The 115,343-nt window shown below is 66.6% G+C and carries 93 protein-coding genes, 1 tRNA gene and 1 rRNA gene (1 of these 95 running past the window's edge); 50 read left to right on the top strand and 45 right to left on the bottom strand.

From position 1 onward, the window contains the following. Positions 1-23 precede the first annotated feature (23 nt). The 7 genes from KF688_05455 to KF688_05425 form a co-directional block, all read right to left on the bottom strand. Positions 24-269, bottom strand: coding sequence for a MoaD/ThiS family protein (locus tag KF688_05455; GenBank protein MBX3425108.1), 246 nt, complete (start codon positions 267-269; stop codon positions 24-26). After that, on the bottom strand, positions 266-3,247 hold the full coding sequence (locus tag KF688_05450; GenBank protein ID MBX3425107.1) for an anaerobic glycerol-3-phosphate dehydrogenase subunit C: 2,982 nt from the start codon (positions 3,245-3,247) through the stop codon (positions 266-268). Before KF688_05450 ends, KF688_05455 begins: the two co-directional genes overlap by 4 nt. 91 nt (positions 3,248-3,338) lie before the next feature. After that, a complete protein-coding gene (locus tag KF688_05445; GenBank protein MBX3425106.1) occupies positions 3,339-3,794 on the bottom strand; it encodes a hypothetical protein in 456 nt (151 codons plus the stop codon). A gap of 147 nt (positions 3,795-3,941) precedes the next feature. Beyond that, entirely contained in the window at positions 3,942-4,700 is a 759-nt protein-coding gene (locus KF688_05440; protein ID MBX3425105.1) for a hypothetical protein, read from the bottom strand. 198 nt (positions 4,701-4,898) lie between these two features. Next, complete coding sequence (gene folE / locus KF688_05435) at positions 4,899-5,543, bottom strand: GTP cyclohydrolase I FolE (protein ID MBX3425104.1); 645 nt, start codon at positions 5,541-5,543, stop codon at positions 4,899-4,901. Positions 5,544-5,793: 250 nt separating this feature from the next. Continuing rightward, complete coding sequence (locus KF688_05430; protein ID MBX3425103.1) at positions 5,794-6,522, bottom strand: LON peptidase substrate-binding domain-containing protein; 729 nt, start codon at positions 6,520-6,522, stop codon at positions 5,794-5,796. Positions 6,523-6,577: 55 nt separating this feature from the next. Beyond that, positions 6,578-6,994, bottom strand: coding sequence for a DUF309 domain-containing protein (locus KF688_05425; GenBank protein MBX3425102.1), 417 nt, complete (start codon positions 6,992-6,994; stop codon positions 6,578-6,580). A gap of 666 nt (positions 6,995-7,660) precedes the next feature. On the opposite strand from KF688_05425, the gene nth reads away from it, so the two are divergent. Together nth and KF688_05415 are read left to right on the top strand one after the other, a co-directional pair. Continuing rightward, the gene (gene nth / locus KF688_05420) at positions 7,661-8,386 is read left to right on the top strand and encodes an endonuclease III (protein MBX3425101.1); all 726 of its coding nucleotides are present in this window, start codon (positions 7,661-7,663) and stop codon (positions 8,384-8,386) included. A gap of 63 nt (positions 8,387-8,449) precedes the next feature. Further along, positions 8,450-9,025, top strand: a complete 576-nt coding sequence (locus KF688_05415) for a dCTP deaminase (protein ID MBX3425100.1) — start codon at positions 8,450-8,452, stop codon at positions 9,023-9,025. Between the two features lie 23 nt (positions 9,026-9,048). Here KF688_05415 and KF688_05410 read toward each other — a convergent pair whose 3' ends face one another. Next, entirely contained in the window at positions 9,049-10,233 is a 1,185-nt protein-coding gene (locus tag KF688_05410; GenBank protein ID MBX3425099.1) for an AAA family ATPase, read from the bottom strand. A 636-nt stretch (positions 10,234-10,869) separates the two neighbouring features. Between KF688_05410 and KF688_05405 the strand changes: the two genes are divergently transcribed. The 5 genes from KF688_05405 (at position 10,870) to KF688_05385 (ending at position 16,571) form a co-directional block, all read left to right on the top strand. After that, positions 10,870-11,772, top strand: a complete 903-nt coding sequence (locus KF688_05405; protein MBX3425098.1) for an HDOD domain-containing protein — start codon at positions 10,870-10,872, stop codon at positions 11,770-11,772. 259 nt (positions 11,773-12,031) lie between these two features. Then, positions 12,032-12,895: a formyltetrahydrofolate deformylase gene (locus KF688_05400; GenBank protein ID MBX3425097.1), complete on the top strand. Its 864-nt coding sequence runs from the start codon at positions 12,032-12,034 to the stop codon at positions 12,893-12,895. Positions 12,896-12,925: 30 nt separating this feature from the next. Further along, positions 12,926-13,393, top strand: coding sequence for a TraR/DksA C4-type zinc finger protein (locus KF688_05395; GenBank protein MBX3425096.1), 468 nt, complete (start codon positions 12,926-12,928; stop codon positions 13,391-13,393). A 97-nt stretch (positions 13,394-13,490) separates the two neighbouring features. Then, on the top strand, positions 13,491-15,746 hold the full coding sequence (gene rlmKL, locus KF688_05390; GenBank protein ID MBX3425095.1) for a bifunctional 23S rRNA (guanine(2069)-N(7))-methyltransferase RlmK/23S rRNA (guanine(2445)-N(2))-methyltransferase RlmL: 2,256 nt from the start codon (positions 13,491-13,493) through the stop codon (positions 15,744-15,746). 150 nt (positions 15,747-15,896) lie between these two features. Further along, entirely contained in the window at positions 15,897-16,571 is a 675-nt protein-coding gene (locus tag KF688_05385) for an HAD-IA family hydrolase (protein ID MBX3425094.1), read from the top strand. Between the two features lie 390 nt (positions 16,572-16,961). Here the strand turns inward: KF688_05385 and KF688_05380 are convergent, their stop codons facing one another. Further along, positions 16,962-18,233 carry a hypothetical protein gene (locus KF688_05380; protein MBX3425093.1) on the bottom strand — a complete coding sequence of 424 codons (1,272 nt, stop codon included), beginning with the start codon at positions 18,231-18,233 and terminating at the stop codon, positions 16,962-16,964. A gap of 233 nt (positions 18,234-18,466) precedes the next feature. Here KF688_05380 and KF688_05375 point away from each other — a divergent pair, with 233 nt between their 5' ends. Next, positions 18,467-18,745, top strand: a complete 279-nt coding sequence (locus tag KF688_05375) for an acylphosphatase (GenBank protein ID MBX3425092.1) — start codon at positions 18,467-18,469, stop codon at positions 18,743-18,745. 74 nt (positions 18,746-18,819) lie between these two features. Beyond that, the gene (locus KF688_05370) at positions 18,820-20,289 is read left to right on the top strand and encodes an ABC transporter permease subunit (protein MBX3425091.1); all 1,470 of its coding nucleotides are present in this window, start codon (positions 18,820-18,822) and stop codon (positions 20,287-20,289) included. 112 nt (positions 20,290-20,401) lie between these two features. Here KF688_05370 and KF688_05365 read toward each other — a convergent pair whose 3' ends face one another. The 3 genes from KF688_05365 to KF688_05355 all read right to left on the bottom strand — a co-directional run bounded on the left by KF688_05365 (position 20,402) and on the right by KF688_05355 (position 23,103). After that, complete coding sequence (locus tag KF688_05365) at positions 20,402-21,742, bottom strand: HD domain-containing protein (GenBank protein ID MBX3425090.1); 1,341 nt, start codon at positions 21,740-21,742, stop codon at positions 20,402-20,404. A gap of 49 nt (positions 21,743-21,791) precedes the next feature. Further along, on the bottom strand, positions 21,792-22,505 hold the full coding sequence (locus tag KF688_05360) for a hypothetical protein (protein ID MBX3425089.1): 714 nt from the start codon (positions 22,503-22,505) through the stop codon (positions 21,792-21,794). A 145-nt stretch (positions 22,506-22,650) separates the two neighbouring features. Beyond that, positions 22,651-23,103, bottom strand: a complete 453-nt coding sequence (locus KF688_05355; protein ID MBX3425088.1) for an acetolactate synthase — start codon at positions 23,101-23,103, stop codon at positions 22,651-22,653. A gap of 255 nt (positions 23,104-23,358) precedes the next feature. On the opposite strand from KF688_05355, the gene KF688_05350 reads away from it, so the two are divergent. Next, a complete protein-coding gene (locus tag KF688_05350; protein MBX3425087.1) occupies positions 23,359-23,739 on the top strand; it encodes an acyl-CoA thioesterase in 381 nt (126 codons plus the stop codon). A gap of 74 nt (positions 23,740-23,813) precedes the next feature. Then, a complete protein-coding gene (locus tag KF688_05345) occupies positions 23,814-24,392 on the top strand; it encodes a DJ-1/PfpI family protein (GenBank protein ID MBX3425086.1) in 579 nt (192 codons plus the stop codon). A 177-nt stretch (positions 24,393-24,569) separates the two neighbouring features. Here the strand turns inward: KF688_05345 and KF688_05340 are convergent, their stop codons facing one another. The 4 genes from KF688_05340 to KF688_05325 all read right to left on the bottom strand — a co-directional run bounded on the left by KF688_05340 (position 24,570) and on the right by KF688_05325 (position 27,815). Further along, positions 24,570-25,313: a gamma-glutamyl-gamma-aminobutyrate hydrolase family protein gene (locus KF688_05340; protein ID MBX3425085.1), complete on the bottom strand. Its 744-nt coding sequence runs from the start codon at positions 25,311-25,313 to the stop codon at positions 24,570-24,572. Between the two features lie 797 nt (positions 25,314-26,110). Beyond that, positions 26,111-26,866 carry a CPBP family intramembrane metalloprotease gene (locus KF688_05335; protein MBX3425084.1) on the bottom strand — a complete coding sequence of 252 codons (756 nt, stop codon included), beginning with the start codon at positions 26,864-26,866 and terminating at the stop codon, positions 26,111-26,113. Beyond that, the gene (locus KF688_05330; protein ID MBX3425083.1) at positions 26,863-27,603 is read right to left on the bottom strand and encodes a hypothetical protein; all 741 of its coding nucleotides are present in this window, start codon (positions 27,601-27,603) and stop codon (positions 26,863-26,865) included. The genes KF688_05335 and KF688_05330 overlap by 4 nt, the downstream gene beginning before the upstream one ends. Next, a complete protein-coding gene (locus tag KF688_05325; GenBank protein MBX3425082.1) occupies positions 27,600-27,815 on the bottom strand; it encodes a helix-turn-helix transcriptional regulator in 216 nt (71 codons plus the stop codon). Before KF688_05325 ends, KF688_05330 begins: the two co-directional genes overlap by 4 nt. 324 nt (positions 27,816-28,139) lie before the next feature. Between KF688_05325 and KF688_05320 the strand changes: the two genes are divergently transcribed. Continuing rightward, the gene (locus tag KF688_05320) at positions 28,140-29,168 is read left to right on the top strand and encodes a 3-oxoacyl-ACP synthase III (GenBank protein ID MBX3425081.1); all 1,029 of its coding nucleotides are present in this window, start codon (positions 28,140-28,142) and stop codon (positions 29,166-29,168) included. Positions 29,169-29,203: 35 nt separating this feature from the next. Here KF688_05320 and xylB read toward each other — a convergent pair whose 3' ends face one another. After that, positions 29,204-30,721 carry a xylulokinase gene (xylB, locus tag KF688_05315; protein ID MBX3425080.1) on the bottom strand — a complete coding sequence of 506 codons (1,518 nt, stop codon included), beginning with the start codon at positions 30,719-30,721 and terminating at the stop codon, positions 29,204-29,206. A gap of 346 nt (positions 30,722-31,067) precedes the next feature. On the opposite strand from xylB, the gene KF688_05310 reads away from it, so the two are divergent. The 9 genes from KF688_05310 to KF688_05270 all read left to right on the top strand — a co-directional run bounded on the left by KF688_05310 (position 31,068) and on the right by KF688_05270 (position 40,310). Then, positions 31,068-32,312: a beta-ketoacyl-[acyl-carrier-protein] synthase family protein gene (locus KF688_05310; protein MBX3425079.1), complete on the top strand. Its 1,245-nt coding sequence runs from the start codon at positions 31,068-31,070 to the stop codon at positions 32,310-32,312. A gap of 165 nt (positions 32,313-32,477) precedes the next feature. Next, on the top strand, positions 32,478-32,729 hold the full coding sequence (locus KF688_05305) for an acyl carrier protein (protein ID MBX3425078.1): 252 nt from the start codon (positions 32,478-32,480) through the stop codon (positions 32,727-32,729). Between the two features lie 90 nt (positions 32,730-32,819). Then, complete coding sequence (locus tag KF688_05300) at positions 32,820-34,202, top strand: NAD(P)/FAD-dependent oxidoreductase (GenBank protein ID MBX3425077.1); 1,383 nt, start codon at positions 32,820-32,822, stop codon at positions 34,200-34,202. A gap of 133 nt (positions 34,203-34,335) precedes the next feature. After that, positions 34,336-35,823, top strand: a complete 1,488-nt coding sequence (locus tag KF688_05295; GenBank protein MBX3425076.1) for an NAD(P)/FAD-dependent oxidoreductase — start codon at positions 34,336-34,338, stop codon at positions 35,821-35,823. Between the two features lie 98 nt (positions 35,824-35,921). Next, entirely contained in the window at positions 35,922-36,146 is a 225-nt protein-coding gene (locus KF688_05290) for a DUF433 domain-containing protein (protein MBX3425075.1), read from the top strand. Between the two features lie 6 nt (positions 36,147-36,152). Next, complete coding sequence (locus KF688_05285) at positions 36,153-36,530, top strand: DUF5615 family PIN-like protein (GenBank protein MBX3425074.1); 378 nt, start codon at positions 36,153-36,155, stop codon at positions 36,528-36,530. 330 nt (positions 36,531-36,860) lie between these two features. Continuing rightward, positions 36,861-37,304: a 3-hydroxyacyl-ACP dehydratase FabZ gene (gene fabZ, locus KF688_05280; protein MBX3425073.1), complete on the top strand. Its 444-nt coding sequence runs from the start codon at positions 36,861-36,863 to the stop codon at positions 37,302-37,304. A gap of 84 nt (positions 37,305-37,388) precedes the next feature. Then, a complete protein-coding gene (locus KF688_05275) occupies positions 37,389-38,219 on the top strand; it encodes an SDR family oxidoreductase (protein MBX3425072.1) in 831 nt (276 codons plus the stop codon). A gap of 627 nt (positions 38,220-38,846) precedes the next feature. Further along, entirely contained in the window at positions 38,847-40,310 is a 1,464-nt protein-coding gene (locus KF688_05270) for a protein kinase (GenBank protein MBX3425071.1), read from the top strand. Positions 40,311-40,331: 21 nt separating this feature from the next. Here KF688_05270 and KF688_05265 read toward each other — a convergent pair whose 3' ends face one another. Next, the gene (locus KF688_05265; protein ID MBX3425070.1) at positions 40,332-42,449 is read right to left on the bottom strand and encodes a hypothetical protein; all 2,118 of its coding nucleotides are present in this window, start codon (positions 42,447-42,449) and stop codon (positions 40,332-40,334) included. Between the two features lie 511 nt (positions 42,450-42,960). Between KF688_05265 and KF688_05260 the strand changes: the two genes are divergently transcribed. Next, positions 42,961-44,568 (top strand): hypothetical protein, encoded by a 1,608-nt coding sequence (locus KF688_05260; GenBank protein ID MBX3425069.1) that lies wholly within the window; start codon positions 42,961-42,963, stop codon positions 44,566-44,568. Between the two features lie 114 nt (positions 44,569-44,682). Here the strand turns inward: KF688_05260 and nadE are convergent, their stop codons facing one another. Beyond that, a complete protein-coding gene (gene nadE / locus KF688_05255) occupies positions 44,683-46,674 on the bottom strand; it encodes an NAD(+) synthase (protein ID MBX3425068.1) in 1,992 nt (663 codons plus the stop codon). Positions 46,675-46,885: 211 nt separating this feature from the next. Between nadE and KF688_05250 the strand changes: the two genes are divergently transcribed. Beyond that, the gene (locus KF688_05250; protein ID MBX3425067.1) at positions 46,886-47,794 is read left to right on the top strand and encodes an SDR family NAD(P)-dependent oxidoreductase; all 909 of its coding nucleotides are present in this window, start codon (positions 46,886-46,888) and stop codon (positions 47,792-47,794) included. 15 nt (positions 47,795-47,809) lie between these two features. Next, on the top strand, positions 47,810-48,385 hold the full coding sequence (locus KF688_05245; protein MBX3425066.1) for a tRNA-(ms[2]io[6]A)-hydroxylase: 576 nt from the start codon (positions 47,810-47,812) through the stop codon (positions 48,383-48,385). 95 nt (positions 48,386-48,480) lie between these two features. Here the strand turns inward: KF688_05245 and KF688_05240 are convergent, their stop codons facing one another. Further along, entirely contained in the window at positions 48,481-49,059 is a 579-nt protein-coding gene (locus KF688_05240; protein ID MBX3425065.1) for a hypothetical protein, read from the bottom strand. Positions 49,060-49,575: 516 nt separating this feature from the next. On the opposite strand from KF688_05240, the gene KF688_05235 reads away from it, so the two are divergent. Both KF688_05235 and KF688_05230 read left to right on the top strand, forming a co-directional pair. Beyond that, positions 49,576-50,643, top strand: coding sequence for a 3-isopropylmalate dehydrogenase (locus tag KF688_05235; GenBank protein ID MBX3425064.1), 1,068 nt, complete (start codon positions 49,576-49,578; stop codon positions 50,641-50,643). A gap of 38 nt (positions 50,644-50,681) precedes the next feature. Beyond that, complete coding sequence (locus tag KF688_05230; GenBank protein MBX3425063.1) at positions 50,682-51,530, top strand: hypothetical protein; 849 nt, start codon at positions 50,682-50,684, stop codon at positions 51,528-51,530. A gap of 666 nt (positions 51,531-52,196) precedes the next feature. Here the strand turns inward: KF688_05230 and KF688_05225 are convergent. From KF688_05225 to KF688_05210, 4 genes are all read right to left on the bottom strand, one after another. Next, positions 52,197-52,619, bottom strand: coding sequence for a hypothetical protein (locus KF688_05225; protein ID MBX3425062.1), 423 nt, complete (start codon positions 52,617-52,619; stop codon positions 52,197-52,199). A 153-nt stretch (positions 52,620-52,772) separates the two neighbouring features. Then, a complete protein-coding gene (locus tag KF688_05220) occupies positions 52,773-53,837 on the bottom strand; it encodes a DUF1559 domain-containing protein (protein ID MBX3425061.1) in 1,065 nt (354 codons plus the stop codon). Positions 53,838-54,221: 384 nt separating this feature from the next. After that, positions 54,222-55,691, bottom strand: a complete 1,470-nt coding sequence (locus KF688_05215) for a protein kinase (GenBank protein MBX3425060.1) — start codon at positions 55,689-55,691, stop codon at positions 54,222-54,224. A gap of 79 nt (positions 55,692-55,770) precedes the next feature. Continuing rightward, the gene (locus KF688_05210; protein MBX3425059.1) at positions 55,771-56,049 is read right to left on the bottom strand and encodes a transcriptional regulator; all 279 of its coding nucleotides are present in this window, start codon (positions 56,047-56,049) and stop codon (positions 55,771-55,773) included. A 488-nt stretch (positions 56,050-56,537) separates the two neighbouring features. Between KF688_05210 and KF688_05205 the strand changes: the two genes are divergently transcribed. From KF688_05205 to KF688_05185, 5 genes are all read left to right on the top strand, one after another. Further along, the gene (locus tag KF688_05205; GenBank protein MBX3425058.1) at positions 56,538-59,126 is read left to right on the top strand and encodes a hypothetical protein; all 2,589 of its coding nucleotides are present in this window, start codon (positions 56,538-56,540) and stop codon (positions 59,124-59,126) included. A 495-nt stretch (positions 59,127-59,621) separates the two neighbouring features. Next, positions 59,622-60,521, top strand: coding sequence for an ABC transporter ATP-binding protein (locus KF688_05200; GenBank protein ID MBX3425057.1), 900 nt, complete (start codon positions 59,622-59,624; stop codon positions 60,519-60,521). Positions 60,522-60,843: 322 nt separating this feature from the next. Further along, positions 60,844-62,493, top strand: coding sequence for a hypothetical protein (locus KF688_05195; GenBank protein ID MBX3425056.1), 1,650 nt, complete (start codon positions 60,844-60,846; stop codon positions 62,491-62,493). After that, positions 62,490-64,238: a hypothetical protein gene (locus KF688_05190; GenBank protein ID MBX3425055.1), complete on the top strand. Its 1,749-nt coding sequence runs from the start codon at positions 62,490-62,492 to the stop codon at positions 64,236-64,238. Before KF688_05195 ends, KF688_05190 begins: the two co-directional genes overlap by 4 nt. A 191-nt stretch (positions 64,239-64,429) precedes the next feature. Next, positions 64,430-65,452: a hypothetical protein gene (locus KF688_05185; protein MBX3425054.1), complete on the top strand. Its 1,023-nt coding sequence runs from the start codon at positions 64,430-64,432 to the stop codon at positions 65,450-65,452. 27 nt (positions 65,453-65,479) lie between these two features. On the opposite strand, the gene KF688_05180 is transcribed toward KF688_05185, so the two are convergent. The 5 genes from KF688_05180 to KF688_05160 form a co-directional block, all read right to left on the bottom strand. After that, complete coding sequence (locus KF688_05180) at positions 65,480-65,650, bottom strand: hypothetical protein (protein MBX3425053.1); 171 nt, start codon at positions 65,648-65,650, stop codon at positions 65,480-65,482. A 101-nt stretch (positions 65,651-65,751) separates the two neighbouring features. Beyond that, the gene (locus KF688_05175) at positions 65,752-66,240 is read right to left on the bottom strand and encodes a hypothetical protein (GenBank protein ID MBX3425052.1); all 489 of its coding nucleotides are present in this window, start codon (positions 66,238-66,240) and stop codon (positions 65,752-65,754) included. Positions 66,241-66,313: 73 nt separating this feature from the next. Continuing rightward, positions 66,314-67,561, bottom strand: coding sequence for a CCA tRNA nucleotidyltransferase (locus tag KF688_05170; GenBank protein ID MBX3425051.1), 1,248 nt, complete (start codon positions 67,559-67,561; stop codon positions 66,314-66,316). 62 nt (positions 67,562-67,623) lie between these two features. Further along, positions 67,624-71,235: a UvrD-helicase domain-containing protein gene (locus KF688_05165; GenBank protein MBX3425050.1), complete on the bottom strand. Its 3,612-nt coding sequence runs from the start codon at positions 71,233-71,235 to the stop codon at positions 67,624-67,626. A gap of 161 nt (positions 71,236-71,396) precedes the next feature. Then, positions 71,397-74,912 (bottom strand): PD-(D/E)XK nuclease family protein, encoded by a 3,516-nt coding sequence (locus tag KF688_05160; protein ID MBX3425049.1) that lies wholly within the window; start codon positions 74,910-74,912, stop codon positions 71,397-71,399. Between the two features lie 550 nt (positions 74,913-75,462). Here KF688_05160 and KF688_05155 point away from each other — a divergent pair. The 3 genes from KF688_05155 to KF688_05145 all read left to right on the top strand — a co-directional run bounded on the left by KF688_05155 (position 75,463) and on the right by KF688_05145 (position 77,443). After that, on the top strand, positions 75,463-76,737 hold the full coding sequence (locus KF688_05155; GenBank protein MBX3425048.1) for a DUF1559 domain-containing protein: 1,275 nt from the start codon (positions 75,463-75,465) through the stop codon (positions 76,735-76,737). Between the two features lie 139 nt (positions 76,738-76,876). Beyond that, positions 76,877-77,209, top strand: a complete 333-nt coding sequence (locus KF688_05150; GenBank protein MBX3425047.1) for a rhodanese — start codon at positions 76,877-76,879, stop codon at positions 77,207-77,209. A gap of 150 nt (positions 77,210-77,359) precedes the next feature. Further along, a tRNA-Leu gene (locus tag KF688_05145) sits at positions 77,360-77,443 on the top strand. 87 nt (positions 77,444-77,530) lie between these two features. Here the strand turns inward: KF688_05145 and aroH are convergent. After that, a complete protein-coding gene (gene aroH / locus KF688_05140; GenBank protein ID MBX3425046.1) occupies positions 77,531-77,956 on the bottom strand; it encodes a chorismate mutase in 426 nt (141 codons plus the stop codon). Positions 77,957-78,581: 625 nt separating this feature from the next. Here aroH and KF688_05135 point away from each other — a divergent pair. Next, positions 78,582-80,122: ribosomal RNA gene (locus KF688_05135) — 16S ribosomal RNA — on the top strand. A 215-nt stretch (positions 80,123-80,337) separates the two neighbouring features. Here the strand turns inward: KF688_05135 and KF688_05130 are convergent. Then, positions 80,338-80,928 carry a transposase gene (locus KF688_05130; protein ID MBX3425045.1) on the bottom strand — a complete coding sequence of 197 codons (591 nt, stop codon included), beginning with the start codon at positions 80,926-80,928 and terminating at the stop codon, positions 80,338-80,340. A 126-nt stretch (positions 80,929-81,054) separates the two neighbouring features. Next, positions 81,055-81,636, bottom strand: coding sequence for a thioredoxin family protein (locus KF688_05125; protein ID MBX3425044.1), 582 nt, complete (start codon positions 81,634-81,636; stop codon positions 81,055-81,057). Between the two features lie 325 nt (positions 81,637-81,961). Between KF688_05125 and trxA the strand changes: the two genes are divergently transcribed. Both trxA and KF688_05115 read left to right on the top strand, forming a co-directional pair. Beyond that, positions 81,962-82,285, top strand: coding sequence for a thioredoxin (gene trxA, locus KF688_05120; GenBank protein ID MBX3425043.1), 324 nt, complete (start codon positions 81,962-81,964; stop codon positions 82,283-82,285). A gap of 231 nt (positions 82,286-82,516) precedes the next feature. Next, on the top strand, positions 82,517-84,253 hold the full coding sequence (locus KF688_05115) for a hypothetical protein (GenBank protein MBX3425042.1): 1,737 nt from the start codon (positions 82,517-82,519) through the stop codon (positions 84,251-84,253). A 32-nt stretch (positions 84,254-84,285) separates the two neighbouring features. Here KF688_05115 and rpiB read toward each other — a convergent pair whose 3' ends face one another. Together rpiB and KF688_05105 are read right to left on the bottom strand one after the other, a co-directional pair. Then, the gene (gene rpiB, locus KF688_05110; GenBank protein ID MBX3425041.1) at positions 84,286-84,741 is read right to left on the bottom strand and encodes a ribose 5-phosphate isomerase B; all 456 of its coding nucleotides are present in this window, start codon (positions 84,739-84,741) and stop codon (positions 84,286-84,288) included. Between the two features lie 97 nt (positions 84,742-84,838). After that, a complete protein-coding gene (locus KF688_05105) occupies positions 84,839-85,960 on the bottom strand; it encodes a threonylcarbamoyl-AMP synthase (protein ID MBX3425040.1) in 1,122 nt (373 codons plus the stop codon). A gap of 800 nt (positions 85,961-86,760) precedes the next feature. On the opposite strand from KF688_05105, the gene KF688_05100 reads away from it, so the two are divergent. The 4 genes from KF688_05100 (at position 86,761) to KF688_05085 (ending at position 91,694) form a co-directional block, all read left to right on the top strand. Continuing rightward, positions 86,761-87,771 carry a MoxR family ATPase gene (locus KF688_05100; protein MBX3425039.1) on the top strand — a complete coding sequence of 337 codons (1,011 nt, stop codon included), beginning with the start codon at positions 86,761-86,763 and terminating at the stop codon, positions 87,769-87,771. Between the two features lie 76 nt (positions 87,772-87,847). Beyond that, positions 87,848-88,762 carry a DUF58 domain-containing protein gene (locus KF688_05095; protein ID MBX3425038.1) on the top strand — a complete coding sequence of 305 codons (915 nt, stop codon included), beginning with the start codon at positions 87,848-87,850 and terminating at the stop codon, positions 88,760-88,762. Between the two features lie 101 nt (positions 88,763-88,863). Then, positions 88,864-90,897: a BatA and WFA domain-containing protein gene (locus tag KF688_05090; GenBank protein MBX3425037.1), complete on the top strand. Its 2,034-nt coding sequence runs from the start codon at positions 88,864-88,866 to the stop codon at positions 90,895-90,897. 50 nt (positions 90,898-90,947) lie between these two features. Continuing rightward, the gene (locus KF688_05085; protein ID MBX3425036.1) at positions 90,948-91,694 is read left to right on the top strand and encodes a class I SAM-dependent methyltransferase; all 747 of its coding nucleotides are present in this window, start codon (positions 90,948-90,950) and stop codon (positions 91,692-91,694) included. Between the two features lie 5 nt (positions 91,695-91,699). Here KF688_05085 and KF688_05080 read toward each other — a convergent pair whose 3' ends face one another. The 3 genes from KF688_05080 to ispD all read right to left on the bottom strand — a co-directional run bounded on the left by KF688_05080 (position 91,700) and on the right by ispD (position 95,512). Beyond that, on the bottom strand, positions 91,700-92,440 hold the full coding sequence (locus KF688_05080; protein MBX3425035.1) for a methyltransferase domain-containing protein: 741 nt from the start codon (positions 92,438-92,440) through the stop codon (positions 91,700-91,702). 129 nt (positions 92,441-92,569) lie between these two features. Then, positions 92,570-94,585 (bottom strand): NAD-dependent DNA ligase LigA, encoded by a 2,016-nt coding sequence (gene ligA / locus KF688_05075; GenBank protein MBX3425034.1) that lies wholly within the window; start codon positions 94,583-94,585, stop codon positions 92,570-92,572. Between the two features lie 177 nt (positions 94,586-94,762). Further along, on the bottom strand, positions 94,763-95,512 hold the full coding sequence (ispD, locus tag KF688_05070) for a 2-C-methyl-D-erythritol 4-phosphate cytidylyltransferase (GenBank protein ID MBX3425033.1): 750 nt from the start codon (positions 95,510-95,512) through the stop codon (positions 94,763-94,765). A gap of 423 nt (positions 95,513-95,935) precedes the next feature. On the opposite strand from ispD, the gene KF688_05065 reads away from it, so the two are divergent. The 3 genes from KF688_05065 (at position 95,936) to KF688_05055 (ending at position 99,379) form a co-directional block, all read left to right on the top strand. Beyond that, entirely contained in the window at positions 95,936-96,187 is a 252-nt protein-coding gene (locus KF688_05065; GenBank protein MBX3425032.1) for a hypothetical protein, read from the top strand. Between the two features lie 367 nt (positions 96,188-96,554). Continuing rightward, a complete protein-coding gene (locus KF688_05060; protein ID MBX3425031.1) occupies positions 96,555-98,105 on the top strand; it encodes a 2-isopropylmalate synthase in 1,551 nt (516 codons plus the stop codon). 80 nt (positions 98,106-98,185) lie between these two features. Continuing rightward, positions 98,186-99,379 carry a hypothetical protein gene (locus KF688_05055; GenBank protein MBX3425030.1) on the top strand — a complete coding sequence of 398 codons (1,194 nt, stop codon included), beginning with the start codon at positions 98,186-98,188 and terminating at the stop codon, positions 99,377-99,379. A 135-nt stretch (positions 99,380-99,514) separates the two neighbouring features. Here the strand turns inward: KF688_05055 and KF688_05050 are convergent, their stop codons facing one another. Together KF688_05050 and KF688_05045 are read right to left on the bottom strand one after the other, a co-directional pair. After that, a complete protein-coding gene (locus KF688_05050; protein ID MBX3425029.1) occupies positions 99,515-100,306 on the bottom strand; it encodes an enoyl-CoA hydratase/isomerase family protein in 792 nt (263 codons plus the stop codon). Positions 100,307-100,476: 170 nt separating this feature from the next. Further along, positions 100,477-101,790: an acyclic terpene utilization AtuA family protein gene (locus KF688_05045; protein ID MBX3425028.1), complete on the bottom strand. Its 1,314-nt coding sequence runs from the start codon at positions 101,788-101,790 to the stop codon at positions 100,477-100,479. Positions 101,791-102,340: 550 nt separating this feature from the next. Here KF688_05045 and KF688_05040 point away from each other — a divergent pair. Together KF688_05040 and KF688_05035 are read left to right on the top strand one after the other, a co-directional pair. After that, positions 102,341-103,717, top strand: coding sequence for a sigma-70 family RNA polymerase sigma factor (locus KF688_05040; GenBank protein ID MBX3425027.1), 1,377 nt, complete (start codon positions 102,341-102,343; stop codon positions 103,715-103,717). A gap of 158 nt (positions 103,718-103,875) precedes the next feature. After that, on the top strand, positions 103,876-104,334 hold the full coding sequence (locus KF688_05035; GenBank protein ID MBX3425026.1) for a GNAT family N-acetyltransferase: 459 nt from the start codon (positions 103,876-103,878) through the stop codon (positions 104,332-104,334). 73 nt (positions 104,335-104,407) lie between these two features. On the opposite strand, the gene KF688_05030 is transcribed toward KF688_05035, so the two are convergent. From KF688_05030 to uvrA, 4 genes are all read right to left on the bottom strand, one after another. After that, positions 104,408-105,265 carry a serine/threonine protein kinase gene (locus KF688_05030; GenBank protein MBX3425025.1) on the bottom strand — a complete coding sequence of 286 codons (858 nt, stop codon included), beginning with the start codon at positions 105,263-105,265 and terminating at the stop codon, positions 104,408-104,410. A 446-nt stretch (positions 105,266-105,711) separates the two neighbouring features. Continuing rightward, positions 105,712-106,746 (bottom strand): ThiF family adenylyltransferase, encoded by a 1,035-nt coding sequence (locus KF688_05025; protein ID MBX3425024.1) that lies wholly within the window; start codon positions 106,744-106,746, stop codon positions 105,712-105,714. Positions 106,747-106,820: 74 nt separating this feature from the next. Next, a complete protein-coding gene (locus KF688_05020) occupies positions 106,821-107,705 on the bottom strand; it encodes a hypothetical protein (GenBank protein ID MBX3425023.1) in 885 nt (294 codons plus the stop codon). A gap of 111 nt (positions 107,706-107,816) precedes the next feature. Then, entirely contained in the window at positions 107,817-110,810 is a 2,994-nt protein-coding gene (gene uvrA / locus KF688_05015; GenBank protein ID MBX3425022.1) for an excinuclease ABC subunit UvrA, read from the bottom strand. On the opposite strand from uvrA, the gene KF688_05010 reads away from it, so the two are divergent. The 4 genes from KF688_05010 to KF688_04995 all read left to right on the top strand — a co-directional run bounded on the left by KF688_05010 (position 110,800) and on the right by KF688_04995 (position 113,186). Beyond that, entirely contained in the window at positions 110,800-110,979 is a 180-nt protein-coding gene (locus KF688_05010; GenBank protein ID MBX3425021.1) for a hypothetical protein, read from the top strand. The genes uvrA and KF688_05010 overlap by 11 nt on opposite strands. Before the next feature lie 8 nt (positions 110,980-110,987). Next, the gene (locus KF688_05005; protein MBX3425020.1) at positions 110,988-111,272 is read left to right on the top strand and encodes a hypothetical protein; all 285 of its coding nucleotides are present in this window, start codon (positions 110,988-110,990) and stop codon (positions 111,270-111,272) included. 67 nt (positions 111,273-111,339) lie between these two features. Further along, a complete protein-coding gene (locus KF688_05000) occupies positions 111,340-111,735 on the top strand; it encodes a cupin domain-containing protein (GenBank protein MBX3425019.1) in 396 nt (131 codons plus the stop codon). A 152-nt stretch (positions 111,736-111,887) separates the two neighbouring features. Continuing rightward, entirely contained in the window at positions 111,888-113,186 is a 1,299-nt protein-coding gene (locus tag KF688_04995; GenBank protein ID MBX3425018.1) for a tyrosine--tRNA ligase, read from the top strand. Positions 113,187-113,213: 27 nt separating this feature from the next. Here the strand turns inward: KF688_04995 and KF688_04990 are convergent, their stop codons facing one another. Then, a complete protein-coding gene (locus tag KF688_04990) occupies positions 113,214-114,239 on the bottom strand; it encodes a DUF1559 domain-containing protein (GenBank protein MBX3425017.1) in 1,026 nt (341 codons plus the stop codon). A 248-nt stretch (positions 114,240-114,487) separates the two neighbouring features. Continuing rightward, positions 114,488-115,343, bottom strand: partial view of a hypothetical protein gene (locus tag KF688_04985; protein ID MBX3425016.1) — the 3' portion only. It continues 350 nt past the right edge of the window; 856 of the gene's 1,206 nt are visible here — the last part of the coding sequence; the start codon falls outside the window, past its right edge; the stop codon is at positions 114,488-114,490.

Genomic DNA, 115,343 nt, shown 5'->3' with positions numbered 1-115,343 from the left:
CGGGAGATCGAAACGCGTGCGGCTTAGCCTCCGCTGACCGGGGGGATCAGCGCCAGCTCGTCCCCCTCGCAAACGACGCGCCCTTCGGCTGCATACTCGGCGTTCACCGCAATCAAACAACTCGGCAACAGCGGGCCCAAGGCAGGGCAGGCCTCCGCAAGCGCTGCCTGAACGTCGGCCACGGTCGCGCCGATCGGGAGATCGACGACCGCTTCCCCGACCCCGGCCCGTTCGCGGGCGGCGGCGAACAATCGCACCGTGAGATTCATCGTACCACCAGTTCCGACGCCGGGCGATGCAGCAGATCGCGAACCTCCGGCATCAATCCGTACGCCAAGGCGAGCAGCTTGACGGGGTGGACCGTCGGCTTGGCGGCGCCTTGCTCCATCTGCACGCGGCAAGTGCTGCACTCGGTCGTCCCGGCATGGAAGCGACCGGTGCGCATCGCCGTCATCAGCGGCAGCCCGACCCGCAGGCTGTTGCGGTAATTGCTCCGCTTGAATCCGTACAGCCCGGCGATCCCGCTGCAACCGTGCTCCAATCGGCGGACATGCAAGTCGGGAACGAGATTGAGCAAATGGACCGCCGGATCCCCCGCGTCAAGCGCCGCCATATGGCACGGCTTGTGGTAGCCGAGCTTAAGCGGCAGCGGTTCAAAGTCGAGCCGGAGGACTCCCTGCTGATGCAGTCGCCACAGGTACTGGCATGCCTCCATGGCGTTCTGCGAGATCAGTTCCGCGTCGGCGTCGCCGGGGAGCAGGTGCAGATACTCGTGCCTGACGGCCAGGATCGCCGACGGCTCGGTCGAGACGACCGTGTAGCCTTGCCGCACCGCTTCGGCCATGACGGCGACGTTCTTCTCGGCGACGCGACGGGCCCGCTCGACGAAGCCCGCGGCCACCAGCGGCATCGCGGCCTGCTGCTGCTCGGCGGGGACGAAGACCTCGACCCCGTTGTGCTCAAGCACCGCCACGAACGCCTCGGCCAACTGCGGGTCGCAGTAGTTGGCGAACGTGTCGACCAAGATCAGCGCCTTGGGCCCTGCCGTCCGCTCGTCCACCGGCAGTTTGTGAAGCCGGCGCTGCACTGCGCGACGCAGAAACGGCTTGCGGCTGAACCGCGGCAGCTTGCGCCCTTGGGCGATTCCGAGCGTTCTTTCCAGCACCCAGCGCGACCACCGATTGCCGATCGCCCAATTCGCGAGCTGCGGCACGCGCGACGCCCACCGGCACAGGTCGTCAATCCGCGCCAACAGCGTGTCGGCCACGGGGAGCCCGTTGGTCGCCACGTATTGCGCCTTCGCCTCGACCATCAGCTTCGGGATGTCCGCCCCGGCCGGGCACTCGAGCCGGCACATGTGGCAGTGGACGCAGAGGTCGGCGACCTTCTTGGCGGCGTCTTCGAGCATGATCTCGCGGGGCAAGCTGCCGGTGAGCATCCCGCGGGCGAGGTTCGCCTTGGCCCGAGGCGACGCCTCCTCGCGCGGGGCATGGCGGAAGATGGGGCACATCCGCGTCGCCTCGTCCTGCGTGCGGCAGGCCCCGCAGCCGTTGCATGCCCGGGCCGTCAGCGCCATGTCGTCGGCGCTCCAGGAGAGTTGCAAATCGAACAGTCGCTCCGGCTCGGACGCCGACTCGACAGGCTGCGACGCCGTGACCTTTCGCAACCGATCGCTGACGCGGCGGGGGTCGATCGGCAGTTTCTTGCCCGGATTGAGGATCCCCTGCGGATCGAACAGATCCTTGAGTTCGCGAAACGCAGCCAGGCGGGGCCCGTGTTGCCGCTCGGCGAACGGCGTCCGGCTCAGCCCTTCGCCATGCTCGCCGCTAATCGTTCCCTCGAGTTGCCAGGCGTGCTCGTAGAGCGCGAGGGCGAGATCGTCGAGCCGCGCCACTTCGGCGGGAGACGACAAATCGATCAGCGGACGAAGATGCAATTGCCCGTGCGACGCGTGGACGAAGATCGAGGCGGTGACCTGAAATCGCTTGAGCGTCTCCTGGGCGAGCCGCAAATATTCCTCGAGCCGCGCGGGGGGGACGGCGACGTCTTCGACGAACGGCACGGGGCGGGTCGCTCCCCGCAGGCGGTACAACGTGGGGGTGTAGCGACGCGCGAGCTGCCACAACAATGCATCGTCGTGCGCGTCGGCCGCCAGATGGGCGTCAACCGCCAAACGCTGTTTCGTGACGAGCAAGTCGACGACCGACAAGAGCGCGTAACGCAACTCGTCGGCGGTCGATGCGGCTTGCTCGACGAGCAACACCGCCTCGGTCGCCGCGGGGATGAGAAACTCGTACCTCGGATCCGACTCGCGGGCGAGCGTCAAATGCCGGCGATCCATGAGATCGCAGGCTTGGATTTGGCGCTCAGCCAGCAGCGCAGCCGCGGCCGCCGCCCGCTCCAACGAGTTGAAGAACAGCATGACGCTGCCGGAGTAAGGCGGCAGCGGCGCTGTGGCCAGCTTCGCCTCGGTGATCAAGGCGAGCGTCCCCTCGCTGCCGACCAACAGCCGCGCGAGATCGACTCCTTCGGCATGCACGGCCTGCGGCAGCCAATAACCGCTGCGGTCGACGCAGGCTTTCACCGGGTTCGCGGCCAAGGGCTCGCGATGTTTGTCGCAGATCGCCCGCACTCCGGCAGCCAACCGCTCGGCGTGCTGCGATGCGAGGTCGTCGGCTGCTGATGGTTGAACAGGGACGTCGGCGACGTGATTGCGCCGCAGACGGACGATTTGTCCGTCTGCGAGCACGGCTTCGATTTCCAGCACGTGGTCGCGGGCCGAGCCGTACGCGGGCCAGCGGCTCCCCGACGAATCGACCGACAGCGTGCCGCCAATCGTGGTCACCTGGGCGGTGGCCGGGTCGGGCCCCAACAGACGACCGCGCTTCGCCAGAGCCGCGTTGAGTTGGGCGACGACGACTCCGGCTTGGGCGACGACCGAGTCGTCGTCGATGGCGCCGATCCGCCGCAGATAGCAGGAGAAGTCGACGACCAGCCCCCGCCCGAGCGACTCGCCGGCGAGCCCCGAGCCGGCTCCCCGGGCGTGGATCGAAATGCCATGCTCGGCCGCGTAGCGAACCGCGGCCGCGACGTCCCCCGCATGGCGAGGACGCACGACCCCGAGCGGGCGAACTTCGTAGATGCTGGCGTCGGTCGCGTAGAGCTGCGTGAACAGATCATCGCACCGCACGGACCCGTCAAGCTGGCCGCGCAAGTCCTCCTCGATGCGGCGCTGGTCAGGGTCCATGGGGGGGAGGGGGGCTGAGGGCTTAGGGCCGAGAAAGGGGCGCAAGGGATTGAGAAAGCAAAACGCGAAGCAATCAGTCGCCGATCACCCCCTACCCCTTCAACCGCGCCGCCAACTGGCGATACCGCTCATGGGTCTCCAGATCAAACGCCCCGTGCGTGTCCATTTCGGCGACGCCGCGGTAGAGGGCCCCGCAGCGGTAGCACATCAGCGCGTCGCCGACGACCAGATACAGCACGACGTCGGCCAGGGCCGTGGCGAATAGGATGCCGAAGGTCCACCACAGGTTGCCGTAGTGCCAGGCGATCGAGCTGCCGATGATGCCGATGGCCACCAGCAGCACGCCGAGCCGTTGCGGAAAGTCCTTTCGCACGAACAGGTCGGTGCTGGGGCAGGCCAAGCACCGCTGAACCCGGTCGCCGACGACCGCCCCCTCAGGGACGGCAATCGCCTGACGGCACGCCGGACAAACGAGATCCCGCGTGGCGGCGTCAAAACTCAATCGGACGACCCCGTGACATTGGGGACACGCATAGGCGACGTTCATATTCCACCGGCGCGGGCGTCGCGGCGCCCGTCGAGAACTCACGCGAGAATGGACGTACGTTCATTTCATTGAACCACAACCGCCCCGCGAAGACGAGGGGCGGGGGCGGAGGGATTATGGGACCATGGTCTCCCAGCCCCCGCCGCGTTACATCGGATACGCATGTTCCGCGGCCAGCAGGATCGACATCACCTCCCCGGTGAAGGAGCCAATGACCGCGACATAGAGAATGCCCGTCGCGCTCTGCGTGTTGGGGATCTCGAGCGTCTTGCGGGCCATCCACGCCAGGGCTGCCACGCCAATCAGTCCGAAGCCCCAGCGAATGGCCAACAGGGCCAGGGTCCCCCCGTCGAACGTCGCTCCCGACTTCCAGGAAAGACAGGCCCCAACGCTGCAGACCGCGACTTGCAGCACAATGGCCAGGACAATCAGCGCGATCAGCCGCCGCAGGGGTTCGAGCTTCATCCCGGGGGCGTTCAGATACCAATGCCCCAGCAGCATCGCGGCGGTCACGGCGCCGACCAGCAGCCCCGAGGTCGCCAAGTTGATCCGCCGCAGAACGGCGACCGCGGGGAGCGCGGCCGAACCGGCCGTCGCATCGCTGAGTTGCCAGAGACTCGCGAGCGCCGCAAACGCGACTGCGACCAGAGCAATCTTCCCGGCCGCGGGCTTCTCGTAGAGCCAACAGACGGCGCCGACGTAACTGGCCCCCGCGGCCGCGATGGCCGCCGCCATGCCCCCCGAGCCGATCGCCCCGGTCGCCAACGCGGCCATCGCCGCCAGCCCGAGCGTCACGTAGAGATGGTTGCGAAAGTAACCGCTGGACACGAGCCGCGGCGACACGGTCGCCATGCAAGCGGCCAGCCCGAAGGCCAGTCGAAGCAGGAACTGAGCGAAGAGAACCATGACGCCGCCGTCGAGCCGAGGAATCCGCAGGGAATCCCGCATGGTAAACGACGCCGCGACCAAGCGGCAGGGCCGTCGCTGCCCGGAAACAGCCGGCGACAATCAGCAGCAACCGTCAGCGAGCGGGGGCGTGAACTCGGGCTGAACGATCCGGCGGACAGAGGCCTGCAAGCCAAAGAGCTGGTCGCCTCGAGGCCGCTAACTCTGGTTGCCGTAGATCAGAGTCATGATCTCCGAGCGGCTCGATAGGTTCGAGCGGAACAGCCCCTTCATCGCCGAGGTGACGCAGACGCTCCCCGGCTTGCGAACTCCGCGAATCGACATGCAGGAGTGGGCCGCCTCGATCACCACCGCGACCCCTTTCACCTGCAGTTCCTCGACCAACAGGTCGGCGATCTGCTCGGTCATCCGCTCCTGCACCTGCGGGCGGCGTGAGACTTCCTCGACGACGCGGGCCAACTTGCTCAGCCCCACGACCTTGCCGTTCGGGACATAGCCGATGTGGGCCTTGCCGATGAACGGCAACATGTGGTGCTCGCACATGCTGTTGAACGAAATGTCCTTGACGAGGACCATCTCGTCGTACTTTTCGGTGAAAAACTTTTGCAGGTGAACCCGCGGATCGCTGTGAAGCCCGCTGAACAGTTCCTTGTACATCCGGGCGACGCGGGCCGGCGTCTCGCGCAATCCTTCGCGGTCCGGGTCCTCGCCCACGGCGGCCAGAATTTCACGCACGGCCCGTTCAATCCGCGGCAGGTCGACGATGGCGTCGTCGGCCGCTGCGGGGGGGGCGTCGTCGATTTCGCCGGAGAGGCTGCCGGCGTCGCGAGAAGTCGTGGGCATCGTGAACCTGCCAGTCGGGCGAGCGAACAACTGAAATACGGGGCCAGCCCTCAATGCACTCGAACGAAGGCTTGAAAGCCAGAGCCTGCGGCGCTCCGCAGAGAATCGCCGATGGGATGCAAGGCGTCAACCGCCGACCGTCGGCGGAGTTCACCGAACGGCACGGCGCCAGGGGCGATGATCAGCGCGGCTAGCGGGAACTGATCGGAAACCCGCGTTGCTCGACGCCAATGCGCCAGAATCTCGCCGGTCAATTCGAGCTGAATCGGGGCGGGAACCGCAACGAGGACTTCTGCGCGGCAAATTTCGGCGCCGGCGGCTGCGTGGACGCCCCCTTCGCATGGCTGCGAAGCCAGCGATTGAGCAGCTTGGCCCGGCGATCGACGTTCCCCTCGGCCAGCAAGGCGCACTTTTCCTCAAGCCCCAGCGGAGCGGCGAAGCTCACCAGATCGGTCAGCACCCCCAGGGGCGCCTCGTCGGACAGAAAACTGCGAATTGCTTCGTCGACCAGGGCGCTCCCCTGCAGCGATTCGCCGAACCGCTCAGTCAGTTCGCGCTGCAACTCCGCCCGATCGTCGTCTCCCGCGGTCGGGGCGAAATCGTCGAGCAGCTCCAGCTCGGCTCGACGAAAGGGCCGGTCGTCCGGCAGTTCGCTCACGATCCGCGCTCGCCGCATCCCCAACAGCAGGACGTTGTACCGCCCGTCGTCGAGCCGGTGATGGGTGACCACCTTGCCGAGGCAGACGTGGGGACAAACCGGCGGCCGCTCGGACTCGAAGTCGCCGGTGACGACCCCCATCGCCAACAGGCCGTCGCTGTCGAGGGCCTCGTTGAGCATCGTGCGATACCGCTGCTCGAAGATATGCAGCGGCTGCATGACGTGCGGAAACATCACCAGATTCGGCAGGGGAAACAGCCGCCCGACGCCGGAAAACGTGGATTCGTCAAAGGCGAGGTCGTCAGCGTTCCAAGGCAACATGGCGAGGGCTCGTCGGCAGGTACAGCGCGGATCGAGGGGCGAAGCGTTCGCGCCCTTAGGCGGAGTCGGCTTGCAGGTGAATCTCCGGAATCGTCTCGGGATCGACTTCGATCCCTCTCATCGCGTCGGGGTCGTCGACAAGCGGGGCGAAACAACGGTCGAACTCGGCGAGGAACTTGTCCAGATCGAGTCCCAACTGCCCGGGGCGATAGTCGGTCAGGTACGCCCGGCTCGTGCCGTACACCTTGCGGGCCCCGCGGAGATTGCCGTTGCCGAAGTGGTGCAGGGCCACCGCCGACTGGATCAACCCCTGAAAAAACTTTCGCAGAGGACCGCGATAGTCGGTCCACAACTCCTCCCACACCTCGTGGGCCTCGAAGAAGTCGCAGGCGTTGAAATGCTCGATCCCCTGCCGGTAAAGGGCGTCGTCGACGAGGGCTTCATCGGCGTCGGAGAGCGGCTCGGCAGGCATCGGCGAGGTCACCTGATCGGTGCACTTCGAGTCGGGGGCGGGACGATTGGTTGATTATAGGCAGCGGCTCGGACCTCGGCCACCAGGACCGAGGGCTGGTCACGCAGCCGGAATAATCCGCTTTCCGACGGGGCGAGCCGAGGGGACGCCCTGCGTCGTCGGAGCGACTGTTTTCGCAGGCTTGGATCAAGAGTCGCTCCCCCTTCTGGGAGAGAGCATTGGGAGAGGTGACGCCCTGCAAGAACGCCCGGGCTCTTCAACGAATTGACGAAGTCTCCGCGAGGCAGCGCCCTCCGTCAGGGCGTCCCCCCTCCCCTGCCCTGATCGCTCCGCTTGGAGCGAACTTGGCAATGCATGCTCGACACGCTTGCGAGTCCGAGCTGTTGGTCGCTTCTTCTCGTCCCTGAGACCGCAATCGCCGAGCCCTATGCCGGTCATCGGCAGATCGGGAAGCGTGGAGGCCAAGCAAATCCGGCAAACGGACTGTGGATCGCCGCCAATGCGTGCCAGCACTCGCTGCCAAGGCGCCGGTTGTGCGCTCGCTTGGCCCTGAATCGGCGGTTGACATGCGGGTTCCGTCGCCGAGAATCGTCGGGGGCGACAAGCGTCCCGGCAACGCCCGGCTCCGCGGTGAGTTCGGCATTCTGTTTCCCCAGGATCACGCTGATGCCCGCCCCCAAACGTGCTCGTGCGGCGGCGAAGGGAAAGCCCGCCGCGAGGAAAGCTACGGCAAGGAAGCCCGCGCTCGCACTTGCCGAGCGGAAGAAGCAAGCCGCCCGAGTCGTCAAGCAACTCAAGCGAGACTTTCCCGAGGTCGAGTGCGCACTGGAGCACGAGACGCCGTTCCACCTGCTGGTGGCGACGATCTTGTCGGCCCAGTGCACCGACGAGCGGGTCAACCAAGTGACCCCGGGACTCTTCAAAAAGTATCCCGATCCCGCCGCATTCGCCGCGGCGCCTCTGGCGTCGATTGAGAAAGCGGTCCAAAGCACCGGCTTCTTTCGCAACAAGGCCAAGAACATCCAGGCCTGCAGCCGGGCGCTGGTCGAAGAGCATGACGGCGAGGTCCCGCAAACGCTCGACGAACTGACTGCGTTGGCCGGGGTCGGTCGCAAGACGGCGAATGTCGTGCTCGGGACCGCGTTCGGACTGCCGACGGGGGTGGTCGTCGACACGCACGTCCAACGGCTCAGCCAACGGCTGGGGCTCACCGAATTCGCCGACGCCGTGAAGATCGAACGGGACCTGATGGAACTGGTCCCGCAAGACGAATGGATCGGTTTTTCGCACCGGCTGATCTTTCACGGCCGGCAGGTCTGTAAGGCCCGCAAGCCGGCGTGCGACGGCTGTTCCATGAAAAGTTTCTGCCCGAAAAACGGCGTCGCCGGTTAGAATAGCGGCTGTGTCAGCTCGCGGCGGACGACCGCCCCCGACGGCCACAGAGGCTTGCTCGCAATGATTCTCACTGGACCGGCGATCCTGCAGCGACTCGGCGGCGACATCCAGATCGATCCGTTCGAGCCGACGCGACTCAACCCCAACAGCTACAACCTCACGCTTCACGACGAGTTGATCGTGTACGAAGAGGTGGTCCTCGACATGGCCAAGGCCAATCGAGTGCGCCGGGTGAGAATCCCCGAGGAGGGGCTCGTGCTGAGCCCGAACCAGCTCTACCTGGGCCGGACAGTCGAGCGGACCGAGACCCACAATTTAGTCCCGCAGATCGAGGGCCGATCGTCCGTAGGTCGGCTGGGTTTGTTCGTGCACGTCACCGCGGGCTTCGGCGACGTGGGGTTCTGCGGCTACTGGACGCTGGAGATGTTCGCGGTGCAGCCGATCCGCATTTACCCCGGCGTGCCGATCTGCCAGATCTTCTATCACGAACTGACCGGCGAGATCGTCGAGTACGACAGCAAGTACCAGCACAACCGCGACATCCAGCCGAGCCTGCTCTTCAAGGAGTTGGCCGGTGCGGAAGCAAGCGACCGGCAACTGCCGCTCGACTTCGGCCTGGAACTGTCGCGCGGCTGAGGCCGCGGGGCGCGGTCGCGTCGCTACATGACGGCGAAGTAGTTTTCGACCGCGTAGTCGAAGAACTCCTGCGACATCGCCGGCTGGCGTTCGCTGTAGCGGCAGTAATTGACGATCTGCAACAAGAGGTCGCGCGGCTGGCACGCGCGGAACGGGCGGTTGACCGACCGGTAGTGGGCCTCGATCAAGTAGTCGAGCGCCGCCTGGTCGAACTTCACGTCGAGCTTCGGCGCCATGATCTCGAACAGCTTGCGAAACTCCTCCTCCGACGGGTCGATCACCTCGATCTTGTAGGGAATCCGCCGCAGGAAGGCGTCGTCGACCAAGTCGCGCGGTTCCAGGTTCGTCGAAAAAATGATGAGTTGGTCGAACGGCACCTGGATCTTCTTGCCGTTGGCGAGTTGCAGGAAGTCGTACCGTTTTTCCAACGGGACGATCCACCGGTTGAGCAGTTCGTCGGTCGTCATTCGCTGACGGCCGAAGTCGTCGATCACCAACGTGCCGCAGTTGCTTTTGAGCTGGATCGGGGCCTCGCTGACCCCGACCCCCGCGCTGGCGTTGACCTCGAGCGAGTCCATCGTCAATTCGCCGCCGACGACGATCGTGGGGCGACGAACTCGCACCCAGCGGCGGTCGAACGGGCGCTTGTCGAGCGGCCCCGTGGTCTCCTTCAGCGGCGCCGGCTCGTGGACGGCCGGGTCGAAGATCCGCATGATCTCGCCGTCGATGCAGACCGCCCGGGGGATCCAAATGCAGTCGCCGAAGGCGCGGGTGACGCGTTCGGCGATGCTCGTCTTGCCGTTGCCGGGCTGGCCGAACAGGAACATCCCGCGGCCCGAGTTCACGGCCGGCCCCAGCCGCCGCAGCATGTGCGGATTGACGAGCAGATCCTCGAAGGCTCGCTTGAGATCGGTCTCGGTCGGATGGCACTTGGTGAGCGTCTGCTGTCGGACCGACTCGACGTAGGCCTTGAGCGTCACCGGCGCAGCGCCGAAGTAGCTGCACTGTTCGGACAGCTTTTTGGCTCGTTCGCGCCCCAAGTCGGTCAGTTGGTACAGGTAGTCGTTCATCGGCGCCGCGCCGCGGAACGCCACCAATTGGGCAAGCTTCATCGCCTGCAACTGCGGCTCGACGAGGCAGAAAGGCATCGAGTGCTGCACCGCCACGTCACGGCCCGACAGGTCGCCGAACGCAGCCAGCGTTTTCAGAACGAGGTGCTCGAGCTGGCCCTCGGTGACTCCCGCCTCGTCGAGCGACTTCGGCTCGGGGGGAGTCCACTCAGCGTCTTCCTCGAGTTCCGGTACGGCGGCGACCGAGGGCGCCGCGGCAGTCGGACGGAAGGGTCGGGCTGCGTTTGCGTTGCCGCCCTCGCCCCCGACCTGCGTCAGGCGGTTGATCCGATCGAGCAGCGATTCGAGATCGTTGACCGTGCGCGCCGCCGAATCGTCGGAAGACAACGGCTCGACCGCGGCGGAAGCTGCGTTCGCAGAGGCGCTGCTCATACGCGATCCTGACCAGACAATTCGAGAGGCGATTCTGCGGGGTGAACAAGCGCGGCGCGCATGCAAAGCGGGCGGGGCGACCGCCGGAGGCGAACGATCCCGCACTGTAACTTAGGTCGCAACGTCCCCCGGGGCAAAACGGCTGCGGCGGCGTTCGCGTCGCTCGGCGTGGACCGGTTCTGCCGCCTGTACGGAGACCCGCAACTCGGGAATTTCAGCCCCGTTGTCAGGCGTCCCCCCCGAACGTGGTAGGTTTGCTGTATCGCGAGCTACGTCCCAACCGGCCCTGGTAAGCCGACCCGGAACCGCCTCGCCGCCTCCCGTCGTTCGCCTGCGCCGTCGATGAGTGTTCTCTCGCCCGCCGTCACGCTTGTCGTCCCCTCGCGGTCGGTCAAGCACCAGGAAGCGCTCGAGCGGTTGTTCACGCGCGTGTGCGAACTGTCGGCGTTGCCCGGCGTCGCCCAGCGGGTGCTGAGCGTCGCGGGAGACGAACACGCCGACGTCGAGGACCTGCTGCACGTCGTCGAACAGGACCCGACCCTAGTCATTCGGATCCTCGGCAGCGTCAACTCCGCGTATCGCGGACTGCGCCAACAAGTCGGCGATCTGCGTACGGCGATCGCCCTGCTCGGGTTCCGCGAGGTGCGCAATCTGGCGATCACGGTGTACGTGGCGCGGCTCACTGATTCCGGCGAGCCGTATCGCAACTACTCTCGCACCGGGCTGTGGCGGCACTTGGTCGCCGTCGGCGAAGTGGCCCGCGTCATCTCGAAGGTGTGTCGCCGCGCCGAGCCGGAAGAGGCCTTCCTCGCCGGACTTCTGCACGACATCGGCACGCTGCTTATCGACCAGTACATGCGCCCGAACTGGCGACGCGTCCTCGACATGACCGACGAGGGGATCGAAGCGATCGAAGCCGAACGGCACGTGCTCACGTTCTCGCGGTCCGATCTCAGTTCGTACATCGCCGCCAAGTCGCTGTTGCCGCGACGGACGTGCGACGCGATTGCGTACCATCGCGAACCGAGCCAATTCCGGGGCAAGGATCGCGAACTGCTCAACGTGATCTGTCTGGCCAACTACTTGACCGAGCTGCGCGGACTGACGGCGATTGGCGTCCCCGAAGCCGTTCCGCCGGGAGACGACGTCTACTACGGTTTGGGGTTGCGAACGGAACAGATGTCAGAGTTGTTGCAGGAACTGGAGCCCGCCCTGGCTGCCGCCGAGGCGCTGGCCGGCATCTGACAGATTCGCCGGGCGCGTCGTTCGGCGCAATGCGCAGCAGTCGAGCGGAACGAGCGTCTCGTCCCGCTTTCTTGCTCAACCGCCAAAGCGGCAAAGCTCCACGAGCGCAACCGCAGCTAAACGCAACGCAGCGCGGACGACGTCACGTCGGTTTTCGTTCATCTGCGGTTGGCGTCGCTTGACGCCCTGCAATCCCCTGCCGATATTTGGCAGATTCGCCGGGCCCCGGCGTCCGCCGCGGGCGAAGGAACTCTGGATCATGCAAGTCGTCATCACTGCCGTCGGGCCCGACAATCGGGGACTCGCCGACCCGATCGTTCACTGCGTGACCGAATTGGGAGCGAACATCGCCGAGATTCAGATGTTCGACCATGACGCCGAGTCGGTGTTCTCGATGGTCACGCGGATCGACTTGCCCGCCGGCCAGCAAGAGACGCTCGCCGACGCGATGCGCGAAGTGAGCCGCCGCACCGGCCTGTCGGTCCGCACTTGGTCCCCCCCGTGGGGGAGCCGTCGACCGCGGCTGGCGATTTGCGCCACCTATCGCCAGGAAACGCCTCGGGCCGTGCTCACGGCGATTCGCGACGGACGAATCGACGCCGAAGCCGCGGCGCTCGTGAGCAATCGCACCGCGTGCCGCGGTTTGGCCGAGGAGTTCGGCGTCCCCTGGTTTTCGATCGGCGACGAAAACGGAGTCGCCGACGACGAGCGAATGATCGCCGTCTGCGACGAGCTGCAGATCGATTTCATCGTGCTGGCTCGGTACATGCGGGTCTTGCCGCCGGCGAGCTGCTGGAAGTACGCGGGAGGGCGGATCATCAATCTCCACCACGGGCTGCTCCCCAGCTTCCCGGGACTGCGACCGTACCATGACGCTTACGCCGTGCGGATGCTGACCTACGGAGCGACCTGCCATTTCATCGTGCCGGAACTCGACGCGGGCAATCAGATCATCTGCCAGAACGCGTATTCGGTGGCCCCGGGAACGCCTCTGGAGGAGATCATCCGTCGCGGACAGGAAGAGAACGAACCGGCATGCTTGGTCGAAGGGGTCCGCCGCGCCGCCGCCGGCGAGGTGACGCTCCACTTCAATCACGTCGTCGCGGTGCGCGCGGCGATGTGACGCGATTGCTTCTCCCCGAGCAACGACCCGATGCTCTCAATGCAGTTGGAATGCCCGGCGTGTCGGTGGTGGACCTTGGCCGGGGAGGTCGAGCTCGCGCGCCGACTGCGCACCCTCGGCCTGTTGCGCCGCTCGCCCGACCCGCCGGAGGAGTTGGTCCGCGAACTGCTGACCAGCTACGGGCCGCGGCTGAAGTGCGATCGCTGCGGGGCCGAGGGGCTCGCAATTCGCCCTGGTGACCGCGAAGATCGGGGCGACTGGCATACGGCCGTCGTCTGCGAGATTTGCCGCGAGCCGATCCCGCCGGAACGGCTCGCCATCGTCCCCGATGCACGCCGCTGCGTCGGCTGCCAGAGCGCCGCCGATCGCGGGGCCTCCTTCGTCGAACCGGAATACTGCCCTCGCTGCGGCTCGCTGGTCGAGCTGCGCGTAAGCCACGCCGGAGGCGTGGCCCGGTATAAACTCTTCTGCACCGGCAGCCCGCCCTGCCGGCTTTGAGGCGGAACCCTCGCACTAGGCGACGCTCCCCCGCGCTGCGATGATCAGGGATTGCGCTATGCGCGTTTCGGCTCGCCCCTCCCCCTCCGTCCCCCCCATGTCGCTGCGTCTCATCGCCACCAGTGCGTTCGGACTCGAGGCGGTCGTCGTGCGCGAGTTGGCCGCGTTGGGATACGAAGCGAAGACGGCCCGCCCCGGGCGAATCGCCTTTGCCGGCGACGCGGCGGCCGTTTGCCGGGCAAACCTCTGGCTTCGCTCGGCCGATCGGGTGGTCGTGGAACTGGCCGAGTTTCCCGCGGCCGACTTCGACACGTTGTTCGACACGGCCAAGTCGTTGCCGTGGGAGGAGTGGATCGCCCCCGACGCGGCGATCCTGGTTCGCGGCCGCTCGCACAAATCGCAGCTTGCCAGCGTGCCAGCGTGTCAGCGAACGGTGAAGAAGGCGATCGTCGATCGGTTGCTCGCTGCCCATCGCGTGGCGGCGCTTCCCGAAACGGGCGCTGCCGTGCCGGTCGAGGTGTCGCTCGTCGACGATCGCGCGACGCTCGACGTCGATACGACCGGCCCCGGACTACATCGGCGGGGGTATCGGACGCTGGCCGCCGAGGCGCAGTTGCGCGAAACGTTGGCCGCGGCGCTCGTGCAGCTCAGCTTCTGGCGCGACGGCAAGCCGTTGATCGATCCGTTCTGCGGCACGGGGACGATCGTCATCGAGGCGGCCATGATCGGCCGCAACCTCGCCCCCGGACGATGCCGGGAGTTCGCAGGCGAATCGTTCGCGGCAATTCCGCACGACGCTTGGCGGCAAGCCCGCGAAGAGGCCGCCGAGCTTGCCAAGCCGGCCCTCGTCGAGCGAATCATCGGTTGGGACGCGAGCGCCGAGGCGCTCAAGCTCGCCCGCCATCACGCCCAACTAGCGGGAGTAGCCGACGACATCCACTTCCAGCAGCGCGAATTCGCCGATCTCTCCAGCAGCAAACACTACGGTTGCATCGTCACGAACCCGCCCTACGGCGTGCGGCTGGGCGAGGAGGCCGAGATCACGGCGCTCTACCGGTCGATGCCCGCGGTGCTGCGGCGACTGAAGACATGGTCGCACTTCATTCTGTCGGCCCGCGAGGACTTCGAGCAGCTCGTCGGACAAGAGGCCGACCGTCGCCGCAAACTGTACAACGGCCCCCTGGCATGCACTTACTACCAATTTCACGGCCCGCGGCCGAAAACGCACCAAGCGGCCGAGTCACCGAGCGAAGACGCGCCGCCGAACGTCCCGGCGGTCGAGCAGCCCCCTTCCGCACAAGCTCCGAGCGAGACGCACGTCACGGCGCCTCCCCCCGCCCCGTCGCGCAAACCGGCCTTCGGCGGTCTGCGGGCCGAGTCGACGCGCCAAGCCGAGGAATTCGCCAACCGCCTGCGGGCTCGCGCGCGGCACCTCAGGCGCTGGCCGACGAAGCGCGGGATCACTTGTTACCGGCTCTACGAGCGGGACGTCCCCGACGTGCCGTTGGTGGTCGATCGATTTGAAGATGCGCTCCACGTCGCCGAGTTCGAGCGGCCGCACGATCGCACCCCGGCCGAACACGCCGACTGGCTTGACCTGATGGCCCGCACGGCCGGGGAGATCCTCGAAATCGACCGCGACGCGGTGTTTCTGAAGCATCGCCGCCGCCAACGGGGCGCGTCTCAATACGAGCGGTTCTCCGACCAGGGCGTGACGCGCGTGGTTCACGAAGGGGGGCTCAAGTTCCTGATCAATCTGTCGGACTACCTCGACACGGGTCTATTCCTCGATCACCGCGTCACGCGCAGCATGGTGCGCGACGCCGCAGCCGGACGACGTGTGCTCAATCTGTTCGCTTACACCGGGTCGTTCAGCGTCTACGCCGCGGCGGGGGGGGCCGTCTCGACGACGACGGTCGATCTCTCGGGCGCCTATCTCGACTGGGCCGCGGAAAACATGCGACTCAACGGCTTCACGACGAGCGGCGAGCGCGGCGCCCCGCATCGGCTGGTGCGCAGCGACGCCGGCGAGTTTCTTGCGGGGCTTCACGGCGAACCGCCGTTCGACTTGGCGATCGTCGACCCGCCGACATTCTCGAACAGCAAACGGCTGAAAGAAGATTGGGATGTGCAGCGCGACCATGTCGCGCTGCTGTCGGATGTGCTCGAACAACTCGTTCCTGGCGGCGTGCTGTTCTTCTCGACAAACTCGCGACGGTTTCAACTCGACGAGCAGTCCCTCGCCGAACGAGCCAGCATCCGCGAGATCAGCCGTCAGACGGTCCCCGAGGACTTCCGCAATCGCCGCATCCACCGCTGCTGGCGGATGGTCCGGGCCGGGCTCGTCGGTTGAGCCTGGGACTGCGACAAAGGACGACGGCTGGCCGGCGCATGATCCGCCAGCGGCTCTGAACGGGATTGCGATTGAGTCGCGCCCGCGGCGCTGGCCGCGAAATCTGCTATCCTGCTGGTTTTGCCCCTGCACTCGCCTGCGCCCAGTACGATGCTCAAGCCAACGCCGCCGCTGCGGGCCGTCACGTTTGACCTCGACGGACTGATGTTCAACACCGAGGAGCTCTATCAGGAGGTCGGCGGCGTCGTGCTCGCGCGTCGCGGCAAACAGATCACCGGCGAGTTGCTCGACGAGATGATGGGCCGCAAATCGCTCCTGGCCCTCCAGGTGATGATCGACTGGCACGAATTGAACGACACCCCCGAAGAACTTGCCGAGGAATCGGCCGAGATCTTTGCGTCGCTGCTCCCCGAGCGACTCGCGCCGATGCCGGGCCTTCTCGATCTGCTCGCGGGCCTGGAGCGCGGAGGAATCACCAAAGGAATCGCCACGAGCAGCGGCCGAGGGTTCGTCACCCGGGTGCTTGAATTAAGCGGTCTCGCGGACCGCTTCGCGTTCGTGCTGTCGGCCGAGGACATCGAGCACGGCAAGCCGGCGCCCGACGTCTACCTGCTGGCGGCGGCGAGGCACGGGGTCGAACCCGTCGAGATGCTCGTACTGGAAGACAGCCAGATCGGCTGCCGCGCCGCGGTCGCCGCGGGAACGTACGCGGTCGCAGTTCCCTCGGGACGGAGCCGCAATCACGAGTTCCCAGGCGCGCAGTTCATCGCCGACACCCTTGCCGACCCCCGGATTGCCGCGGCCCTTGAGCTGGACGGGGGCTAGCAGCTAGCTCGTCCCGAAACGGGCTTCTCGCCGGCTTGGCTCAACGCCGCGCGCCTGCGGCGCCGATCGAAGGATCAGGCGTTTTGCCGCGGCCGCGTGCGCGAACTCTGCGCGCAGCGGACCCGGCGCCACGAGGGGGAGACCGAACCATGCGTCGATTGGCCGTAGCGATGGCGTGCCTTCTGGCCGGCGGAGGATGCCGCATCTGCAGCGATAGTTGCGACACGAGCCCGCCGGTTGCGGGAAGCTCGTACTCGAACCCCTATGGGCGGTCCGGGTCGGCGTTCTCGGGGGGACCCGTCATTGGGACGATCTCGGCGCCGCCAGTTGAGGCGAGCGACGACGCCAGTCCCGCTGCCGCGTACGCTCCCGTCGGCGCCACGCCCCAGATTACGGCGTCGGCTCTGGGATGGACGGAGTAGGCGCATCCGCCTCGTCCGCTTCAACCTGCGAGACGCCGGACACCTTGAGTTCCCCGCTCGGCGCCGCCGTGTCCGCGACGGGACGCGCCGCTTGTCGAGCAGCAATGCGGCGATGAAATTCGGCTGGATCGAACGGATCGGGAACCGCAAGCCTGCGGGGCACGGCCGCCGGCTTCGTTGGTTCGCCGGAACCCGAAGCAAACCCGGTCGGTGCGGCTGACGCCGATATGGTCGCAGGGGAATCGCCGGATCGCACTCCGCTGGCAACCGGCTTGTCACGGGGCGCTCTCGGCAGCCCCGCGAGTTCTTCCGGCGACCATTCCGGAGCGAATTCCTCGAAACCCTCCGGCGTCGACTCCGCTTCCGGAGGCGGCGGCACGTAGCCGACGGCGTCGCGAACCCAACCGATCAACAGCGCGGTCTGCCTCGACGTGAGGGGCGACGACTCGGCGCCGGGATCCCCGTGAGCCTGTCGCGCCAGGGCGATCAGCCGGCTGTCGTCGGGATGCGTGCGGTCGACCAGAGTCAATACCGAGGCAAGGTTGCGTTCGACCGCGGCGCGATTCCCCCCTCCGGCAAGAACCATCCGATCGAGCGCCAGCGGCGACCGGTTCTCCCGCTGATGACAGCCCGCAGTTGCACACGAGTGGATCAGCATCGGCTGAATCGACCGAACGAACTGCGCTCGAGCCGCGTCGGAGGGATCAATCCCGTGACTCGGCGTCGCAAGCGCCGGCGAAGATTGCGCAGAATCCGGTTCGTTCCAACTCGCCTGGACGACTCCTTGCCGGGGGACCGCGGCGGGAGGTTTCGTCTTCCCGCCGGCGTTAGGACGCAGGGCCCACATGAGTTGCCGTTCGACTGCCGCGATTTCGGGGAGCGAGGGGTCGTGCGTCCGGGCGTCGAGCAACTCGCGAGCCGCTTGCTCGACAAGGTCGTTTCGCAGACACCAGCGGGCAAGTTCCAGGTGGCCCGGGCCATCGTCGCGAAAGCGTCCGCGACGGATGGCATACGCCTCGTCGAGCGTGCGGCAGTAGGCGTCGACCTGCACCGCGGGGACGCGCAGCTCGATCTCCTCGTGAATCACTCGGTAGTAATCGCCGCTGCGGACGATCACCCCCTCGACGAGATTGCCGTTGGTCAGCAGCAGCATCCCTGCGACGCCGGCAGCCGGCGCCGGAGCGGCTATACCCCAGAGGGCCAACCAAGCCGCAACGACCAGGGCTGCTCGCAGGGGCACGGCGCTACTCGAAAAGAACGGGGTGAGAGGAAACGTCCCGCGGCGCCGCGACTCCCGGCCGGCTAGGCTCGCCAAAGTCGGGCTTCCACGGGCCGCGGAGCGTAGGGATCGGCCCCCTGACGGTCAAGACTGGCAGCGGTCTTCCGGGCTGGTATACTGGGCAGTTCGGCCGTGTTCCGGGCGACCCAACCGCTTGGCCGGCGAGAAGTTAGGACGATCCTTCCCACGCCGCCATGGTCCGACGCGAAGCGCATTACCGTGGTCGAGTGCAGGGGGTGGGCTTCCGTTATACGGCCCGCACGATCGCCGGTCGGTACCGGGTGACCGGCTATGTCGAGAACCTGACCGACGGCCGCGTGCACTTGGTGGCCGAAGGCGAGCCCGCCGAGGTCGACGACTTCCTCGCCGCGGTGGCCGACGAGATGAGCGGGAACATTCGCGACGCGACGGTAGACGCCCTCGCCGCTAGCGGCGAGTACCTCTCGTTCGAGATTCGCCCGACGCGAACGTGATCGCCGAGGCCGCCGAAGTTCTCATCCCTCGTTCACGCACACTACGCAACTCCCGAGCGCTGGTCGCGATTGCCATGGAAAAGCTCTACATCTGGTTGACTCCCATTTGGGTCCTGTCGGTCGGCGTGCTGATCGGGGTTGCGGCTTTGGTCGTCCTGTGGGGCGTGCTGCGGCTGGTGAAGCGTCCCGCGGGCGACGCGATCCTGGGCGCCGTCCAAGAAGGGGTGCTGCAGCCGCTGAGCTACGTCGCGATAGCGCTCTGTGCGCTGGCGGTGTTCGCGTCGCCGACGATGCCGGTCCGCGAAGTCGGCGAGTCGCTCGCCCGGCTGAACCAAATCGGCTCCGCCAGCGCTACGGCGACCGTCCCCGCGAAGACCGACGATCACGCCCTCGAACTGGCGTTCCGCAGCGACGAGCTGCAGGAATACGTGATCACCAGCGAGGAGGACGTGGCGATCAACTCGGAGAAAGGGAAGACCTACGTCGAGCCGCTGTTGCTGGTGGAAGGGGGCGTGCAGTACCGCTGGACCCCCAGCAGCCCTCGCCCCCGGGGGTTCGAGGGAGAGGTGACCGGCCTGTACGTCACCAACGAGACCGACAATCCCGCGAAGGTCGTCGTCGAGACCGTCACCGACGTCAAAACGCCGCAGGTCCACCAGATTCCGATCGCCGCGGCAGGGACAATCGGACTGTTCGGACTGTACTTCCTCGTCCGCTGGCTCGCCCCGCGGGCGTCGGTCATCGCTGCGGCGACCGCCAAGGAAACGATCTCGCAACCGCTCTTTGCGCTGCTCACGGGGATCGGGGTCGTGGCGCTCGTGGCCTACGTATTCATCCCGTACAACACGTTCGGCGAGGACGTGAAGATGCTCAAGACCTCGGGCATGACGACGATCAAAGTGCTGGCGATCATCATGGCCCTGTGGTCGGCGAGCACCTCGGTGGCCGACGAGATCGAAGGCCGCACTGCGCTGACCGTCCTCTCTAAACCGGTCGGTCGGCGCCAGTTCCTCCTGGGCAAGTTCCTGGGCATCGTCTGGCCGATCGTGCTGATGTTCGTGATTCTGGGGGTCGTGTTCCTGGTCTGCGTGTCGTTCAAGGTGGTGTACGACGCGCGCGAATCGTCGAAGACCACGCCCGCTTGGCCCGAGTGTCACGCCGAGATCGTGCGGATCGTCCCGGGGCTGGTGCTGGCGTTTTTCGAATCGGTCGTCCTCGCGGCGATCAGCGTCGCCGTCTCGACCCGGCTGCCGATGCTCCCGAATCTGGTCATCTGCGGTTCGATCTACGTGCTGGGGCATCTCGCGGCGCTGATCGTCAAGAGCCAGTCGGCCTTGAACGAAATCGTGTTCGTGCGGTTCTTCGGCCGGTTGGTGTCGACGATCCTGCCGGTGCTCGACCACTTTGAGATCGAGGGGGCGATCGCCGGCGATTCGAGCGTGCCGATGGCGTACCTGGGATATGCGCTGCTCTACACGCTGCTGTACTGCGGCGTGGCGCTTCTGTTGGCGCTTTTGTTCTTTGAAGATCGCGATCTGGCGTAGGCGACCTCGTTGCGGTTGAACCACGACGGCACGCCGACCGCGGCGGGGGCGCAACCTTCTGCCGGGCGTTGGCGTCCTCTGCCCCGGCGTACTGCGTAACCGCTCGCCGGCACTATTCCGCGGTCGCAGCCAGGGCCGCCTTCAGCGCCGATTGCCACGTGATGTCGTCGCCCAGCCGTTCCGCCAACCGCGGGTGCACGAACAGTCGTACGCGTTTTACGTAGTCGTCGAACTGTTTCTTCGCCAGGGTCCGCACGACCGGCGAAACCTGGCCGAGTCGGCGATAGCGGCCCGCTTTGGCGAAATGAACGTCGATGTCAAACTCGACCTCGAGCGCCGCCGGCGGGGCGTCGAACAGCACCTCGTGCGGCGCCACCGGCGCGCCGAGCGACGCGGACAGTTCGCCGGCCACCTCGGCCGACAGCTTTGCCAGCCACTCGTAGGGCCGTCGAGCGAGGCGGTCGTAGGACTCCGCATCCTCGAGCACGCTCCACTGGGCGATTCGTTTGTAAAGCTGCCGGCGCTCGCCGAACAACCCCGCAAGCAGGTCCGCAGCCGGCGTCCCCGCCGCCGCGGCGACCAGCGCCTGTTCCATCTCCCGCTCGGTCAGCGGGAACAGCGTCGGGCAGTCGAGCCGCCCTTCGGACCAGAGCAGGAAAAACGCCCGCTGCAGCATCGCGGTCGCCGAACGCACGGCGTGATGCCAGTAAACTTCGCTGAACATGACGTACCGGGCGAAGACCATCATCTCAGCCGCGGTCTTGCCCTTGTCGGAGATCGCCAGCGCGTCGCCCGTCTCGCTCAGGCACAGACTGTGGACAAGCCGCTGCTGGTCGAAGTTGCGACCGTACGGGACGCCGGCGTGAAGGCTGTCCCGCATGAGGTAGTCCATCTTGTCGACGTCGATCGGCCCGGACAGCATGCTCGCCAGGACGCGCCCCGCGACGGTCGGCGGATCGCCGGCGAGCAGATCCATGATCTGCGCCGGAGTCGCTCCCCAGTCGTCGGTCAACAGCGTCACGAACTCGGACTCCGCGAGATACTGCTCCGCAAACTCCTCGTGCGTCGGCAAGCCCGGCAGGTCGAGATCCTCGATCGGGTGGCAATAGGGCCAGTGCCCGACGTCGTGCACCAGCGCCGCCAACAAGAACCGCTCGGCGTCGGCGGGTTCGACCAGCGCCGCGAACCGCTCGTCGGCGGCCAGGCGGTCGAGAAACAACAGGGCCGTGCGATAGACGCCCAGCGAATGTTCAAGCCGCGTGTGATTTGCGGCCGGGTAGACCAACCGCACGAGCCCCAACTGGCTCACCTGGGCCAGCCGGCGAAACGGGGCCGCGTCGACGATCCGCCGCACGCGGGGCGTGAGCGGGACGTCGGTCTCCGGCGGAATCCGCACCACCGAGCGGCTCGCATGAAGCGCGGCGACTTCGGGGATGTTGCGAAGGGAGGACACGGCGGGCGCTCGCATGAATTGGTTTGTTGAACCGCCAAGTGCGGACTCGTCACCCGCCCCCCATCCCCGGGAGCAAAGCGAGACCCATGATCGCCCGCAACACGATGCAAACGACGAAGTACAGGACGAAGTGAAAAAAGCCGCTGATCGGTTCCAGATCGAACGAAGCGAACGAGGCGAGCGTGCCAATCCCCGCGGCGACCCCGATGAGGATGCCGATTTGGTAGATTTCCAGCAAGCCGTCGTCGAACGTGTCGTTGCCGAACAGTTGTCGTCCCAGGAACCAGTACACGCCCCAGCAGAGCGCGAACACCAGCCCGCAGACCGCGCAGCGGATGATCAGCTCGCCCCCCGCGTAGGCGTCCAATTCGTCGTCGCGGAGGAAGCTGTACCCGCCGTACGCCAGCGGCGGCCCCAACAGCACGGCGCCGATCGCCAGCGCCCAGGTCTGCTGGGCTTCGTCCAGGCTTCGACCGGCGAGAAACGCGATGCCGACGGCCAACAGCGCCGCCCCCGCGATGATCAGAAACGCGTTGAGCTGGAACTTCGTTTCTTTGCGCGAGATCGGCTTGAGAACCGAGCGTCCCTTGGCGTCCTTGGCGCCGGCCTCGCCGAACTCAGGGGCGTGGATCACGACCTGTTCTTCGAGCGTCGGGACAGTGATCGGCCCTTTGCACTTGGGGCACGCGCCGGTCTTCCCGGCATGCTGATCCCCGACCGTGAATTTAGTGAGGCACTTGGGGCAGGTGACGTTGATCGGCATCGGGGTCGAACTCGGCGGGAGTAGGAGCAAAGCAGGACGCAGACGCCGCGGATGACGACCCAAAGTGCGAGCAAGGTCGGACGACGTCGCTCTGGCCTCAGTTTCGACGCCCGGCATGCGACGGGCAACGGGCGCAACGGGCCGCTCAGTGCATGTCTTTCAGATCGTCTTCGTTGATCGCCACGAACCCTTTGTCGGCAAGCGTATCAATCGCAATCTCGATGTTGTCGACCATCAACGCCACGACCGGCTTGCCGCGGGGACGGGCCAGCAGGGGGTAGACCTGGGTGATGTTCACCTCGGCTTGCAGCAGAGCCGTGCAAACTTGCAGCATGGGCTGCGGCGACTCGGGCAACTCGACGGCAATGAGATCCGATTCGATGATCGCCAGCCCGGCCCGCTCCAGCAGCTCGCGACCCGCCTCGGGGTCGCTGAGCAGGAACCGGACCACCGCGCACTCGGTCGAGTCGGAAATCGTCAGGGCGACGATCCGCACGTTGCTTCCCTCGAACCGGCGGACTACCTCCAGCAGCTGCCCGACGCGGTTCTCGATGAACACGGTGAACTGTCGGATCGACGGATAGTCGCGGCCGCGCATCGTGGCGAAGTCGGTTCCGTGGTGTTCGCCGCTGCTCATCAAGAGAACTCCTGAAGGGAACCCGGCGAACCCCGCCGGCCGTCGGGAAAGGAGTGAATCAAGGACGCCCAAGGCGTTGCCAGTCAACACTATACGACTGCTGGCGCCCTGGTGCAACGCTCCCCCCGAGGCGGCTAGGCCGGCCCCCTGCGACCGCTTAGGATAGGGGTCCCCCTCGAGTCGCCGTCCCGCGCACCCCGCCCCGTCCGCCCCGACATGCAACACGAACTGGCAATCGACGTTCGCTACTACGAGACCGACGGCCAGGGGGTGGTCCATCACGCCAATTACTTCAAGTACTTCGAGTTGGCGCGGGTCGAGATGCTCAAAGCGATGGGGCACGACTACGCCGACCTGGAACGGGACGGCGTGTTCCTGGTCGTCCACAGCGTCGGTTGCAAGTTCCTCCGCCCCGCTCGATTCGGCGACCGGGTGCGGATCGTCACCGAAGTGACCAAGGCCACGATGGCTCGAATTGAGCACCGCTACGACGTCTACGTCGACTCGACAAAGATTGCCGAAGGCCAAAGCGTGATCGCTTGCATTGACTCGACCGGAACCATCCGCCGCATGCCTGAGTTTCTCGTGGCTGACTGAAGCGAGTCGTCGACAGCGGTCAGCCGTCATGACTCGACAGCTTTCCCTTCCTAACTCCCTCCCCCCTTCCCGCCATGCCTGCCAAACGCGTCCTGATGCTCGTCGGCGACTTCGTCGAAGATTACGAATGCATGGTCCCGCTGCAGATCTTGCAGATGGTCGGCCATGCGGTCGACGTCGTCTGCCCCGACAAGCGGGCCGGCGAGGTCGTCGTGACGGCAATCCACGACTTCGAGGGACAGCAGACCTACTCCGAAAAGCGGGGGCACAACTTCCCGCTGAACGCCGACTTTGCAGCGGCACGGGCCGCGAATTACGACGCGTTGGTCATCCCCGGGGGACGCTCGCCGGAGTACCTGCAACTCGACGAGCGAGTGCTCGCCTTGGTGCGAGACTTCTTCGCTGCAGGGAAACCGGTGGCCGCGACCTGTCACGGACCGATGATCTTGGCAGCCGCGGGGGTGGTGAGCGGCCGCGAGTGCCAAGCCTACCCAAGCGTCCGCCCCCAATTGGAACAAGCAGGCGCCACATGGGCGCCCCCCAGCCCGAGCCTCGACAGCGTCCATGTCGACGGCAATCTCGTCACCGCCCCCGCTTGGCCGGCGAATCCGGCTTGGATGAGGGAGTTTTTGAGGGTGGTCGGCGATTTGTGATTGGCGGCGTACGGCAAGTCATCCGACACCAAATGAAAGCCCGCGGGCGGCGTCCTGGCCGGCTCCGCGGGCGTGGTGCACTTGCTCTCGCGTCCTGGTCGAGCGCGAGCGGCGGCGGCCTTGCGGGAGGTCGCCGCACGCTCGCCCGTGCCATCTCCTGGTAAATCAACTCAAGCGTTAAGCGACCAGCCGAACCGCGGTCCGCAACTCGGTCACGCCCACGACGAACTCCTCGAAGATTCGCAGATCGAGCGCCGACGCGGTGCGAGATTCGGGGTGGAACTGCGTCCCCAGGGCGAACCAATCGGGCATCTCGCTCTCGATCGCCTCGACGACCCCGTCCGGACAGCGGGCGGTCACGGCAAAGCCGGGCGCCAAGTCGTCGATCGCCATGTGGTGCATGCTGTTGACCCGCAGCTCGCCGTCGCCGTAGACGCGGTCCATGATCGACCCTGGCGTGAGCACCAGCGTGTGGCGATGATCGGGATCCAGCGGATCGAAGTGGGGGAGCGCGGTCGGCATGTCCTCGGGAATGTGGAGCATGAGATTGCCGCCGTTGGCGATATTGAGCAGTTGCATCCCGGCGCCGATCCCCAAGACGGGAATCCGCCGCTCGCTGACGACTCGCATCAGCATCCGATCGAACGATTCCCGCCGCGGGTCCTGCAGCCGGACGGTCGGGTGCAGCATCCAGCCGTCGCGACGCGGGTCGAGGTCGGCGCCGCCGATCATCAGCACGCCGTCGACTCGCTCTAGCACCGCTTCGAGGTCAGCCTCGTCGTTGTAGGGAGGCAACAGCAGCGGCAGGCCCCCCGCTTCGTGAATGGCGTCGTAGTAGTCGGCAGCCACGAAGGAGAAAGCCTGTCCGTCTTGTTTCCCAGTGCGGTAATCCAGATTGATCGCAATCAGCGGTTTGGTCATCGTTTGCTCGTCCTTTCCAGCGCCGTCGTGGCGCACGGGGGAAGTGGCAGCAGTCGAGGAGCCCCCCGGCAAACCCTTGCCGGCTGGACGGGGCGGAATGTCGGCGCTCGGCGAGAAATCGAACCGCCAGCGGCTGCCCAAACTCCGACGAGAAACGCCCGTCGAGCGAGAACCGAGAAGCAAGCGGAGTCGCAGGCCAACGTCCTCCCTCGGCCTTGCCGAGCGAACGTCGGGTCCCTTCCATGGGCCCTGCTGCCATCCGTACTGCCGGAGGCGGCGTCACGACGCAAGGCTTTGCGAGACGAACGCCCGGCCCGGCAGGCCGTCTTTCGTCTCGACCGGCGCCACGCCGATCGATTTCCCTATCCTATTGGCCTCGATCTCCTTCTGCTGTTCGACCGTGTCACGCGGTCGGAAAGGATGCAAGTCGGCCGCAGGGTATCAACTTCGTCACGCAGCACAAACGAATCGCCTATCTTGCGACACGGCAGACCGCACGCCTCAACATCGTGTGGTCGCCGCTAGCAGTGCTGGCTGCGCGAACGGGCGAATACGCTGCGCGTGAGGCGGATTCCGACCCCTCGCGTCACAAGAATCGTAGGCGGTTTGCCCGCTGAGGTGCGCGGAGAGCTCAACCTCGATCCACGGACTTGGTTCACAACCGCTGCGATGGAACCGGTTCGACGGATCGTTCCCTCGTTCGCGATCTGAATCGAGCCGACGAAGCGCGAGGGGATGACCGGACGCCCGCGTTTTGCTGCGGTTTCTCCGCCATGCGACGTCTGCTGCAATCCGGCTCAGCCCTGCCACAGGTCGCAGACGATCGCATACCCGAGACTGAAAATCGCGGCATCGACCGCCAAGTGGCTCGCCCAGGGGCCCCACAGGGAACCGGATCGCCGGTAAAGCCACGCCCACGCTGCTCCTCCGACAGCGACGGACAACGACAGAAACCAAGTCAGCCAGTTCGTGAAGCCGAAGTACTTTCCCACCACCAGAACATGATGGGACATAAACCCCAAGGAGGAGATCGCAATTGCGGCATTCACGGGGACGAACCGCTCAAGCTGGCCGAACACGAACCACCGCCAGTAGTACTCTTCGAGGAGCGAGTGACAGACGCTGTAGAAGACGCCGATTGCGACGTATTTGGCCGCGCTGTCGAGTCCCAAGCCCGCGACCTTCGCCCGCATCGCTTCGGCAGCTTCGGAAAACTCCGGCGCCTGGCGGAGCCAGCCGAGATAGAGCCCGACCATCGCCGCGGCGACCGCCCCCCCGAACGCCAGCCCCAACCCGACGCCGCTCGTTCCCGACCAACCGGGCCGCAACCGCCGACGCAGAACGAACACGACCCACGCCGCGGGGAATGCGAATTGGAGGACCTTGACCGTTCCGAACACCGCCCCCTGCACCGCGCTGGGCCACCGCTCAGCATGATAGAAGTAGAGCCAGGTGACGATTGTCGGCAGGACCAGCGCAAAGAGCACCGCGGCCAGATCGCGCCGGCGGGCGACCGGCGATTCGTCCGTGGACCGCTCGGGTTGCAAGCTCATTTCGATTCCTCGTCGTCGGGTTCCGCGGTGACAAGCGCCACGCCGGCGATCGCCAATGGCAACGGGATCAGCGTGATCGTGTACATTCGCCCCGCGTGGTTCCGCGACTCCGCGTCACCGAGTTGATACATGCCGAAAAAGCAGATGATCGCCGCGCACGCGACGAGCAACCCCGCCCCGACGGCCCGCGGCCAGCGTTTGCAGAGCAGCGCTCCCAAGATGAACGGCCCGGGGACGATCAACCCCTCCGCGAGCGCCGCAACCGGTTCGTTGCCGTGGCTCATCAACACAAAGGCCAGCCACAGCAGGCCAAAGGCCCACAGCACCCGCGACACCGCGACCTTCGGGTCCCAGAAGCTGAGGCAGTAGCTTGCGTAGTAGACCACCAGGGCCACGGTCAGCACGAGCGACGCGGGGACCAGATCGGTCCCCAGGTCGAGCCGATTCCAAGTTTGGCCGATGACCGCGACGAACAGTGCGACGCCGGTCGCCAGATAGGCCCGCAGTCCCGCCTTGGCCGCAGCGGCCTGTTGCAGCTCATCGAAATCGCGGAGCACCCCCAACTCCCGCAACACGCCGGGACCGAACGCCCCCAGAGCGGCGAGGATCATCCACCCGCGGTGGACCGTCACTCCCAGAGCAAGCCCCGACGCGACCAAGCCGACGGCAAGCCAAGTGAAAGGGGTGATCCCCATTTGCCCCCCAACCTTCCGTTTGCTGACAATTCCCGCGTTCATGGCGACTGCTCGCTTTCTTCAGCCAGTTCGAAAATCGCTTCGACTGGCATGCCAAAGACCCGGGCCAGGCGGAGGGCCAGCTCGACCGACGGCTGATAATTGCCCCGCTCGATGGCGATGATCGTCTGCCGCGTCACGCCGATGCGGACGGCAAGATCCTGCTGGGTCATGCCGTCGCGCTCGAGCCGAAGTCGTTTTAAGTGGACTTTCATGACACCTGCAGCCCGAATCGTTGCTTGACGTCCGCATTGTAAAGCATTCTTTACATAAAGTCAAGTATACTTTACATACCAGGTCGAGCTGACGGCGGGAATGGCTCACTCCACCACGACAGCACAATGAACACGACCAAGAAAGATCGCGGACTGGCAAGGGTCTGACCTTGCGGTCGAAGTGGGCGCCTGTTCACTGATCCAACCGGGGAGATCGTCGCGCCGTCGTGATTCGGCTCGCCTCGCCGCGGGCGTTTACTGGCGAGGCAGGGGGACCTATTCTGGCGGATTCGGCCCGTTTCCCCAGCTCCGACTGTCACGCCGATGCGGTATCAACGCGTCCATCTCGCCGGACTTGGCTACACGCTTCCGGAGGAGCGCATCGCGAGCGAATCGATCGAGGCCAGGCTCGCACCGGCGTACCAGCGGCTCAAGCTTCCTGCGGGGCGGCTTGAGTTGATGACAGGGATCCGCGAGCGGCGGTTTTTCCCGCCCGGAACGCTCATCGGGGCGATCAGCGTCGAAAGCGGTCGCAAGGCGCTCGCCGCAGCGGGAATCGACCCTGCCGAAATCGGCGCTCTGGTCCACGGCTCAGTCTGCCGAGATTACCTCGAACCGGCAACCGCCTGCGGGGTCCACCATGCCCTGGGGCTGCCGCCGGAATGCGCGATCTTCGACGTCTCGAACGCCTGCCTCGGGATCCTCACCGGAATGACCCTTGTGGCGAACATGATCGAGCTGGGGCAGATTCGCGCGGGACTCGTCGTCGGCACGGAGGACGGACGGTCGCTTGTCGAGAACACGATTCACCGCCTCAACACCGACCATTCGCTCAAGCGCCGCGACGTGAAACCGCTCGTGGCGTCGCTGACGATCGGCTCGGCGAGCGCCGCAGCGGTCTTGAGCGACTCATCCTTCGCCCCTCGCGCCTCGCGCCTCCTCGGCGGCGCCGTCCGCGCCCACACGACGCACAACGACTTGTGCCAGAGTTCGGGGCTGGAGACCTTCATGCACACCGACAGCGAACTGCTGCTGCGCGAGGGAGTCGCAGCCGGCCAAGCGACCTTCGGTGAGTTCTTGAGCGAGGTCGGTTGGGAGCGAGGCGACATCGACCGCACGATCTGCCACCAAGTGGGGATCGCCCACCGCAAGCTGCTGTTCGAGCAGTTGGAACTCGACTCGACGATCGACTACAGCACGTTCGAGATGCTGGGAAACACCGGCGCTGCGGCATTGCCGTCGGCGCTGGCGATGGCCGCAGAGACGGGGTTCTTGCAGGAAGGCCAGCGCGTTGCCCTGCTAGGCATCGGCTCGGGGATCAACTGCCAGATGCTGGGAGTGGAATGGCGGTGAGGAGCGTCGTGCCCTTCGCCACTTCGTGGTTGGCTTTACGAGCGCGGGAACTCGTCCTTGAGCGCGGCGTACAGTCGCTGGAATTTTGGAAACGCTTCGTCGTACGCCTTGCGGGCCTTGGCGTCAGGTTTGGTTTCTTCGGTTGTTTTGACCGTCGCCTTGCACGCTTCCTCGATGCTCTTATATTCGCCGGCGCCGACGGCGGCTAAGAGCGCCACCCCGTACGCGGGACCTTCGTCGGCTGCCATCGCGAAGACCTTCTTGCCGAAGATGTCAGCCTGCATTTGGCGCCAGAAGGGGCTCTTGGCGCCGCCGCCGGTGGCGCGCACTCCGCTCACGGGGACGCCAAGCTGTTCGAACAGGGCGAGGCTGTCGCGCAGCGCGTACGTCACCCCTTCGAGGATCGCCCGGACGACGTGTCCGCGCCCGTGGGCGAGCGTGAGTCCCACCAGCGCCCCGCGGGCGTGCGGGTCGAGATGGGGCGTGCGTTCGCCGGCCAGATAGGGCAGGAACTGCAGCCCTTCGGCGCCGGTCGGGGTCGCGGCAGCCTCGGACACGAGTTGGTCGAACGTGGCGACTGCCTTTCGCTTGCCGCCAGCCGCGGCGACGGTGCAGAGCGCGTTCTGAAACCAAGAGAGCGACCCGCCCGCCGAGAGGATGACTCCCATCATGTGCCACTTGCCGCGCACCGCGTGGCAGAACGTGTGCAGCCGGCCCTGCGGGTCGAACTGCGGCTGGTCGCTGTGGACGAACATCACGCCGCTGGTGCCCAGCGAGCTGGCCATGAGCCCCGAAGCGACAATCCCCGTGCCGACCGCCCCGGCCGCGCAATCGCCGGCGCCGCCGACGACCTTGCAGGCCGTGGTCAGCCCCAGTTGCTTGGCCGCCTCGGGAGTGAGCGTGCCGGTCACTTCCTCCGATTCGACGCAGCGGGGGAGCAAATCCGCCTCCAACTCCAGCTTCGCCAAGAGCGGCTTCGACCACTGCCGCTTCACCACGTCCAACAGCAGCGTGCCGCTGGCGTCGCTCACCTCGGTGGCGTAGTCGCCAGTGAGCCGTCGGCGGATCTCATCCTTGGGCAGCAGCACCTTGGCGAGCTTGGCAAAGTGCCTCGGCTCGTGGTTGCGCAGCCAGAGGACCTTGGGCGCCTGAAAGCCCGTGAGCGCCGGATTGGCGACCAGCTTGATAAGCGCCTTGCGCCCCCCGGCGCGGCGCTCGATCTCTTCGCACTCGGCCGCGGTCCGCTGGTCGTTCCACAACAGCGCAGGGCGAATCACTCGCCCCTCCTTGTCGAGGAAAACCGATCCGTGCATTTGCCCCGAGAGCCCGATTGCGGCGACGTCGCCCGGCTTGAGCCCCGCCCCCTTCATCGCCGCTCGGACCGCCTTCACAGTTCCCTGCCACCAATCCTCGGGGTCCTGCTCGCTCCAGAGCGGCCTGGGGTGCTGGCAGGGGTAACCCGCACTGGCCGCGGCCAGGATCTTCCCCGCGGGGGTCATGGCAATGGCTTTCGTGCCGCTGGTGCCGACGTCGATTCCGATGAGGTGAGACATGGGGCGGAGGATAAGGGGTTAGGAGCGAGGGGATGAGTGATGCGGTCGCGGGGTTGGCAGGCGCGGCGACGAAACCGGCGATGCGAGTATATCCAGCCGCTGGCTGGCCGGTTACCTGCAGCGCAATCTCACGGTTTTTTGCCCGCAATTGCAACACCCGCGGCCGCCGGGTTGTCAAACTCCGCGGGCGGGAGTAGCTTCACGGATTCGCGATCCGGCGGCGGTCCCGAGCCACCAGGGGCCATGCCTGCCGCAGGCTCGGCTCGACCGCTCGTGGGGTCGCCGGCTCCGACGCCCCCCTCCCCCGCTCCCTCCCCGCCCGGGAGGGCCAGTGCGACGTCCCGCCATGATCCGCAACGACCGCGACGACCACCGCATCGTAATCACCGGCATCGGGCTGACCGCACCCAACGGCGACAACTTGGCCGACTATCGGGCTGCGCTGTTGGCCGGCAAGAGCGGCGTCGACCGGTACAACATCCGCTACGTCGGCGACACGCTGGCCGGGCAGGTTCGGTTCGACGAGCTGCGCTACCAGAAGCGCAAAGACGTTCGCCGCGGCACCCGCGCCGGGTCGATCAGCATCTACTGCGCCCAGGAAGCGGTCGCCGACAGCGGCGTCGACTGGCCGAACGTCGATCCCGAGCGGGTCGGCGTCTATATCGGCGTCACCGAACACGGCAATGTCGAGACCGAGAACGAAATCAACGAGATCAAGGCGTTCGACTACGACACGAAGGTCTGGTCGCATCATCACAACCCCCGCACAGTGGCCAACAACCCCGCGGGCGAGATCACGCTGAACATGGGGATCACCGGCCCCCACTACACGATCGGGGCCGCGTGCGCCGCGGGAAACGCGGGGCTGATTCAGGGCGCCCAGATGTTGCGGCTGGGCGAATGCGACTTCGCCATCTCCGGCGGCGTCAGCGAAAGCATCCACACGTTCGGCATCTTCGCCGGATTCGCCAGCCAAGGCGCCTTGGCGACTCACGAGGATCCGACCCGGGCGTCGCGCCCCTTCGACCGCGACCGCAACGGCATCGTAGTGAGCGAAGGGGGCTGCCTGTACACGCTCGAGCGGTACAGCGATGCGGTGCTGCGCGGAGCGAAGATCTACGGCGAACTGGTCGGCTACGCGATGACCAGCGATGCGACCGACTTCGTTCTCCCCAACCCCGTGCAGCAGGCCCGCTGCATGGAGCTCGCTCTCAAGCGGGCCGGGCTCAACGCCGAGGACGTCGACATTGTCAGCACGCACGCCACCGCGACCGCCAGCGGCGACGTCCAGGAATGCGAAGCGCTGCGCCGCGTCTTCGGCGGCTGCCGCCGCACGCGGGTCAACAACACGAAAAGCTTCATCGGCCACGCGATGGGCGCCGCCGGCTCGCTGGAACTAGCGGGGAACCTCCCCTCGTTCGCCGACGGGGTCGTGCATGCAACAATCAACGTCGACGAGCTCGATCCCGAGTGCGCCCTGGACGGCCTCGTGCTCAACGAGCCGCAGGACGTCGGCTCAGTCGAGTACATCCTCAACAACAGCTTCGGCATGCTGGGGATCAACAGCGCGGTGATCATCCGCCGCGTGTAGACCGAAGACGGAAGAGACTTAAACGCCAAGTTCGCCAAGGGCATTGGAACCACGACGACACGACGCCAGACACGGATCAGATCTGCGTCGTGATCATTGTGCCGTCGCGGTTCAGTCGCTCCTTTGGCGTCCTTGGCGGTTCAAAACGAACCAGAGAAGCCCTCGATGACCAAAGACGACATCCGCAACGAAGTCCTCGACATCCTCGCCGACATTGCTCCGGACGAGGACCTCTCCGCGCTCGACGACTCGAAGAGCTTCCGCGAGCAGATGGAGCTCGACAGCATGGATTTCCTCGACATCGTCATGGAACTGCGCAAACGCCACCGCGTGCAAATCCCCGAGGACGACTACGTGAACCTCGCGAGCATGGACTCGACCGTCGCGTATCTTGAGCCGATGATGAAAGACCTGTAACAAGGGCGGAAGGGGGGAAGGCCGAGAGCGAAACGCCCCGACAAGCCCGTCGAATCCTTCCGCCGTCTTTCTTCCACCCTCCCCCCTTCGATGTACGACGCCATCATCATCGGCGCGGGGATGAGCGGGTTGGCGGCCGGCATTCGGCTGGCCCATTACGAACAGCGCGTCTGCATCCTCGAGCGGCACACGACGATCGGCGGACTGAACGGCTTTTATCGCTTGCGCGGCCGCGATTACGACGTCGGGCTGCACGCCCTGACGAACGTCACCCCCAAAGGGACCCGCAAGGGCCCCCTCGCCCGGCTGCTGCGGCAGCTGCGGTTGTCGTGGGACGAACTGGCGATCTCGCCCCAATTGGGCTCAGAGATCGCCTTCCCCTCGGCAAGGTTGCGATTCAGCAACGACCTGGACCTGCTGCGCAGCGAAGTCGCCCAGGCGTTCCCCGGCGAGGTCGACAATTTCGAGCGGCTTGTGGCCGAGGTGGTCGAGTACGACGACCTTGCCGACGAGCACGCCGCGATCTCCGCCCGACAGCGGCTGAGCGAATTGCTCGGCGAGCCGCTGCTCGTGGAGATGCTGTTCTGCCCGCTCATGTTCTACGGCTCGGCCCGCGAGCATGACATGGACTGGGGACAGTTCTCGATCATGTTCCGCAGCATCTTCATGGAGGGGCTGGGGCGCCCGTACGCAGGGGTGCGGCTGATCCTCAAGCATCTTGTGCGGAAGTTCCGCGCACTGGGAGGCGAACTCAAACTCCGCAGCGGCGTCGCCCGCCTCGAGGTCGAGAACAACCGCGTGAGCCGCGTCGTCCTCGACCAGGGCGAGATCCTTGAAGGCCGCCGCATCCTCTCCTCCGCCGGTTGGTGCGAAACGATGCGACTCTGCACCGACGGCACGCCGGTCGCGGCGAGTCGCGCCCCGGGCCGCTTGAGTTTTTGCGAGACGATCGCCACGCTCGACCGCCAGCCGCGCGAACTGGGCCACGAGCGGACGATCACTTTCTACAACGACCACGAGCAGTTCGATTGGACCGTGCCCGTCGAGCCGTGCGACCTGCGCAGCGGCGTGATTTGCAGCCCCAACAATTTCGACTACGAGGAGCCGCTCGGCGACGGAGTGATGCGAATCACCGCCCTGGCGAACTTCGACTACTGGCAGAATCTCGACGAGCGGGCGTACGAACTGGAGAAGCTGCGGTGGTACGACGCGATCACCGCGTCTGCCGTACGGTTCGTGCCCGATTACCGCCATCGGGTCGTCGACACCGACATGTTTACTCCGACGACGATCGTGCGGTTCACAGGTCACGACAACGGCGCCGTCTACGGCGCCCCCGACAAACAAATCGACGGCCGCACGCATCTCGACAACCTCTTCGTCTGCGGCACCGACCAAGGCTTCGTCGGCATCGTCGGCAGCATCGTCAGCGGCATCGGGATGGCGAACATGCACTTTTTGCGCGAAGAGTAGCACCCCAATGGTGCGAGCCGCGGCGTCCCCGCCCAAGGCGCCCGTCGAGCCCCGCCGCCTCATCTGCTAGACTACCCCTCTCGCCGCACCGTCGCTTGCTCCTGCCCCCTCACCTATTTGCCCTCGCTCCCCCATGCCCCGCGATTTCCTCCAAGGCGCCCGCGACGAGTACGACGTTGTCGTGATCGGCTCCGGCCTGGCCGGGCTCACCTCGGCCAATATCCTGGCCCGCGCCGGGCATTCGGTGCTGCTGCTGGAACAACACTACAAACTCGGCGGGATGGCTACCTGGTTCAAACGGCCGGGGGGGCACATCTTCGACATCTCGCTCCACGGTTTCCCCTACGGCATGGTGAAGTCCTGCCGCCGGTACTGGTCGAAGGAGATCGCCGACTCGATCGTGCAGCTCGACGGCGTGCGGTTCGACAACCCCATGTTCTCGCTCTGGACCAGTTTCACCCGCGAGGACTTCACGAACCAACTCATCGAGAAGTTCCAGGTTCCAGCAGAAAAGGTCGTCGCTTTTTTTGACAAAGCGCGGGGGATGAACTTCTACGACGACCAGCAGGCGACCACCCGCGAGCTGTTCGACGAATTCTTCCCCGGACGCGAGGACGTGATCCGGCTTCTTATGGAGCCGATCACTTACGCCAACGGCAGCACGCTCGAGGATCCCGCGATCAGCTACGGGATCGTCTTCTCGAACTTCATGTCCAAGGGGGTGTTCACCTTTCAGGGAGGAACCGACAAACTCATCGGGGCGATGCACGGCGAGTTGGTCAAGAGCGGCGTCGACATCCGCATCAACTGCGATGCGACCCGCATCAACGTCCGCAACGACCGCGTCGAATCGGTCGAGATCGACGCCAAGGGAACCCAGCGGACGATCCGCTGCGGGGCGGTGGTCAGCAACGCAAACATCCGTCAGACCGTATTCAACCTCGTCGGCGAGGAGAAGTTTTCGCCGAGCTTCGTCGACGAAGCCCGGGCCGTGCGGCTCAACAACAGCAGCACGCAGGTGTACATCGCGCTGGGCGAGGACGATCTGCTCGACGTCCGCGAGCTGGGGGACCTGCTGTTCAGTTCCACGGCGCCTCGATTCGAGACCGACGCCCTGCTGTCTCGCAACGTGACCAGCCGGACGTATTCGTTTTACTACCCCAAAACGCGCCCCCATCGCGAGCCGCGTTGTCTCATTGTCAGCAGTACGAACGCCCACTACCGCGACTGGGCCGATTTGCCCGAGGACGAGTACCAAGCGAGCAAGCGGGACCTGTGCGAAACGACGCTCGACGCCCTGGACAAGTACGTGCCGAACGTACGGCAGAGGGCCGTTCACGTCGAGGCGTCGACCCCGCGGAGCTTCCGCCACTACACGGCCCACCCGGCCGGGGCGAGCTTCGGCACGAAGTTCGAGGGCCTCGCCGTGAGCCGCGCTCTGCCCCAGCAAATCGCCGGTCTGTACCACGCCGGCAGCGTCGGGATCATCATGAGCGGCTGGCTGGGAGCGATGAACTACGGCGTGATCGTGGCGAACGAGGTGGACAATCAACTCGTGACGAGCGGATCGCGAAGCACGGCGGGAGCGGAGCGGAGCGTGGCGAGCGACGTTGCAGGCTGAAGTCGCCGAGACGATTCCTACAGCGACTCCTCCTATAGACTTTGTTGGCGATCAATTCAGTTTGGATCTGAAGTCGTCCATCGATACGGAGATGTTCCATGAAGAGTTTTGACCGCATTGCCTCCGATCCAGCTGTCCAGGAAGGCCAGGCGTGCATCCGCGGGCAACGGCTCACTGTGAAACGGTTGCTGGAAGCCTTGGCGCTCTATCCCGATCGCAAGGACCTGCGGATCGAGTATCCCGAACTCGACGACGAAGATATCCGCCAAGCCCTGGAATATGCGGCTGCCGCTTTGGACGATCGCGTCATTGAACTGAAGTGACGCCGCATGCGATTCTTACTGGACCAAGGTCTGCCTCGCTCAGCGGTTGAGCCGCTCCGGGCTGCGGGGTTTGACGCTGAGCACGTCGGCGAACTCGGAATGCACGCCGCTCCCGATACAGCGATCATGGCTGCGGCCGTTGATCGAGATGCCGTTGTCGTTTCGTTGGACTCGGATTTTCACGCCCTGCTTGCAGCCAGCGGAGCATCGGGGCCTTCGGTCATTCGCGTCCGAATCGAAGGGCTCAGAGGTCCCGAACTTGCAGAACTGATCAAGACGACGGCAGCGGCGACAGGCGATGAACTCGAAGCGGGCGCCGTGGTCACTGTGACGGAACGACAGATTCGCGTTCGTTCGCTCCCCATTGGCAAGAAACCTCGCTGAAGGAACTGCAACAGCGTGCTCGATCTCTATTCAAGGTCCTTGGGCCGACAGTTTGGTGCCAGGGGCGTCAGCCCTGGAACCGAGGAAACTTAGATCCGTGAGCACTGGAGGGGCGGTATGAAGATCGTCGTCGCATTCATGTCGCCCCGCTGGGGCTATGGTATTTCTCCCACAACGATTCCAGGGGCTGGCCCCGCTGGTCGCCTGACGCCGGCCCTCCGAGCCTGAGACATTTCTCGAATTGCGGCTTCCCTCAAACGAGTCGCCGAGACGAACAATCCAACCGCTTTGATCCATATTCCTCGGCGGTTCCATCGCTTTTGAAATCCTATGTCGCTCGCACAAATCCAAGCCGCCATCCCTCACCGTCCGCCGTTTTTGCTTGTCGACGAGATCGTCGAGCAGAGCGACTCGCGGATCGTCTGCTGCAAGACCTTCACCGGCGACGAGTTTTGGTACCAGGGGCACTACCCCGATTATCCGCTTACGCCGGGGGTGTTGTTGTGCGAGGCGGCGATGCAGGCCGGGGCGGTCCTCTTGTCGAAGCAGGCGGCCGACGTGCCGGGGGCCGTGCCGGTTGCGACGCGACTCAACAATGTGCAGTTCAAGCAGATGGTCCGCCCGGGCGATACTATCGAGATTGAAACCGAGCTGACCGATCGGATCTCGAACGCCTACTTCATGAAGTCCCGCGTCACCGTGGCGGGCAAGCTGGCGTGCCGTTGCGAGTTTGCCTGCACGATGGCGCCGCGGCCCGCCGGCAACGACCAATGACCAAGCACCAATGACCCAGTGAGTCCCATTGGCCGGCATCAGCGGCCATTGGGACTTGGTCATTGGTCATTCACCAAGTGCCCCATGTCGAACGACTATCTCCAACTCGCAGGCCGGCGCATCCTCGTCTTCGGGGTCGCCAATCGCAAAAGCGTGGCATGGCACGTCGCCGACCAGCTCGAAGCGGCGGGCGCCGAGGTCGTGCATGTCGTACGCTCGCATCAACGTCAAGAACTCACGGCCAAATTGCTCGCCGGGCGAGCGGTGTTCGTTTGCGACGTCGAGCGACAGCCTGAAATCGACGCCCTTGCCGCGGAGCTCAAGGCGCAATTCCCCGCGGGCTTCCACGGGCTGGTCCACTCGATCGCCTTTGCCGATTACGACGAAGGTGGGGTGCGCCCCTTTCACGAGACGACCCGGGCGCAGTTGTTGCGGACCTTCGACGTTTCCTGCTTCTCTTTGATCGCATTGGCCAATGCGTTCAAAGACCAGCTTGCACGAGACGCTTCGGTCGTGACGATCTCGATCTCGACGACCCGGATGGCGAGCGAAAACTACGGTTTTATGGCGCCGGTGAAGGCGGCGCTCGACAGCAGTCTGGCGTTTCTTGCCAAGAGCTTCTCGCAGTTCAGCGAGGTGCGGTTCAACGCCGTGGCGCCGGGGCTGCTCAAGACCTCGGCCTCGGCGGGGATCCCGGGCTACGTCGACTCGTATTTGTTTGCCGAGCGGGCGACCCTTCGCGGCCGGGCCGTGCAGACCGGCGAGGCGGCCGCCGCGGCCGTGTTCCTATTGAGCCCGCGTTCGAGCGGCATCAACGCCCAACGCCTCGTCGTCGACGCGGGGATGGAGGTGAATTACTTCGACCAACGACTCGTGCACGCGGCCGTCGAAGGGTTGGAGCGGCCGCAGGGGTAGGTTCTCGGTCAAAGCGACTGCGAGACCTCGGGGCAGGGGGGCTTGCGGACGACGAGTTTCGTCGGGGCTCGGCAGTTGCGGTTCCTCACATCCGCGGAAACCGGCGCCCTCGTCCGTTGCCGTGGGGCGCGATTACGACGCCGCAATTCGGCACTTCACTCGTCGACTTGTCACGCCAAAAACGTCCGGCGCCGACACAATTGTTGGCCGGGTCGCTAACCCCATGGTATGATGGGACTTGAGGCAATTGGTCGGCGTCGAAACCGGGCTGGGGCGGGAAATCCCCCTGGCGCGACCCCTCGCCGACGCGGAGAAGAGGTCGTACAGTTGTCCCCGGCCCGCAGGGAGGGGGCATCCCTGTTCGCCCGTGTCGGTCGTAGCGCCCGGCGGAGCGCACGCGCGATCGACAGGGCGGCAAGCTGACTGCGCCCCCTTCCCTGTTGCCGCAGGTCGCACCAAGCTTGTCCCTAGATCGCGCCGCCTGTGTCCAAAGAGACCGACGACTTCTTGGATCTCGTACGCCGGAGCCAACTGGTCGAGGAAGACCAGTTGAACAAGTTCTTGGCCGAGTTGGCTGCGCGCCTCGGCAGCAAGCTCCCCGCGGCCAAGGACAAGCTGGCCGAGGAGATGATCTCCACCGGGCTGCTGACTGAGTGGCAATGCGAGAAGCTGCTGGCCGGCAAGCATAAGGGCTTCATCCTCGGCAAATACAAGTTGCTGCGCCACCTCGGCAAAGGCGGGATGAGCCAGGTCTACCTCGCCGAGCACATGCTCATGAAGCGCAAGGTGGCCATCAAGGTGCTGCCGCAGAATCGTGTCGAGGACTCCAGCTATCTCGAACGCTTCCGCATCGAAGCCCGGGCCGCGGCCAAGCTTGACGATCCGAATATCGTCCGGGCGTACGACATCGACCACCACGACAAGACCCACTATCTGGTCATGGAGTACGTCGAGGGTCGAGATCTGCACGTCCTGGTCCGAGAGGTCGGCCCGCTCGACTACGTCATGGCGGCCGACTACATCGCCCAGGCGGCGCGAGGTCTGGCCCATGCGCATGACATGGGACTGGTTCATCGCGACATCAAGCCGGCCAACTGCCTGGTCGACAATCATCATGTCGTGAAGATCCTCGACATGGGACTGGCGCGACTGGTGGACGACGAAGCGTCGCTCACCATGGAGAACAACGAGAACGTGCTGGGGACGGCCGACTATCTGGCTCCCGAGCAGGCGCTCAACAGCCACAAGGCCGACCATCGGGCCGACATCTACAGCCTGGGGTGCACGCTGTACTTCCTGCTGACGGGCCACCCGCCGTTTCCCGACGGCACGATTTCCGAGCGGCTGCTCAAGCACCAGGTCGAGAAGGCGCCGAGCATCTTCAACGACCGGCCCGACGCACCGCCGGGGCTGGTGAACATCTGCAACCGGATGATGGCCAAGAAAGCGGAGGACCGGTATCAAACGGCGAGCGAGGTCTCCGAGCGGCTCACGGAGTGGCTGGCCGAGCGCGGTCACACGGTCGGATCGTTGAGCAAACGAGACGCCGGCGGCAGCAGCGGTTCCGACGGCATCGGCAGCGACGTCTTCCGACGATTCAGCGCGGGGCTGAGCAGCCCGGGCGGGGGGGGCAGCGGCGGCAAGCCGAGTTCTCCCAGCGGCAGCGGCATCGGGCGCACGCAAGGGCGTCGCCCTGCGCAGCAGCGTCCGCGGCCAGTCGCGGCCTCGACTGAACCTGAGGAAGATCTCGCGCTCGCCCCGTTCGACGAGGAGGACGGCAAGGCAAAGAGCGGCTCGGCCCCGGCGACCGCCAAACCCGCCATGTCGCCGGCCACGGCCACGGCCTCCGGTCCCCCCAGCGATCCGCAGATCAAGCGGCCCGTGCGATCGCTGATTGAGGAAGAACTCGAATCGGCCCGGTCGAAGCAACCCAAAGCCCCCCCGCCTCGGCGGCCCGACGAATTCAATCCGCTGCAACCGCCGGGCTACGTCCCCCCTAGCAACGGTCCGCCGGCGTGGATCTTCGTGCTCGTAGGCCTGGGGGTCGTCGCCCTGATCGTCGTCATCGCGGCGATTGGACTGGCGTCGTAACGGCGCGATGCCTCGAGCGTGTTATTGCGTTGCCGACACGATGCGGCGAAACGTCCGCCAGTCGCCCAAGGCAAACGCTTCAGCCGGAGGTCGGCTCGCCAAAATCGCAGCCGCGTAGAGCCCCGCGAGCACCAGCCACACGTCGCGCATCCCCAGGTACATCGACGAATACTCGATCATCGCCCCCAGCATGGCGCCGACGAGGTTGATCCCCAACGCGTAGCCGGCGGACTCCTGCTCGCTGAACAACCGGCTGAAGCAGACCGCCGCGAAAAACACCGGCGTTCCGGCCAAGGCCGCCGCGGCGACGGCTCGCCACGCCTCGTCGAGCCCCAACAGCGACTGCAGCGGCAGGACGTAGTTGACGGCGATCGACGCGAGCAATCCGATCCAGGCCGTCGGCAACGAGGGGGCGCAGTTTTTCATCACTGCCAAGTTGGCGAGAAAGATCGTCGACAACGCCGCCGCGAACACAACTGCGTTGACCACCCAGGTGCTGCCGAACAGCAGAGCGAGGCGCACGATCGCGGCCGATTCGAGCAGCGTGAACCCCGCTCCCAAGAGCAGGAAGTTCACATGCCAGCCAGACGCCGCGGTGCTGGTCCGCAGCAGAGCGAAGGCCCCCAACACCAGCGCCGACGCCGCGGCGAACAGCTTCCAATACACGGGGGCGATCGTCGGCCGCTCAAGATACAAATACGGCCAGTCGTCGGTGTTGACCCGACCGCCGGAGAGCCCCTCGACCAGCGCCGGGTCGGCGCCGAAGCCCTCGATCCCCGGACCCGCGACAATCGTGGCGTTGAACAAGAACTGCTCGTGAGACCGGAAGAACTCCAGCCGCGGCCCAAACGCAGCGTGGACCGTGGCGACGACCCGCTCGAACAGCCACGGCTTCATGATCGAGTAGTACAGACCGACCATCCCGTCCGCCGCCAGCCGGCGGCGGGCGTCGCGAAAGGCCTCGACCGTGTATACGTAGTTCTCAAGCCGCAGATTCGCCGCCCCGGACAGCAGCGTCTGCGAGTCAAGCGTCGCAAAGACCACAAGGTCGAATTCTTCGCGGCTCGAATGGAGGTAGTGACGAGCGTCGTCCAAACGCACCTCGACGCGCGGGTCGGAGTACGGGAGAGTTCGATTGAGTCGGCGGCCCAGGTCGTAAATCGCCGGGTCGATCTCGATCGCCACGATCCGCTCGGCGCCGTTCTGCAGGGCGATGTTTACGTCGTTGCCGGCGCCGGCGCCGAGGATCAGCACCCGCCGCGGCGAGCGTCCGTCGTGACACGCGCGGTACCGGTCATAGGGTACGCAAAACCGCTGAGCCGTCTCCTCGGCCACCTGATTGTCCTCGGCGCTGAAATCGAGGGCGAACTGATGAAAGCTCGAGTTGACCCACACTCGCAGTCCGGCGGGTTCCTCTTCATATTGGACGAGGTAGTAGGGACTCCACACCGACAAGTGGGAGGTTTGGGAAAACAAGAGGAACGCTCCGCCGGCGGCCGCGACGCTCGCCCGCATCAACCAGCGCCGACTCAGGAATGCGGCCCACAACACGCCGACGACCGGCGGCCAAACCCAAGGGGGAACCTGCAGGTACGAACTCGCCGCAAACGCAATCGTTCCCAACAGACTCCCCGCGATATCCCACGAGTAGGCGGTCAACCGCGGGTGCTCGTCCATCCGTCGGGCCAGTTCTTGCCCCATTGACGCAAACGGGAGAGCCGAACAGACGAGCGCCGCCAGAGCTGTCCAAAACAGCGGCAGCCGCGGCGCCTCGGACCGCGCCGCTTGGTCCTGCAGCCAGTAATGCACGCTGCGGGTCTCGTCGTAGACGATGATCCCCCGCGCGACGAGGATGAACCCGCACATCGCCAGCAGCCCGACCGGCAGCAACCACGCCAAGCGCGGCCCGCGCACCAGGATGCAGCCGATTCCCAGTCCGAAGAAGCTGGCGATAAGGATCAGGTTGGTAAAGTAGGAGATCGCCTTGACCTCGGCCGGCGCGAGACGGATCAGAGCCAGCTCGAGCGCCAGAATGCTGAACGACGCGAACGCGACGCGCCACGTCTGCGGAGCGGACCGAGTCGGCGATACGGCGACCGGAACGGATAGCGATTCAAACGACACGGGCCGACTCGGCATGAGCGAGGCGAGCTTCCGTCAGGGGGCGGGGACGTCCGTGTTCGCTCCCCATCGGCCCGCGCGTCCGGGCGTCTCGACGGCGGCGAAAAGATTGCCGCATGCGCGGATTGTAACGCTAGCCGGGTGCGCCGCGGATGCGTGCGGAGCCGATCGGACTGGGGCGGACCCTGGGAAGGAACCGCGGATCAACGCGGATATCTTGCTCCCTGAGCATCTGGGGGGCGAGCGCGTCCGAGCTTCGCCGGCGATCAGTCGGACCACTGGAAGAAGGTGACTCGTGCGTCCGCGTTGATCCGCGCACCTCGACCGTCCCTTCGCCCGGAACTCTCCGCCGCAGCGCCCGTCGCACGGTTCGTTCCGGTCTCCCCCGTTCCCCCGTCGTGCTTGCCGCATCGTCGTGGTTTGTTTTCCCCCTCCCCTGTCCCGTGGCAGCGGCGCCCCGGCAATTGGCTCGCTGGGGTTAGCCGACCCGCCGTCGGCGCGGTACGCTGGTCGCGTGATGGAGTCGACTTTGTCAACGTGCGAAACCTCGCCTCGGCGAGCCCTAGCCGAGTGGTTCCTGTTGCTTGCGGTCTGCTTTCTCGTCGCCGGCGCTCCCGCGCCGCATGTGAATGAGACCCACTATCTGGCCAAGGCGAAACACTACTGGGATCCGAGCTACTGTCCGGGCGATCAGTTCCTCGACTCGGCCGATCCTCACGTGGCGTTCTACTGGACCGTCGGATGGCTGACCCTGTGGCTGCCGCTGCCGGCAGTTGCGTGGATCGGAAGGCTGGCGGCTTGGGGACTCGTCGCCTGGGGGTGGCGCCGACTGGCGCGCGAGGCCTTGGCGGATCGACTGGCCGCTTGGCCCCCGGAACTGGCTTCGCTGGCGGTCGTGGCGAGCGGGGCGTTGTGGCTCGCGCTGATCGAGTGCTGCAATTTCGCCGGCGAATGGGCCGTCGGCGGAATCGAAGGCAAATCGATCGCCTACGGATTCGTCCTCGCAGGGCTCGCCGCGATGGCGGCCGACCGGTGGAACTGGGCCTCGATCTGGCTCGGCGTCGCGTCGGCCTTCCACGTCTTGGTCGGCGGCTGGGCAGTGCTGGCAGCGGGGATCGTCTGGGGCAGCGATCGCCGCCGAGGACGCCATGCACTCGCCGCACTGGCGCCAAGCCTAGCCCTCGGCGGGGCGATCGCCTTGGCGGGTCTGGCGCCGGCGCTCATGCTCGACCGCGGGGTTCCGCCGGAAACCGCCCGCGAGGCGGCGTCGATCTACGTGTTTCAGCGACTCCCCCATCACTTGGCGCCGCTCGCTCTGCCGTCCGACGAGCTTCTTCGTCGGACCGTGCGTTTTGGATGCCTGCTCGTTGCGCTCGTCGCGCTATGGCCGCTGGCCCCCGGCCCGCAGATGCTGCGCGTCAAACGGTTTGCCGCCGTGAGCATGGGGATCTTCAGCGTGGGACTGCTCTACGAGTCGCTGCACTTCAAATCGCCCGACGATGCGGCCAGCCTGCTGCGATTTTACTGGTTCCGATTGGCCGACGTCGCCGTCCCGCTTGCTGTGGCGCTCATGGGAGCGGCGAAGATCGTCGACGCCTGGGCAGACCAATCCGCAAGGAAGACCGCACAGGCCTCGACTGGCGCCGCTTGGCGCGCCGCGGCGGGGCTGGTCGTCCTGGTTTGGTGCGGATGGTTTCTCGGTTCGACGGTCGCGGTGCGCGCGGCCGATCCCCGCGCCCCGGCCGACCGCAAGACAACCAACCCCGCCGCATGGCGCGACGCCTGCGAATGGATCGCCCGCGAGGCTCCCCCCAAGGCGTTGTTCCTTGTCCCTCGACACGCCCAGTCGTTCAAGTGGTACGCCGCCAGGGCCGACGTCGGCAACTGGAAAGACGTCCCGCAAGACGCCGCGAGCGTCGTCGCGTGGTTCGCCCGCTGCCAGGACCTGTACGCCGGAACGGATGAATTCGGCCAGGCGGCGATCGTCGGTTCCCCCGCCAAACTCGGGACGGCGCGCATCGCGGAGCTCTGCCGGAAATACGGGGCCACGCACGTCATCGCCCCGTGCGATCCGCCGCTGGAGTTGCCGCTGCTCTATGAGAACGAGGAGTACGCGGTGTACGCGGCGCCGGACTAAGCGGGGGATCATCCGCTGCTCGATGTACGAAATCCGAACTGGGAAACGCAGCGAGCGAATCCTGAAACGCTTGCTTCGGATGTCGTGCTTCGTGTTTCGTGCGGCGCCCCGCCTTCATTCCGCCCGGACATGATCGCGAAGCTGCGCAAGCTCGCGCTCGAATCCGCCGCTAAGGATCGGGAACCGACACCACGTTTTCGGGTCGAGATTCTCGTCGTCCAGATGGAACCCCGGGGCAAATCGCTCCCGCTTCCACTGGTTGCGGCACCAGAGGCGGAAGAACCGCTCGACCCACGTTGCGAGCTGCTCCGCCGGAACGTCGGTCAGTTCCGGCCGCAGCGACTCGAACACCTCGATCGGCATCAGCTTGTCGCGGATCGCCAGTCGCTCGATGGCATCGAGCACGGCGTACGGCATGAGATCGCCTTCGTCGGTTTGTCCCGCGACGGGCGGACGCAGTTCCGCGGTGGGCTGCTGGGCGTTCACGACTGCCAGCGCCGGCAACGGTCCGACGCCGATCGGGCCGGTGGTCTCCATCCACTTGAGCCAGTGCAACAAGAACGCCTTGTCGATTCCGGCGATCGGGGCGAGACCGCCGCAGGTGTCGCCGTCCATCGTCGCGTAGCCGACGGCCGCTTCGCTGCGATTGCTCGTCGCCAGCAAGAGCGCCCCGCGAAGGTTCGCCAGCAGCCATGCCCCCGGGCCGCGGGCGCGGGCCTGCACGTTTTGCAGCGCCACGTCGTCGGAGTCCCACGCGAGCGTTCGCCCGACCGCCGCAGTCACGACGTCGACGTACGCGTCGACCATCGCGTCGACGTTCCAGGCGTGAAACTCCGCGCCCACGGCGCTCGCCACCGTCTCGGCTGCGGCGCGCGTCACGGGGCCGCTGTTCCGCGTCGCCTGATAGACGCATGCCAACAGCCGCCCGACGAAGTCCTCGGCCGTCTGGCACGACTCGAGCCCGGGAATCGCGGCGAGCCGCCCGGCAAACTCGTCGCGGCCCAACTCGGCGAGCCCCAATTTCGCCATCAGCCACGCCAAAGTCGCCGCCGCCGAGGAATCGGCCCCTCCCGAGAGCGACACCACCAGCCCCCCCGCATGGCTCTTGCGCAGGTAATCGAACAGCGCCAACGGCACGGCCCGGGCGAACTCCTCCTCTTTCGCCGCGGGGCGCCCCTCCCACGGCAACGGCGACGCCGGCGGGCGCCGCCCCTCCGCCGCGGGCAGGGCGAAGTCGCACTCGACGATTCCGCCGTCAAACGGCGCCGGTTCGCGACTCGGCTCGCTGAGCGCGGCGCGCAGCCGCCGCGTCGCCGCGACGCTGACGTCGGCGCACGTGACCAACTGCTCGGCGAACGACAGCCGGGGTCCCTCGGCCAGTGTCTTCCCTGCGCTGGCAATGAGCGTACCGCCGTCAAAGATCGCCCGCCCCGCTTCGTTGCCGAGCAGGTTGCAGTAAACGAAGCTGACGTGGAACGTGCGCGACCCCTCGAGCGCGAACCGTCGCCGCACCTCCTGCTTGCCGAACGCAAAGTGGCTGGCGCTAGGATTGAGAATGACGTCGGCCCCGCCGGCGGCCAGCCGCGAACCGGGGCGATCGGCGACCCAGGCGTCGCGGCAAATCTCGAACCCGATCTTCACGCCTCCGACGTTGAACAGCACGTCGCCGGCCGGGTAGTCGCGACCCGCGACCTCGACCCGCTGAACCCGGGTCGCAGGCCACTTGCGGAACCACCGCGGCTCATAGTGAATGCCGTCGCCGGCCAGATGTTGTTTGAGCGCAAACCCCAGCAGCCGCCCGTCGCACGCCAAGGCGGCCCCGTTGTAAAGCGGCCCCTCGACCACCAACGGCAACCCCAAGGCGACAACCATCCCGCGCGTGTCGGGAAGCAGCTCGATCAGCAACTCAAGCGCCGTCTGCGGCACGCCGGTCGAGAGGAACGCGTCCTCGCACCCGTAGCCGGTGATGCACAGCTCGGGCAGGCAGAGAATCGCGGCCCCGGCGGCGCGGGCCTCGGCAATCGCCGAGCGGATGCGGCGGGCATTCCCCTGCCAATCGAGGGGCGTTTGGTTGAGTGCGGCGGCGGCGAGACGGATTTTTTGCATACCAGCCGAGTATAGACCGACCGTCGCCGGACGAAAGGGCGGCCCCCCTCGCCCCAGCCCAACGGCGCGGCCCCGCGACGGCCCTACAAAGTCCGCGTCCCAGGCGTTAGGTTCAGTTTGCCAAGGCGTCCCTCGCAAGCCCTTGCGGGCCGGAGCGCAGAGGGCTTCCAGTGGCGCGACGGCGCAATTCACCGCTTGGTTCGAGGCCCCCATGGCGCATGCCGCCTCACATCGTCTGGCGATCGTCACCGGCGCCGGCAGCGGGTTGGGGCGAGCGTTCTGTCGGCGCCTCGCCGCGCAGGGCTCGTGGCACGTCGTCGCCACGGATCTCGAGCTCGCCCGAGCCGAGGAGACGCGCGATTTGGTCGTCCGCCGCGGAGGCAGCGCCGAAGCACGGCAACTCGACGTCGCCGACCCCGACGCGTGGGTCGCTGTTCGCGAGCAGCTTCGCCAGTCCTTCCCGCGGCTCGACCTGCTGGTGAACAACGCCGGAGTCTGCATGGCGGCGGAGGCGGGGCAAGGAGAACTCGCCTCGTGGCGCCGCATCACCGAGGTGAATTTCTTCGGCGTGCTGCACGGCTGCCAGTTGTTGGTCCCCTGGCTGAGGGAGAGCGCTTTGCAGCCGGGCCCCCCGCCGGCGGTGATCAACGTCGCCTCGATCGCCGCGTGGCTGGCGCCACCGTCCATGGGTGCGTACAGCGCCTCAAAAGCCGCGGTCGTCGCGTTCACCGAGGCGCTGCACGCCGAGCTGCGCCAGCGCGGCGTCCATGTGACGGTTGCCGTGCCGGGGTTCTTCGCGTCGGACCTGCTCGCCGCGGGGACGTTCGCCACGCCGGAGCTCGCCCGCCACGCGCAAGAACTCGCCGACTCAAGCCGCATCACGGCCGACGAGGTCGCGACAGCGGCGCTCCGTGCCGCCGAGCGCGGGCGGCTTTACGCAATCCTCGGTCGGCGTGCGCGGTGGCTGGCGCGGCTCAAGCGGCTGGCGCCGGGGCTGCTCGTGCGGATGCTTGGGGCGCGGTATGCTCGTCGGCATGGAGCTCCCGAGGAGGGGACCGGGCTGACGCCCTGCGCTAGCAAGTCCTTGCCTCGGCGACTTCCCTCACCACCTCAAGACTGAATCTGATCGCACGTCATGCTGCATCTGCAATCGACGACTCGACCCGAGTGGTTCCGACAAATCGATGCGCACCTGGACGAGGTGCTGATCGACCACGCCCACTGCGAAAAGAAGGCCGCGGGGACGGCGCTTAATCTCATCTTCCATTATGTGGAAGACGCGGAACTGTGCCGCGAGATGACTGAGATCGTCGGCGAGGAGCTCGAACACTTCCACATGGTCCTCGACCTCTTGGCCCGCCGCGGCATCCGTTTCCGGCGACTCAAGCCGAGCCAGTACGGCCGCAAGCTCAACGATCTGGTGCGCAAGCAGGAACCGCAACGAGCGATCGACCGGCTGCTGGTGGCCGGGATCATCGAGGCCCGCAGTTGCGAACGGTTCCAGGCGCTGGCCGAGTACGTCGACGACCCCGAACTGGCCGCGTTCTACCAAGGTCTGTTCGAGTCGGAAGCTCGGCATCACGCCGCCTACACGCGACTCGCCCGGCACTACGGCCCCGAGGAAGTCGTCGAGGCCCGCTTGCGCGAACTCGCCGCCGCCGAGGCCGCGATCATCGCCGAGGGCGAAGCCCAACCGCGGATGCACAGTTAGCGGTTTGTCGAGCAAGGGACTGGCTCGCGGACCAATGCCGACACCCCCCTGCCATTGGCAATCCGCGAGCTGCCTGTCCCGTTCGTCACGTCGGCTCACTCCGACGGATCGGTCGGCTTCCCCTCAGGTGCTGCCTGATCGCTCGGTGCAGCCACAGGAGCCGGGGCGCCGGCGCCGCGGGCGAACTCGTAGGCAAGAAACGCGCCCACGGCCATGAACACGGCCTGCCAGATGTCGGGCTCGCCGGGACCGCCCGGGGCCTTGCCCAGGCCGATCTGACCGATGGCGCCAGGCCGCGGCCCTTCGGGGATCGCCGGTGCATCGGCCGCTTCCCCTTCGGCCGCTTCCCCTTCCTCAGTCGTCTCCTCGCCCGGCTTCGGCGCTGCGGTCGCCTTAGCGACCTCCGCGGCGCCCTTGCGGGCAATGACCATCGACTTGACCTTGGGCGCCCCGGCGATCGCAGCCAACGCAATCGCCGCGGCGATTGCGCCGCGCAAGTAACTGGCGTGGTGCATGGCCGACGACTTGTTGAGCTGGCGAACTCCCAGCCCGGTGAGCAAGCCGATGATCACGGGAAACCAGATCATCTCCTTGGTCGTGGCGATCTCCAGCCCAATGTTTGCCGCCAAGCCGACCGCGGCCCCGATGACCCCGCCGAGAATCGTCTGTCCCATCGTGCGCCTTTCGGGGGCAACCCCCGTGAAAGAGAGAGACCGTCGCCCATGCCTCGCAAGAGCAAAAGAGAAGCACCGCCGCCATCGACGGCCTACTACCGGTAGTCTAAGGACGGCCGGAGTCGCGAGTCAATTCGCATCACGTCGCCGCGGGAGATTTCCCCGCCGATTCCACGCTATACACCACCCCTTAGCCGACCCATGGCTGCGGCAGTCAGCACGGATTTCACCACAGCAGAGACGGGAACACAGTGGGGACCAGGACAGAAGTCCCGTACGAGACGGGCCGATCGCGTCATGCATCGCTGACGCCGATCTTGACGAGCACTGCCCCCGTGTTCCGTACGGCGATCTCAGGGGTCGCAGGTCCGTTCGACGTTCCTGGCGCGCTGTGCCGAGCCACTCGCGACCGGCGTCGCCAGCGGGTAGAATCAGCGGTTTGTTTCCTGCGGCCGGCCTCCATTCCCCGTGTGCCGAGCCCCTTCGACCGGCGAGTGATTCCAGGACGAAATTCCCATGAAGATTGCAGTAATTGGCGGCGACGGCACCGGGCCCGAAGTCGCCGCCGAAGGCGTCAAGGTCCTCAAATCGGTCGCCAAGCTCGAAGGGTTCGACAAAGACCTCGATCTGACCCAACTCGACTGGGGGGGCGATCGCTACCTCAAGACGGGCGAAGCCCTCCCCGCCGACGGGATCGACCAGCTTCGGCAGTTCGACGCGATCCTCCTGGGCGCCGTCGGTCACCCTGACGTGAAGCCGGGAATTCTCGAACGCAAGCTCCTGCTCGATCTCCGCTTCGGGCTCGACCAATACATCAACCTCCGCCCCGTGAAACTGTTTCCGGGCGTCGAGACGCCGCTCAAGGACAAGGGGCCCGACGACATCGACTTTGTCGTGGTCCGCGAGAACACCGAGGACCTCTACTGCGGCGCCGGCGGGTTCATGCACAAAGGGACCCCCAACGAAGTCGCTACGCAGACGGCCATCTACACCCGCAAGGGGTGCGAGCGCTGCATCCGCTACGCCTTCGAGTTGACGCGCAAGCGGAACAACCCCAAAGGGAAGAAGCTCACGCTCGTCGCGAAGACCAACGTGCTGACCACCGGGCACGACCTGTGGTGGCGCGCCTTCAACGAAGTCGCCGAAGAGTACCCCGACGTCGAGAAGGACTATAACCACGTCGACGCGTGCTGCATGTGGATCGTCAAGAACCCCGAGTACTACGACGTGATCGTCACCACGAACATGTTCGGCGACATCATCACCGACCTGTCGGGGATCATCCAAGGCGGCATGGGCGTAGCCGCGGGGGGGAACATCAACCCCGACCCGGGCGGGGTGAGCATGTTCGAGCCGATGGGGGGCAGCGCCCCCAAGTACACCGGCACGGGCAAGATCAACCCGATCGCCACGATCAACGCCGTGAGCATGCTGTTGTCCCAAGTCGGCCAGGAAGCGGCCGCCGAGCGCGTAATGAGCGCCATCATGCACGTCACCGGCACGAAAATGAAAAGCCAATCGGCCGGCAAGATGGGCTACAGCACCAGCGAGATCGGCGACTTGATCCTCGACGCGCTGGCGTAATCCAAGGCGGCGAGAAGCATGAACCACGGATTGGCCCGTTGAATGCCGAACCGCAGCCCTCGTTGCCGCTGGCGCCCGTACTCGACGTCGCGGGGGGACGGTTGGTGCGAGCCGTGGCAGGGCGCCGCAACGAGTATCGCCCCTGGTTCACCCCGCTCGCCCCACACGCCGACCCGCACGAGTTCGTCGCGAACGCCGCCTCGCTGCTCGCTGCAGGCAACAAGCGTCAAGCGTCAAGCGCGGGCGCTTCGGTCTTGCCGCCGCTTGCCGTCTATGGCGCCGATCTTGATGCGCTCGCCGGCGGCGAGCCGAATTGGCCGCTGTGGGGCGAGCTCGCCCGCAAGTACGCCCTGTGGTGCGATGCGGGACTGACCGCGCCGCACGACGTGCGGCGGATGGGGCAGCTCGTCCGGCCCCGTGGGGGGCGCGTCGTACTGGGGACCGAGACGGCCGACGACGCGGCGACGCTGCTCGAACGGGCTGCAATCGATCCGTTGACGACCGCCGTCAGCTTCGACTGGCGCGGGGACCGCCCCCTCTCGCGGGGCGGTTGGCTCGCGGCCGATGAGTGGCTCGACCTCGCGGGCGACTTGCGGCAAGCCGGCGTTCAGTCGTTTGTCGTGCTTGACGTGACGGCGGTCGGCCGGCAATGCGGCCCCACGGTGGCGATGCGCTGCCAACGCCTTCGGGAGCGGCTGCCGGAGGGGATCCTCCTCGCCGGCGGCGGGGTGCGCAATGCAAACGACGTCGCTGCGCTCCGCGACGCCGGCTGCGACGCCGTCCTCACGGCAAGCTGGCTGCACGCGCTGGCGGAGGAGGCCGCTCGAAGCTCGCAAGACGAAATTGAAAACTTGGAACGAATTCCGAATTCAAACGCCGAGTCATGAAGCTCGTCCGTTGCTGGGAGGGTCGTGAGACGGTTCCGCACCGATGGCGGTTGAAGGACGTCCGAAGCGAGCAACCGCGCAGAAGCGCTTCGCCGTTGCCGCGATTGAAGTCTCCGAGGAGTTTCGACGTTCGCGATTCGGAATGGAAAGAAAAGGGGATAAGCCCGGCGCCGACGATGGAGGGCGCCATACGCTGGAAAAAGCCGGACTTATCCCCCGGGACCCAAGGGAAGGGGAACCACCCAAGGCGTCGGCGCCTTGCCCCGCCCCGTGAACCGAATGCGCTCGCGGTGGCGCGGCGCGAGCGCCGGCGTCGAAGCGCCGGAAACTCAGGCCGACCGAGGCGAGCGCCTGCGGTTCACGGGCATGATGCGGGACGAGGCGAGTTCATCGCCCGCTGGTAGGGCGGGCGGACGGCACGAGCGCACGGCCGACGGCGCACGCTCGCACGCAACGGGACCGACAACGCCCGATCAGGAAAAGCGTCGCCGATCGAACCAGGCGGGAGGCGCCGAAGGGGGCGCCACGGGACAAGGAGGGTGAAAAGTCAGGCGGGTGAGCGAACGCTCGCTGCCGCCACTTAAAGAAATAGGTCACAAATCGCGGGGAAGCAAATCGCGGCGGCAACATTTCCCGAATTCATTGTGAAGAGCCCCGAAGCAACGACTACCGCCTTCCACGCTCGATCGAGAAATTTGCCGCGGTGTTCCCTTCGGCCGGAACTTCAACAGTAATGGAACCGTCCCGGTACTGCATCGGCACCACTTCCGGCGGCAGCTTTGTGGTTTCGTTTGCGCCCGGGGGAATCTCGATCGACCGAATTAAGACCCGATACTTCCCCGGCATAGCCCCCGTTGCTTGTTCCCACGTTGGCCCGACGACAAACCGACCTGTGTCATCAGTCTTCCCTTGATACAATCGTTGGTCCACGGGACCTTCCGTCCTGTCGAAGGTGACGGTTGCGCCGACCAGCGGCTTGCCGTCCATAGTGACAGTGCCTTCAAGAGGAACGAGCGACGGCCCGCTGCACCCGTTCAGCAAGAGCAGGCCCGAGAAAGCAAATGCGACCCACGCGAACTGACGGCTCATTGACGATGCTTGCCGAGAATTGACTTCAGGTGACCGAGCGTACAGCGCCAAGAAGCACGTTTGAGAACTCAGCGGCGAACGTACGCAACGACAAAAAGATCGCCCGAGAGCGACATCAGCAAACTGTCCGCCGCCACGTTGCAAGAACTGCCCCTAGAACGGCAGGTCAACTGTTTGTCCGTCAGCGATCGCGGACAAGGAGTGAAACACCCTCAAGTCGACGTCGAACGGCATGAAATGAACTGAACCGTCGCACATGAGGACATTCATGCCTCCTGAGTGGCCGCTATACCATGCAGACATGCAAGCACGATTGCTCGTTGACCCGCCGACCGATACGCATCTTTGATAATCGCCGAGGAAAATCGTCGAGACGTTCCAAGCTTGTCCCAAAATATAATTTCCCCACGAAGCGTAGGCCCAGAAGGTCCGGCGAGGTTCATAGATGTTCGTCGACTCGGCGGCGAGAATCGTGTTGGTCGATCCGTCTGTGATCGTTCGAAACGACTCGGGACGCAAGCTCGCGAGCGTCTGATCTGGAATGTTGTTTCCAGGAGTCCAATTCTGCGCAGGATCGACGATGGCGTGAAGCGGACCACGGAATTCCACAGGAGCAGTCCCAGTTCCAATCGCTTCGCCGAGATACCAAGTAGCGGCGTTGTCAGGAGCGCTGCCCGCATTGCCGCGATACGATGACGAGGCGAAGACCAACAACGCGCCGCCGCCGCGTCCCCCTGCGCCCTTCGTCTTGCCAGCCGCCGGCCCGCTTTCTGGCTGTGCTAAGACGAACTCGAAGTCGGACGGGCATGTGTACATCTCGATTTTCGTTTCACGAAACTGCTCGTACTCGGGCTGAAAGACATCGATCTTGGTGTTGTACATGCCCTTGATGTTGTCGTTTTCGGCATACGGCATCACCTCGATAGTCCAACCGGAGAAGCTGGCGTTTGTCTGGCCGATGTTCCCCTTCATGATGTTCCCTGCGGGGAAAGCCTTACGGGCGTCGTGATGATTGATCATCGCAAGCCCGACTTGCTTCAGATTGTTCGCGCATTGCATCCGTCGCGCCGCCTCGCGGGCCGCTTGGATCGCCGGCAAGAGCAGCGCCACCAGCACGCCGATGATGGCGATCACCACGAGCAACTCCACGAGCGTGAAGCCTCGCGCGCTGGTCTTGGGGAAGGGTCGTTCTGCACGCCGCATGGTGAAGTGACGCATACGATCCTGTGCCGCTCTACGGCTATTGGGGAGAAGAAGATCGAACAGAGCCGAGCCGCCGACAACCCCGCGACAGTGTCGCGAGCGCTGTGGCCGAATGTGACAAGCGCTCCGGGCTTGTGGCCCAGTTCACTTATCATGCCCCTTTCCCGCGGCCTCGTCGACGGCGATCCGCACTGATACGCGATTTCGACCTAGATCTGCGAGATTTGAGACTTCGACGGCAACCATGCCGCAGACTCGCAAGCTTGAAAGAATCGCGCAGGTCTGTGCAGAGAGTATGCACATCCCAATCTGAGCGATTTACGCTAAGAATTTCGAGACAGGCGCCGCCGGGAAGGACGCCCGCTCCCGAACGTCATCCTGGGGAAGCATGCCGAAGGTCTATGAAGACACGCTCGTCGCCGCGTTGAACGACCGCAGAAGCGCCTCGCGAAGCTCCCGTCCCCGCACCGGCATGGCGAGCACCCGCCGATGGTCGGTCGCCGGGACGTCGGCCTTCCAGGGTCCCTGCCCGTCTCCCAAAAGCAGTACGGCCGGAATGCTCCGGGCCGCGACTTCGGTTCCCAACCGGTTGAACGCGTCGACGCCGCCGCGGCCGAGGGTCCCGGTGCTGATCAACAAACCGTCGAACGCCGCCGGGCCGTCGTACAGCCGGGCGAACAGGCGGTCCGGGTCGCTCGTCACGAGAACCCGGTAGCCGCACTTCTTGAACAACTCGCGGAACAGGTCCTGCATCTTTGTGTCCGACTCGACGACCATCAGACGCCGCGGCTCGCCGTCGGGACCGTGCCCTTCGAGCGGCTTGGCGTTGGCCGCCGCGGCGTCGGCGTCGGGCCCCGCCTCGGCCAGGCGCTTGGCCGCCAGCTTGACGTCGGCCAGCATCTCGCCTGGCGTCTGATACCGGCGAGCGGGGTCGAATTCGATCGCCTTCTGCACGACCCGGGCCAGCGGCAACGGGGTCTTCGGGGCGACTTCGGTAATCGGCGGGATGTTCTGATAGCGCGACTTGCTGAGACGCTGCGAGCGCTCGCGCGTCTCGGCCAGCGGGGGTTTTCCGCTGAGCATCTGATAGAACATGCAGCCGACGAAGAAGATGTCGCTGCGTGCGTCGTCCTTGCGAACGTTCGTGGCTCGTTCGAGCCCGGCATAGTCGATGGTGCGCGGATTGGCGTCGTCGCCGTCCTCGCCGCCGAGCCCCGCCAAGCCGAAGTCAACGAGCTTCGCCACGCCGTCGCTCGAGACAATGACGTTCGACATCTTGAGGTCGCGGTGGCTGACCCCCTTCTGGAACGCGTAGTTCAACCCGGCGACGATCCCTTCGGTGATGCGGGTCGCCTCTTCGGGCTCGAACTTGCCGCGGACCTTGTAAAAGTCGCGCAAGTTGCGCCCCTCGACGAAGTCCATCACGATGTAATGGAAGCCCCCCTTCGAGACGACCTCGTGGATGGCCACGATGTTGTCGTGCTTGAGCTGTTCGCCCAGTTCCCCCTCGCGGCGGAACAGTTCCACGTCCTGCGGGTTGGCGCTGAACCGCTTCCGCAGCACCTTTACGGCGAACAACTCGTTCGTGTCGCGATGACACGCCCGATAAACGCGGGCGAACGTCCCGGCGCCGACGCAGTACTGCACCTTGTACGGGCCGTAGAAGAACCCGGTCTTGAACCCCTCGGCGATCCGGTCGAGCTGGTAGTTGGTCAGCAGTCCGCGCCGAACCAAGACCTGTTTGAGCTGCTCGTACTCGACGTTGCGGGTCCCCAGTTCGCTCCAGACGGCCTGGAGGTCCTGCTCGCTGATGATGCCGACGTCGAGCGCACGTTGGGCCAGCTTTTCCGCCGTCAAAGTGGGGGCCATAGCGCTCACGAAGCTTCAGTCGCGCGACAGTTCGACAGGGACGGAGGGACGACGCGGCCGTTCCGAGGGGCGGAGGCGATTACTCTTCCAGCTTGGCGCGGTACTCGTCGCGTTCGCGGCGGGTCGCCTCCAGATCGAACATGAGGTATTTCATGTCGAGCCGCAACTGGCTCAGGGCGTCCTGGACCAAAGTCAGGATCCGACGGCGGCGTTTCGTGCTCTCCACCACCGCGTCGACCAGGGGCTGCAGCGAGGCGGCGTAGTGCTCCGGGAGTGCATGCACGGCCTCGGCGAGCTGGGCAAGATCGGCGGGAATCTGGTCGTGGGCGGCGGCGATCGATTCGGGGGTTTGGTTCATCGGTGCAACTCCAGGAAGCAGGACGGGAACGCCAGCCCATGAAAGCACGAGCCGTACCGGAGCCTGCCAAGTGGTGCTGCCCGACCACCGCAACGCATTGTATGGTAAAGACTTCGGACCGATCAACTGTTCTGCGCGACAATTCCCCGCATCTGCGCACATTGTGGCGTGATCGCCACACACTGCCCTGGAGCCGCGGCCCAACGCTTGATACAAGCCCGACTTACGACGATTCGCGGCGAGCAGTCCGCGCGTGGCGTCGCGGCATCATCGTCGGGGCGGTCCGACGTCCTCTGCGCTGCACCGTCGGCTCGGACATTTGGGGGACGCGATCCAGCGCCATGCACGGGCTACCTCGCAATTCGAGCGGACCAGTGCGCCGGCCCGTCGGCTGCGCGCGGTTGTGCGGGTTGTGCCTCGCAATCAGTGCGTTCGCACCACCGGCAGCAAGAGCCCAAGAACCGGCCGCTGCCGCGCAAGCGCCCGCCTTGCTCGACAACATGGATCGCGAGCAGCCGTCGCTCGTGTTGCTCAACCCGGGCGCGACGATCCGCGTCCTCCACCATGCCTCCGATCAATCGCGCAGTCGCTTCGGCTCGGGGGCCGAGCAACTGGTCCTCGCAGCGCCCCCCGGCGAGTCGGCCCAGGCCGCCTACCGTCTTCCCCAAGCGCCGATCCTGTCTGAATTGACGGTCTCGGCCTGGTTGCGCGCGAACCGTCCCGGAACGCGCCTGGCCGGTCTGGTCGTGCTTCCCCGGTCGCTCGCCCCCTCGGGACAGCCGCGGCGATTGCTCGTGTTCGGCGATGAAATCGCCGGAGCCGACGAGTGGGTGCGCCTCTCGCTGCGCAACCTCGGACCCGCGCTTGAACGCCAAAGTCGCATCGTGCGCAGCGAGGGCGCCGACCGCTCGTCGCCGCACGCCCAAATCGACGAACGCGAAGCATATCTCGAATCGCTCGTGTTTCTCTGCCCGGGCGGAACGGGGCCGACCGAACTGCTGGTGGATCAGATCACGCTCCACGGGGTGGTCCGCGACAGCCGTCGCGTGACTGAGACCGGGACCGAGCCGGTCGGCAACGCCGCCCCCCAGCCGCCTCTCCCCCCGTTGCCGCTCGCTCCGCGGGTGATCCAGTGGCAGGGGGAATCGTTCGCCCTGCTGCGCGAGTTGGGCTTCGACGCGGCGGCGTTGGGACGCTTGCCGACCAGCGAAGAACGGCGCGCCGCGCGCCGTACGGGCCTGTATCTCGTCTGTCCTCCGCCGCGCGAGGAATCGGGCGTCGTGATCGATCCGTCGTTCGACATCGTCATGGCGTGGGACCTGGGCACGGCCGCCGCGGAGCCGCTGGCCGTGGAAGACATGCGGGGCTGGGCCGAGTGGCTCAAACGCACCGACCCGCAGCGCTCGCGGCCCACGTTGCTGCGCCCGGCGACGCAAGTCCGCGAAGCGAGCCGCCTGAGCGACGCCATCGTGCTCGACCGGCCCACGATCGGCAGCTCGCTCTCGCTGGCCGCGTTCTCGACCTGGATGATGCACCAGCAACGAGTGGCCCGTCCCGGCACGCCGGTTTGGGCGACGATTGACACGCATCACGCAGGCCGGCTCGCCGCCCAGCTTGCCGCAATGCAGTCGGGCCGGGCGCCGGTGGTCCCCGCGCACTACGCCGACATGTTTCGCTGGTGCGCGGCGACGTTCCCCTCGCGGCCGACCGGATTCTACTTCCGCAGCGAGGCGAGCCTCGCCGCGGCCGATCGCGGCAACCGGGTGCGGGCCCTGGCGGCGGAGTTGCTCAACGAACGGATCGCGGTTGTGCAGCCGTGGTTGGCCCGAGGCAAGCAAGTCGCGGCGGCCCGCTCGTCGCGCGACGACGTGACGGCGATCGTTCTGCAAACCGAGCGTTCGCATCTGATCGTGCCGATGATCTGGGACGAGTCCGGTCGCAGCGAACCGATCACCGCCGAACGCCCGTTGGCCCTGGTGCTGCCCGGGGTGCCCGAGTCGTCCGAGCCGTACCTGCTGGGAGGGGTCTCGGCGCGGCGGCTGCGATCGCAGCGCGTCGCCGGGGGACTGCGCATCACCGTCGAAGACCTGCCTCGCGACGGGCTCATTCTGCTCACCGAAGACGGGCAGGCGTACACCCAAATCGAGCGACGGCTGCGCGGCCGAGCCCAGCGAACGGTCGACCTGCGGATTCAGATGGTCGAGCTGAAGCGACAACAGGCGGCCGAGGCATTGGGACTTTTGCCTCAACCGCTGGTCGCCGCCGCCGAGGTGCAGGGCGTGCTCCACCGCATTGCGGCGCTCACGAAGTCGACGCAGGACTCGCTGGCTGCCCGCGACTTTCACGCCGCCTACGATTCGACCGTCGAGGCCGACGCGGCTCTCGATCTGCTCGAGCGTCGCACGGTTGAACGCGTCGCGGGAGTCCAGGAGCCCGGGACGAGCCCGCTGCCGCTCCGCTGGGAAGCGGCGCCCGACCATGTGCGGCTCGCGGCGGCAATCGCTCGCAGCGCCGGTCCGTGGCGCCCCCTGCCGGGGGGAGAATTCGAGAACCTCGCCGAACTCTTGCAACATGGTTGGCGACACCTGGAGTATCCGCTGCCGGGAGTCGCGACCGGCGTGCGATTGTCTCCCGAAGCGCCCTACCAGGGGCAGTTCTGCCTGGAGCTCGAGGCCCGTTCTGTGCGAAGCGACGCTGCGCTCGCGACGCCAATCGTCCCGGTGTGGATCACGTCGCCCGAGGTCGTCCTCCCCGCAGACAGCCTGTTGGAGGTGACGGGGATGTTCCGCTCGACCGAGCCGCTCCTTGGTCCCGACGAGGCGCTCCTGGCGTTCGACTCCCTCGGGGGCGAAGCCCTGGCTTTGCGGCTCAAGCAAGCTCCCCAATGGCGCCCGTTTCGCTTGGCGCGTCTGACAGGCGCCGGCGGCGAAACCCGGTTGACGTTCGCCCTGGACGGGCTGGGGCGGGTGGAAATCGACTCGCTGAACTACCGCATCATCCCGCTGGGCGCCGCGGCGAGCGGCGGGACGGCCCCGGTTCGGCTCGAGGCCCGCACGCCAGCCGGAACGCCGCGCTAACGGCCAGTTGTCAACGGGGACCGGCCCGCGGGAACTTGGGCCCGCACGAGACGGGAGTCTCGTCGGCGAGTCTGGTAGTGATCCCATTTGCCAAATTGACGGGTGGCAGGGGTCGAACGAAGTGAGCCCCCTGCGGATTCCCTGGGGGCTCCGCTGCGCTGCGACCCCAGGCGCCCTTCCAACGGCGCAAATGGGATCACGACCCCGAGTCTGGCATCCTTGTCGCTTGGCGCGACGCAACTTATACTCAGTCCTTTACTTGGGACGCGGCGGGGACGGCGGCGGGGACGCTTGCCGGCGCCGCTCGGCGAGCCGCCGAACCGGTCGCTTCCTGGGTGCGTAACAGCGGACACGTCGTGGTGTGCGCTCGCGGCGCGAGCGTCGCCGGCGGTCCCTCGTCCTGCTTCGCACCGGTCCGCGCCCCCGCAGCTTGGCGAGCGAGGACCTCCCGTCACGCGTTCGTTATTTGATTCCTCGCACCGAACAAATACGTCCATGAGCGAAGAAGTCGTACTGCAAACGCGGGCCCTCTCGAAGGTCTACCGCGATTTCTGGGGCCGGCAAAAGGTCCGGGCCCTCAAAGCGCTCGACCTGGAGGTCCGCCGCGGCGAAGTCTTCGGTTTGTTGGGCCCCAACGGCTCCGGCAAGACGACCACGATGAAGCTCGTGCTCGGGCTGCTGTTCCCCACCGAGGGCGAGGCGCTCGTCTTCGGCAAGCCGGCCAGCGACGTTTCGAAAAATGAACGGCTCGGCTACCTCCCCGAGGAGTCGTACCTGTATCGGTTTCTGACCGCCGAGGAGACGCTCGACTTCTACGGGCGGCTGTTCGACATGCCCGCGTCGGTGCGGGCCGAGCGAGTCGACTCGCTCATCAAGCTGGTAGGACTCGACAAGGCCCGCAAACGCCCCCTGCAGGAATACTCCAAAGGGATGACCCGCCGGATCGGCCTGGCCCAAGCGCTGATCAACGACCCCGAGTTGATCCTGCTCGACGAACCGACCAGCGGTCTCGACCCGATCGGCACCCGCGAGATGAAGGACATGATCCTGCGGCTCAAGGAGCAGGGCAAAACGGTGGTCATGTGCAGCCACTTGCTGGCCGACGTCCAGGACGTGTGCGACCGAATCGCCATCCTCCACCAGGGCGAGTTGAAAGAACTGGGCCGCGTCGACGAGTTGCTCAAGGTGGCCGACGTCACGCAGGTGAAGGCCCGCAACCTGTCGGCGGACTGTCAGCGGGAGATCCGCGAACTGATCGCCAAGCACCAGGGCGAGCTCTTGTCGATGGACAACCCCACGACGACGCTCGAAGACCTGTTCCTGGAAATCGTCCGCGACAGCGAAGCGCGTCCCGGGCGGCGCAGCCCGACGGCCGCGGCGCCCCCGGCGAGCTAAGAAGCTCGCGGCTATGGGGGTGTGTTGTCAGTGGTTCGTGGTCAGTTGTTATTTTGAGCACGCTTTCGAATCGCCCCCCCATCCGCAATCCGAATTCCGCATACGCAAATCCCCATTCCCCCTTCCGCCTTTCCCCTAAGTTCCCCGCACACGCCCGATGGTCGTAGAACGCCAGATTCTGCCGTACGTCCAATGGCTTCTCCACGGAGAGGACGGACTGGGGGCGTTACCGCGGTTTGGCTTGATCTGCGTCGGTATCGCACTCGCTGCGTTCATTCCTCTCCTTTGGCTCTCACGCCTTAGGTTCGGTAAAACGCGTGGAATGATGTACGCTGCGGACCAAGCGTATCGAATGATCGTCGATACGTTTGCTGAGATATTCGGGACCAAGTTCCGCCGCGTCTGGGCCCTGGCCGCACTGGCGATCAAAGAAGCTTGGCGGCGCCGAGTGTTCGTCGCGCTGGCCGTCTACCTGGTCGTACTGCTGTTCGCTCAGTGGTTCTTGACGACCGACCATTCCGAGCCGGCCAGGCTGTACCTCAGCTTCGTGCTCACGGCTTCGACGTACCTGACGTTGGGGATCGGGCTAGTCCTCAGCGCGTTCAGCCTCCCCAACGATTTCAAGACCAAGACGATCTTCACGGTCGTCACCAAACCGGTCCGGGCCGGCGAGATCGTGCTCGGCCGCATCCTGGGGTTCACGATCATCGGCACGTCGATGCTGGCTGTCATGGCCCTGGCCAGTTACGTGTTCGTCAACCGATCGCTCGATCACGTGCACGTCGTCGAGTCGACGGCGATGGAGAACGTCACCGACTCGGCCGGCAAGTTTCTGGGCGTCGACGGCGTTTCGGAACGGGCGATGTTTCACAAGCACGCGATCGAGCTGGACGAAGACGGCGTCGGCTGGGCCCTGCAGGAACGGGGACACACGCACAACGTCGAGAAAATCGGCGACAAGTACGTCATGTCCTCGCCGATCGGGTTCATGAAAGCCCGCGTGCCGCAGTACGGCAAGCTGCGGTTCATCGACCGCAACGGCGTCGAGAAGGACGCCGGCATCAGCGTCGGCATGGAGTGGAAGTACCGAAGCTTCATCGACGGCAACACTCAGGCCGCGGCGATCTGGACCTTTGAGGGCCTCGATCCCGATTCCGACGCCGACTATCTCGACGTCGCCCTCACGGTGCGCGTCTTTCGCACGCACAAAGGGGTCATCGGTCGACCGATTACCGGCACGATCCGACTGCGGAACCCCGACGACGGCAAGACCAACGACGCCCAAGCCTTCTCAGCCCTTGACCAGCAAGTCGACGAGCGGAGCATCGGGCGTTCTCTGTTCGACGCCGACGGCAATCCGCTCGATCTGTTCCAAGACTTGGTCAGCAAGGACGGACGCTTGGAACTGATCGTCCAGTGCCTGGAAGGGGGCCAGTATTTCGGCTTCGCCCAGGCCGACTGCTACGTCCGGCAGCCGGAGGGAGACCACCGCACCAACTTTGTGAAGGTTTGCCTGTCGATCTGGGTGCAAATGGTCATCGTGATTGCGATCGGCGTGACCGTCAGCACGCTGGTCAGCGGCCCCGTGGCGATGCTCTTCACCGCGGCGTTCATCCTGCTGGGCTTCTTTCGCGCGTTCTTCGTCGACGTCGCGACCGGCGTCGAGTACGGCGGGGGACCCGTCGAGTCGCTCGTGCGTCTGGTGACGCAAAAGAACGTGATGGTCCCGCTCGATCCCGGCGCCGGCACGACGATCGTGAAGTCCCTCGACGGCGTGTTCAAGGGCTTCATGTGGTGCGTCGCCCAGGTGCTGCCCGACTTCCGTTCGCTCAGCGCGGTCCGCTACGCCGCGGACGGATACAATGTCCCCTGGGACCGGGTGTGGCAGGATTTGACCGTGTGCGGCGCCTATGTCGCGGGGCTGTCGATCCTCGGGTTCTTCCTGCTGCGGACTCGCGAGGTGGCTCGATGAACCAGAACAATTCGCTCTATCGAAAAGTGGCTTATCTGGCGGGCATCGTCGCGCTGATGCTCCCCTTGTTTTGGCTGGGGCAGCCCGCCACCCGCGGCGGCGGGGCCGAGAGCCAAGGGGGCAAGCTCGAACAACTCCGCCGCGAGTACGGTCTGGGCCAAGCCGAGATCGGCGACATCGACCCGGCGAGCGAGGCGATCCGCTTGGCCACCCTCGGCGCCCGCGGCATCGCGACGACCATGCTCTGGAGCAAGGTCAACAACGACAAAATGACCGAAGACTGGACGGCGATGGGCGCCACGCTCGAACAGCTCGCCAAGCTCCAGCCCTACTTCATCAAGGTCTGGACCTATCAGGCCTGGAACCTCACCTACAACGTGTCGGTCGAGTTGGACGACGTGAAGGACCGCTTCTTCTACGTCAAGCGGGGGATCAAGTACCTGCTCGAAGGAATTGTCTACAATCGCGACAATCCCGCGCTGCTCAAGGACCTCGGCTGGTTCAACGGCAACAAGGTGGGACGTGCCGACGAACACGAGATCTATCGCAAGCTGTTCAAGGCCGACGACGAGCTCCACGCCCCCGACGTCCGTTCCGAGTTGCGCGACAACTGGCTCGTCTCGAAGGACTGGTACAACCAGGCGGTCAGCGCCATCGACGACAAGAAGAAGAGCCTGGGGCAAATGAACCCCACGACGTTCTTCTCCAACCCCGGCAAGTCGCAGATCAACTACGCCGAGGCGATCGAGCAGGAAGGCGCCTTCGGCGAACGGGCCCGCTTGGCCTGGGCCTCCGGCGGGCGGATGTGGCGCGAGTACGGCAATCGCGAAATGGTCTCCTCGATCGGCGTGCCGATCCGCCTGGAGGACGAAGAGAAGTGGCAAGCCGAGGAGCGGCGTCTCAGCGACGACCTGGACGCGTTGTCGCCGGGACTGCGCGAACAAATGGTCGAGGAAGCCAAGGAGTCGCTCACCCCCGAGGAGAAGCGGGCCAAGGAGAAAACCGAAGAACTCGACGCCAAAGATTACGAACTGATCAGCTCGGCCGATGAGAAGCTTGCGATCACGACCGAGAAACTGGCCGCGCGGATCGCGCGCGACCAGCCCGAGCTGGCGGCCAAGGTGCGACGGATCGCCTCGGAGCTGGAAGACGTTCGCAAGCGAATCCGCATGATCGACAGCAACAGCGGGGTCGCCAACTACAAGTATTGGCGCGCCCGCTGCGATCTTGAACAAACCCCCGAGGCGCTTGCCGCCCACCAGAAGTGTTACGAAGGCAAGGTCGCCGGAATCCTCGGCCCCGAGCCGGAAAAAGCCCGGGCCTTGTACGAGGAAGCGTTCGACCTGTGGGCCAAGGCGCTCGCTCAGTTCCCCGAGCTCGGCCCCGACTCGGCCACCGGCGGCGACGTCATGGTCTACATCGAGGAGTACGGCAAAGTGCTCGAGCGGCTCGACATGAGCCTGGAAGACCCCGAACTCGGCGACAAGTTCCCCCTCTGGGACGTCATCGCCCAGAACGACAACGACCGGTCGTTCGCCGCGGCGATGGCCGCTCGCAACGAGCGGGTCAACAAGGCCCCGCAGGATCGCGAGGCGAAGAGCCTCATCAACCCCGCGGAGGCGTTCACCGACGTGCCGTCGACGCCCGCCGAATCGGTCCCGACCGAGTCATCCCCCGCCGACGAGACGTCAGCCGAGGACGAACCGCCGGCTGACGTTCCCGCCGAGGCGTCGCCGAGCGAGTAGCGCCGCCGCTTCCGATCGTGCCGGCTGTACGGGTCGCGGCAGGCTGGCGCCGTCATTCTCGCTGGACGCCGGGGCTCAGAGGGCTCGAACAGCCGAGCATTTGCCCTTTGCGCCGACGATACTATCTGCAAGTCTCCCGCCCAGCGCGGCGCCTCGCCGCAGCGCGTCCCGACTGCAGAGCTCGACGCCCCATGAGCCGTGGTTCCCTTCGCCGTGCGACCAACCGATCCCTCGGCGGGCGTCCGTTGCGCTTTGAATCGTTGGAGCGTCGCGCGCTGCTCTCGGCCGACTTCGGCGGCCAGCTCGCCGGGTTCACGCTCGATGCGGCGATTGAAGGACGCGTCTACGAGATGACGCCGACGGCTCAAGTCGCCGCGGGGATCGCCGGGGTCGAGCTGCGGCTTCTCGACGAAGTCGGCGTCCCCGTGACGTCGACGTTCACCGACTCAGCGGGGCGCTACTCGTTCGCCGGACTCGCCCCGGGGCTGTACGCAATTCAACAGATCCAGCCCGCGGGGTACCACGACGGCCCCGAGTCGATCGGCGACGGGGGCGGTCAGATCGTCACAAACGACCTCGTGGGCGAAATCTCGCTTGCCGCGTCGCAGCGCGTCTCGGGGTACGACTTCGCCGAGTACGCCCCGCAGAACGCTCCCGCCCCGACGATCGACGGCCTGCCGCGGTTGATCCTCGCCGGCGGAGGCGTCAACGGCCCCGCAATTGCGACGCTCGCCCCGACCGATGCTCGGCTCGGGACTTCCTCCTCCCCGACCGGGTTCGAGCTGACGCCGATTCGTTCTGCGCGGGCCAGCATCGCGGTGCAGGACGCCGACGAGCGAGACGCCGACGACAGGCGCGATCACGTGGACGAGCTTCCCCTGCGGCAACTGCCTGACGAGCCGCTGCGGCGCGACGCGAACGTCGAGGATGCGAACCCGTGGGACGCCGCTCTCGAGTCGCTCGGAGGCCAGTTCGATCTCGCCGAAGCGGACTTCCGCGAGGCGAACCGCGAGTTCAGCGAGGCCATCGTGCGAGCGGATCTGGCGCCTCCTGCCGTGCGCGCCCGTGCGACCGACGTCGCGGCCCGCAGCAAGCCTGCCGCGGAGGAGAGCCGCGCAATCCCGCCGCACACGCCGGCGCCCTCTGCACCGCCGGCCGACGCGCCGGTCGTCAGGCAAGCGGCTCGCCCGGGCTCCGGCGAAACCGCCGCGTAAGGGCCCCGATGGATCGTCCCGCGATCGTCAACTCGCTTTGAGCGATTCCATCTCGGCGTGCAAGGCGTCGATTTCCTTCTGCAGCCGAGCCGGCTCGCCGGGATCATCCGGCTGTTGCTTCGCTCCGGCCAACTGCTGCTGCAGCGACGCGAGCTTCTTGCGCAGCACCTCGATCCGTTTCTTCGCTTTCTTGTCCATCACGGCGTCCAATAGGAGAACAGGCGCAATCGAGATCGAGACGCCCGCATCCGAGGAAAGACTCACTTACGACAAAACGACTTCCGTTCCCTCGTGCAAACCTACTGGTGGAGCGTTCGCAGCACGGCGCCGATGACGACGATCGCCGTCACGGCCAGCCACGACAGGTTGAGCCACTTGCCGATGCTCGCGCGGAACCGCTCGGCCGCGGCCGTCTTGCCGGCAAGCACGGCGCCCAGGAACATCACCGCCAGGGCCAACAGCACCTTGATCCCGAACAGGGCGTGATAAGTCGGCGGCAGCCCGGCGCCTTCGCCCGCCTTGGCGGCGTCGTTGATGACCAGGAAGTTGTAGATGCCGGTCGCCAACAGCAGGAAGGTCGCAATCCCGACCCACTTGGCCCAAATCGCACGCCGATCGGCGAAACAGGCCTCCGCCCCTTTCGGAGCGAGGACCGCCTTCATGTAGAACAGCCCGCCCCCCAGGATCATGGCGCCGAGGATGTGCAGGGCTCGGCTGGCGATCTTGGCAACGTCGATCGGGGTCATAGCCGCGACGAGCGCGGGCAACTCGGCAAGGGAGGCAAACACGTCCAAGCTCCAGTGACGTTCAATGGAAGAGGCAAGCGAGCCCTCGATCGTACCGAGCCTCCGCTCGTCGCGTCTACCCTTCGGCCGGACGACCGCGGCGACGAGCGAGCCATTCGGCCGCGGCGACGAGCGCCTCCTCGCGGGACGAGAGCCGGCCGAGAAGTTGCTCGTCGCGAAGGTGCTCCAACAGCACGGCGAAGTGTTTCCCCGGCTTGATCCCCGCGGCCTTCAGGTCGTCGCCGGTCGCCAGCGGGGGGGGATCCAACTCGGCGGGAGAGAGCGCCAGCGTTTCGCGGAGCCGCCGGACGTGGGGGCTGGCCTCCCCCTGCTCCGCCGCCGCCGCGGCCGTCAACTCCGCGGCCCCCGGATGAATCAGCAACCGCTGCAGCCGGGGCCAGGGAAGCTCGGCCGCGTGGCGCATCTCGGGCAAATGCTCGACGAGCCACTCCGCCAGGCGCCCCTCCTTGTTGGTGAGCCGCCACGTGCGGCAAAGCTCGCGCACCGCCGGCGGCGAAAAGCGATCGACGGTCGCCAGCGCCAGCGCCGCCGGAAGCGACTCGACCGCCAAGTTCTCCAGCCGGCCGAGCGCCGCCTCCCATGCGGTCGGCTCGGCCAACGCGCCGGCGAGTTCCGGCGCCACCGCCTCGAGGAGGTTCGTCTCGCCCAGCAGTCTCATCCCCAAGGCCCGATTGGGATTCGCCAGAATTCGCCGCAACTCGGCCCCGATTCGTTCGGCGCTGACGATCGTCGTCTGCGGGGCCATGTCGCAAATCGCGGCCAGGGTCGCCGCTTCGATCTCGAAGTCGAAGGTCGTTGCGAACCGCACCGCCCGCAGCAGCCGCAGCTTGTCCTCGTCGAACCGTCGCCTCGGGTCGCCGATGGCGCGCACCACCCCGGCGGCCAAATCGCGCTGCCCGTCGACGTAATCGACGACCAACTCGGCGACCGGATCGTAGAACAACCCGTTGATCGTGAAGTCCCGGCGCTGGGCGTCGTGCTCGGCGTCGCTGAACGCGACCGAATCGGGATGGCGTCCGTCGCGGTAGACGCCGTCGGTGCGAAAGGTGGCGACCTCCAGCGGCGAGCTCCCCCGCGGCCCGAGGACGCCGATCACCCCGAACGCAGCCCCAATCGCAATGGTCCGCCGTTTGCCGAACAAGGCCCGCACGATGTCGGGCCGAGCGCTCGTTGCGACGTCGTAATCTTTCGGCTCGCGCCCCAACAGTTGATCGCGAACGCAACCCCCGGCCCAAAACGCCTCGAACCCCTCCCCGCGCAGCGCGGTCACGACGTCGAGGGCGAACTGGCGAGGAGAGGACATGAAAGGTCGAGGGGCGGAAGGAGTGCGGAGCTGCTGAAAATGCCGTCAAGAGCCGCGAGTTCCTAACTCGCCGGCCCTGCGGCGGATTGCCGGTCCATCATTGCTGTGATGTGCTCGATCGCGGCAGTCTGCTCTTCCTGGTTCCAATGGTACGCATGCTCGATCCCCGGATCGAGCAGCACCAGCGTACACTCGGCCAGCGATTCGCCCAGCGCCTCTTCGCACGCCAGGCTGTACGCCAACAGTTGCAGTTCATACCGAGCGGCGGTTGCGGCGACGTTGGCCGCGGCGACGCGGTTCGTCTTGTAATCGAGCAGCCGCCATGCTCCCTCGGCGTCCCGATAAAGGCAATCGATGTAACCGTGAACGTACCGTCGCCGCAGCGCCCCGCCGGCGGCCACGCACTGCGGCGGCCACGGCAGCAGGAATTCGACCTCGCGGCGGACTTCGACCGCCGCGGCCAGCGCGCGACCGCGGGCCGAGGCGACGAATCGCTCCAGACTGTCTGCAGCAACCGCCGCGGCTTCCGCAGGACTGCGCACAAAATAAAGCGGCGCCAGGAACTCGCACCAGGGACGCACGTCAGCCGGGTCGGCAAAGTCAATCCGCTCCAGCACGTCGTGAACCAGCGACCCGAGCGCCCGCCCGGCGACCTCGGCGCCCTCCCGGCGGGGGGGGCAACCTTCCGGGTCCTGGGCAAGCTCGACTGGGGTCGCAGCCAACCGACTCCCCCAGGAAGTCTGGCCGTTCTGCCCGTCGACGCTCTCGGCCAACTTCATCTCGCCCGTGAGCTGCGAGAACGAAAATCGCCGTCGGGCCGCTCGATCCGCCGGAATCCGAGCCGCAGCGGCAGGCAGCGGCGCCATCGCCCCGCCCTCGGACAATCGCACATCGCAAGCCCCGACGATATCGAGCAAATCCGCGCCATGCTCGACGCCGAGGCTGGCGCGCGGGCTGGTCGGCTCCTCGAGAATCGGCTGCACCAGCGGCGCCCGCACTCCCGCGGGGAGCGGCTCGCCGACGTAATCCCCAGTCTGCAAGTTGAACCGTTTCGCCAGCAGCTTCATCGCCTGGCTCTGCGGCTTGGCGAAGTCCTTGACGCTGCTTGAGAGTATCAGCATGTCCGCCGCGCGTGTCGCCGCGACGTAGAACAGCCGCAGCCGTTCGTCCCGCTCGGCCCGATCTTCCAGTGCGCGATAAAGGAGCCAGCCCAACCCATGTTGCTTCTGCTCCCCAGGCGCTACAGGGCCCAGCAGGCGGTGGACAGTCGGTTGCGAGTCCCCCGCCCGCGGCAAGCGAGCGAGGTCGGGGAGGACGACGACCGGAAACTCGAGCCCCTTCGCGTAATGGATCGTCATGATCCGGATGACGTCCCCCTCGGCTTGCGTGGCAGCGGGAGGCTCTTTCGGCGCCCGGGCGACGAACTCCGCCAGTTGCGTCACAAACCCGGCGACGTCCCCGGGCGACGTGCGGTCGATCGCCCGAGCCTGTTCACGCAGTTTGTCGAGGTTAGCCAGTTTGCGGTTCCCCAGGAATTCGGCCTGGAGCAGTGCGTCGTACCCGGTGAGCCGCAGCGCCTCGTCGAGCAACTCGGCGACCAGCACCCGGTCCTTGATCTCCCGCAATCGGGCGAGCGTCGCGGCCCCGCGCCGCACCTTGGCCCCCTCGTGCGCGTCGAGCTGCGGCGGGACGACGCCGGCGACCGCCGCGTCCAGGGCCACGTTCAGCGACCCGTGCGCTTTGTGGAGCCAGTACAACGTCTCGTCGGCAAACGCAAACAGGGGACTCCGCAGCGCGCCGACCAGGGCGATCTCGTCGACCAGACTCGTGACGGATCTGAGCAGATTGAGGACGTCGTACACCTCCTGCTGGGCATAGAAGGCGTGTCCCCCGGCAAGGTAATAATCCAGCCCCTGTTGCCGGAGCGCCTCCTCGTACACCGGCAAGTCGCTGAGCGTGCGAAGCAAGATCGCCACGTCCCCCAACAGGACGGGCCGAAGACGCGACGCTCCGGCGGCGGAAGCATGCGGGATGAGCGGCTGCTGCGAGTCGACCAAAGCCGCGATCCGGCGGGCGATCCACCGGGCCTCGCGTCGCCGGGCCAGTTGCACCCCTCCGGACGGTCGCCCCGCGGCGGCGTGGGCCGCGGCCAACCCGTCGCCGTCGTCGGCAAAGGGGGACCACAGCATCTCGATCGCCGGCAACGGAGTCGCCTGCGACCGATGCGGCACGAGCGGCTCGTACGCCTCGAACTCCTCGCAAAACGCGGCGTTCACAAACTCGAGAATCGCCGGCTGACTGCGGAAGTTGGTCGTCAGCGACAATTGCCCCGCGGGGGGCAAGCCGCTCCGCAAGGTCCGCGACACCTCCGGCTCCGCCCCGCGAAATCGGTAGATCGATTGCTTGTCGTCGCCGACGACGAACAGCCCCGCCTCGCGCCACCGCTCGCCGCACAGCGCCTGCACGATCTCGACCTGCAACGGGTCGGTATCCTGAAACTCGTCGACCAGCAGCAGCCGCGTTCGGGCCGCCAAGTCGCGCTGCACGGTCGCGTGTCGGGGATCGGTCAGCAGCCGATGGGCCCCGGCGAGCAAGTCGTCGAACTCCAACTGATTCCGTTGCCGCTTGAGGGAGCGCAGATTTCCGGCCAGCACCGCGGTCAGCCGCACCAGTTCCGCCGACGTGCGAGCCGCCGCCTGCGTGACGATGTCAGGGGGCTGCTTGCCCAGGATCGTCTTGCCGATCGCGTCGCGCGCTCCCTTGGCAGCGTCTTTGAATCGATCGTGATCGGCCCCGTCGAGCCAGTCCTTCGGCGCGACGGCGATCTTCCGAGGCCCGCCGCGCAAGCGCGCGAGGGCGTCGAGTTCGTCGATCAACTCCCGCGCCGCGCAAGCGTCGCCGACGCCTCGCCCGAGCTTACGCAGCACGACCGCCAGCTCGCTCAACTGCTCGCGCAAGCGGTCGCTGGCCGCCAACAGCGGGTCGGCCAGGGCGCCAAGCGCGGCGAGCGCCTCGTGATCGCGCAGTTCGTCGACGGCCGCCGGGGCGGCGATCTCGTCGTAATGCGCCTGCCAGACGCCGATCAACTCGTCCGGGGAACAGCCGGCCCATCGCTCCAGATCGCGCTCATGCGTTTCTCCCAACAACAGCGACAGATCGCTTCGGAGTCGCGCCAAGCCGCGGCGCGCCGCCAGATCGAGGGCCGCCTCGTCGCGGGCTTCGAGCAACGCCCGCAAACCGTCGTCGACCGCTTCGAGCCGCAAGAGGTCGGCCGCGGCTGCGTCGAGGACCTGGAACTGCGGATCGAGCCCCGCCTCGACGGCGTGCCGCCGTAGGATCCGTCCGCAAAACGCGTGGATCGTGCTGATCTGGGCCCCGTCGATCCCGCGCAACAAGCGCCGCCAGGCGTCCGCTTCGTCGCGCGACCCGGCCTCTTGTTGCCGCTCGCGACAGCGACGACGTATTCGCTCGCGCATCTCGCGAGCGGCCGCCTCAGTGAACGTGATCGCCACCAGCTCGTCGAAGTCGGACGGGACCTCGTTCGCCTTCGGATCGAGCTGCAGCAGAAATCGCTCGGTCAACACGAACGTCTTCCCGCACCCCGCCCCGGCGGCAAGCGACACGCTGCGATCCCGCGCGGCCAGCGCGGCGTGTTGTTGGGAGGTGAGGGACATGGCGCGGGGGAATGGCGAAAGTTTGCAGGGGGCGGGGCGGGTCGTGACCGCTATTCGTGAGCCGACCGGCGGCGGCCGCATGCGAACCGCGACGACCGACGTTTGGTCAACGAACCCGGGGGCCTGGCCCGCGGCTCCGACTCGTGGTGGACGGCATGCCGTTACGCTTGCTCCTCGGCGGGGGAATCCTCATCGGCGGTCATAACGGCGCCTTGCCAGGTTTTTTGCAGGCTGCGGACGTGAGCCACCCGGCACACGGTGCGCATGGGGCAGTATTTGGTGCAGTGCTCGTCGGCGCTGAACACCGGGAACTCGGCGCGGCGAATCCCCGCGACCAGTTCCGCCACCCGCACGAGCAGTTGCTCGCGCGTCGCCTCCCACGTCGGGTCGGCGGCCAGGGCGCCCTCGGCGACGCGAGCCGCTTGAAGCGGGCCCCCTTTGTTCCCCGGCTTGCCGAGCCCCCGACCCTGCACGCTCCAATACCCGGCCGACCACGCCACGGCGTCCTGCGCCGCCAGCAGCAGATCCTCGGCCGCCATCGCGTACAGCGGCAACTGCAACTGCCGGCCGTCGGCAATCTGCTCCGCTTTGACCGCGGCCGTCGCGCTGGTCTTGTAGTCGATGACGTTGAACGCGGTCCGGCCCGCAATCCGCCCCACGTCGATCCGGTCAATCTGCCCCGTAAGCTTGAGCCGCTCGCCGCGGACCGCCAACTCGTACGGCATGTCGGTCGAAAGATCGGCGTCGGAGTCCGATTCGCTGCGCCGACTCCCCGGGCCGAACCGGGCCTCGAAGTACCGGGGCCGCGGCGGCTCGTCCCAGTTGCCGTAGTAGCCGCGATACTGCAGTTCCTGGTCGGCGAGCTGCTCGGCCCAGGAGTCGATTTGCCGACGTTCAATCTCGTACAACGCGCTGTCCAACCCGGACCGCGGAGCGTGTCGCGAGAGTTCCTGAAGCGCCCGCCGATAGCCGTCGACCAACTCGTCGCGCAGCAGCCCAGATTCGTCGCCGCGGGGTTCGCCCGCCGCGTCGAGGGTTCGCCGGCGATGAAGCTCCGCAAGGGTGTTGTGGAGCAACACGCCGCGACGGCCGACGTCGCTCTCCAGCGTCAGCTCCGCCGGGGACTCCAGGGCGAGCACCTTCTCCGCGAAAAACTTGAACGGGCAGAGGGCGTAGGACTCCAGCTGGCTGGGGCTCCAGTAGTGCGCGGGCCCGAAGCGTGCGGCAAACTCCGCGCGGGCGGCGTCGCTGGCGAGGATCCCCTCGAACGGGCCGAACGCCTCGCGGACGGCTCGCTGTCCGATCGCCTCCAACCCGGCGAGAATCGCCCGGCCGGCGGCGGCCGTCTCGACCGAGCTCGCCAGCGAGGCCAACGGCCCGGGCGCCCCGCTGAGGGCCGCGGCGGTCGCAGATCGGCGAGATTCGCTCAGCGAGGTCGCGGCCGCGGGCCCCTCGGAGCCTGCGGCGCCCGGCCCCTCGCCGAGGGAAATCTCGGTTCGCGGCACGCCGCCTGCAAAGCAGCGGACCAACTCGGCGACATAAGGACTCGGCGGCAGCGGCTGGGCCTTCTCGTCGAGGGCCGGGTAGCTGAGCGTCAGTGACTCGATCGGGCGCGTCGCGAGCTGGTAGAACAGCAGCATCTCACCCGCCGCCGGAGGCACGGCCGGCGTCGGCTGGTCACTCGACGGCTCGTCGAGCGCCGCGAGCAACTCCTCGAATCGCCGCTCGCTCGCCTGGCGATCCTCGCGCAGCGGGGCGGGAAACGACTGCTCGCTGAGCCCCGCGAGGAACAGATGCCGGGGTCGAAGATGCCGGGCCCGGTCGGCCCCCACGATGCGGACGCGGCCCGTGGCGTCGCGGCCTCCCGGAGCGCTCGTTTGGGCCCCGACGCTGGCCAACAGGGCGCCAAACTCGACGAGCGACAGCCGGCGCCCGGCGTGCTCGGCGAGCTCATCGGCCCGGAGAATCGCCTCGCAAGACTCGCTGAGCAGGGACCACGCCGCCTCGTCGGCCGGGCTTCCGGCCAACAGCCCCAATCCGCGGGCCAGCCGTTCCAGCGCCGCGACCCACTCGGCCAGCGGCGCGGAACGGGGCAATTCGGCGAACCGCTCGGCCAGCCCGGCGAGGGCCGGCAGCGCCAGCCGCGCCGCATCCGCCCGCGCGACGGCGTCCTCGCGAAGCTCCTCATCCCCGCCCGCAGCCTCGTCGGCCCGGTCGATCCAACTTCGGAGTTGGGCCAGCAAGGTCTCGGCCCCGCTGGCAACCTGAGCGGCTCGGACAGAGCGCTCGAGGGCCGTTTGGATCGCCAGACCCCTCTGTCGGCGGGTTTCGGGCGACGTGTCGGCGGTTTGCGCCGCCTCAACCCCCGCGGTGGCCGCGAGGTCGCCCCACCGAATTTGTCCCAGGCCGACCGTGGCCAGCAGTTGCCGATAGGGCCAATCCTCGGCGTGGAGCCGCACGAGGCCTTGCAGCCATCGAACCAGGGGGGTCGCCCCCAGGGGGGGGCGGGCGTCAAGCCAAATCGGCACGCCGTGGTCGGCGAACACCTCCTCCAACCGCCGGGCGTGCTCGGAGGTTGAGCGCAACGCGACGACGACCTCCTCGGCTGCGACGCCGGCAAGCAGCAACCGCTTGACGCGCCGGGCGACCTCGTCGAACTCCCGCTGGACGCTGGGCGCTGCGACGATCTCGATCCCCGTCGCGGCGACCCCCGGCGGCGCCTCGCCGACGCCAAACAGCCCCTCGGCAATCCGGACAAAACTCGCCGCGCTGGGTGGCTGGGGTCGAGCGGAGCGAGCCCCCAGGGAACGTCCGCTGGGGGCTCCGCTTCGCTTCGACCCCAGCCACCCAGCGACGAGCTCCTCGCGGCACACGATCCGGTCGCGAAGCGCTTGGCGCGTCGCCAGCGACTTGGCAAACAGGTCCGCCCGAGCCGCGTCGGGATCGCCGGCCAGCGTCGGCTCGTCGAGCGTCAGCTCAACAACCGTCTGCCCGGCCTTCTTGGCGATGAGCTGGAGAATGTCGTGCTGCGCGGCGGTGAAGTCGTGGAACCCCGCGACCACGACCAACTCCAACCCGTCCAGCAGGCCGGAGTGACGCTTCGCCGCGTCCCGGGCCGCCCAGAACAGCCCCTCGGCGTCGAACGCCCCCGCAGCGGCGAGCTGACGCTGATACCGGCCGTACAGCCGGGCCAACTCCTGCTCGCGCGGCCCGCGGGCCTGCTTTTGCAGGTCCTCGGCCCAGGCGTCGCGGCGTTTCGCCTCGGCGATGAACTGCGCGACTTGGGCGGCGAACCCGGGGGAGTCGGCCACCGCGGCGAAGTAGTTCAGCCGGCCCCCGGCCCGCTCCTCGGCGATCGCCAGTTCCACAAGCCGCCGCGACTCGATCGGCCCCAGCGGCCGCACCCGGGCTCTGGCGACGGTCAGCATTTGTGCGGCGAACGCGGCGAAGGTCGTCGCTCCCGGCGCCAGGCAGGCGCCCCCCAGCCGCTCGGCCAGGGCGTCGCGGACCTCGGCCGCCGCGGCCCCGGTGGGGGCGATCCAAGCGGTCCTCCCCAAGCGCGGGGGCGACCCGCCAGGAATAGCCGGAGCCGCGCAGGCGGCCGCGTACTGCTCCACAAGCCGGGCCATCTTCCCGGCCCGGGCGGGGCCCAGCAGCAAGGTCGCCCGCGGCTTCACGGCAATCCTGAGGGGGGAGAACGGCAGACGAGGCAAGAGCAACGGGTCAAGCAGATCGGGACTCCGGCCTCAAGCCCCCCGCCTTGGCGGCTCCCTTGGGGGACGCCAAGAACGGCTCGAACAAGGCCGTTCTCCCGCCCGATTGCCGGCAATTCATTGACAGCACGGGCGAAATCGCCGTACACTGGCACCATACCGGAATCCTGCGCTCAGCGGGAAGAGGGTCAGAGGCAGTCTTCTCCCAGCGGCCGCGCTGCTGTCGTCACGATCCGTGCCGACGCCCCGACAGCGATGCCGCCGAGCGGCGCCCTTGGTGTTATTCCCCCCAATGGAACAGGGGGGGACGCCTGCGGCGGCGTGAGACGACCCGCGGAATTCGCCCGCGCTGCGGTCGCCGACCCGCTCAGGGTCGGACCAGCGGCGGGCGCGGCTCCGGCTTCGCACTTGGATTTTTCCGAAGGCGTTTTTTCCGACGGCGTATTCCTTATCCCCCGCCGTCGGCCGTTTTTTTCCCCTTCATTTCCTGTTTTTCGTGTCGAGGAGGTTCCCGATGGAACGCAACAACAAGAGACGAGGTTTCACCCTCGTCGAGCTGCTGGTGGTGATCGCCATCATCGGCGTGCTGGTGGCCCTGCTGCTGCCGGCGATTCAGGCGGCCCGCGAAGCGGCCCGCCGCAACTCCTGCTTGAACAACATCAAGCAGATCGGTCTGGCGCTATTGAACTACGAGAGCGCGCGGAAAGAGTACCCGGCCTTGGGATCGGCCCCGATGGATCCGACGGCCAGCACGTTCCGGATCGCCAACACCAGCGACATCACGAACGCGGCCTCGGCGAGTTGGGTCTTGGGAGACAGCTACAGCTGGTTGTTTCAGTGCCTGCCCTACATCGAAGGGACCACCCTGTACGACCAGTTGAAGAACAACAGCAACGTCGGGGCGACCAACTCGCAGCAATTGCTTCGGTTCTCGGCGACCGGTGCAAACGACACCACGATGCGTCTCATCCCGACGACGGTAACGACCGGCCCCTTGGCCGCCAAGCCGTTCGCCTACGAACAACCGATCGAGGCGTTCCAATGCCCCAGCTACCCCGGATCGTACGAGACGAAGGCCAATTTCGGCACGTCGGGCCGCAAGGCGGCGGTCGGCAACTACATTGCGATGGTCGCCAGCCACCTCAATCGCAACGGCACCGCCGCCGCAACCGATGCCAGCGGCACCCCGAACTGGGTCTATAAGAGCGGCACGACCGCCGCTCCCTCCCGCCAGGGGGGCAACGGCGCCCTGATCGCCGCCCAGATGAAGACCGCTGCTCCGAACCAACGGCGGACCTCGTTTGCCGGCATCACCAACGCCGGCCTTCGCGACGGGACCTCGAACACGATTATGTTCGGCGAATCTCGTGAAGAGAGCTACAGCGCCTGGATCAGCGCGCTGTCGATGTGGGGCGTCGCCGTCAATCCGCAGCAGCAGGGGGCGCAAACGGTCGTCCAGATCCCGACGACCGGCAACCAGCGGTTCCTGACGGCTCAGGCGACGACCCCTCCCGGCAAGCACTCGCTGAATGTCGGCACCCAGGTCAAACGGCTCACCGGACAGAACCCGGGACCGCAGGACCAGGACTACTACATGCGGAGCGCCATTCACCTCGTCGGCAACCCGGCCGGCGATCGCATCTTCGGCCCCTCCAGCGGGCACCCGGGGATCGTTCAGTTCGGGCGCGGCGACGGCGGCAGCTTCTCGCTCAATGACAGCATTGAGCCGGACGTGCTGATCCACCTCACCACCCGCGCCGGCAGCGAGCCCTCGCAGACCATCCGCTAAGGCGGTTGCGATCGCGAACGGCATGCTTACGACCGCCGCGGAGGCCACGCGCCTCCGCGGCGGATTTTTTTGGTTCGAGAGTCATCGCCCCGACAGGGCGGTGAACTCGACGCGTTGACGCTTGGAGTCGGCCTGACTGATGCCTGAACTGCCGCTTGAGATCTCCTGCCGCGACGCGGCCGCCGTCGTCGCCGCGGGCGAAGCGCTGCTCGTCGACTGCCGCACCCCGGAAGAACATGCGATCGCCGCAATCGCCGGGGCGATCTTGATCCCGATGCAGGAGTTGCCGGAGCGGCTCGGCGAGCTCGCCGGGCGCGAGCACGAGCGGATCGTCGTCCACTGCCACCACGGCGTACGCAGCCTGCAGACGGCCCACTGGCTGCGCAGGCAAGGGTTCGCGGCCGCGCAGTCGATGGCGGGGGGGATCGACGCCTGGTCGCAAGAGATCGACCCCGCGACGCCCCGGTATTGAGGATGCGAAGCGAGAACCATCGGGGGCGGGGATCGCGCTCCGCTGCCGCGTCGCGGCTAACAACTCGGCGTTAGCCGCGACGCGGCAGCGGAGCGGTCAGAGCCCCTTGCCAAATCCCCGGCGGTTTGCGATCCTGCGGCTTCGCACTCAGCCGGAGTGGCGGAATTGGCAGACGCGCATGGTTCAGGTCCATGTGCCCGCAAGGGCGTGGAGGTTCAAATCCTCTCTCCGGTACTCTCTCGACTCCTCGGTCATTGAGCCCCCGGCCCGTTTGCCGGGTTTTTTTGCGCATCCGCGCACAGGGCCCGACCTAAGCAAATCTCACGCCCCGTCCTTCATCTGCTGGGCGATCCAGGTCTCCAACTCGTCCCAGTCGACCGCCGGCAGCTTGGTCAAGTCGGGCCGCAGCCGCTTCGCCTCGCGGACGTAGACGTGCTCGATCGCCGACTGCGGCTTGTCGGTGTTCCAATGCAGCAGCACCCGGATGCACATTCGCAGCGAGCCGGGAACGTCGATCTCGTGTCCGCAGATCAGCGGCACGTCGAGCCACCCCAACTGCCGGGCGGCCAGGGCCGGAAATTCCGCATCGACGTCGACCGTGGTCGTGAACCAGGCGCTGGCCAGATCGGCCGGGTCGATCTCGTTGGTCCGCATCAACAGCGCAAGCAGCCGCCGCGTTTCGCGGAGGATTTCGTCGCGCGTGTTCGCGTCGACGGTCGTGGCGCCTCGCACTCCGCGGCAGGGCATGGCAACCGATGGGGGGAAAGGCGGAAGGGGGGACGGGAAACGCACGATTGCCATTCTCGCTGGTCTCGGCTCGCCTGCAAGCAGCGGCGCTGGACGAGTCGGGTCGCGGGGGTCGAATCGCCCCGGGGTTGGGGGCGCTGCTGCGGAGCGCGACTCTCACTGGAATGCGGGCTGATCGGTCTGGGCGGACTCGCCGTTCGGGGCCAAGAAAATCTTTCGGCGATTTTCCGTTGGAGTCGTTGACAGGCGGAAGCCGATCCGTAAAATCCACGAGTCTCGGGGGTTACTGCGAGAGATCGCTGGGAACGACCGAGTCGAAAAAATCTTTGCGGGGCCCCTTGCCCGCTAGCAAAGAAACGCGAGAATCCTCTCTCGCACTGAACGTGCTCTTTGACAATTTGGTGAGTGACCTCTTTTGAGTTGTCGGTCGCAAGGCTGAGGGCGTCTCTTTGCAGACGGCCGTGGTCGGGCGATCGGCAAGCCAGAGCAAGATCGTACAGGCAAGAACGCGTGAGCGTTCCTTGCCGGCAAACGCTTCGAAAGGCTCTTTGACTCCGCTTCGCTCGCTTGCGAACGAAGCGAGCCGGCTCGTTCGCGAGCCCGGCTTCGAGTTAATGCATATTACCAATTGAAGGGTTTGATCCTGGCTCAGAATGAACGTTGGCGGCATGGATTAGGCATGCAAGTCGAGCGTGATCCTAGAAATTGAAACTTCGGTCGATGTTTCTAGGTGAAAGCGGCGAAAGGGAGAGTAACGCGTAGTTACATGCCCTCGGGTCCGGAATAGCTGCGGGAAACTGCAGGTAATGCCGGATAACATCTACGGATCAAAGGTGTGATTCCGCCCGAGGAGTGGACTGCGTCCTACTAGCTAGTTGGTGGGGTAACGGCCTACCAAGGCGACGATGGGTAGCGGGCGTGAGAGCGTGGCCCGTCTCACTGGGACTGAGACACTGCCCAGACACCTACGGGTGGCTGCAGTCGAGAATCTTCGGCAATGGGCGAAAGCCTGACCGAGCGATGCCGCGTGCGGGATGAAGGCCCTCGGGTTGTAAACCGCTGTCAGTTGGGAGGAAGGCTCCGTGAAGAGCGGAGTTTGACCTATCTTCAGAGGAAGTCCGGGCTAAGTTCGTGCCAGCAGCCGCGGTAATACGAACCGGACAAACGTTATTCGGAATTATTGGGCTTAAAGGGTACGTAGGCGGCCTTGTAAGTCGGGTGTGAAAGCCCACGGCTCAACCGTGGAATTGCGCCCGATACTGCTAGGCTTGAGGGAGACAGAGGTGAGCGGAACTGATGGTGGAGCGGTGAAATGCGTTGATATCATCAGGAACACCGGTGGCGAAAGCGGCTCGCTGGGTCTCTTCTGACGCTGAGGTACGAAAGCTAGGGTAGCGAACGGGATTAGATACCCCGGTAGTCCTAGCCGTAAACGCTGAGCACTTGTCTGGGGGCCCACCCATAGGTTCCCGGACGAAGCGAAAGTGATAAGTGCTCCGCCTGGGGAGTATGGTCGCAAGGCTGAAACTCAAAGGAATTGACGGGGGCTCACACAAGCGGTGGAGGATGTGGCTTAATTCGAGGCTACGCGAAGAACCTTATCCAGGCCTTGACATGCACGGATTAACCCGGTGAAAGCCGGGCCACGCCTTCGGGTGGAACGTGCACAGGTGCTGCATGGCTGTCGTCAGCTCGTGTCGTGAGATGTCGGGTTAAGTCCCTTAACGAGCGAAACCCTTATCCTTAGTTGCCAGCGAGTCATGTCGGGGACTCTAGGGAGACTGCCGGTGTTAAACCGGAGGAAGGCGGGGATGACGTCAAGTCCTCATGGCCTTTATGGTCTGGGCTGCACACGTCCTACAATGGCATATACAAAGGGATGCGAACTCGCGAGAGCAAGCAAATCTCAAAAAGTATGCCCCAGTTCGGATTGCAGGCTGCAACTCGCCTGCATGAAGCCGGAATCGCTAGTAATCGCCGGTCAGCATACGGCGGTGAATATGTTCCTGAGCCTTGTACACACCGCCCGTCAAGCCACGAAAGTGGGGGGGGCTTAAAGTCGCTGAGCTAACCTTCGGGAAGCAGGCGCCTAGAGTCAACTCCGTGATTGGGACTAAGTCGTAACAAGGTAGCCGTAGGGGAACCTGCGGCTGGATCACCTCCTTTCTAAGGATTTCTTAGAACGCGTCGCCCCTAGGGCGACGTGATACATGGGGCGATCTTGCCCTTGGCAAAGAGGTCCGCAGTCGATCCGAGAGCTTCGGCTTCTCAGACCGCTGCAAACTCACCAAATTGAATTGAGAAACCCGACTCGGGGTTAGCCGCCCCGGGTCGGGTTTTTTTATGCGCTCGGCGTTAGCCGCGACGCGGCAGCGGAGCGGTCATCCGCCAAACCCCGTCACAAACCCCCATCGCTGACGGGGCTTCCCCTCTTTGAGCGGATTGTCCTCGACGTATCGAATCGCCCGTCGCACGTCGACCGCATCGTCGAGATAAACCTTCCACTGTCCGCGCGCAAAGCACTTGGGAAGCCGGCCGTGCTTGTCGCGCAACCCCGCAAAGGGGTGAATCCCTTCCTCGACAAGCTGCAGCGTCGCTTCGCCCTTGAGCTGGATCACGACCTGCGGGATCGCAATCCGCGCGGGCGCCATGACGAGATGGATATGGTCCGGCAGCACGGCGCAGGCGAACATGCGCAGTCCCGATCGCTCGGCATAGCGGGCGAACCCACGGGCGACCGCTCGAGCTTGAATCCCCGTAAACTGAACCGCGGGACGCTTCAGCGCCGTCTTCGCGGCTAACCTCTCGGCTCGGTCGTGCGGCCGACGCGCAAGCGAACTGGTCTCCGTCGTCTTCGTCGCCGGACCGTGGCGGAACAACTCCCAGGAGCCGACGAACGTCGACCACGATCCGCGCGGATCGTTCGTGAGCCAGAACCCGTAGGCGCCGAAGATGACGTGCGCGGCAAGCATTGGCGGTTTCCTGCGGTTTCTTAGTGTCAAACTCCGCTCCGCTGCCGCGTCGCGGCTAACGCCGATTGACCAGTTAGCCGCGACGCGGCAGCGGAGCGTTGAAGCACGCCACCCCTCGCGGAACCGCTAACCGCCGAAGTACTCCGGTTCGTTCCCCGGTTTCCACTTGATGTTGCACCCCAGACTCGGCTTCTGCGGCTCGGGGACCGGCTTGCCGGCCAGCACCGCGTCGAGCGCAGCCCGCAGGTCCTTGCCTGTCACGGGGATCCCGCTCTGCGGGCGACTGTCGTCGAGTTGGCCGCGGTAGGCAAGCTTGCGATCCTTGTCGAACAGGAAGAAATCAGGCGTGCAGGCCGCGCGATAGGCGATCGCGACCTGTTGGTCCTCGTCGTACAAGTAGGGAAAGGCGTACCCGCGCTCCTCCGCCTCGGCGACCATCCGCTCGGGACTGTCGGCCGGGTGGGTCGCAACGTCGTTGCTGCTGATCCCCACGACCGCCGCGCCCCGGGCCATGTATTCGCTCGTCAGGCGGGCGAGCTCGTCGGCGACATGGATGACATAGGGGCAGTGATTGCACATGAACACGACCAGCAGCGCCGGCGCGTCGGCGAAATCGCCGAGCGAGACGGTCCGCCCGTCAACGTTCACCAGCGAGAAATCGGGGGCAGGCGTCCCCAGAGGAAGCATCGTGCTGGGAGTGCGAACCATGGCATGGGTCTCCTGAGGAATGGTCGTCGTGGGTCAGACAGTATGGTCCTGGGACTCGGTTGCGGGCAACCGTCCCTTGGTTAGTCGCAATCGGTTCGTTGACAGCCGCTGGGCGGTTCTCGATAATTCCGCCGGTCGGGAAGACCGCGATGGGCCGCACTAACCCCCTGCCAGCTAACGACCTTCGGCCGGAGCGCACGCCCCGGTCGAACCCTCGGCGCCGTTCCGACGTATAACGGGGAAACCACTGACAATCCCCGCCCTCTGCGGATGAATCCTCCCGCGACCAATCCCGCCACATGAACTAGGAAAGCGCAGGTGCACGATGGGCGTAGCCGAGATCAACGACGACAATTTTGAAAGCGAAGTGCTGCAATCGGCCGAGCCCGTGCTGGTCGATTTTTGGGCCCCGTGGTGCGGTCCCTGCCGGCAAATCGCCCCCGTCGTCGAGCAATTGGCCGGCGAGAACAGCGGCTCGGCGAAGGTCGTCAAGCTGAACGTCGACGATGCCCCGATGTCGGCCCAAAGCTACGGGGTGAGCAGCATCCCGACGCTCATGGTGTTCAAGGGGGGCGAGGTGGTCGACCGGTTCGTCGGCGTCCAACCGAAGACGCGCCTGCAGGAAGCGATCGACGCGGCCAAGGCGTAACGCCGCGGGCGACGACCTGCGATCAGCAAAGAATCAGTCAATCGAGCCGGCGCCCCAAGGGTCGCCGGCTCGATTCGTTTCGGCGGCGCCGCTAGCACGGCGTCAAAATCGGGGATCAAGCGAAACTTTCCGGCCCCTCGTTGCCGATGGTAACGATTGAGTCGACTTTGCGGGCGATGGCGGCGGCGGCACGCTGCGCCGACGCGACGCTTGCAGCAGGGAAAGCACGCTATGTCCGGCAGTTCTCCGCACACCACCGCTCGCACCGAGTCCGAGGAGGCGCCGCCGCAGGCGCCGTCCGGCGCTGCGGTTCGCGAAACCCGGATCGACGGTCCCCATCCCCTGCGCCGCACGGCGTCGGGCCCCGCGACCGGTCCCGACGCGGGTCCTTCGCTCGACGAAGTCCCGGCGGACGGAGCATTGCAGGCGTGGAATCTGCCCCCGATCGACGCCGACGACGGAGCCATCGTCGCCGCGGCGGGCGCCACGGCGCGGCACGCGGCGGAACTCGCCGAGCGGCTGCAAACGCGGCTCGCGGAGATCGACCGTCGCGAATCTCAACTCAACGCACAGGAAGCCGAGTTCGACGCGCGCATTCGCAACGCGAGGCTGTGGGTCGAAGAACGCGAGGCCGATCTGGCCGAACGCGAGACGCGTCTCGCCGTGGGCGAGGAGCAGCTCCGCGAGGATCGCGAGGCCGCCGAGGCGATCATCGCCGCGACCGCCGGAATGCCCGAGCGGTTGGCTGAGGTCCAACAGCGCGAACAGGCCGTGGCGGCGCTCGAGGTCGAACTGGAAGTCGGCGTCACCGAGCAACGGACCAAACTGGCGGCGCTCGAGATCGAGACGGCCGCGTGCCGCCAGCGGCAGAGCGAGCTCGACGCCGCCAAGCACAAGTGCGAAGAGCGGCAGCGCGAGCTCGACCAGCGCGAAGCGGGGCACTACGCCGAACGTGAACGGCTCTCCCACGAGCGCCTGGAGCTTGACGAGCGCGAACAGCGGCTCGTCGCAGCGCAAACGGAGCTCGTCGCCCGCGAGACGTCGACGCGCGAATGGGAGCGGCGGCTGCGGTCCGAAACCGACGCTATCGAGCGCCGGCGAACGGAGCTCGACGCCCAAGCCGCGGCCATGGCCGAGCGGGACGAGGAGCTCAAGCTCGAGGAACGTCGACTCAAGACCCGGCAGCGCGAAATCGAAACGGCTCTCGAGCGCTTCAAGCGGCTGGGGATCGTCGAAGAACGGATGGTGCAGGTCGAGGAACTCGCGGAGCAAATCGACATGCGAAGCGCGTACCTCGACCAAGCCGAGGCGTTGCTTGCCGAACAGCAGATCGAGCTGGCCGACCAGCGGCGCGAGCTGCAGCGTCAGTCGCTGGCGTTTGAGAACCGGGTCGCGAAAGAGCGACGCGAACTGACCGACGAGCACGCGGCTCTCGAAGCGTCCGGAAAGAAACGCGAGGCCCAACTCGACCGTCGCGAGGCGGAGCTGGTCCGCCGCTGCGAGGCGCTGGAGGAGTTGGCCGAAGAACTGCGATCCGTGCAGCGCGAAGCGTTGGAAATGCGGCTGGCGACCGAGGAAACGTGGCTGCAACTGCAAGGGGCGCTCGCCCCTGCGGCCTTGTCGCGGTCGATTGCCCTGGTGCGAAGCAAGCTGAGCGATCACTACCGCGTGATCTCCGAGGAGATTCGCATCCGCCGCAACGAACTGGAATCGGTCCGCGGGGAATTGGCCGAGCAAGTCGCCAAGCTCGCCGAGCGGCGCGCGGATGTGGACCGGTGGATCGCCGACCGCGAGCGAGACGCCCACGAGCACGCCGCCCGCTTGGAGGCTCGGGAGCGGGAACTCGACGCCCAGGCCCGCGAATTCGAGGAAGCAGAGGCCCGCTGGCGCCGGGAGCGGGGCGAATATCAAAGCGAACTGCAGCGTCTGCTCGCCGCGGTGCGCCGCGACGATCGTGCAGCGGCGTAGCGAGTCAGGACAATGATTGCGGCGCGACGAGCCTACGACTCGCGATCGATTTCCCGCTCCAGGTCGCTGATCTTGTCGACACGGCGTTGGTGGCGACCCCCTTCGAACGGGGTGCTCATCCAAACGTCGATCATTCGCTCGACCGTCCGCGGGCTGAGCATATCAGCCGACAGACAGAGGACGTTGAGGTCGTTGTGGCGGCGACTAATCTCGGCGGTGACTTCGTCGGTGCAGGTGGCCGCCCGCACGTTGGGGTATTTGTTGGCGGCGATCGCCATGCCGATCCCCGTGCCGCAGATCAGCACGCCGCGTTCGACCTTGCCCTCGCTGACTTTGCGGGCGACGAGCCGGGCGAAATCGGGATAGTCGGCGCTCTCGGTGCTGCGGGGGCCTTCGTCCTCGACCTCGTGGCCGTTCTGCCGCAGGAAGGCGGCAATTTGCTCCTTGAGGTGAAAACCGCGGTGATCGCTGCCGATGGAGACTCGCATGGCGGAGGGAGGGGTCAGGGGTGAAAGGTCGGAGGTCAGGGGCGAGGGAGCGGTGATTCTTGCCCCATTCTGCGAGGGCTTGGCGACCGCCGTTCGCTTATTCAAAGTCCATGTCCGCCACGCGCTCGCGCAACGCTTGTTCGATTTGGGCGGCGCACTGCTGGTACACCTCGACGGGGCCGCCGATCGGGTCGGCGATGTCCCCCCCGTCGGGCCGCAGCGTGTGGGTCCGCGCCGCGGCGTCGGGCCAGCGACGCAAGATCGCGTGCCGATGAGCGGCGGTCAGCGTCAGCAGCAAATCGGCGTGCTGCGCCAGCTTCTCGGTCAACGGTTGCGATTGATGCCCGCTGATGTCGAGCCCCGCGGAGCGCATCACGTCAATCGCCTCGACCGCGGCCGGCCCGCCCGCGGAAGCGGCGATTCCGGCCGACGCGACGACGACGCCGCGGCTCTCCAATTCCTCGGGATCGCATCCGAGCTTCGCGGCGATCAGCCGCCGCATCATCGCCTCGGCCATGGGGCTGCGGCAGGTATTGCCGGTGCAAACGACGACGATAAGCATGCTGGCGAGCCGATCGAGAGTATCGCGGGAGACGACCCCTTCTCGGAGACACTCGATCCCCTGACTGGTCGCGCGGACCACGGTCGAGGCTTGGCCGTAGTGACAGGGGCCGTCGTCGAGGACCAGCGCCACGTGATCGCCCAGTTGCCGGGCTGCGTCCTCGGCGGTCGTCGCGGGGGGGTCTCCGCTGCGGTTGGCGCTGGTCAGGGCGATCGGGCCGGCAAGCATCTGCAGCACGTCGAGCACCAGCCAATGAGCGGGGACGCGCAGGCCCACCTCGCCCTCCGGGGCGACCCGCTGGCGAACCAACGCCGGCAACCGCTCGACGAGACTCCGCGGGCCGTGCTGCGTCACGAGCGTCACGGGTCCGGGCCAGCAACGGCGGGCCAACCGTTCAGCCCGGCGGTGGAGCGCGGGGGCGTAGTCGATGGCGTCCTCGGCGCCGCGGATCGCCAGGGCCAGAGGCGCCGATTCGTCGCGCCCCTTGGCGTCGAAAATCCGCTCGACGCCAGCCGCCGACCGGGCGCACGCCCCAAGGCCATAGACGGTTTCGGTCGGAAACACGACGAGTTTCCCTTCCGAGAGAGTTTGCACGGCTCGGTGCACCACGTCGCGGCTGTCATCGGCCTTGCGAAGATTGATGACAACCGGCGGCATAGAGTCGGGGCGTCGGTGAAAACGAGTCGCCGAGGGGGCCCCGGCGGGGACAGGCGGCCGCATTGTCCGGATCGGCGTCAGCCACGAGCGAGCCGGCTCCGCCCGCACCCCGGGCCGCCGTCGGAGGAGCAAGGGTCCCAGGACCGGGGCTAATCAAGCGAATGCGAGACCGGCAATGATAGAGCCCCCCTGCCCCGTGGTCAACGGCCGGCAGCCGTGGGGGGTCTGCGGAAGTTGTGGCTGAGCAACGCTTTGCGCACGCTATCGGGCGAGAACGGGCCCCTGCCAGTCGAGCGCGGAGGAGGCGGTCCATTTCCGGGCTCTGCTTGCTGGTTCGCGTGGGCGAGGGTGTGAGCGCAGGGACGACTTCCGGCTGCCGCTTCCTGCCGCCTGCTCCTCAACTGCGGCGGTCATCTCGCCCCCACTCTCAGGTTGTCGCTTGCTCGTACTGACGAGGCCGCCCGAGAGCGTCGCCTATGGATTCGACGGGGGCACTTCGCGCGAAACAGGACAGGAGAAGGGAGTCGGGACGCGGGTGGAAATGAGGTTTGCGGATCGATGATTCCGAGCCCGACAAGACAATTCGTGGTTCGTGCTGCATCGCGTTATCGGCTCGGAACGAGTGGGTAACGCGTCTCCTGGCGACCACGCGTCGGGGTTCCTTCCGCACCTTGAACGGCTGATTGCCGCACTGGGGGGGCTTTGCGCCCGGGGGCGTCGAGTTGACTTCCGTCGGGCGCTCCCCGATCCTGTTGTTCTCGGCTTGCCCAGTCAGCTTGTCCACAACCCCGCCAGCGCGCATGAGCATCAGCGATTCGATCGAGAAACAAGCCGAGGAGTTCGCCGCGCGGTACAAGGCGGTGCGTGAGCAGATCGGCCGGGTGATCGTCGGACATAGCGACGTCGTGCACGGCGTACTGACATGCCTGTTCGTCGGGGGGCACTGCCTGCTGGAAGGGGTGCCGGGGCTCGGCAAGACGCTGCTGGTGCGCACGCTGGCCCAAACGCTGGACCTGAATTTCTCGCGGATCCAATTCACCCCCGACCTGATGCCGGCCGACATCCTGGGGACGAACATGGTGATCGAAACGCCCGACGGTCGCCGGGAGTTTCAGTTCCAGAAAGGGCCAATCTTCACGCAAATCTGCCTGGCCGACGAGATCAACCGCGCGACGCCGAAGACGCAGTCGGCGATGCTCGAAGTGATGCAGGAAAAACGGGTGAGCATCTCGGGGAAGGCGTTTCCGATGGAGCCGCCGTTCTTCGTGATGGCGACCCAGAACCCGATCGAGCAGGAGGGGACCTACCCGCTGCCTGAGGCGCAGCTCGATCGGTTCTTCTTCAAGCTGGTGGTGGGCTACTCGTCGCGAGAGGAGTTGGCCGCAATCATCGACCGCACGACCCGCGGCGACGATCCGGTCCCTGACAAGGTGATGGACGGCTCCGAGATCGTGAAGTGGCAGAAGCTGATCCGCGAGGTGCTGGTGGCGCCGCATGTGCAGGACTACATCGTCCGGCTGACGATGGCGACCCACCCCGAGGGCCGGTTCGCCGCGGCGGCGACGAACCAGTACCTTCGCTGGGGCGCAAGCCCCCGCGGGGCGCAGACGGTGACGCTGGCCGCCAAAGTCCGGGCGCTTCTCTCGGGCCGCTACAACGTGAGCTTTGAAGACGTGCGTCGCGTGTTCCTGCCGGCAATGCGGCATCGGGTCATTTTGAACTTCGAGGCCCAGGCCGAGGGAATTGACACGGACTCGGTCCTGACCGAGATCCTGAAGAAGACGCCGGAGAAGGGGGAAGAGGGGAAGTAGCAGGGGGCGACTCGAGCTAGGCAAGGGTGTCGAACGCGGAGCGGTTTGGCAGGTAGTCACGGTATTCTGCAGGCACATGGCCGACGTCGTCCCCCCGCCGATTGCAACGACTTCGAGCGAGCTGCTCGATCCGAAGCTGCTTGCGCAGCTCGAGCGGCTGGAATTGGTGACTCGCAAGATCTTCCGCGGGCGGATGAAGGGGGAGCGCCGCAGCAAGCGCAAGGGGCAAAGCGTCGAGTTCGCCGACTTCCGCAACTACGTCCCCGGCGACGACCTGCGGCAGCTTGATTGGAACCTCTACGCCCGCCTGGAAAAACTGATCATCAAGCTGTTCTTGGAAGAGGAAGACCTCCACTTCTACGCCCTGATCGACGCGAGCATGTCCATGGACTTCGGCGAACCGTCGAAGCTCAGGTACGCCAAGCAATTGGCCGCGGCGCTCGCGTTCGTAGGGCTCGTGCGGGGAGACCGGGTGCGGGTCGAGACGCTCGGGCAGCCCCCCGCCAGGCGCAGCCCGGTGCTGCGCGGCCGGCACAGCGCGGCGCGGCTCGTCAAGCAACTCGACGCGCTCGAACCGGGCGAATCCGGTTCGCTGCACGAAGGGGTCAAGAACTTTTGCCTTCGCAATCACGGCAAGGGGATCGTCGTCTTGATCAGCGACCTGATGGACAAGCAGGGGTACGAGGCGGCTCTGCGATACTTCGTCGCCCAAGAGATGGACTGCTACGTGATCCAGGTGCTGTCGCAGGAGGAGATCGCCCCCGACGTGAAGGGGGACCTCAAGCTGGTCGACTGCGAGGATCAGGACGTCGCGGAGATCACCGTGAGCAAGCCGCTGCTGGACCGCTACCAGCGGACCCTCGACGGTTTCACCCGGGGGGCCCAGGAGTTCTGCACCCGGCGGGGAATGCACTACCTGCTGGCCAACACGCAAACCCCGGTCGCCGACCTCGTCGCGCAACAACTGCGGCGACGAGGGTTGGTGAGGTGAACGAGAGTTTGAACCACGATCGACCAGGATGAACCGCAACAGCACGACGGACGCTGGCCTTCGGGCGGCATGTCCGCCTTGAATCAAGTCGCTCGTATTGCATGTCCGATTTCTTCCGCAACTCGCTCGGACCCGTCGCGTGGGGGGCTCTCGCGGCCGTTCCCTTGGGGATCTTTGCGCTGTACTTCTTGAAGCTCAAGCGCCAGCCGCTCGAGGTGCCCAGCACCTATCTGTGGACGAAGGTGATCGAGGACCTGCACGTCAACAGCCTGTGGCAGCGGCTGCGCCAGAGCTTGCTGTTGTTTCTGCAACTGGCCGTCGCGGGGCTCGTGATTTTGGCCGTGCTGCGTCCCGGATGGGAGGGCGAGTCGCTCCAGGGGAACCGGTTCATCTTCCTGGTCGACAACTCGGCCAGCATGAGCAGCACCGACGTCGAGGGAATCGATCGACTGACCGCGGCGAAGGAGCGGGTCGCGGCGCTCGTCGAGCAGCTCGAATCCGACATGGCGGCGATGATCGTCAGTTTCTCGTTCGAGCCGGACGTCGTGCAGGAATTCACCAGCAACAAGCGGCTGCTGCGCGAGGGACTCGCCCGCATCAAACCGGCGGCGACCGCCACATCGATTCGCGGTGCGCTGGAACTGGCCGACGGTTTGGCCAATCGGGGACGGATCGCCGACGAGGACGCGGGGGTCGACGACGTCGCGACCGAGCCAACTCCTGTCGATCTGTACATATTCAGCGACGGCCGTTTCGGTTCGGTCGAAGGTTTCTCGCTGGGCAATCTGCGGGCCAAGTACCTGCCGATCGGCACGTTCGCCGCCGAGAACCTGGCGATCACTGCGCTAAGCACCGGCCGGAGCGAATCGCGACCTGATGAGCGTGAAGCGTTCGTCCAAGCGGCCAACTTCAGCGCAGAGGATCAGAACGTCGTCGTCGAGCTGTATCGCGACGGCGATCTGGTCGACGCCAAGCAAGTCGAGATCCCCGCCGGGGGCGCGAGCGGCGTCGGGTTCAATTTGGGTGCGGTCGCGACCGGTTCGTTGCGGGCGCGATTGAACCCGTCACCGGGCTTTCAGGACGCGCTGCCGCTGGACAACGTCGCTTATGCGGTGCTCGACCCGCCTCGCGACGCCCGCGTGCTGCTGGTCACGCCGGGCAACGCCGCGTTGGAGTACGCCCTATCGACGCAGCGGGCCCGGCGGCTCGCTCAGGTCGACAAGGTCGCCCCTGCGGCGCTGGCGACGCCAGGCTACCAAGCCGACGCAGTAACCGACAAATACGATCTGATCATCTTCGACCAGTGCGCACCTGCGAGCATGCCCCAGGCGAACACGCTGTTCATCGGCCGCGTGCCGCCGCTCGCCGATTGGCAAGCCGGAACGAGCGGGGCGAAGATCTCCGCGCCGCAGATCATCGACTGGCAACGCGGGCACCCGCTGCTCAACCTGATCGAGCTCGGGAACGTGATGGTGATCGACTCGCTGACCGTGAAGCCCCCGGCCGGCGGCGCGACGCTAATCGACTCGAGCGCCGGTCCGCTGATGGGAATCGCCCCGCGCGACAGCTTCGAAGACGCCGTCCTGGGGTTCGAGATCGTCGGTCAGGACGACCAAGGGACGTCGGTCAACACGAACTGGCCTCGGATGACCAGCTTCCCCAACTTTGCCCTGAACGTACTGGAGTATCTGGCGGCCGGCGGAGACGCGGTTCAGCAGCAATCGACCCGGCCCGGCCAATCGGTCGAGCTGACGATCCGCGGCGAGCGCGATCGGCTGACGATCGTGAAGCCGGACGGCTCGGTGCAGTCGCTCGAATCGCCCGCTCGCGGGAAGCTGGCGTACCACGACGCCGACCGGCCGGGAGTGTACGAAATCCGTTCTGGGGGCGAAACGATACGCCGGTTCGCCGTCAATCTGTTTGACCGAGAGGAGAGCGACGTGGCGCTCCGCGGCCGGCAGAGCGACGGCGAGGCCCTGACGACGGTCGAGTCGCTGCAAATTGGCTACAGCGAAGTCGCGGCCGCGTCAACCCAGTCCCCGTTGCGCCGCGAGCTGTGGAAACCCCTGCTGTTGGCGGCCCTGGCCGTGCTCCTGGGGGAGTGGTACATCTACAACCGCAGGGTGTATATTTAACGGGCCCTGTCTTTCCGGATCAGCCCCTTCCTGCACGCCCCCGCCTCGCCATGCCTCGCACGGTCGAGCCTCGCCGGTCGTCCCGTTCGCGCCCCGAGGGCCGACGGATCAAGCCCCTCAACCGGCTGATCGAGAACGACCTCATCCGCAAAGTGAGCGCGGACGAGTACCGCTCGAAGGTGAAGCGGGTCTACGGCGGTCCCAAGGGGGCGATCCTCAGCACGTGCAGCATGTTGTCGCTCCATATCCCGCTGGGAGAGCGAATCTTTCGCAAGCGCAAGTTCGACCTCCGCGGCATGAACGACGTGCTCGACGTCGGGTCGGGCGCCGGGCAGCTCGCGGGGCACGTGCTCAAGTACTCCGACCCCGAAGCTCAGCTCACCTGCACCGACCTGTCGCACCAAATGCTGCGCCGGGCGCGCCGGCGGCTGGCCGAAAAGCACGAGCGGGCCCCCCGGTTCGTCGCGGCGGACCTTGCCCACTTGCCGTTCGCCGACGGGTCGTTCGACGGGATCACGTGCGGTTACGTGCTGGAGCACTTGCCCGACCCCGAGCCGGGACTGGCGGAAATGGCCCGCGTGCTGCGTCCCGGCGGGCGGATGTTCCTGCTCACGACCGAAGACAATTTCTCCGGCGCCTGGACCAGCCGGCTGTGGTACTGCCGCACTTACAACCGGGCCGAGCTGCGTCGCCTGTGCGAACGGCTGGGGCTGCAGTGGCGACAGGAGATCTGGTTCACGAAAATGCACCGCGCGATCCGCGCGGGAGGGATCTGCGTCGAGATCGTGCGGAAGTAGTCGCGTCACTCGCGCGCCGCTTCGATCCGGAAGAACGTCCACTCCGTCGGCACCCCGCGGGCGGTGCTGGAGGCCGCGTACCGGCGGTCAAGTTCGCGCAGCATCCTGCGGACGGCGCCGGCAGGGGTCTTCTGCGGCACGACGGCGCCGGTGCGGTGGAAAAACCGCAGCAGGTCGAGCGCTGTGGGAAACAAGTACTTGCGCGTCTGGGACTCGCTCCGCAGCACCCTCCAGCCCGCGTCCGCGAACGTGCGCGTCCAATCGTGCGGACTTCGCCAAACGAACGGCGAACAAGCTGCGCCGAGCGACCGCCACTCCGACAACGTCGGCGCCACATAGAACCCGTTGAGCGTCCTGCCGCCGGGGCGAAGCTGACGGCGCCACCGCCTGAGCACGCCCGTGGGGTCGGGACACCATTGGAGCATGCTGGACGAGTAGAGCCGGTCGACGAGTTGCCGACCAAGTCGCTCGGGCCTCCACGCGTCTCCCACGCTCCACACGACCTCGGGGAGCGCCTTGGCGCCGCGAGCGACCATCCGGGGGGCGATTTCGACGGCCCGCAACGAGGCGAACCGCCCCGCCAGGCGGCGCGTAAAGACTCCGTCCCCCGGTCCGAACTCGATCGCGGCAAGCGATGCGGTGCTCCCTTGCGGCTCCAACCACTCGGCCAACCAAGCCGCCGCGTCACGCTGAATGAACGCGTGCTTGGCGTACGAGTGTGCGCGGGCGTCGAAGGCGGCGGTCATGGACGTACCGGGGGCGGGCGGAATCTCCACTGTAATCGCCCGCGTTTCGCATGGCGATGTGCGGACAAGCGGGCGGCGCGGCTCCAACCCGCACAGTAGCGCGGTCAGGTCGAGACCTCGACTCGTCGGTCACGGCTCTCCCTGCCCGACGAGGAGTTGCTCGAACTCCGCTTCGGTGAGCACCCGAACCCCCAGCGATTGGGCTTTGGCAAGCTTCGAGCCTGCGTCGTCGCCGGCGACGACGAAGTCGGTCTTTTTCGAGACGCTGCTGGCAGCCCGGCCGCCGTGCCGGGCGATTAGGTCCTGGATCTGCTCCCGGGTGTATTTTTCGAGCGTCCCGGTGACGACGACCGATTTGCCGACCAGCGGCCCGTCGGCTGCTGCGGGCGACTTGAGCGGGGCCGTCAGGTCGACGCCGGCGGCACGCAGGTCGTCGATCGTCCGCGTCCCCGCCTCGCTGTGGAGGAACTTGGCCACGCTCGCCGCGATCACGGGCCCCACTTCGTTGATCGCCGCGAGTTGTTCCTCGTCGAGCGCCAGCAAGGCGTCGATGCTGCCGGTGCTCTCTGCCAAGACCGTCGCCACTCGGGCGCCGACATGACGGATCGACAGCGCGTTGAGCACCCGCGCCAAACCCCGTTTCTTGCTCGCCTCGATCCCGGCGACGAGGTTGGCGGCCGACTTTCGTCCCATCCGCTCGAGCGACGCGAGTTCGTCGACGGTCAGCTTGTACAAGTCGGCGACCTCGTGAACCTTCTTCGTCGCGACGAGCTGTTCGGCCAACTTCTCGCCGAGTCCCTCAATGTCCATCGCACTGCGGCTGGCGTAGTACAGCAGTCGCTCGGCGAGCTGCGCCGGGCACGCGGGATTGGGGCAGCGGATATAAACGCCCCCTTCGTCCTTCTCGAGCGCAGCGCCGCACTCGGGACACTCGGTCGGGTATGCGAACGGCACGGCGCCCGGGGGCCGGAGGTGCTTCTCGACGCGAACGACGTGGGGAATGATCTTGCCTGCCTTCTCGACGACAATCGTATCGCCCACGCGGACGTCCTTGCGGGCGATCTCCTCGGCATTGTGCAGGCTGGCCCGGCTGACAATCGTGCCGGCGATCTGAACGGGAACGAGCTCTGCGGTCGGTCCCACGGCCCCGCTCTTGCCCACGCTCATCACGATGTCGCGAACCTGGGTTGTCGCTTCGTACTTTTCGAACTTGTAGGCGATGATCCACCGCGGGGCCTTGCTCGTGGCGCCCAGCCGTTCGCGTTGGGCGAACGAGTCGACCTTCAGCACGAGTCCGTCGACCTCGAAGTCGAGTTCGTGGAGCCGGCCGACCAACTCGTCGCAGTACGCGGCGGCCGCGGCGAAGTCATCGAATCGGGCCGACATCGGCGTCGTCGGCACGCCCCACGTGCGGGCGAGTTGCAGAAAGTTCCAATGGTCCTTGACCGGCAGATCGTCGGTGACCCCGACGCTGTGGCAGAAGAACCGCAGGCGAGCCTCGGCCGCCAGGCGCGGGTCGAGCAGGCGGATCGCCCCCGCGGCCGTGTTGCGCGTGTTGGCGTAGAGCTTGAGCCCCGCGGCCTCGCGCCGCTGGTTGACGTCGGCCAGATCGGCATTGGTCATGTAGACCTCGCCGCGAACCTCGACGATCCCGGGGACCTCGCCCAACAGCCGCAGCGGCACGCCCGCCACTGTGCGGACGTTGTGCGTGACGTCGTCCCCCGTCTGTCCGTCGCCGCGCGTGGCGGCCTGGACCAAGACGCCGTTCTCGTAGGTAATGCTGATCGCCACCCCGTCGACCTTGAGTTCGACGACCCAGGCGATTCCCTCGCCGGGAAGCCGCCCCGCGACCCGCTCGCCGTAGGCCTGCAACTCCTCGATGCTGAATGTGTTGTCCATCGACAGCATCGGCACGCGATGCACGACCGACGCGAGCGAATCGACCGGCGCCCCGCCGACGCGCTGCGTGGGGCTGTCGGGGGTCTTGAACTCGGGATGGGCCTGTTCGAGCGCTTCGAGCCGCTTCATGAGCCGATCGAACTCAAGGTCCGAGATGATCGGCGCCGCCTCGACGTGATACCGCCGATTGTGCTCGCGAATCTCGGAGCGGAGCCGATCAATCTCCTCGCGGACGGCGTCAGTCATGGCGAGATCAGGCAGGTGTTGGGATGGGGGGGCGGCTAGCAGGCAAGTCCGGACCGACCCGCGGCGGCACGACGAGGAAGCGGGTCGTCCGGGCCCGGGGGAAACAGACCGTCCGCAACCTCATTCGCAAGCATTCGCCGGTCGCGGGCCTCAAACGGCAACTTCTCGTACGGCGAATTATCGCCACAAGTCGTCGTCGCCGAAGGGGTGCGCTCCGCCGGCAGCCGGGGGTTTGGGGAGCACCTTGAGGATCTGCTCGGCCAGCTTCAAATCGTTCTTGGCGGTCAGCTTGATGTTCAACGGCGAACCCTCGACCAATGTCACCGCATGGCCGAGTCGCTCCACAAGCGCCGCGTCGTCGGTCGGCGCCTGTTCGGTCCGGCCCGCGTACGCCGCTTCGAGCCAGTCGCGGCGAAACACCTGGGGCGTCTGAGCCTCCCACAGTCCGCGGCGGTCGACGGTCTCGGCGATTGTCGGCGGCGCACTGTCGGGGACGACCCGCTTGAGCGTCGCCGCAACCGGCATGGCTAGGATTGCGGCGCCCGAGTTGGCTGCAGCCGCGAACACATCGTCGACCGCGGCGTCGGTGAGGCAGGGCCGGGCCGCGTCGTGAACGGCGACGAACTCGATTTCCGCGTCGAGGAGCTTGAGGGCGGCGGCGATCGAATCGGCTCGTTCAGCGCCCCCGACGCAAACCTTCACCCCCAGAAACGCCAGGTTGGCGCCGAACTTCATCTGGAACTCGTCCCGATCCTCCTCGGCGATGACCACGATCACCTGCCTCACGTCGGGGCGACTCAGGAACCGCTCGGCGGCATGGAGCCAGACGGCCCGCCCGGCGAGCGGGGCAAACGGCTTCTTGTACGCGGGATCGCGAAATCGCTCGCTGCGCCCGGCGGCGGGGAGGATGACGGCGTAACGGGGCATGGGAGAGGATTCGGCTAGGGGGAAATCGGGCGTCGGCAGCGACGAATCGGCGAGGCGTTCTGACGGCAACTTCGCCAGTTTATCGCAAGCGGCTCGATGCGCCACGGGAGGCGGGCGTCGGGTAGTGCGCCTTGGAAAGGTGGCTGGGGTCGCAGCGCAGCGGAGCCCCCAGGGAATCCGCTGGGGGCTCACTTCGTTCGACTCCAGCCACCCGTCAATTTGGCAAATCGTATCACTACCGGGCGTCGGCAACCGGAAGCGGACGACCGACCACAGCGAACTTGCCGACTTTAAGCCCGGCGGCAGGAAAACTGCTCTACGCCCCCGTCGGCGACCGAGCTAGAGTCGACGGCTAACCCCGCGCGACATGCACGGGATCTTCGCTCCGCCACCGTTCCCCAGGCGCTCCGGCCCCCCACGACCATGCTCGTCGGCCAACATCTCGACCTCGCCAGCCCCGTCCCCGACGCGGCCCCCCCCGCGATCGCCCCGCAACAGCGGACCGAGTCCGAGAGGTACCTCGGCGTACGGTTCGACTGCTGCGGAGCGTACTCGCGGATCTACCGTACCAGGGCGGGCGACGCGTTCGTGGGGCACTGCCCCAAGTGCGCCCGACGTGTCCAATTCAAGATCGGCCCGGGAGGAACCGACTCCCGGTTTTTTAGCGTCGAGTGAGTCCCGGCAGCCCAGCAAGGCGAACCTTGACCATCCCCGGCGGGTCGATTACAACAGCAAGAGTTCGCCCGATCGCCTCCAGCCCTTTCAGCACTGCCGATGTCGCTCGACCTGCTAGGCCTGCTGCTACTTGCACCCTTAACGAGGGCCTAGGGTTCGTTCGCACGCATTTTGCTCGTACGTCATCGCCCCGGGGCCCGCAGGCTTCGGGGTTTTTTTGTTTGTCGGTTTCCGTTCTCGCACAGGCGTTTCACCGCCGAGGACGCAAAGCGAGTTTGACTCGATCGAACTCCTGCACTCAGCATCGGAGTCCTCGGCGTCGCTGGCGACGCCCCACTATCACCCCCTTCAGCACCGCGTAAGTTCGATGTCGACTTCCCGCAGCATTGTCATTTTCGATACGACCCTCCGCGACGGCGAGCAATCGCCCGGGTGCAGCATGAACCTGAGCGAGAAGCTCGAGGTCGCTCACGCGCTGGTCGACTTGGGGGTCGACGTCATCGAGGCCGGGTTCCCGATCGCCTCCCCCGGCGACTTTGAAGCGGTCAAAGCGATCGCCGAGGTGGTCCGCGGTGCGGCGATTTGCGGGCTGGCCCGCTGCAACGAAAAGGACGTCGATCGAGCCGCCGATGCGCTGGCCCATGCCGAAAACCCGCGAATCCATGTCTTCCTCGCCACCAGCGCGATCCACCGCGAGTTCAAGCTGCGGATGGATAAAAAGGAGATCGTCGAGCGAGCGGTCGCCGGGGTGACGCGGGCTCGCAATCGGTGTGCAAACATCGAATTCTCGCCCGAGGACGCCGCCCGCACCGAACTCGACTTCCTGTGCGAGGTGGTCGAGGCCGCGATCGCCGCGGGGGCGACGACCGTCAACATCCCCGACACGGTCGGCTACGCCACTCCGGCTCATTTCGGCCACGTCATCGCGACGCTCCGCAATCGGGTCCCCAACATCGATCAGGCGGTCATCAGCGTTCACTGCCACGACGACCTGGGGCTCGCGGTCGCCAACTCGCTGGCCGCCGTCGAGGCGGGGGCCGGGCAGGTCGAGTGCACGATCAACGGCATCGGCGAACGGGCCGGCAACTGCTCGCTCGAAGAAATCGTCATGGCCCTCCGCACGCGGCACGACTATTACGGCGTCGACACGCGGATCAACACCCCCCGGCTCGTCCCGACCAGTCGGCTGGTGTCGGGGATCACCGGGATGACAGTCCAGCGCAACAAGGCGATCGTCGGCCGCAACGCCTTCGCCCACGAGTCGGGCATTCACCAGGACGGCATGCTCAAGGAGCCGACCACCTACGAGATCATGCGGCCCGAGGACGTGGGCTTCACGCAAACCGATCTTGTGCTCGGCAAGCACAGCGGCCGAGCCGCGTTGGCCGATCGAGCGAAGGCCTTGGGCTTTCACCTCTCGGGCGACCAACTCGATCAGGTGTTCGCCGAGTTCAAGAAGCTGGCCGACAAGAAGAAGGAGGTCTACGACGGCGATATCGCGGCCCTGATCGAACAGGGCAACGCCCTGGTGAGCGATCAGTGGCAGCTTGCAGCGTACGAGGTGCAGGCCTCGTCGGCCGGGGCGCCGCGGGCGACCCTCACGCTCACCCGCGGGGGCGAGAGTCGCACGCATTCGATCGCCGAGGGGGATGGGCCGCTCGACGCCTTGTTCCACGCGATCGAGGAGATCACGGGCGTGTCCGTCGTGGTCCGCGACTTTCGCGTTCAGAGCGCGACACGCGGCAAAGACGCCCAGGGCGAAAGCATTATCGAGGTCGAGCACAACGGCCAACTCGTCCGCGGCCGGGGGGTGAGCACCGACACGGTCGAAGCCGCCGTGCGGGCGTTCCTCAACGCGATCAACCGCGTGGCCACCGGCGCCGGCGTCGACCCGAAGACGCGGCCGGAAACGGTGTGACCGATTCACAGGGACGAGAGTCGTTTCTCAGCATGGCGGCGCACATCACACCAGAAAGTGCTGGGGGAGCGACGACGCCCGTGCCCGTTCGTCAACCGCCCCGGCGTCGGCCTGCGGTCGACGTCTACCGGGGGCTGGCGATGCTCCCCTTGGCGTTTCTCGACGGGCCGCGCTTCGACTGGTGGGAGCGGATCGCCGGCGACGAGGCCGCCCCGCGCTGGGCGCGGGCGCTCGCCCGGCAGTTCGAGCACGTCGAATGGGCCGGGCTGAGCCTGTGGGACTTCATCCAGCCGTCGTTCATGTTTCTCGTGGGGACCTCGCTCGCCCTGTCGGCTGCGGCCCGTCGGCAGGCGGCCCAGTCTCCCGCGCGGATGTGGGGACACGCCGCGTACCGCGCCGCGGCGCTGGTGCTGTTGGGGGTGTTTCTCCGCTCGATCGGCGAACCCCGCACCGCGTGGCGATTCGACGACGTGGTGTCGCAAATTGGGCTGGGGTACCTGCCGCTGTTTGCGCTGCGGGATCGGTCGAACCGGACGCTGCTGGCAGTGACGGGGGCGATCCTGGCGGGCTACTGGCTGTTGTACGCCGCGTGGCCGCTGCCGCCGGCGGGCTTCGACTGGGCGGCCGTCCAAGGGCAAGCCTACTACGACGGATTCGCCGCCCACTGGAACAAGAATGCCGACCCGGCCCGCGCGTTCGACGCGTGGCTGTTGAACCTGTTCCCCCGCGCGGCGTCGTTCGTCGCCAACGGGGGCGGATACCACACGCTCAATTTCGTCCCCTCGCTGGCGACGATGCTCTTGGGTCTCGTCGCGGGGAACATTTTGCAAGGGTCGGGCACGCGGCCCGGCGCGGCGCCGCTCCGCGAGATGCTCGTCCTCGCCGGCGCCTGCCTCGCGTTCGGACTCATCCTGCACGCGACCGGGGTCTGTCCCTGCGTGAAGCGGATCTGGACCCCGAGCTTCGCGCTCGTCGCGGGCGGGCTGTCGCTGGCGTGCCTGGCCGCGTGCAGTTGGCTGTTCGACGAGGGGCGCCTCGGCCCCCGCTGGGCAATGCCGGCGACGGTCGTCGGCCGCAATCCGATCGCGGCCTACGCGATGGTTCACACGCTCAAACCGGGGCTGCTCGACATCCTGCACTGCCACCTGGGCGAGCAGGCGTTTGCCGCGCTGGGCGACCCTTACGCGCCGCTTCTGGAGAATCTGGCCGTCGGGGCGTGCATCTGGGGCGTCTGCTGGTGGATGGCGCGGCGAAAGATTTATCTGCGGCTGTGAGCGTTCTGAGGGCGAACGGGTGGCTGGGGTAGAACGAAGCGAGCCCCCACTGCAGTCGCCGGGGGCTTCGGTTCGCTACGCGACGACCCCGGCCACCCCGTCGAACTCCACAAGCTTCGCCAACGAGCCTGCCCGCTACGGCCACACCGGCGGCCGGCCTTCAAGGAACGCCGCGATTCCTTCCTCGGCTGCCGCGGTCGTATGGGCGGTGGCGGCCATGGCGGCGCCGCTGGAGAGTTGCAGGAGCAGTTGCTCGGCGAGCGTTTCGTTGAGGAGCCGCTTGGTGAGTTGGATCGCCTCGGGGGCGCCGGCGGCACAGTGGTCGACCAATTCCACGGCCCGGGCCCACGCCTTCTCCGGCAGCACGACCTCGTGAAACACGCCGACGCGATGGGCCTCGGCGGCGTCGATCGCCTGCGAGGTCAACAGCAGCCGCGCGGCCTGCCCGGCTCCGAGCCGAAACGCCAACAGCGGCCCGGCGAGCCCCGCGACCAGTCCCCGTCGCACGTCGGGCAGGCCGAAGGTCGCCCCCGCGTCGGCGACCACGATGTCGGCCGCGGCGACGAGCGTCGCCCCGTGCCCCAGGGCCGGGCCGTTCACGGCTGCGATGATCGGCTTGGTGATTTCCAAGAGCCGCACGATCAGGTCGCGCCACGCTTCGGCGTCGCGGCCCCACTGCTGCAGGGCGTCGTCGCCGGCGGCAGTCGACTGGGCCTCGGCCAAATCGAGCCCCTCGCAGAATGCGTCGCCGGCTCCGGTGACGATGATCGCCCGCACCCGCCGCTCGCGATAGAGATCGTCGAGGGCCTCCGCGAACTGATCGAGCATCGCCCGGGTGAGCGCGTTGCCGAAGTCGGGCCGGTTGAGCACGATCGTGCCCGCGGCGCCGGTGACTTTGACTTCGACGGCGCTGCTTTGCATGAACATGGGGGGAATTGGGAATGGAAAGGGGCGAGGCGTGCGGCGTTCAACTTCAAACTCAACCGGACCGCCGCGCGGTTCGGGGCGACGGGAACGTGCAGTTGCAGGGGGTGCGTTTCACGGGAAGGAACACATCAGGTTCTACGAATGGTCACGGACCAATCGCCCTCCGCTCGTCACCGCCACTCCTTCGCGGGGCGCGTGTCCACGGCCAAATCCACCGCATCGCGGGGAACCCAGGCAGGCCAGACTTCGTAGTCGACCAGCACCTTCGGCGACGAGCCGACCAATTGCAGTTGCGCGTGATAGCGGGCCGCGAAGGCGAGCCCCGCGTCGACGATCGCCGCACACGCCCCCTGCGTGGCCGCGTGGACGGCGACGCTGAGCCAGCGCGGGGCCTCGCCGGGGTCGCGTTGCGACTGCAGCCGCTCGATGTCGACCACGTCTCCGGGCCGGGCCGCGGCGAGCAGCGTCGCCTCGAGCGCCTCAGCAAGGCTCTCGGGAGGACGAATGCCGTCGATGCTCGCCACCTCCAGCAGCATCGCCGCGGTGAAGCCGCGTTGGTAATACACGTCGAGCCGCCATCGATCGCTTGGCCCGGCGCCGGCGGCGCCCGCGACGGCGAGCCGGTCCTTGCCGGCCAATTCGACCCGCAACCCGGCAAGCTGGCCGTGAACGTCCGCTGCGTGGAACTTGCCGCTGGGACCCGCGTCGCTGGCGATCCAGCGTTCAAAAACCTTCTCGGCGCCGGGCTCGCTGGCGGCCGGTCCGGTCAGCAGGAACTCGCCGGCCGACTCGACTTCGGCGACCATCGGCCGCAACCGCGGAGTTCGCTTTCCGGCCCCTTCGTCGACGATCACGTCCATGCCGGCAGGCCAACTGGCGCCGCGCGCCGCGGCCGCGGCCCCGGCCAGTTTGTCGTACTCCGACCACTCCCAGCCGTGCCGCTCGCGGGCCATCGCGATCGCCGGCGCCGCGCCGCAGTAGCAGCCCGCCACCAGCAGCCGCGCTCCCTCGGCCAAGGCCAAGGCGAACGGCCCGGCGCCGATCTCCAAATCCGCGGCCGCGATCGGCGATTTCAGTTCGCGAAACGGTCGGCCGGTGACGGCGTGCGACAGGTCGACGCGGCTCGCCACCAGGAAATCGAGGATCGGCAACACGTTGGCCCCGCGAACCGCGCTGATCGGCACGTCCTCGCCGCCGCTGCGGCACAGGACTCCGGCCGCCTCCTCGACGCAGTGCATGGCGTTCGACCAACCGGCGCTGGTGACGATGCAGAAGTCGGCCTCAAGGAACATCGCGCTCTGCAGCGAGGCCAGCGTGCCGATGAAGCCAGGGGCGAACTCGGGGGCCTGCGCCTGGCTGCCGACCGGAACTCGGCGCGGGCGGCGATAGTCGAGCTGCAGGAGATCGATCTCGCTGCGCGCCGCAAGTTCGGCGACGCCGACGGCGGGACGATCGGCGGCGGCGGCAAGGCGGATGAAACGCATGGGGCGAGGGAATGAGGGACCAGAGGCGAGGAAGCAAGGGCGGCGGCGAACGGCAGGCGTGTCGAGTGCTCGTGGGCAGCGGAACAAAAACGACGCGGGGATGCAACTGCCGTTTGAGTCGAGTCGATCGCGGCGGGTTGAGTTTTCGCCACATCGCCGGGGCCCGACCGTGGCAATTTCTCGACCGGCTACGGCGCAAAGGGGCGACCCAGGGGTTCGACTGTCGTTCCAAACCCTGTTCTGACAGCGACTTGCGCAAAGACGCCTACAGCCCTTCCGGCGGCGGCACGGGCTCTGCATTTGGCGGCCTCCGATCACAACGATCGCCCTTGTCTTCTCGGAGGAAGCCGCCGTGTCGCGTAAAGCTCGTCCCCAAGCCGCTCCCAAAGCCGCTCGTCGCGACCGGCACGACGCTGACGACGCCCCCGTCAGCCAACCCGAAACGGGGGGAGCCGAATTCATCGAGCATGACGATCACAACGACGAGGGGGAGGTTGACTTTGGCGACGCCGAGGCAGGCGACACCGCCGCGATCGACGACCCGGTGCGGATGTACCTGATGCAGATGGGCGAAATCCCGATGCTCGACCGCAAGAAGGAGGTCAACGCCGCTCGACGGATCGAGGCGACTCGACTGTCGTTTCGCCGCACGATGCTCTGCAACGACTTCATGCTGCACGCCGCGGTCGAGTTGCTGCAGAAAGTCGCCGACGGCTCGTTGCGACTCGACCGGACGATTGAAATCTCGGTCACCAACACGACCGAAAAGAAGCGCGTGCTGCGGCGAATCGGTCCGAATCTGGCGACGGCCCGCGAACTGCTCGCCCAGAACCAGATCGACTTCCGCATTGCGATGGCCGTCGAGGCGACCCTGGCCGAACGGACCAAGGCGTGGCGGCGGATGATCGTGCGGCGCAACAAGGTCGTGCGGCTGGTCGAGGAACTGAACCTGCGCGTGCAGCGGCTGACCCCCGTCATGGATCAGTTGCACGAGATCCAGGCCCGCATGCACGTCATCAAGGCCCAACTGGCCGACCCCGACCGGCTGCTCGCCCGCGGCAACGAGCACGAGTTGCGGGCCGAGTTGCGGTACCTGATGCGAATCACGCTCGAATCGCCCCAGACGCTCGCCCGGTTGGCCGATCGCACCAAAATCCGCAAGGAGGCGTACGACGCCGCCAAGCGGGATCTCTCGGCCGCCAACTTGCGGCTGGTCGTGTCGATCGCCAAGCGATATCGCAACCGGGGGATGAGCTTTCTGGATCTGATCCAGGAAGGAAACACGGGGCTGATGCGAGCCGTCGACAAGTTCGAGCATGCCCGAGGGTACAAATTCAGCACCTACGCCACGTGGTGGATCCGGCAGGCGATCACCCGAGCGATCGCCGACCAAAGCCGCACCATTCGCCTGCCGGTGCACATGATCGACACGATGAGCAAGATCCGCGCGGTGACGACCGACTTCGTCCAGCAGTTCGGCCGCGAGCCCACGCCCGAGGAGATCGCCGAGCTGACCGGCATGTCGATTGACGACGCCCGCTGCGTCCACAAGATGACCCGCCAGCCGCTGTCGCTCGACCAACCCGTGGGGGATCACGAGGACAACTACTTCGGCGAGTTCCTCCAAGAAAACCGCGACGAAGACCCGCTGTACGACGCCAATATCGAAGCCCTCAAGCAGCGACTCGAAGAGGTCATGAACGAACTGACCTACCGCGAGCGAGAAATCCTGCGGCTGCGGTACGGCTTGGCCGACGGCTACACCTACACGCTGGAAGAGGTCGGCAAAATCTTCAGCGTCACGCGGGAACGGGTTCGGCAGATCGAATCGAAAGCGGTCCGTAAACTGCAGAGCCCGTATCGCTCGCGGGCGCTGGTCGGGTTCCTCGACGGGGCCGAGGAGATTCTGCCGGCGGACGTGCCGTGAACCTGGCGGCAAGCTGACGGGGCGGCTTACAATTGCCGGACGAAACGACGGCAAAGGCCGTCAAGGACCTCGTCCTGTCACTGCCGCTAGCGGATAATTGGCTCAGGTTGGCGGAATACGATCTCTTCAGCGGCTCACCAAAGTCGCTCATCGACGCCATGACGCACATCCTGCGAGCAACGGCGAGCGACGTACCGCGGCTGTTGCCGTTGGCGACGGCCTATCGTGAGTTCGAGCGGCTCCCGAGATGCGATCCGCGGCGGCTGGCGGCCGAGATCGAACGGCTCCTTGCCAATCCGCGCCTGGGAGCGGGCTGGATCGCCTTCGCCGACGGCGAACCAGCGGGATATCTGCTCGGCGTCTACGTCTTCAGTCTCGAACATTTGGGGCTCACGGCCGAGATCGACGAGTTGTTCGTCGCTCCGCCGCAGCGGGGCCGCGGGATTGGCGCCGCCTTGATCCAAGCGGCTGAGGCGGAGTTCGCTCGCGCCGGCTGCACGAACGTCTCGCTGCAAATGTCGCGCGACAACAACCAGGCGCGCGACTTCTACCGCCGACACGGCTACGACGAGCGAGACGGTTTTGAACTGATCGAGAAGTCCTTCGCAGACCTCTAGGTTTCATTCCCCCGCGATGCGCTCCGACAACGGCCACGGCAACGTCGCCGTGCCGATCCGAGACGCATGCTCGCTACGCCGACTGGCGTCCTGCGGCGAAGCACTCGATCTCCAGCCTGATGAGCTGGTCGGCGACTTCGCCGGCCGATTCGGGGCGACGCAAGGGGTCCTTGGCCAGCAGCCGCTGCACCAGCGAGACGACCCCTGCCGGCGTGCCGGGACGCAGCTCGCTGAGACACTGCGGCTTTCCTTCGCGGTGAAGCCGGATCAGCTCCTGGGCGTCGGTCGACGCGAGCGGCAACTCGCCCGCCAGCATCTCGAAGAGCATCACCCCCAGGCTGTACAGGTCGCTCCGCTGGTCGGCGGCGATCGCCGACGAGATCGTCTCGGGCGCCATGTAATTGAGCGTACCGAACACCGGCCGCGCCGTCCAATGCCGCGCCTCGGCCGGGGTGTGAACAAACCCCAGGTCGACCAGCGTAGCGTGCCCGTCGGGGCCGACGACCACGTTCGCGGGCTTCACGTCGGCGTGGACCATGCGGGTGACCGTGTGGAGCGCATCGAGCCCCTCGGCCACCTGACGAGCGATCCACAGCGCCGCAGGCGTTGCAATCGTGCGATGCCGGCGCAGGATCGCCGCCAGCGAATGCCCTTCGAGCCGGGGGCTGACGATGTAGAACGGCGGCTGCTTGACGTTTGCGCTCAGCACCGGCAGCAAGTGGGGGTGCGAGACCTTGCGCCCCACCCACGCGGCGCGGCGTTGCATCTCGATCGCCAGCGAGTCGCGCCACCACTGGTTCCGCAGCACCTTCACGACGTAGTCGGGAGCGACGGATTCGCCCGCCTCGGCCGGGCGGGCGAGATAGACGCGGGCCAGTTCGCTCTCGTTGATCAGCTTCACCAGTTGCCAGGGCCCAAGCCGCCCGGCCACTTCGCGCGCTCCGCCCTCGCCTTGTTCGTCGCGGCGAGCGGCCGGTGGCAGGGGGTTGGTCCCCGCTTTCGCCTCGCTCGCCCCTGGCTCGCCCTCAGCGGCGATACGACCAGCACCACGAACCGGTGACGCAACCGCCCCGACGGCGGCCGCGGGACTCTCAGCAATTGCCATGCGGATGTTCTGTCTGTGCGATGAACCTGGGTCGGCCGACCGCAAACCGAGACCGGCGGCCGGCAGCGAGGCGGCGCCGACCGCGCGGGAACGGGATCGGCGTCGCTTGCCGGTTCATCGACCGCCCAACCGCGTCGGCTCAACCCGCAAAGGGGGAAATCTCGGATCGCAAGCTCGACCCGGACAAGATGGAGAAGCAGCGCAGAGACTGCGGGGCGACGGTGCTAGCAGGCGATGGATCAGGGAGCGCGAGGGCATGGATCAGGTTGCCCCTACCCCCCCAAGTACCTCGCATGCACCGCGCGGGCGATCGCCGGGTCGTCGGTTCCGGCGATGATCGCGCGGCCGTCGGCGAAGACGGTGATGCGGTAGCTTTCGACCTCGAGCCGCAGCAGGTACGCGTTCGCCGCGACGGGGCCGGCCTCCGCGAGCTTGCGGGCCAGGTCCGCGAGGTCCACGGGCCGCGATTCGTCGGGGGCGATCTGCACCGAGTTGCGGCCGCAGAGGACGGTCGTCGCGGCGCCGCGGCGGCCGGCGAGCCAGGCGAAATCGCGCTGGCCGCAAGCGCGGCACGTCGCGCTTCGCGTCGCGGCGATGCCGACGTTGCGAATCTGGTTCGTCCACAGGTCGACGAGCGTCATCCGCGGGTTGACCGCGGCGCGGTTGCCGCTGAGCAGCTTGAGGGCCTCCATCGCCTGGAGCGAGGCGACTACCCCGACCGCGGGGCCAAGCACCCCGGCGGTTTCGCACGTGGGCTGCAGTTCGGCCGGAGGGGGCTCAGGCATGAGGCACGCGAAGCACGGGGTCTCGCCCGGGACGATCGCCAGCACCTGCCCCTCGGTCCCGACGACGCCGCCAAAAACCCACGGCTTGCCGGTCGAGACGGCGAAGTCGTTCACCAGGTACCGCGTGGCAAAGTTGTCGGTTCCGTCGACGATCGCGTCGACGGCGCCGGCGAGGGTCGCGATGTTCGCCGGCGAGACGTCGGCGACGACCGGCTCGATCGTCACGTCGGAGTTGATCGCCCGCAGCCGCTCGGCCGCGGCGACCGCCTTGGGGAGTTGGGCCGCGACGTCGCTTTCGGCGTACAGGACCTGCCGGTGGAGATTGTCGGCTTCGAGAAAGTCGCGATCGACGATCCGCACCCGGCCCGCCCCGGCGCGGACCAGCAAGTCGGACACGACCGATCCCAGCGCCCCGCAACCGACGACCAGCACGCTTGCGTCGCGCAGCCGCCGCTGTCCGGCTTCGCCGAGCGGGGCGAAGCGGATTTGCCGCCGATAGCGTTCGAGAGAAGAATCGGGCACGTGAGCGCTTTCACTGAAACGGCGGGAGTTCGCGGTCGAGTCTTGGCTCGCGAGTTAAAAGCCAGATCCAGTATTCACGATGGTCGGGCCGCGACAAAGTAGCCGGCGAGGTTGAACTGGGGGGCGAGCTCGGCCTGCAGGGCGTCGGCGGCGGCGCGAGCGACCGCGAGATCGGGCGCCGCGTCGCCGCGTCGGATCGCGACGACTGGTTTGCCGCAGGTCCCCGCCCACGTCGGCGGGCGTTGGCCGGGTTGAAGTTCCACGGCCACGGCGTCGCATTCGTCGAGCACGGCGGCGGACAAAGCAGGCGCCTCGGCGGCGATGCCAACGGCCAGCGCAATCCCCGTCGCGCGGGCCAGCGGTCCGAGGGCGACCGCCTGCGACTCGTCCGTCAGCGCCGCCACGACGGACCCGCGCCATCCGGCGGCCTGCCACCAATCGCGAGCGTCCGTCGCTCCCCGCAGATCGGCGACCAGCGCCACGCCGATTCGATCCGCGCGTTCGCAGAGCTCGGCGGCGGGCGTCGGCACGCACAGAACCGCGGCGCTAGCCCGCGCGACGGCTAATGCCGACTCCGTGACGCTGTCGACCGCGGCGCCGCGAAGCACGGTGCGGCGGCCGGAGAGGCGGAACGAGTCGCCGACCGCGTACCACCGCCGCAAAGCAAACCGCCGCGGCGACGCACCGTCCGCCGGCCGCAACTCGTACTCGAACGGCAGCGCAGGGGTCCAGTAACACGGGTCGACGATCGTCGCCGATGTCGCGGGGGCTCGCTCGGGCAGCGGCGGCAAGTCCCGCAGCGGAAAATCGGCCGGCAGCGTTCGGGCGAACTCGCAGAACGGTCCGCGAATCGTTCCCGCAGGGGCCCGGGTCTCGTCCCCGAGAACCCGTTCCACGAGCACCGTCGCCGACGACTCGGTCAACTGCATGCGACGCAACAGCAGCGGGGAATTCTTCACGGTGAGTTGGCCGACTGCTGTTGTTGGGAGCCGAAGCAGAACGTGGAGAGGACGAATTGTCGCGGAGAAATACAGCGCGGCGCCCCGACTCCCCGCCAAGCGAGCTGCAAGCTACTTGGCGTCTTCGTTGCGCAAGCGCGATCCGTTGCGGGGGGGCTTCCGAGGACCGCGAAGTCCGGTGAATTCTTCGGACAGGACGTGCCCCGTGAGCGACGCCTCGCAGGCGGCGACCTCCTCGGGAGTCCCCTCGGCGACGACACGCCCTCCTGCCTCCGCGGCGCCGGGGCCGAGGTCGATCACATGGTCCGCGGCCCGCATCATCAGCGGATTGTGCTCGACGACCACCAGGGAATGCCCCATCGCCACCAACGAGTCGAAGCAGTCGATCAACTGCAGCACGTCGCTAAAGTGGAGGCCGGTCGTCGGCTCGTCGAGGACGAACAACGTGCGGCCCCGCTTGGCGGCCGAAACGTAGTTGGCGAGCTTGAGCCGCTGGGCCTCGCCGCCGGAAAGGGTGTTCGCCGGCTGGCCCAGTCGCAGGTAATCGAGCCCGACGTCGATCAGGCACTTGAGCCGGGCGAGGATCTTCTTCTGGCCGCGGAAGAAGGTGAACGCTTCGCGGACCGACAGGTCCAACACGTCGGCGATGCTCATCCCGCGGTACTTGACGTCGAGCACCTCGCGACGATACCGATCGCCGCCGCACTCGGGACACCGCATGAAGACGTCGGCCATGAACCGCATGTCGATCTGCTGGCAGCCGTCTCCCTGGCACGCCTCGCAGCGGCCCCCCTCGACGTTGAAGCTGAAATGCCCTGCGCCGAATCCCCGGGCCTGGGCCTCGACCGTTTCGGCGAACAGCGTCCGGATCGGGTCGAACGCCTTCACGTAGGTCACGGGGTTGGAGCGCGGCGTGCGACCGATGGGGCTTTGATCCACCAGCAGCACGTCCTCGATGTGGCCCGCTCCCAGCAGGTCGTCGTGCTCGGCGGGGCGTTCGACCTCCTTGCCGAGCTTCTGGGCGACCGCGGGATACAAGGTCTGCTGCACGAGCGTGCTCTTGCCGGCGCCGCTCACGCCGGTCACGACGCAGAGCACCCCCAGCGGGAACTCGACCGTCAGATCGCGGAGGTTGTTCCCCCGGGCGCCCACGAGTCGCAGCCACCCTTGGTCGGTCGCGTGACGCGAGCCGCGGCCTCCATCGGATCGGCGACCGGCGAGCCAATCGCCGGTACGACTGTCGGGGTGCTTGAGCATCGCCTCCGGCGAGCCGTGGAAGACGATCTTGCCGCCGAACTCCCCGGCGCCCGGGCCCAGCTCGACCACGTCGTCGGCCGCTTGGATGAGGGCCGGCTCGTGCTCGACGACGGCCACCGTGTTGCCCCGATCCCGAAGTCGTCGGACCGCCTCGACCAGTCGCGGCATGTCGGCGGCATGGAGCCCGGCCGAGGGTTCGTCGAGCACGTACAACATGCCGGTGAGGTTCGACCCCAACGCCGCGGTCAGCGCAACCCGCTGGGCCTCTCCGCCGCTGAGGGTCCGCAGCGAGCGATCGACGGTCAGGTGCCCGACCCCCACCCGGTCGAGATACTCCAGCCGCGTCGTCACCTGATCGAGCAGCAGCCGCCCCACCTGACGCTGCCAGGGGGAAAGCTCCAGCGCCGCGAGCCAGGCGATCGCCTCGCGAATCGGCAACGCCGAAACCTCGGCGATGTTCTTTCCGGCGATCCGCACGGCCAGCGCCTCGGGCCGCAGCCGGGCGCCGCGGCACGTCTCGCACGGATAGTAGCTGCGCCACCGGCTCAGGAAGACCCGGATGTGCATCTTGTACTTGCGGCGTTCGAGCCAATCGAAGAACCCGGCGAGCCCGCCGAAGCTGCGCTCGGGGACGCCGCGACGGATCAGCTCGACATGCTCGGGGGCGAGCTCGCGAAACGGCGTGTCGACCGGAATGCCGTAGTCCTTGGCCAGCGCCAACAGCTCCTTGAGCTCGTGGGCGTAGGCCGGGGTGTTCCAGGGGGCGATCGCCCCTTCACGGAGCGTTTTGTTGGGATCGGGGACGATCCGGGCGAGATCGACGTCGATCACGTTGCCGAACCCCTCGCACGCCGGACAGGCGCCCTGTGGATTGTTGTAGCTAAGCAGAGCCGGATCGGGGTCGGCGTACTGGACGTCGCACGCCTCACACCGCAGCCGGTGGCTGAAGACCCGCCGCCGCCACGCTCGGCCGTCGAGCAGCACATGGCCGTTGCCGTTTCTGGCAGGGGCCGGGGCGACGACCTCGGGGGTTGCGACGGTCGAGCCGGCATGGTCGCCCTTGGCATCGCCTGAGTCGATCCACGCGATCACCGCCCCGCGACCGGCGTGGAACGCAGTCTCCAAGGAGTCGCGCAACCGGGGCGCCGCGTCGGGCCGCAGCGAGACCCGATCCACGAGCACGTCGAGCTGGCTCGCCTCGCTCAATCGCGCGGCGAGTTCCGGCTCCAGATCGACCGTCGCCTCTCCCACGACGCATCGCCGGTAGCCCAAGGCAATCAGGTCCCCCAGCCACTCGCTCGGAGTCCGGCGCGGGCCGCGCTGCGAGGTGAACCCTGCCATCGCACGGGTCCCCTCGGGTTGCTTGAGCAACTCGTCCACCGCCGATTCGGCCGAGTCGCAACTCACCTTGCGCCCGCAGCCGTGGCAGATCACCTCGCCGATCCGCGCGAACAACAACTGCAGGTGCTCGTTGAGCTGCGTCGCGCTGCCGACGGTGGCCCGGCTGCTGCGGCTAATGCTCGAGCGGGTCACCGCCACCGACGGGGGGATCCCCTCGATGCTGTCGGCCGCGGGCTTGTCGAGCTGTTCGAGGAACTGCCGCGTGTAAGTCGAGAAGCTCTCGATGTAGCGGCGCTGCCCCTCGGCGTAGAGCGTGTCGAGGGCGAGGCTCGTCTTGCCGCTGCCGCTCACCCCGCAAAAGGCGATGAGCTGGCCGTGCCGCAGGTCGAGATCGACGTCCTTGAGGTTGTGGACGGCCACCCCGCGCAGGCGAATGAGGGGCGTTTCGCCGGGCGCGGCTCCCTTGCGCGACGCCGGCTGGCCGTTCTGTCCGGAGGTGCTCGCCATAGCATGCCTGGATCAGCGGGGGACGAATCCCGCAGTCTACCACGCCCCGGCGGCGGGGGACAGGATCGCGCCGCGCCCCGTGCCGGCCGGGGCCGCCGTGGCCGATTTGCCGCGGACTGCGATTTGCTACAATGGCTGGTTCCGCGTGTTTCCCGCGACCGCCGCCTGAGCGCTGCCGTGCCCGCCGCCAAACGCCGCAACCCGTTCTACGCCCTGCTGATTCCGGCGGGGATGGCGTTTTGCGTGACGGCGTTCGCCTACGGGTACATGGCGTTTCAGGCCGTCAACGCCGTCCGCGGGGAGGCGACCCGCCACGCCGGACATCCGCTGTACCGTTGGCTCGACGCCCACGGCACGACGGCGCTGCTGGTCGAACTCGCGGTGCTCGCCGTGCTGACGATCGCGGCGATCGCCACGGACGACCACTGGGCGAAGCCGGCCGACCGCGAGCCCCCCCAGTAGCGCCGTCGCGACGCCGATTCGGCTTTCCTGTTCCCAGTTCGCTGCTCAACCCGCCCCGGCAACCGCGATGAAAATCAAACGCTCGGCCGACGTCCCCCTGAACGAGGTCACGATGGAAGGGGCCGCGGGATGTCAGGTGCGATGGCTCGTGGGAAAGGACGACCAGGCGGCGAACTTCGCGATGCGTCAGTTCGAACTCGCTCCCGGTGGACACACGCCGCGGCACTTTCACCCCTACGAGCACGAGATTTACGTGCTGGAGGGGGAGGGCGAGATCATCGACGGCGACCAGCCCCGCCCCTTGCGTCCCGGCGACGTGGTCTACGTCACGCCCGACGACGTCCACCAATTTCGCAACACGGGCGCAGGGCCGTTCAAGATGCTGTGCCTGATCCCCAACGCCGCGTACGACCTGCCGGTGACCAACGCCCCCGAATGCGGCATCGAACCTGCCGACGGGTGACCCGCTCCCCAAGAACGGATCGAGCCGCGAGAATGGCTCGAACCGCGAGAATGAATCGAGCCGCGAGGCGTAAGCCCGCGGAGCGACGCTGAGCTGACTCGCGTCCGTCGCTCACGCAATTCAACCGCCGTCATCCAGCCGACTCCCATCGCATGTCTTTTTTCTCCGATCTCCGCTGGCGCGGGCTTGTTCACCAAACCACCGACGACGCCGGCATCGAGGCCTGGCTCGATGCGCAGCCGCGGACCGTGTACGCCGGGTTCGACCCCACCGCCGAAAGCCTCCACGTGGGGCACATGATGGGCCTGATCGTCCTGCGGCGGTTTCAGCGCGCGGGGCACAAACCGATCGCCGTCGTCGGGGGCGCCACGGGGATGATCGGCGATCCCAGCGGCAAGAGCTCCGAGCGAAACCTGCTCAGCAAGGAACAACTCACGGCCAATATCGAAGGAATGGCCGCCCAGATGCGGCGGTTCCTCGATTTCGACCCCGGGCCGAGCCAAGCGTCCCTCGTGAACAACTTCGACTGGACCGGGCCGTGGAGCTACCTCGATTTCTTGCGCGACGTCGGCAAGAACTTCCCCGTGAACGTCATGCTCGCCAAGGACTCGGTGAAAAGCCGACTGGGCCGCGGCGAGGACGACAACTCCTCGGGCGGGATGAGCTACACCGAGTTCAGCTACATGCTGCTGCAAGCGTACGACTTCGTGCATTTGCATCAGTCGGCGGGGTGCGAACTGCAGGCCGGCGGCAGCGACCAGTGGGGCAACATCACCGCAGGAATCGACTTGGCCCGCCGGATGCACGGCGTGCAACTCTACGGGCTCACATGGCCGCTGTTGACCAAGAGCGACGGCTCGAAGATGGGCAAGACCGAGAGCGGCGCCGTCTGGCTGTCGGCCGAGCGGACCAGCCCCTACCAGTTCTTCCAGTACTGGGTCAACGTCGACGACGCCGACGCGGGACGCTGCCTGCGGATGCTCACCGACGTTTCGCACGAGGAGATCGAAGCCCTCGACGCCGAGCGGGCGACCGACGCCGCCAAGCGCTCCAGCCAGCGACGACTCGCGGAAGAGCTGACCTGGCTTGTCCACGGGGAAGAAGGACTCGCCGCCGCGGAGCGGGCGACGCAGATCTTCTTCGGGGCCGAGATCAGCGATCTCGACGACGCCCAACTGGGGCAGATCTTCGCCGACGTCCCCAGCAAACGGCTCCCCGCGTCGCTGCTGGCCGGCGCAGGCCTGCCGATCGTCGACGCCCTGGTCGAGGCGGGGCTCGCCAAGAGCAAAGGGGAAGCCCGACGAGCGGTCGAGCAAGGAGGCGTCTACCTCAACAACCGGCGCATCGAAGGGCTCGAAGCGTTCGTCACGTCGGCCAATCTGGCGAGCGAAACCGTGGCCGTGCTCCGCAGCGGCAAGAAACGGTACGCGCTGCTCAAGTTCGACGCGTGACGCGGGGGACGCTGCCAAAGCACGGCGTTAGTCCAGCGTCGCGATTTCTGCCCCGTCGCGGGTCGCCAAGGCTCGCCAGACGATCACGTCGACGTCGCTGGCGATGCTCGTGACCGAGCCGTCCATCATCGCCGCGTTGACCTGTCCTGGGTGGTAGCTGCGCGAGGTGATCGCGGCGTAGGTGGGCCGCGTGTTGTCGACCCCGACCCGATTGCTGTTGAAGTCGACGTCGTACTGCTGCCCCCCCGCCGTGCAGAGCACTTGGGCGTTCGGCGGGAAGGTCGCAGTGAAGCCCCCCTGATGGACGCGGCCGTCGACCCACTCGGTGTGCCCGGAATCGGCTTTGAAGTCGCCAGCCAACGAACAGATCTGGCTCGTCTGCGTTGGGATCGCGTCAGTTCCTTGCCCGCCGTCGCGGTAGTAGGGCTGCCATCCCTTCACCTCGGCGACCATGAGCGTGTTGGACAACCCGTCGCTGAAGTTGCTTGCCGTGAACCCTGTGCCGGGACAAAAAGCCCCGTCCCCCGGGGTGTTCGTCACCGGATCGTAGAACTTCCAGGTTCCGCCGTTGAAGGCGTAGTTCGCAAGGTAGTGCTCGGGGGCGCCCGTGGAGTCCAGCCGTTGTTCATCCCGGGCCTCGCTCGGGCAGATGTAACCCGGAATCCGCAGCGTGCGAATCGGCTGGCCGTTGATGGCGGCGGTCGCGTTGTAATCGTCGCTGAATTTGAACGCCGAAGCGACGTTCGCCTGCTCCAAGTAGGGGAGCACCCGCGCCAAGGCTGACCAGCGGAATTGCGAGGTCGCCGACGGGTTGATCATGATCGCCGGAGGAAACCGCTTCTTGGAACTCTCGTAGTTGAGCGTCGCCAGCGCCAACTGCCGGACATTGTTGGCGCAGTTCATCCGGCGAGCCGCCTCGCGCGCGGCCTGGATCGCCGGCAGCAGCAGGGCCACGAGCACGCCAATGATGGCGATCACCACCAAGAGTTCAACGAGCGTAAAGGCCGAACGAGCGGGGGTTCGGCGGAGACGGGAGGGGCCAAGCAGCGGCATGGAAGGGGATCTCCGAGGCGGTTTCCACCGAGTCGGGGCCGGCAATCGATGTTACCGAGACTCAGTATCAAATCACTCCCGCGGATTATCTCCCCTCCTCGATTTGTGTCAACCTGCCCTTCGAAAAAACGCGATCCCACCAAGAATCCCCCAGTAATTGCCGCGGAATCCCCGCGGAACGGGGCCCGTTGGGCTCGTTTCCCCCCCAAAACAGCGTTCTCAACCCGAACGCCCCCCCTCGCCGGACCTTACCGCGGCAACGTCGCCGGCACTCCCCCCGAGGGGAGACTCTGGGCCGCAGCGGGGTAGTTGGGAAGGTTGCCAAGATTCGCCCCTGCGGCCCCCGGCGAGGTAAACAGCGGCGTCTGCGGCGCCAACTGGCTGTAGACCGGCCCGGCCGCGGGGACTGGCGCCGACGGTTCGCTCGGGACCCCGTACGCCGAGACTCCCGGCGAGGGGCTCATCTCGGGGAGCTCGGCCACGCTGGACACGGGCGCCGGCGAGGTCCAATCGGCTCGGCCTAACTGTCCCCCCAGCGATCCGGCCGTTCCTGCGGGGGCCGCCCCCAGGTCGACCGTCGGCGTCCCTGGCAGCGTGGGCAACGCCCAAATCTGGGGGCTCTCGGGCAGATTGTTGAGCTGGACGGTCCCCACGTCGATCGACAGCGACAGCTCCGCAGAGGGCATCTGTACGTCGATCTTCTGCGGCAACGCCACGCCCGCCTCGGGATAGAATTTGTGCGAGCGGACGATCGCGGAGGCGAGAATTCGCCCGTCGGGGGCGTAGATGTGCTGCTCCATAATGCAAGCCGTCTTGGCGTTGACGACCGTCGATTTCGCAAGTTGGCCGCCACGGGCGTTGACGACCGAGCGAATCTCGACGAGCCCGCCGCCGCGGACCAGCGGTCCGTCGTGCACGTCGGTCGGCTTGAACTCGGCGAACCCGAGGGCGTCGAGCAACCACTGCGGTTCGATCGGCACGACTTGGCTGGCTGCCGAACCGGCGAACTGATCGTGCCGGGCGAAGTAGAGCGCCGGGGGCTCGTTGCGACGGATCCAGAACCAGAACAGTTCGTCGTTGGCGCCAAGATCCACCTCGGGGCCC

The sequence above is a fragment of the Pirellulales bacterium genome (genome assembly GCA_019636345.1).
Taxonomy (GTDB): Bacteria; Planctomycetota; Planctomycetia; order Pirellulales; family Lacipirellulaceae.
Note: the sequence above shows the minus strand (reverse complement) of the source record. Positions and strands in the feature narration are given on the sequence as shown.

Coding starts and splice junctions, on each gene's coding strand:
- KF688_05455 (MBX3425108.1), bottom strand. CDS start 269: ATGAATCTCACGGTGCGATTGTTCGCCGCCGCCCGCGAACGGGCCGGG.
- KF688_05450 (MBX3425107.1), bottom strand. CDS start 3,247: ATGGACCCTGACCAGCGCCGCATCGAGGAGGACTTGCGCGGCCAGCTT.
- KF688_05445 (MBX3425106.1), bottom strand. CDS start 3,794: ATGAACGTCGCCTATGCGTGTCCCCAATGTCACGGGGTCGTCCGATTG.
- KF688_05440 (MBX3425105.1), bottom strand. CDS start 4,700: ATGGTTCTCTTCGCTCAGTTCCTGCTTCGACTGGCCTTCGGGCTGGCC.
- folE (MBX3425104.1), bottom strand. CDS start 5,543: ATGCCCACGACTTCTCGCGACGCCGGCAGCCTCTCCGGCGAAATCGAC.
- KF688_05430 (MBX3425103.1), bottom strand. CDS start 6,522: ATGTTGCCTTGGAACGCTGACGACCTCGCCTTTGACGAATCCACGTTT.
- KF688_05425 (MBX3425102.1), bottom strand. CDS start 6,994: ATGCCTGCCGAGCCGCTCTCCGACGCCGATGAAGCCCTCGTCGACGAC.
- nth (MBX3425101.1), top strand. CDS start 7,661: ATGCCCGCCCCCAAACGTGCTCGTGCGGCGGCGAAGGGAAAGCCCGCC.
- KF688_05415 (MBX3425100.1), top strand. CDS start 8,450: ATGATTCTCACTGGACCGGCGATCCTGCAGCGACTCGGCGGCGACATC.
- KF688_05405 (MBX3425098.1), top strand. CDS start 10,870: ATGAGTGTTCTCTCGCCCGCCGTCACGCTTGTCGTCCCCTCGCGGTCG.
- KF688_05400 (MBX3425097.1), top strand. CDS start 12,032: ATGCAAGTCGTCATCACTGCCGTCGGGCCCGACAATCGGGGACTCGCC.
- KF688_05395 (MBX3425096.1), top strand. CDS start 12,926: ATGCTCTCAATGCAGTTGGAATGCCCGGCGTGTCGGTGGTGGACCTTG.
- rlmKL (MBX3425095.1), top strand. CDS start 13,491: ATGTCGCTGCGTCTCATCGCCACCAGTGCGTTCGGACTCGAGGCGGTC.
- KF688_05385 (MBX3425094.1), top strand. CDS start 15,897: ATGCTCAAGCCAACGCCGCCGCTGCGGGCCGTCACGTTTGACCTCGAC.
- KF688_05375 (MBX3425092.1), top strand. CDS start 18,467: ATGGTCCGACGCGAAGCGCATTACCGTGGTCGAGTGCAGGGGGTGGGC.
- KF688_05370 (MBX3425091.1), top strand. CDS start 18,820: ATGGAAAAGCTCTACATCTGGTTGACTCCCATTTGGGTCCTGTCGGTC.
- KF688_05360 (MBX3425089.1), bottom strand. CDS start 22,505: ATGCCGATCAACGTCACCTGCCCCAAGTGCCTCACTAAATTCACGGTC.
- KF688_05355 (MBX3425088.1), bottom strand. CDS start 23,103: ATGCGCGGCCGCGACTATCCGTCGATCCGACAGTTCACCGTGTTCATC.
- KF688_05350 (MBX3425087.1), top strand. CDS start 23,359: ATGCAACACGAACTGGCAATCGACGTTCGCTACTACGAGACCGACGGC.
- KF688_05345 (MBX3425086.1), top strand. CDS start 23,814: ATGCCTGCCAAACGCGTCCTGATGCTCGTCGGCGACTTCGTCGAAGAT.
- KF688_05340 (MBX3425085.1), bottom strand. CDS start 25,313: ATGACCAAACCGCTGATTGCGATCAATCTGGATTACCGCACTGGGAAA.
- KF688_05335 (MBX3425084.1), bottom strand. CDS start 26,866: ATGAGCTTGCAACCCGAGCGGTCCACGGACGAATCGCCGGTCGCCCGC.
- KF688_05330 (MBX3425083.1), bottom strand. CDS start 27,603: ATGAACGCGGGAATTGTCAGCAAACGGAAGGTTGGGGGGCAAATGGGG.
- KF688_05325 (MBX3425082.1), bottom strand. CDS start 27,815: ATGAAAGTCCACTTAAAACGACTTCGGCTCGAGCGCGACGGCATGACC.
- KF688_05320 (MBX3425081.1), top strand. CDS start 28,140: ATGCGGTATCAACGCGTCCATCTCGCCGGACTTGGCTACACGCTTCCG.
- xylB (MBX3425080.1), bottom strand. CDS start 30,721: ATGTCTCACCTCATCGGAATCGACGTCGGCACCAGCGGCACGAAAGCC.
- KF688_05310 (MBX3425079.1), top strand. CDS start 31,068: ATGATCCGCAACGACCGCGACGACCACCGCATCGTAATCACCGGCATC.
- KF688_05305 (MBX3425078.1), top strand. CDS start 32,478: ATGACCAAAGACGACATCCGCAACGAAGTCCTCGACATCCTCGCCGAC.
- KF688_05300 (MBX3425077.1), top strand. CDS start 32,820: ATGTACGACGCCATCATCATCGGCGCGGGGATGAGCGGGTTGGCGGCC.
- KF688_05295 (MBX3425076.1), top strand. CDS start 34,336: ATGCCCCGCGATTTCCTCCAAGGCGCCCGCGACGAGTACGACGTTGTC.
- KF688_05290 (MBX3425075.1), top strand. CDS start 35,922: ATGAAGAGTTTTGACCGCATTGCCTCCGATCCAGCTGTCCAGGAAGGC.
- KF688_05285 (MBX3425074.1), top strand. CDS start 36,153: ATGCGATTCTTACTGGACCAAGGTCTGCCTCGCTCAGCGGTTGAGCCG.
- fabZ (MBX3425073.1), top strand. CDS start 36,861: ATGTCGCTCGCACAAATCCAAGCCGCCATCCCTCACCGTCCGCCGTTT.
- KF688_05275 (MBX3425072.1), top strand. CDS start 37,389: ATGTCGAACGACTATCTCCAACTCGCAGGCCGGCGCATCCTCGTCTTC.
- KF688_05270 (MBX3425071.1), top strand. CDS start 38,847: ATGATCTCCACCGGGCTGCTGACTGAGTGGCAATGCGAGAAGCTGCTG.
- KF688_05265 (MBX3425070.1), bottom strand. CDS start 42,449: ATGCCGAGTCGGCCCGTGTCGTTTGAATCGCTATCCGTTCCGGTCGCC.
- nadE (MBX3425068.1), bottom strand. CDS start 46,674: ATGCAAAAAATCCGTCTCGCCGCCGCCGCACTCAACCAAACGCCCCTC.
- KF688_05250 (MBX3425067.1), top strand. CDS start 46,886: ATGGCGCATGCCGCCTCACATCGTCTGGCGATCGTCACCGGCGCCGGC.
- KF688_05245 (MBX3425066.1), top strand. CDS start 47,810: ATGCTGCATCTGCAATCGACGACTCGACCCGAGTGGTTCCGACAAATC.
- KF688_05240 (MBX3425065.1), bottom strand. CDS start 49,059: ATGGGACAGACGATTCTCGGCGGGGTCATCGGGGCCGCGGTCGGCTTG.
- KF688_05235 (MBX3425064.1), top strand. CDS start 49,576: ATGAAGATTGCAGTAATTGGCGGCGACGGCACCGGGCCCGAAGTCGCC.
- KF688_05225 (MBX3425062.1), bottom strand. CDS start 52,619: ATGAGCCGTCAGTTCGCGTGGGTCGCATTTGCTTTCTCGGGCCTGCTC.
- KF688_05220 (MBX3425061.1), bottom strand. CDS start 53,837: ATGCGTCACTTCACCATGCGGCGTGCAGAACGACCCTTCCCCAAGACC.
- KF688_05215 (MBX3425060.1), bottom strand. CDS start 55,691: ATGGCCCCCACTTTGACGGCGGAAAAGCTGGCCCAACGTGCGCTCGAC.
- KF688_05210 (MBX3425059.1), bottom strand. CDS start 56,049: ATGAACCAAACCCCCGAATCGATCGCCGCCGCCCACGACCAGATTCCC.
- KF688_05200 (MBX3425057.1), top strand. CDS start 59,622: ATGAGCGAAGAAGTCGTACTGCAAACGCGGGCCCTCTCGAAGGTCTAC.
- KF688_05195 (MBX3425056.1), top strand. CDS start 60,844: ATGATGTACGCTGCGGACCAAGCGTATCGAATGATCGTCGATACGTTT.
- KF688_05190 (MBX3425055.1), top strand. CDS start 62,490: ATGAACCAGAACAATTCGCTCTATCGAAAAGTGGCTTATCTGGCGGGC.
- KF688_05185 (MBX3425054.1), top strand. CDS start 64,430: ATGAGCCGTGGTTCCCTTCGCCGTGCGACCAACCGATCCCTCGGCGGG.
- KF688_05180 (MBX3425053.1), bottom strand. CDS start 65,650: ATGGACAAGAAAGCGAAGAAACGGATCGAGGTGCTGCGCAAGAAGCTC.
- KF688_05170 (MBX3425051.1), bottom strand. CDS start 67,561: ATGTCCTCTCCTCGCCAGTTCGCCCTCGACGTCGTGACCGCGCTGCGC.
- KF688_05165 (MBX3425050.1), bottom strand. CDS start 71,235: ATGTCCCTCACCTCCCAACAACACGCCGCGCTGGCCGCGCGGGATCGC.
- KF688_05155 (MBX3425048.1), top strand. CDS start 75,463: ATGGAACGCAACAACAAGAGACGAGGTTTCACCCTCGTCGAGCTGCTG.
- KF688_05150 (MBX3425047.1), top strand. CDS start 76,877: ATGCCTGAACTGCCGCTTGAGATCTCCTGCCGCGACGCGGCCGCCGTC.
- aroH (MBX3425046.1), bottom strand. CDS start 77,956: ATGCCCTGCCGCGGAGTGCGAGGCGCCACGACCGTCGACGCGAACACG.
- KF688_05130 (MBX3425045.1), bottom strand. CDS start 80,928: ATGCTTGCCGCGCACGTCATCTTCGGCGCCTACGGGTTCTGGCTCACG.
- KF688_05125 (MBX3425044.1), bottom strand. CDS start 81,636: ATGGTTCGCACTCCCAGCACGATGCTTCCTCTGGGGACGCCTGCCCCC.
- trxA (MBX3425043.1), top strand. CDS start 81,962: ATGGGCGTAGCCGAGATCAACGACGACAATTTTGAAAGCGAAGTGCTG.
- KF688_05115 (MBX3425042.1), top strand. CDS start 82,517: ATGTCCGGCAGTTCTCCGCACACCACCGCTCGCACCGAGTCCGAGGAG.
- rpiB (MBX3425041.1), bottom strand. CDS start 84,741: ATGCGAGTCTCCATCGGCAGCGATCACCGCGGTTTTCACCTCAAGGAG.
- KF688_05105 (MBX3425040.1), bottom strand. CDS start 85,960: ATGCCGCCGGTTGTCATCAATCTTCGCAAGGCCGATGACAGCCGCGAC.
- KF688_05100 (MBX3425039.1), top strand. CDS start 86,761: ATGAGCATCAGCGATTCGATCGAGAAACAAGCCGAGGAGTTCGCCGCG.
- KF688_05095 (MBX3425038.1), top strand. CDS start 87,848: ATGGCCGACGTCGTCCCCCCGCCGATTGCAACGACTTCGAGCGAGCTG.
- KF688_05090 (MBX3425037.1), top strand. CDS start 88,864: ATGTCCGATTTCTTCCGCAACTCGCTCGGACCCGTCGCGTGGGGGGCT.
- KF688_05085 (MBX3425036.1), top strand. CDS start 90,948: ATGCCTCGCACGGTCGAGCCTCGCCGGTCGTCCCGTTCGCGCCCCGAG.
- KF688_05080 (MBX3425035.1), bottom strand. CDS start 92,440: ATGACCGCCGCCTTCGACGCCCGCGCACACTCGTACGCCAAGCACGCG.
- ligA (MBX3425034.1), bottom strand. CDS start 94,585: ATGACTGACGCCGTCCGCGAGGAGATTGATCGGCTCCGCTCCGAGATT.
- ispD (MBX3425033.1), bottom strand. CDS start 95,512: ATGCCCCGTTACGCCGTCATCCTCCCCGCCGCCGGGCGCAGCGAGCGA.
- KF688_05065 (MBX3425032.1), top strand. CDS start 95,936: ATGCTCGTCGGCCAACATCTCGACCTCGCCAGCCCCGTCCCCGACGCG.
- KF688_05060 (MBX3425031.1), top strand. CDS start 96,555: ATGTCGACTTCCCGCAGCATTGTCATTTTCGATACGACCCTCCGCGAC.
- KF688_05050 (MBX3425029.1), bottom strand. CDS start 100,306: ATGTTCATGCAAAGCAGCGCCGTCGAAGTCAAAGTCACCGGCGCCGCG.
- KF688_05045 (MBX3425028.1), bottom strand. CDS start 101,790: ATGCGTTTCATCCGCCTTGCCGCCGCCGCCGATCGTCCCGCCGTCGGC.
- KF688_05040 (MBX3425027.1), top strand. CDS start 102,341: ATGTACCTGATGCAGATGGGCGAAATCCCGATGCTCGACCGCAAGAAG.
- KF688_05035 (MBX3425026.1), top strand. CDS start 103,876: ATGACGCACATCCTGCGAGCAACGGCGAGCGACGTACCGCGGCTGTTG.
- uvrA (MBX3425022.1), bottom strand. CDS start 110,810: ATGGCGAGCACCTCCGGACAGAACGGCCAGCCGGCGTCGCGCAAGGGA.
- KF688_05000 (MBX3425019.1), top strand. CDS start 111,340: ATGAAAATCAAACGCTCGGCCGACGTCCCCCTGAACGAGGTCACGATG.
- KF688_04995 (MBX3425018.1), top strand. CDS start 111,888: ATGTCTTTTTTCTCCGATCTCCGCTGGCGCGGGCTTGTTCACCAAACC.
- KF688_04990 (MBX3425017.1), bottom strand. CDS start 114,239: ATGCCGCTGCTTGGCCCCTCCCGTCTCCGCCGAACCCCCGCTCGTTCG.